The sequence below is a fragment of the Rhodanobacter sp. Soil772 genome, assembly GCF_001428385.1.
Classification (GTDB): Bacteria; Pseudomonadota; Gammaproteobacteria; order Xanthomonadales; family Rhodanobacteraceae; genus Rhodanobacter.
This window is the reverse complement of sequence record NZ_LMSK01000002.1, coordinates 395659-511001: the sequence shown is the minus strand read 5'-3', so window position 1 is coordinate 511001 and position 115343 is coordinate 395659. Positions and strand designations below refer to the sequence as shown.

Here is a 115343-nt window from a genome sequence, read left to right as displayed (position 1 = left end):
CGGCGAAGCGCTGCAGCAGTTCGGCTTCGCGCGGGGTATCGATGTCCAGCGCGTAGATCAGCACGATCGCGCCGCGCTTGCGTGCGTCGTAGCCGCGGCGGGCGATGGTGTAGCCGGTGAGCGCGGCGGCTTCGATATCCAGCCGCCTGATGATCGCGGTGGTGAGTGCGGCCTCGCCGTGATCGAGCGGCAGCTTGAGGTCGGTCAGTCGCAGCATGGGGGCCCGGAACGGTCGGTCGACTAAGGGCGGGCGTGGGCCCGGTCGGCCATTGTCGACGCGATGGTGCGTGTCCGACAAGCGCGCCAGGGCCTGCGACATCCTGTCCTGCCCCGATAGGGGCGATTGCTCGTGCGGTGAACCTTCAAAGTGACCCGAAAGGTCAGTTCAGGCCGCCAGCATGGTCAGAATCTGTTCGCCCGTGGCACGTGGATGCAGCAGCAGGTAGTGCGCGCGCATGCTTTGGTCATGCCGGCGGAGGGCGACAACGCACGACTCGCCATCGGCGGCGATCACGCGCAGCTGGGCCGGGCGGCGCTGGTCCCACAGGCGCCGGAGGACCAGTCCATGCTGCGGGCCGCCGACGATGATGCATTTGATCTGTTCCATGATGTTTGCTCGAGAGGCTGTGGAGGAATCACCTCCATGCAAGCAGGAGCCAGGCCACGGGCCAGTGGTGAAATGTGGTGCACATCACACTTCGGACATTTGGCGGGGCAGCCCTTCCCCGGGCCGCCCTGCCATGCCGGTTCAGGCGTTGCCGATGAAGTCGGTCTTGCCGATGTCGGTGCCGGCCTCGCGCAGGATGTCGTAGGCGGTGGTGCAGTGGAAGAACAGGTTCGGCAGGGTGAAGTGCAGCAGGTAGGCCTGGCCTTCGAAATTCATCTCGCCGTTGCGCATCTTCAGGTGGATCGCGCGGGTCTCGCTGCCGTCGATCTGTTCCGGCTTGAAGCTCTTGATGTACTCGATCGAGCGTTCGATGCGGCTGTAGGCCTGCTCCAGCGTGGTCTCGTTGTCCTCGAAGCTCCTGGGTTCCACGCCGGCAAGGCGGGCGGTGCCGCGGGTGGCCATGTCGCAGGCGATCTGGATCTGCTTGATCAGCGGCAGCATGTCGGGGATCAACCGGGTCTGCAGCAGCACTTCGTCGCTGACGCTCTTCGACTTTGCATGTTCCTCGCCCTTCTTCAGCACGTGGGCGAGGTTGCCCAGTGCGCGGACGAAAACGGGAACGGCGACCTGGTACATCGAAATGGTCATGGGTGATCTTCCTGTGGTGGGTGAGGGGGTTCGGATGGATGGGCGGTGGCGAGCGGGGGCAGGTCGCCGGGGAACACGGCGGGGACGGCCTCGACGGGCTGGCGCCCGGCGGTGGCCGGCAGGTCGCGGGTGACCCGGACGGCGATCAGCATGCCGACCAGCATCAAGGCAGCGGAAAGTACAAAGGCTACACCGGGCAGGTGGATGGGCGAAGACGGCGCAATCGACAGGGCGAAGACCTGGGCGAACAGGTACGGCCCGAAGATGCCGGCGAAACTGCCGAGGCTGCCGATCGCACCCTGCAGCCGGCCTTGCTCGGACGGATCGACCTGCTGCGTCATGATCGACTGGATCGGCGGCATCGCCAGCCCCCACAACGCCAGCAGCGGGATGCCGAACAGGAACGCCCAGCCGACGTCGGCCACGCCCATCACCATGAACGCACCGACGCCGAACAGCATGCCGGCCAGCAATACGCGGCGTTCGCCGAAACGCGGCGCCAGCTTGCCGGTGAGCACCGCCTGCACGAAACCGTCGCAGGCGCCGACCAGCATCAGCACGTAGCCGACCGCCTGCGGGCCCCATTGGTAGCGATAATCCGCGTACAGCACGAACACCGTCTGCAGCACGTAGTGCGCCAGGTAGACCAGGAACAGCACCACCGCCAGGCCGAGCACCTGCGGATAGCGGCGCAGCAGCTTCAGCGAGCCGAACGGGTGCGCGCTGTGCAGTTCGAGCCGGCTGGTGCGGCGTTCCTTCGGCAGCGACTCGGGCAGGATGAAACAGCCGTACAGGAAGTTGCACAGCGCCAGAGCGGCGGCCACCCAGAACGGCAGCCGCAGCGCGATGCCGCCGAGGAAGCCGCCCAGGCCGGGTCCGATGATGAAGCCCAGCCCGAACGCGCTGCCGAGGATGCCGAACGCGGCGGCGCGTTTTTCCTTCGGCGTGATGTCGGCAATATAGGCATTGGCGGTGCTGAAGCTGGCCGCGGTCATGCCGAGCAGGATGCGCGCCACGAACAGCAGCCACAGCGTGGGTGCCAGCGCCAGCACCACGAAATCCACCGCCAGGCCCAGGTTGGAGATCAGGATCACCGGGCGCCGGCCATAGCGGTCCGACAGCGCGCCCTGCACCGGCGAAAACACGAACTGCACGATCGCGAACACGGTGCTGAAGATGCCCACCCACCACGCCGCCTTCGCGATGCCGCCGCCGGCGAGTTGCTCGATCAGGTGCGGCAGCACCGGGATGATGATGCCGAACGCCAGCATGTCCAGCAGCACGGTGACGTAGATGAAGGCCAGCGCTGCACGCTGGCGTGGTGCGGCGGGAGTCGGCGACGAGTCCATGGGCATGGCGGGGCGATGGGAGAGGCACGATAGCCGAATGGCAACGGCGCGGCATGTGCATCCGGTCAGGTGTCGCACGGCTCGCCGGCCGGGGTGGCGCTATCGCGATGCAGTGCACACGTTTCGTCGCGCGGCACACCGGCATGGCGCGATACCATGGGCAATCCCCTCGTCAAGGCATTGCCATGGTCCGACGTCTGCTTCCCGTATGCCTGCTGCTGGCGCTGGCCGCCTGCTCCTCCAACCACGACGCTCCTGCCACGGCACCGGTATCGAAGGAGGAGCTTGCCCCGGCGCCGACCGGCAGCGCGGCCGTGGCGTCGGCGGCGTCGACCGACGCCAGCGCCAGCGCGACAGTGCAGAAACACCTGGCCGACTACGCCACGGTGAAGCTCAGCGCCGACCTGTCGAAGTTCGACGCGCGGCAGAAGAAGATGATCGCGCTGCTAGTCGAGGCGGCCGACAGCATGAACGCGCTGTACTGGCAACAGGCGTGGGGCGACCGGGATGCCCTGCTGCAGAAGATCGGCGACCCGGCTACGCGCGAATTCGCCGAGATCAACTACGGCCCGTGGAACCGGCTGGACAACGACCGCCCGTTCGTCGACGGCATCGGCGCGCGCCCGGCCGGTGCGCAGTTCTACCCGGCCGACATGGGCAAGGCCGAGTTCGAGAAATCCACGCTGAAGGACAAGACCTCGCTGTACACCTTGCTGCGCCGCGACGCGCAGGGCCAGTTGATCAGCGTGCCGTACCACCAGGCGTACAAGGCCGAGCTGGAGAAGGTCGCCGGCCTGCTGCGCCAGGCCGCGAAGCTGGCGCGCGATCCCGGTTTCAAGAAATACCTGACGCTGCGCGCCGACGCCTTGCTCAGCGACGACTACCAGGCCAGCGACTTCGCCTGGATGGACATGAAAAAGAATCCGGTCGACATCGTGATCGGCCCGATCGAGACCTACGAGGACCAGCTGTACGGCTACAAGGCCAGCTACGAATCGTACGTGCTGATCAAGGACCAGGCCTGGAGCAAGAAGCTGGCGCGCTTCGCCAAGTACCTGCCCGAGCTGCAGCGCGGTCTGCCGGTGGCCGACAAGTACAAGGCGGAAAAGCCCGGCTCCGACGCCGACCTCAACGCCTACTTCGCGATCTACTACGGCGGCGACGCCAACGTCGGTGCCAAGACCATCGCGATCAACCTGCCCAACGACGAGCAGGTGCAGCTGAAGAAGGGTACCCGCCGGCTGCAGCTGGAAAACGTGATGCAGGCGAAGTTCGACCAGATCATGCTGCCGATCGCGAAGGAGCTGATCGCCGACGACCAGCAGCGCAACCTCACCTTCGACGCGTTCTTCCAGAACACCATGTTCCACGAAGTGGCGCACGGCCTCGGCATCAAGAACACGCTGGACGGCAAGGGCACCGTGCGCAAGGCGCTGAAGGACCAGGCCTCCAGTTTCGAGGAAGGCAAGGCCGACATCCTCGGCCTGTACATGGTCAGCAAGCTGGCGGAGAAGGGCGAGCTGGACAAGTCGAAGCTGATGGACAACTACGTCACCTTCCTCGCCGGCATCCTGCGTTCGGTGCGTTTCGGCGCCAGCGACGCGCACGCCAAGGCGAACATGGTGCGCTTCAACTTCTTCAAGCAGCAGGGCGCGTTCAGCCGCGATGAAAACGCCGGCCGCTACCGCGTCGACTTCGACAAGATGACCGCGGCGATGAACGCGCTGTCGGCCAAGCTGCTGACTATCCAGGGCGACGGCGACTACGAGGCCGCGAAACAGCTCACCGACCAACTGGGCGCCGTCGATGCCGAACTGGCCGGCGACCTGAAGCGGCTCGACCAGGCGCACATCCCGGTCGACATCCGCTTCGAGCAGGGGCTGGACGTGCTGGGGTTGAAGAAGCCCTGAGGCGCATGCGTCACGTCGCCGCGTCGATCCACGCGGCGACGTCGGCCGGATGTTCCAGTTGCAGGTGGTGGCCGCCGTCGAGATGGCTGACGGCGATGTTCGCCACGCAAGCCGCGCGCGCCTGCATCATTGCGCCGGGCAGGTAGGCGGTGGCCGGTTGCGCCAGCAGCAGGGCGGTGGGCGACGTGATGCCATGCACTAAGGCATGCACTTGCGACTCGGCCAGGCGCACGGCGCTGGGGCGGGTCAGCCGCGGATCGCTGCGCCAGCGCCAGCCGCCCTCGGTTTCGACCAGGCCACGCTCGACGATCGGTCGCGCCAGTTCGGCGGGCAGGCCGCTGGCGATGCTGCGTGCGCTGACTGCCTGCGCGATGTCGCGGAATACTCGCAACGGTTTGCGGTTGGCGCGGTGTGGCGCCAGCGCGTCGCGGAAGCGCTGCAGCGTGTGCGAGCCGTCGTCGCCGAGCGGGCCGAGGCCCTCGATCAGCAGCAGCCGTTCGATCCGCTCGGGCGAGGCGGCGGCGACCAGCGCGGCGATGCCGGCGCCCAGCGAGTGGCCGAGCAGGCTGTAGCGATCCAGCCGCAGCGCGTCGGTGGCGGTCAGCACGGCCTGCACGTAGTCGACGTAGTGATAGCTGGCGCCGGCGGCGAGATGATCGGAGTGGCCGTGACCGGGCAGGTCCAGCGCGATCACCCGGTAGCGTGCGGCCAGCCGCGGCGCCAAACGGGCGAAGCTGCCGGCGTTGTCGAGCCAGCCGTGCAGGGCCACCAGCGGCGGCAGCGTCGCGTCGCCCCACACCTGCGCATGCAGCGTGAGGTGCGGCAGGGCGATGCGCTGCTCGACCGCTGCGCTCACCCGGCGGCTTCCGGCCAACCCCGCAGATGCCGGCGCACCAACGCGGCGAGGCTGTCCACCTGCTCGGCGCTGTCGTTCAGTGCGGGGATATAGCGCAGCGTTTCGCCGCCGGCGGCGGTGAAGAAGTCGCGGTTCTGCATGGCGATCTCCTCCAGCGTTTCCAGGCAGTCCACCGCGAAGCCGGGGCAGGCGACGTCGAGCTTGCGCACGCCATCGGCGGCGAGCTGGCGCACGGTGGCGTCGGTGTACGGCTGCAGCCAGCGCTCGCGGCCCACGCGCGACTGGAAGCTGACGATCAATGCGTCTTCGCTTAGCTGCAACCGCTCGCGCAGCAGTTGCGCGGTGCGGCGGGACTGGTCGAGATAGGGATCGCCGAGCCGCACGTAGCGTTCGGGAATGCCGTGGAACGACAGCAGCAGTTTTTCGCCGCGGCCGTTCGCCGCCCACCAGCGCTCGATGCCGGCGGCCAGCGCGTCGATGTGGCCGGGGTCGTCGTGGTAATCGTTGACGATGCGCAGCTCCGGCGGCCAGCGCAGCGCCTTGAAGGCGTCGGCGACCGTGTCGATCACCGAGCCGGTGGAGGTGGCCGAGTACTGCGGATACAGCGGCAGCACCAGCAGCCGGCGCACGCCTTCGCGTTGCAGCTGCCCGATCGTGTGCGCCACCGACGGTTCGCCGTAGCGCATCGCCAGCGCCACCCGCAGCGTGCCGGGCTGCTGCCGGTCCAGTTCGGCCTGCAGGCCGGCCGCCAGCGCCTCGCTGCCGTAGCGCAGCGGCGAGCCGCGTTCGTTCCAGATCCGCGTGTAGGCGTGCGCCGAGCGCCGCGGCCGCAGGCGCAGGATCACCCCGTGCAGGATCAGCCACCACAGCCAGCGCGGGTAGTCGATCACCCGTGGATCGCCCAGGAATTCAGCCAGATACGGCCGCACGGCGCCGGCGGTGGGGGCGGTCGGCGTACCCAGGTTGACCAGCAGCACGGCTGCCTGAACGGGCTGAACGGACCGCGCATCGGAATGGCCGGCAACGCCGGTATAGTTGCTGCTGCGTGGCATCGTGACAGTCGTGGCCATATCAGCCGTGGAGTCTGCCACAAGCCCGGTGCACTGCGGTGCGCCGCGCCCTTCCCCGAACCCGTGTGGAGCTGCCCATGTTGAAGACATCCCTGCAACGTCTGCTGCTGACCGGCCTGGCCCTGTTGTTGCCGGCGATGGCCGCGCACGCCGAGGATCCGCCGCTGGTACGTGCCACCAACGCCGTGCGCGTGATGAACGACATCATGCAGGCACCGGACAAGGCGATCCCGAAGGATTTGCTGCAGAACGCCCGGGCGATCGCGGTGATCCCGGACATGATCAAGGCCGGCTTCATCTTCGGTGGCCGCCGCGGCGAAGGCCTGATCTCGGTGAAGAGCGCCGACGGCACTTGGTCCAATCCCAGCTTCATCACCATGACTGGCGGCAGCGTGGGCTTCCAGGCCGGAGTGTCGTCGACCGACGTGATCCTGGTGTTCCGCACCCAGCGCGGCGTGGATTCGATCGTCAACGGCAAGTTCACCCTGGGCGCCGACGCGTCCGCCGCGGCCGGCCCGGTCGGACGTACCGCCACCGCCGCCACCGACGCGCAGTTGAAGGCCGAGATCTATTCCTACTCGCGCACCCGCGGCCTGTTCGCCGGCGTGGCGCTGGACGGTTCGGCGCTGCGTATCGACTATGATGCGAACGCGGCGGTGTACGGCGCGGGCATCACGCCGCGGCGCATCTTCGAGGGCGGCGTCAGCAACGTGCCGGCGCCCGTGGTCGACTTTCGCGACCGGCTCGAAGAGTACACTTCACGCTGATGCGGAAAGGCCGGCGCGCGCTGCGCGATGGGTTTCCGGTTCCATCCGTTTTCGAGGTAGCACATGAGCATCTGGCATCTGGTAATCCTGCTGGTCGTGGTGGTGGTGATCTTCGGCACCGGCAAGCTGCGCAACATCGGCTCCGACCTGGGCAATGCCATGCGCGATTTCAAGAAGGGCCTCAGCGGCGACGAAGACGAGGCCAAGCGCAAGGAAGAAGCCGAGCGCCTGCACGCCGATCCGCCGGCCAGCCCCGCTGACAAGGCGACGCAGAGTCAGCGCGACTCCAGCGACCCGAAGTAAGCCGCGGCGACGGGCGGGTTGCGGCGATGATCGAGATCAGCTTCGGCAAGCTGGTGCTGCTCGCGCTCATCGCGCTGATCGTGCTCGGCCCGGAGAAACTGCCGGGCGTGGCGCGTACCGCCGGCGCCCTGCTGCGGCGCATGCGCAGCGGCTGGGACGACGTGCGCGCCGAGGTGGAGCGCGAATTGCAGATCGAGGAAATCAAGCGCAACGCCCGTGAAGTCGCGGCGCGCGCGGAGGCGGCGCAGACCGAGCTGGACGCCACGCTGCAACAGGTGCGCGACGTGCAGAACGCCGCGCCTGCGCGCGTTGAAGCGGTGGCGGACGAGATGGCGGCAGTCACCGGTCCTGCCGCCGAAGCCGCGGCCGCGGACGAGCCGGACACCACCACCGGCGACCTGTTCGCCGGCATGAGCGGCCCGGCCTCGACGGCACCGAAGGAGTCGCCGCATGGCCACGCCTGAACCCGACGTCGACCTGCAGCAGGGGCTGTTCTCGCACCTGCTGGAACTGCGCACGCGCCTGCTCAAGGCCTGCGCCACCGTGCTGGTGGTGCTGCTGGCGCTGGTGCCGTTCGCCAACCGCCTGTACACGGAACTGGCCGCGCCGCTGGTGGCGCGGCTGCCTACAGGTGCGCACCTGATCGCCACCGAGGTCGCCAGCCCGTTCGTCACCCCGCTGAAGCTGGCGTTCTACGCGGCGCTGTTCATCAGCATGCCGATGATCCTGTACCAGCTGTGGGCCTTCGTCAGCCCCGGCCTGTACAAGCACGAGAAACGCCTCGCCCGGCCGCTGCTCGCCGCGGCGCTGGTGCTGTTCTACATCGGCTGCGCGTTCGCGTATTTCCTGGTGCTGCCGGCGGCGTTCCGCTTCCTCACCGCGATCACGCCGCAGGGGGTGGAGATGATGACCGACATCACCCACTACCTCGATTTCGTGATGCTGATGTTCTTCGCGTTCGGGCTGTGCTTCGAGGTGCCGGTGGCGGTGGTGGTGCTTGCCGCGATGGGCATCGTCGACGTGGAAAAGCTGCGCAGCAGCCGGCGTTACGCCATCGTCGGCGCGTTCGCGATCGCCGCCTTCATCACCCCGCCCGACATCACCTCGATGATCATGCTGGCGGTGCCGATGTGCCTGCTGTACGAGCTGGGCGTGCTGGCGGTGCGCTGGCTGGTGAAGCCGGGCGCGCTGAAACCGGACGCGAGCTGAGCGCGGTTCTGTCCAGCCGGTTCAGTACAGGTCGATCGGATCGACATCCAGCGACCAGCGTACCTTCCGCGCCGACGGCAGCGCGATCAGCGCCAGCTGCCATGAGCGCAGCATGCCGTGCAACGTGCGCCGGCTGGCCGCTTCCAGCAGCAGCTGACCGCGATGCCGGCCCGCGCGCAGCGGCATCGGCGCCGGCATCGGCCCGGCGATCTGAAGCTGGTCGTTGATCGGCAGCGCGGCGTGCGCCGCGGCGAGAAACGCATCGACCTGTTCGCGCTGCGGCGCCTCGGCACGCAGCAGCACCTGGTGACTGTACGGCGGCAGCTGGATCAGCCGGCGCTCGGCCAGCAGCTCGCGCGCCGCGGCGGCGTAGCCGTGCGCCAGCAGGCTGCGCAGCAGCGGATGTTCCGGCTGGTGCGTTTGCAGCACCACACGGCCGGGCTTGCGCGCGCGGCCGGCGCGGCCGGCCACCTGCACCACCAGCTGCGCCAGCCGCTCGCCGGCGCGAAAATCCACGCTGTGCAGGCCCTCGTCCACGCCCACGATCGCGACCAGGGTGAGGTTGGGCAGGTCGTGGCCCTTGGCCAGCATCTGGGTGCCGACCAGGATCGCCGGCTGGTCGTCCTTGAGCGTGGCCAACAGTTGCTCGAACGCGTCGCGGCGGCGGGTGGTTTCGCGATCCACGCGCAGCACCGGCACCTGCGGGAACTGCGCGACCAGCGCTTCCTCCAGCCGCTCGGTGCCCTGGCCCTGCGGCTTCAGCTCGCCGGCGCCGCAAGTCGGGCAGGCGGCGGGCAGGCGCTGGCGATAGTCGCAGTGATGGCAGATCAGCTGGCGCCGGCCCGCGTGCAGGGTCAGCGGCCGGTCGCAGCGCGGACAACCGGCGTGCCAGCCGCAGGCGTGGCACAGCAGCACCGGCGCGTAGCCGCGGCGGTTGCGGAATACCAGCGCCTGTTCGCCGCGCGCCACCGTATCCGCCACGGCGCCGAGCAGCGCCGGCGACATGCCGTGCTCCAGCCGCTGCGCGCGCATGTCGATGATCTGCACCTGCGGCGGTCGGACTGCGCCGGGACGGGCGCGCAGATGCAGGGTGCGGTAGCGACCGGCCTCGGCATTCGCCAGCGATTCCAGCGACGGCGTGCCCGAGCCCAGCAGCACCGGCACGCCGAGCGCGCGGGCGCGCACCAGGGCGAGGTCGCGGGCGTGGTAGCGGAAGCCTTCCTGCTGCTTGTAGGCGCTGTCGTGTTCCTCGTCGACGATGATCAGGCCGGCCTGCGGCAGCGGCGTGAACACCGCCGAGCGGGTGCCCAGGATCACCCGCGCGCTGCCGGCGCGTGCGCGCAGCCAGGCGCGCGCGCGATCGCCTTCGGACAGGTTCGAGTGCAGCACCTCGACGATCACCCCGAGCCGCTCGCGCAGGCGCCGCACGGTCTGCGGCGCCAGGCCGATTTCCGGTACCAGCAGCAAGGCCTGCTTGCCCTGCGCCAGCACTTGCTCGATCAGCGCCAGGTAGACCTCGGTCTTGCCGCTGCCGGTGACGCCATCGAGCAGGAACGGCTGGTATTGGCCGAGGCTGGCACCGACCGCGGCCACCGCCTGTTGCTGTTCGTCGCTGAGTTGCGGCGCCAGCGAGGGCGGCGGCGGGCGATCGAGCGGCGGCCGCTCGCTGCGTTCGAGCAGGCCGGCCGCGGCCAGCCGACGCGCCGCGTCGCGCCAGCCGGGCTGGCGTTCGCTCAGTTCCTGCGCGCTCAAGGCGCCGGCAGCCAGCAGGGCCAGCAAGGCCTTGCTGCCGCCGCGGCGGCTGCCGGCATCGTGCGCGCTGTGGCCGGCGCCGGTGAGCGACCAGTATTCGTCGCCGATCGGCGGCAGCGGCTTCGCTTCGCGCAGGGCCAGCGGCAAGGCGTTGGCGTAGGCTTCGCCCGGCGCGCCGAGCCAGTAGTCGGCGGCCCAGGCCAGGGTCTGCATCAGTTCGGGGTCGAGCAGCGCATCGTCGTCGAGCAAGCGCAGCACCTGCTTCAACCGGCTGTTGCCGACTGCCGTCTCGGCGTCGATCGCCACCACCACGCCGACCAGCCTGCCGCGGCCGAACGGCACCAGCACCCGGCTGCCCACGCAGGCCTGGCCCGCCGCGGGCGGCAGGTAGTCGAACAGGGTTGGCAGCGGTACCGGCAGGGCGACGCGAAGGACGGCGGGCATGGACTACCTCGTGGCGGCCCAGTGTAACTGCGGCGCTCGCCGGCCCTGCGTTTCGATAGCTGCGATGTCAGGTAAACCACGCCGATCGAGTTGCGCGAACTTGCTGCCCGGTTATCGAGGAGTCGCGGGTAAGTGGCTATCCCTGGGAGGTTTTTGCGCTTATCCACAATAGCTGTGGATAAGTCTGTGGATGCAGCGGGGAGGGGGGGCCTCAAAGCGCGTCGTGGCGCCTTTCACGACAGCCTGACGAGGTTTTGGTCACGCAAAAAAATCCTTTTTCTTCAATAACCTGCAAATGGCGGTGGGCAGCAGTTCACACAATTGACAAACCGCCCCCGGTTGCCTTGACAGGTTCATGACGCTGTGCAAAACCCGCCGCGCCACTGGCCGGAAAGCGGCCTCAGTGGGCCATGCCAAGCGCTGCGGCGACCATCAAGGCGAACAGCAGCAGCCAGAAGTAGCACCAGCCGACAAACCAGAATTTCAGCAGGGTCATCGGCCAGCCTTGGTGGTAAACCCGTTTCTGCATGATCAGCAGGTAGGTCGGCAGCCACAGGATCAGCGCAGCCTGCAGCCAGCCCAGCGCGTAACCGGCCCATGCGGCGTGCGGTCGCAGCCAGGTCGACAGCATGCCGACGAGGGTGATCAGCAGCAGGCTGAAGAACATGAACGCGTGACTGTGCAGGGCCACGATCAGGTGCTCCATGTACAGCCGCCGGCGGAATACGTAGAACAGTTTCAGCAAGATTGCGAAGGCCGGGATCATCACGAACATGGTCGGCGGCAATGCGCCGAAGACGCCGTTGATCATCCGCTGCTTCGCCTCGGCGCTGGCTGCGGGGTCGCCATGCTTGAAGGCTCGCCAGTTCTTTTGGAACTGGCGGCCCAGCGCGGTCAGGCGGGCATTCACCACATCCGGCAGCCAGGCGATCCGGACCGGTTCCGATTCATCCTCGAACGCTCTGCGTGTGGCGTCGCGCGGCTTGGTGTCGCTGCCGGCCTGCACCGTCGCGGCTGCCGGCGGCGCGGCGAGCGAGGCGGCCGACCTGGGTGCCGCGCCGAGTGCGGCAAGGCGCCGATTGGCTGCCTGACGCAGTTCCTGTTCGCCGACACGCGCCTGCTCCAGCACCTTCGGCGGCAGCACGCCGGTGTCCCTGGCGCGCTGCAGGCCATCCAGTTCGTGCTGCAGCGCCTTGCGCACTTCGGCCGGGCTGGCGGCGGCCTCGATCGCGCTGCTGTCCACGCTCACCAGGGGATGGCCATTCGCGGGGATCTTGTCGGCGACCTGGTCGATGGCCAGATGGAACACGAAGAACGACAGCAGGCACAGCACGAACATCAGCCGGAACGGCGCGATGTAGCGCACCCGCCGGCCAGCGAAGTACTCCAGGGTGAGGAAGCCGGGCTTGCGCAGCAGCGGCGGCAGCGTGTGCACGATGCGGCCGTCGATGTGCAGCACCGTCTCGACGGTCTCCTCGACCATGTGGTGCATCGGCTTCAGCACGCTGTGGATCGACTGCCCGCATTCGTGGCAGAACTCGCCCTGCATCGCGGCGCCGCAGTTGGCGCAGTGCAATCCTTCGTAGCTGGTCAGCTGCTTCATCGAGGTTCCCGTTCGCGGCAGCGGAGAATCTTCGCACAGGGCGGCAGCCGGACGGGCGTGACCTATGGCTCAGGTAGAATGACCGGCCCTGGAGTCTGCTTGACCGATGAAGTCCTTCCGTCCTGAACGCGCCCATCTGTTGCACGAGGTGCGCGCCACCGTGCGTCTCGCGCTGCCGCTGATCGCCGCCCAACTGGCGGCGGTCGGCAGCAACGTGATCGACGCGGTGCTGGCCGGGCACGTCAGCGCGCACGTGCTGGGTGCGGTGGCGGTGGGCGCCAGCATCTGGTCGCTGGCGATCGTCAGCGGCATCGGCATGATGATGGCGGTGCCGCCGTCGGTGGCACAGCTCGACGGTGCCGGCCGGCGCGGCGAGGTCGGTGCGGTGTTCCGCCAGGCGCTGTGGCTGGCGCTGGGCATGGGCGTGGTGCTGTGGTTCGCGGTGCGTCACGCGGAGCCGTTGATCGAGCTGATCGGCGTGACAGCGAGCCTGCGCCAGGACGTGCAGCGCTTCCTGCTGGCGATCAGCTGGGGCGCGCCCGCGCTGACCTGCTACTTCGCGCTGCGCGGCCTGTCCGAAGGCCTGTCGCTGACCCGACCGTCGATGTATTTCAGCCTTGGCGGGCTGGTGCTGCTGGTGCCGCTGGGTTACGTGCTGATGTTCGGCAAGCTGGGCATCCCGCCGCAAGGCGCGCACGGCTGCGGCGTCGCCACGGCGATCGTGCTGTGGCTGGAGATGCTGGCGTTCGGCGTCTATGTGATCTTTCGGCGCAATTACCACGGGCTGGGTCTGTTCGATCATTTCGAGTGGCCGAACCTGCGCCGGATCGGCACGCTGGTGCATATCGGCCTGCCGATGGCGGTGACCCTGCTGGCCGAGGCCGGGCTGTTCGTGGCCACCGCGCTGATCATCGCCACGCTGGGCGAGGACGTGATCGCCAGCCACCAGGTGGCGATCAACATTGCTTCGCTGTTCTTCATGATCCCGCTCGGCCTGGCGATGGCGATCACCGTGCGCGTGGGCAACGCGGTGGGCCGCGGCGACGAACGCGGCGTGCGCTACGCGGGCTTGTGCGGGATCGGCCTGACCCTGGTCACCCAACTGTTCTCGGCCGGCCTGATGCTGGGCCTGCCGTATTTCATCGCCTCGCTGTACACGCATGAGCCGAAGGTGATCGCGCTGGCCGCGCAGCTGATCATGCTGGCCGGGCTGTTCCAGTTCTCCGACGGCATCCAGGTGGCCGCCAACGGCGCGCTGCGCGGCCTCAAGGACACCCGCGTGCCGATGGCGATCACCTTGTTCGCGTACTGGATGATCGGCATGCCGGTAGGCTGGTGGCTGGCCTTCCATCACGGCATGGGCGCGCGCGGGATGTGGATCGGCCTGATCGCCGGCCTGTCCGTGGCCGCCGTGATGCTGTTCACCCGCTTCTGGCGCAGCGCGTGGAAACAGCGCTGGCGCCGCCACCTGCCGATGACCGCGCCGGCCTGACCGGCTACGCTTGCCCCGACGATTCCGGATACTTGCCTACATGACGCTGCCACCACCGCCACCGCCCCGCCGCAACGGTTTCTGGGCCTTCCTGCGCGCGCTCGGGCGCGGCATCAACATGCTGCGGCTGGTGATCATCAACCTGGTGTTCTTCAGCGTGCTGTTCGTGCTGCTGTTGCTGCTGACCGCTGGCGTCGCCGGCAGCCGGATGGAGCGCGCGGTGCAGGACGACAGCGTGCTGGTCATCAAGCCGCAGGGCCAACTGGTCGAGCAGTACAGCATCGAGCCGCTGCAGCGTGCGCTGGCCGGCCTGTCCGGCGAGCAGCCGAAGCAGGTGCAGGTGCGCGACCTGGTCGGCGCGATCGACGCGGCGGCGAAGGACAAGCGGATCAGCCGCATCCTGCTGCTGCCGGACGAACTGCATGGCGGCGGCTTTGCCGCGTTGCGCGAGGTCGGCGCGGCGCTGGACCGCTTCCGCGCGGCGGGCAAGCCGGTGGTCGCGTGGGCGGTGAACCTGGACCAGGGCCAGTACTACCTGGCCGCGCATGCCGATCGCCTGCTGGTGGACCCGCAGGGCGGCGTGCTGATCACCGGGCTGGCCAACTACCGCCTGTTCTACAAGGACCTGCTGGACAAGCTCGGCGTCGACGTGCACCTGTTCCGCGTCGGCGAGTTCAAGAGCGCGGCCGAGCCGTACATCCTCGATCACGCCTCGGCCGAGGCAAAACAGGCCGACAGCTACTGGATGGGCGGCCTGTGGGGCGGCTATCTCGCCGAAGTGGCGCAGCTGCGCAAGCTGGACCCGGCGGTACTGCGGGACGACGTCGACAACCTGCCGCAACACATCGCCAGCACCCAGGGCAACCTGGCCCAGCTGGCACTGAACCAGCATCTGGTCGACGGCCTGGCCACCCGCGCCGAGCTGATCGCGATGATGCGCAAGGAAGGCGTGCCGGCCGACCGGAAAGGCCACAGTTTCCGCCAGGTCGAACTGAGCCGTTACGCGGCCAGCGTGCCGCGCGACGGCGACCTGTTCGCGCCGGGCGTGGCGATCGTGGTGGCCGAGGGCGAGATCGCTGGCGGCAAGCGCGCGGCCGGGTCGATCGGCGGCGAATCCACCGCGGCGCTGATCCGCAGTGCGCGCGAGGACCGCAAGACCAAGGCATTGGTGCTGCGGGTCAACTCGCCCGGCGGTGAGGTGTATGCGGCCGAGCAGATCCGTCGCGAGGTCGAGCTGACCCGCAGCGCGGGCATCCCGGTAGTGGTGTCGATGGGCGACGTGGCGGCCAGCGGCGGCTACTGGATCGCGATGAACGCGAACCGCATCTTCGCCGAGCCGAACACCATCACCGGTTCGATCGGCATCTTCGGCATGTACTACACGGTGCCGAACACGCTGGCCAAGCTCGGCATCCAGAGCGACGGCGTCGGCACCGGGCCGATGGCTGGCGCGTTCGACATCAGCCGCCCGCTCGATCCGAAAGTCGGTACGGTGATCCAGGCGATCATCGACAAGGGTTATCGCGACTTCGTCGGCAACGTGGCGAAGGCGCGCGGCAAGAGCTACGACGCGGTCGATGCGATCGCGCAAGGCCGGGTGTGGACCGGCCAGCAGGCGCTCGAACGCGGCCTGGTCGACCAGCTCGGCGGGCTGCAGGCCGCCGTCGCCGACGCGGCCAGCCTGGCCAAGCTGGGCAAGGGTTATCCGGTGCGCTACGTGGAGGCGCCGCTGGGCGGCTTCGAGCGCTTCCTGATCGGCCTCAACCAGACCGCCAGCATGCACGTGCTGCGCTCGTGGGGCGTGCGCCTGCCGGACTGGTTCGCCCAGCTGCCCGCGCTGGCGCCGGAACTGCAGCTGCTGCGCAACGCGAAAGCCGGCACGCCGAACATCTACGCGGACTGCCTGTGCAGCCCGCGTTGAACCGGGTCCGCCACTGAGCGGAGGCGGGCCTTACTGCTCTTGCGCCTCGATCTGCTTGCGCTGCTCCTCGGCCTGCTTGTCGACGGTTTTCTGCACGTCCTTGGCGCGCTGCTCGTCCGCCTTCAGCGCGTCGAACGGCGTGGCGGTGTCGGCCGCCGCCGGTTTGGCCTGGGGCTCCGGCGGCTTGCTGGAACAGGCGCCGAGGGCAAGGGCGCAGAGCAGGAGCGGCAGCGGTTTCATGGCGGTTCTCGCGCGTGGTCGAAGTGCCGAGTGTCCCGCCATGCACGTTCGCAGGCAAGGATGCGCGGCGCGTCACTAGGCGCCGCCGGAACGACGTTTTAAGCTGCGCCCATGAACAGCCGTCCCGACGCCTGGCAACTGCAAGGCCACACCGCCCTGATCACCGGCGCCAGCAAGGGCATCGGCTACGCCACCGCGCGCGAGCTGGCCGGCCTCGGCGCCGACCTGCTGCTGGTGGCGCGCGACGAGGATTACCTCGAGCAGGTGCGGGTGGAACTGGCCGACGAATTCGCCGGTGTCGAAGTGCTGGCGTTCGGCGCGGACCTGGCCGAGGCGGAGGAGTGCCTGGCGGTGTTCGACTGGATCGCCGACCTGGCTGCGCCGGTGTCGTTGCTGGTCAACAACGCCGGCGGCAACCAGCCCATGGACACGCTGGACTATCGCGAAGAGGAATACCGCGCGATCTTCGAGCAGAACCTGTTCTCCGCGTTCGAGATGTGCCGGCTGGCGCACCCGCAACTCGTGCAGCACGCGAATGCGGCGATCGTCAACGTGGGTTCGGTCTCGGCGATGACGCACGTGCGCACCGGTTCGCCCTATGGCATGAGCAAGGCGGCGCTGCATCAGCTCACCCGCAACCTCGCCGCGGAGTGGGCGGTGGACGGCATCCGCGTCAACGCGGTGGCGCCGTGGTACATCCGCACCCAGCGCACCGATCCCGCGCTGGCCGACGCCGACTACCTGGACGAGGTGCTGGACCGCACGCCGCTGAAGCGGATCGGCGAGCCGGAGGAAGTGGCCGCCGCGATCGCGTTCCTGTGCCTGCCAGCGGCCAGCTACATCACCGGCCAGGTGCTGGCGGTGGACGGCGGGTTCATGAGCTACGGTTTCTGAGCGGCTTCGGCAGTTCGTCAACTGCGCACGCAGTTCGTCGTCGCGGCGTTGCAGCGGCGGCCGGTCGCCCGGGTGCGGCATGCGGCGGGCACCCTCAGAACTCGGCGACGTGCTCCTCGGCGGCGAAGCCGATCGTCACCGCGCCTTCGCCCACGTTGACCATGCCGGTGATGCTCATCGGCGCTTCCATCAGCTCGACGCCGCACTCCTCGCAGGCCTGGCGCAGTTCGGCATAGCCGGGCAGGTGCGACAGTACGGCGAGGTCGCCGCCGTAGCTGGCGCACACCAGCGGCACCAGCAGGCCGGCACGCACCCGTTGCGCGGCGTAGCCGAACAGCGCTTCCGCGCCCTGCTCGAAGCCGCGCACCTTGCCGACCGGGCCGGTTTCGCCGCGGAAGCAGCGCAGGATCGGCTTGATGTCCAGCGCCGAACCCAGCATCGCGCTGACCAGACTGACGCTGCGGTCGTTCTTCTTCTTGGCGCGGGCGCGCAGGTAGTACAGGTCGCGCGGCAGCATGTAGCCGTAGGTGTGGTTGGCGAGGTGGGTAAGCCGCTCGCGGATCGCCGGCGGCGGCTCGTCGGCGGCGATCAGCCGGGCCGCCTCGTAGACCAGCGGCGCGGCGCCGGCGAAGATGTTGCGGGTGTCGATCACGCGCATCATGAACGGGCCGGGCACGCCGGCCTGCTCGCGCACCTGGCGATAACTCTTCAGGATGCCGAAGCTGGCCTTGTTGACGTGTTCGTTGATCGGGCTGCGGGTGGCGGTGATGGTCAGGCAGAACACGCAGTCCTGTTCCAGCACCAGCTTCCCGAGGAACAGCTTCTGCACCTCTTCCACCGGACAGGGCTCGGTTTCCGCCGAATGGCTGCGGCTGCCCAGGCGACGATCGATGAAGCGCTGGATCTCGGCCGGCTTGCGGTCGTCCATGAAGACTTCGCCATCCACTCGCACGGTGATCGGCATCACCGCGATGTCGTGCTTCTGCAGGAACGCCTGCGACAGATCGCAGGCCGCATCGATTGCCAGGCCCATCCGCATCACGTGATCCCCCGATCATGAATGGCAGGGGAAACATAGCATGGCGGCCGTGGCTGCGGCATTTGCACGATGGCCGCACGACGACCGCCGGAAACTGGCGGGTGGAAGAGCGGCCACCTAAGATGGCGCGACCTATCTGGCATCTCGCCGGCGTGGCGTCGCCGGTAACGCAATTCGGGCAAGACATCTGATGAAAAGCAAACAGGAAATCGTCTCCAACTGGCTGCCGCGCTACACCGGCACGGCGCTGGAGCAGTTCGGCGAACACATTCTGCTGACCAACTTCGGTCATTACGTGGAGCTGTTCGCGCAGTGGCACGGGGTGGAAGTGCAGGGCCGCGACCGTCCGATGCCGAACGCCACCGCCGACGGCATCACCCTGATCAACTTCGGCATGGGCAGCCCCAACGCGGCCACGGTGATGGATCTGCTCGGCGCAATCGCGCCCAAGGCCGCGCTGTTCCTGGGCAAGTGCGGCGGCCTCAAGAAGAAGAACCAGCTCGGCGACCTGGTACTGCCGATCGCCGCGATCCGCGGCGAGGGCACCAGCAACGACTACCTGCTGCCGGAGGTGCCGGCGCTGCCGGCGTTCCAGTTGCAGCGCGCCGTTTCCACCATGATCCGCGACCTCGGCCACGACTACTGGACCGGCACCGTGTACACCACCAACCGCCGCGTGTGGGAGCACGACGACGCCTTCAAGGACTACCTGCGGCGCACCCGCTGCATGGCGGTGGACATGGAAACGGCGACCATCTTCGCCGCCGGCTTCGCCAACCGGATCCCTTGCGGCGCATTGCTGCTGGTGTCCGACCAGCCGATGATCCCGGAAGGGGTGAAGACCGAAGCCAGCGACCGCAACATCACCTCGCAGTTCGTCGAGGCGCATATCAAGATCGGCATCGAGGCCCTCAAATTGGTGCGCCGCAACGGACGCAGCGTGAAGCATCTGCGCTTCGAGGCGGACGGAGAGGCGGAATAGCCGCGATCCAGCGGCAAGATCGGCTGACAGAGGCCGGTTCGCGCTCCAGATAATCCAGACAATAGCCTGCCAAAACAGCCTGAATCGCCCCCAAGCGCAAGTTTTTGCAGTACAAAATTTGTTGACAATATGTAAATGAGGCGTAATAAGTACGCCGTCAGACCGGGCCGGCCGCACGAAGTTCAATGACAGGGTTGGCACTGCGTCGTGGTATCCGAGGCAGGGCAACGGCAGTCGTGGACAGGCAGGTTACTGCGTGTTGACGGGCGTTGTTGCGTGTCGCGGTATCAACCCGGGCGAAAGTTCCGTGGGTTTCGAAGTTCATTAGTCCGAGAGGCCGTATTGAGGTTTTGAGCAAGGGTTTTCCGGCTCAAGGCCGTAGCCGATCGGAGAGTGTTAATTAATCGGGAGGGTGTTTTCATGAAACAACTTGGGGTCAAGAAACTTTCTTCGGCAGTTCGCCTGGCGCTCTCGCTGGGTGCTGTCATCGCGGTAGGCGCTTCGAGCGTGGCTTTCGCCCAGGATACGGGCAGCCAGGACGCGGCCAATCAGTCCAGCCAGGAAAAGGCAAAAACGCTGCAGACCGTCGTGGTCACCGGCTCGCACATCCGCCGCGTGGACCTGGAAACGTCTAACCCGGTCGTCACGATCGATGCGGCCGCTATCAAGGCGACCGGCAAGCTGACCTTGGGTGACGTGCTGCAGTCGCTGCCGGCAGTGACGGGTGGCAACATCAATCCGCAGGTCAACAACAGTGGCGGCACCGGTGGTTCTTCGATTGGCCTGCGCGGCTTGGGCGCCCAGCGGACCCTGCTGCTGATCAACGGCAAGCGCATCATCAACCAAGATCCGAACTCGATCCCGGCCGACATGATCGAGCGTGTCGAGGTGCTGACCGATGGCGCGTCCTCGGTGTACGGCTCCGATGCGATCGGCGGTGTGGTCAACTTCGTTCTGAAGAAGGATTATCAGGGCGCCCAGGTTTCGGTGAACTACGGTCAGTCCGACCATAACGACGGTGCCTCGCGTGGCGCCACGTTCACGTTCGGCCAGACCTCGGACAAGGGCAGCATCGTTGCAGGTATCGACTACAACAAGTCCGACGCGATCCTGGCCAGTAACCGCAAATTCTCGCAGAACGCGGTGTCGCTCTACGGCACCAAGAGCACCCCGGTCTCCAGCTCCATCGGTGGCTCGACCTTCATCGCCCACGGTCGCGTCCAGCTGCCGGCCGCTCTGCAGGCAAGCCTGGGTTGCAAGTACGGTGTGGCGAACGCCGGCGCCAGCGGTCAGAACCCGGCAACCGATTACCACTGCTTCACCAATGCCGATAAGTACAACTACGCGACGGTGAACCTGATCCAGACCCCGCAGGAGCGTACCAGCCTGTTCGTCAACGGCACCTATGACCTGGGTGAGCACGTGACCGCGTACATGGATGCGTACCACAACAAGACCACGTCGGGCTTCCAGTTGGCGCCGGCACTCTATGGCACCGCGTATGGTGCAGTGATCTCGAAGGACAGCTATTACAACCCGTTTGGCCAGGATTTCGTTCCTGGTGGCAACGATTTCCGCGTGCGTCTAGTCTCGGCCGGCAACCGCAGTGCCAACTTCGGCACTGCGACCGATCAGGCCCATGCCGGACTGAAGGGCGACTTCACCATCCTCGACCAAGCCTGGAACTGGGATGCAGGAATGAGCTATGGCCATTTCACGCAGAACCTGATTACCCGCGGCCTGCCGAACACGGACAAGATCAATGCCGATCTAGGGCCGTCCCATCTCGATCCGGTCACTGGCAAGGTGGTCTGCGATTCGGGCGCTGCCGGCTGCACCCCGTTCAATCCGTTCAACATGTTTGACCCGCAGTCGGTCGCTGCCCTGCAGGCCGCTGCCGTTCCCGCGATCAGCAACGCTCACCGCATCGAGAAGGTCTACTCGGTTGATGTCAATGGTGGCCTGTTCGACCTGCCCGCCGGTACCGTGCAGCTGGCAGCCGGTGCCGACTACCGCAAGGAGTACACCAACAGCACGGTCGACCCGTTGCTGTTGATCGATCCGGTCAGTCTGAATTGCACGCTGGGCAGCCAGTGCGCTTCGCCGCTGCAGGGTGGCTACAACGCGAAGGAAGTCTACGCCGAGATGTTCGTGCCGATCCTGAAGGATCTGCCGGGCGTGCAGAGCCTGAATGTCACGATCGGCGACCGTTATTCCAGGTTCAACCTGTTTGGCAGCAACAACAGCAAGAAATTCGCGGTGGAATATCGCCCGATCAACGACCTGCTGTTGCGTGCCACCGTGTCGGACGTGTTCCGCGCTCCGACCGTCCTCGACAAGTTCGGTGCAGCGGCGAGCGACGCACCGAAGCTCAGCAACGACCCCTGCAACGGCACCACTACAGCCGGCAACCCGGCTTGCGTGGGCGTGCCCACCGACGGCAGCTTCACCAACTCCGATGTGGCGGCCGGTCAGCAGATCAAGGGTGTGGTGTCCGGTGCCCAGTACGCGGGCATTCCGATTGGACCGGAGAAGGGCAAATCCTTCGACTGGGGCTTCGTCTACTCGCCGAGCTACGTCCCCGGCCTGTCCGCCAGCGTGGATATTTGGAAAATCTACCTGAACGACACCATCACCACCATTGGTGCGCAGACGGTGCTCAACCTGTGCTACGCCGGTGAAACCACGTACTGCCCGTTGATCAAGCGTTTCCCGACCGGTAACGTCAATGCCGGTCAGATCGACAACATCATCGAGCCGACCGGCAACCTCGGTCGCACCGATGCGGGTGGCGTGGATCTGTCGCTGCGCTACAAGCTGCCGCAGCTCCCCTTCGGCAACTTCACGATCGGCGTGGACGGCACCTACCTGTCGCGTTGGGATCAGCAGACGGCGCCGGGCAGCGATGCCAACGCGGTCTATCATGACGCCGGCCACTTCATGCCGTTCGGCTCGGCGCAGGCTGCTGCCTGCCCCAGCGGCGGTGGCGTGTGCCTGTTCCCTCGCTGGCGTGCGCAGGGGTTCCTGAACTGGAACCTGGGCAACTGGGATGCCTCCTGGCGCATGCGCTACATCGGTCGTTTCCAGAACGGCTCGAAGAGCCCGAGCCAGGATACGTTCCCGGGTGGCGTGTGCTACTACGAGGGCAAGCCGCAGGGTAATCACTGCAACGCAACCGGCCTGGTGCTGAAGTACGGCGCCACGGTCTACAACGACGTTTCGCTGGGTTACAACATCGATCCGTACAACACCCGCGTCGATTTCGGCGTGAACAACCTGTTCGACAAGCAGCCGCCGTTCCTGTATGCGAACAACACGCTGAATGCGAACACCGATCCGAGTGACTTCGACCTCATCGGCCGTTACTTCTGGGCTCGCGTGACAGTCAAGTTCTGATCGAATAACTTTCTGCAATAGTTGTATGTTGACGAGCCGCGCGAATCACTTCGCGCGGCTCCTTTTTTTCAAGACGGCCATGACGACACAAGAGAAACAGAAAATCCTTGCCGCGCTCCAGATAGGCCAGCTGGCCGAGGCGGAGCAGCTCGCCCGGTTTCAGCTGAAACACCAGCAGGGAGATGAAGACGTACTGTTTCTGCTGGCGCTGAGCCTGCAACAGCAGCAGAAATTCCAGGAAGCCTTGCCGGTATACGCGGAACTGGCGCGACTGTTTCCGGGAAGCAGTTTGCATGTGGGCAACCATGCCACCGCCTTGCGTGATGCCGGCGCCCTGGAGGAGGCTGAGGAGACGTATCGTGTTTCGCTGCGGCTGGATCCGACAAATACCGAACAGATGCTCAATCTAGGCATGCTGCAGTTGCAGCAGCACCATTTCGTCGAAGCGCGCGAGACCTTGCTTGATGCCTTTGCGATCGAGCCACAGACTGCGTCGATCCGAATCCATGCCGCGCGTGCCTGCGCCGCATGCAGAGATGATCAACGGGTCGACGAATTGCTTAGGCCATGGCGTAGTTGGCTACCCCTGGAGCCGGAGGAGCAGTTCGAACTGGCTACGTTGCAACTGATGCTGGGCGATGCCAATTCGGTGCAGGCACTGCTTGAGGACCTGCTCATGCGGGCGCCCTCCCACCTGCAGGCACAACTGTTGCTGGCGAGTGTCTACGAGAGGATAAACAAGCTGGATCTGGCGGAAGCAAAGTTGAAGGAGATCGAAGTCGGGCAGCACGCTTCCGATGATACGGTGCGCATCGAAATCGCACATCAGCGCGCCTCACTCGCGGTGCGCAAGGGCGACATCGCTGCTGCACGAACCTGGCTCGAGCGTGCGGGACCGCGCAACCCGGACGACTACACCCATTATTTCATGCTGGCGGGTGCCTGCGACAAACTCGGCGATCTTCCCGGCGCGCTGCGGGCGCTGGAGTCGGCGCATGCGCTGCAGACAAAGGAAATGCGCGTGGTGGTGCCGGATCGTTTTACAGCGGATACCCCCGTCATTCCGACCGCGGTAGGCCGGGTGACTGCGCAGGATTACGGCGCATGGCCGACGCTCAGTGCTCCCGATGCGTCGCATTCTCCCGTCTTTATTGTCGGATTCCCCCGTTCCGGGACAACTTTGCTGGAACAGATGCTGGACGCCCATCCGAAGCTGCAGTCGATGGACGAACGGCCGTTCTTCAACGTCCTGGTCGATCGTCTGGACAACCACGAGTTTCAGTTTCCACGGGACATGCACAAGCTCGACCAGCGCGACTGTGACGAGCTGCGCAAGGCCTATGTGAGCATGGTGTGCACCAAGGTCCCGCGGCGATGGGACACGCAACTGGTGGACAAGAATCCGCTCAACATGCTGTGGCTGCCGATGATTCATCGACTCTTCCCGAAGGCGAAGATCATTCTTGCATTGCGCCACCCCTGTGACGTGTTGTTGAGCAATTACATGCAGAATTTTCGTTCAACCGTGCTGGCGATGGCCTGTGAATCGCTGCCGCAGCTGGCCAGAGCCTACGTCGCCGCGATGGAGTGTTGGCTGGATCACGTCGAAGTGTTCAAGCCCGACGTCTTTGTCTCGCGGTACGAGGAATTGGTCGCCGACACGGTAGGGCAGACCCGCAAGATCGCGGAGTTCCTCGGCCTCGAAGATGCCTCGGCGATGCTGAATTTCGATCAGCATGCGCGCGACAAGGGGTATATCGCCACACCGAGTTACACCCAGGTGATCGTGCCGGTGAACCGCAAGGGACTCGACCGATGGGTTCGCTATCGGGAAGCGCTGGCGCCGGCCTTGCCCATCCTGCAGCCCATGCTCGATCACTGGGGCTATTCGGTGGGTACACCTGCTTGATGTCTGGTCGGTCAGTTGTCCGGAAACTGCAACAACTCGGGCACGTGCGCGGCGTAATTTTCCCATCGTCGCAACGACCGCGTGTTGATTGGCTGCCGAGCCTGCCACAGGCTGGCGGTGCTGATGATGGCGCTGTTGTCGGCGTCACTGGAAAGCAGATCATGTGCTGGCAGTCCCAACCAGTCCATCAGGACGCTCAGGACGCTCGTCGGGTCCGATACCAGGTGTTCGTACCCGATCGTGCGGATGGCATCGGGATAGCGCGTCAGCCAATGTTTCATCAGTCGGCGTGAGCCCTGGATCGCGGCGCCGATGTCGGTGAAGTCATAGGCGAAATCCTGCGCTCCGGCCTGGAACGACTGCGTCCACAGTGAAAGCGCATTGTCACGCGCGTGACGTTTGCAATAGAGAAAGCGGGCATTCGGAAACAAGCTCAGGATCAGGTCGACGTGCATGAAGTTGTGCGGCTGCTTGTCCAGCATCCAGTGCGCGCTTGAATTATCTTGACGCAATTGAGCTGCATAGGTTGCGGCCGCCTGCTGGAGTCGATCGCGATATTCGCCGTTGCCGGTGACGACCTGTTCGGCGAGCACGGGGAGCCAGGGCAGCTCGCCACGCTGGCAGACGTCGGGATGTCGGGCCAGCCGATCGGCTAGCAGGGTAGTGCCTGAACGGGGCAAGCCGATAATGAACACAGGCGTCCAGTCCGTGGGCGCAGCGAGCTGTTCGGCCGGCAGGATGCGGCTGATTCTTGCCTCAATGCTTCGCCGCCATTGCTTGCGCGGCCAGCGTGTAGCGGCGTGGACGATAGTGTTTGCCTGGCGCAGATAGTCGGCGGCCTGGGCATAGTCACCGATGTCATCGTGCGCCTTGCCCAGTCCGAACAGCAGTGAGGCACGCGCCGATTCGCTGAGGTCGGTTAACGTAAGGTATTGGCGCAATCGGGCGAAGTCGGGGTGATTGCCGTCCGCGTAGCGCTGCAGGCCGGTCAAGCCCAGTGGCACTTGCCATTCCAGTCCGGCCAGGCCGTGATCGAGTACATATTCCTGCCTTGTGCGGGCGAGCTCGAACTGACCCAGCTGGGTCAGCAGCATGCCCGCATAGGCATGCAGGCGAGGATCGCCGGACCCGGCGGCGATTTCGTGTTCGCATAACGCTGCCGCTTCGCGTTTGCGACCGCAGTCATCGAGCAGTTCGACGCCACGGATCACCAACTCGGGATCATGCCGCTCGCGATGAAAGCCGGCCCTGACCACGGTCGCGACGGCATGCATGCGTCCCTGCCCTTTCAGCAGTCGCGCCAACTGGAAGGTTGCGGCAAGATGGTCCGGGTCGTCGTCAAGCACGCTGCGCAGCAGTGATTCTGCTCGTGCGTCGGCTCCTTGTTGAAACATGATGCCGGCCAGCGCCAGTCGCACTTCGGAGGATGCCGGGAAATGCTCCAATGCAGCCTCGAGTACGGCCGCCGTAGCCTCGGCATCATTGCGAAGAATCAGCGCCTGGGCGCATTCCAGCCAAGCCGCCTCTGGCGCATTGGCGAGAGCGTCGGCCAGCACGGTTTGCGCGCGGCTGCCGGCGAGGCGCTGGCGATCGTACGCAGCCAGGGCAAGATCGGTCTGATGGAGCTGGCCGGAAGTGTTTTCAGCGGAATGGTTCATTGTACGGCGACCTTACGATGCACGGACACCGGTGTCGAATCCGGCCAGGTGCATTCCGGCGCGGTCGCGTCTCGCACCGTCAGTCGCCCCATGCAGGCAAACCCAGCGCGGTACGCAGCGGATCAAGCAGGGCGCCGTAACGAGGCGCCCTGGCGGTGTTCGACATTAGCGGTTGGCGTACCTGGGTTGCACTGGGCGAACGCACCTCGCGGGCGTTCTCGTGGAACCGCAGGCAGGCTTCCTCGAACGGCAGGTCGCAGAACTCCAGCAACTGGCGAATGCGAGTGGCCGGGTCCGCCAGCATGGCCTCGTAATCGTGGACGAGCACGCGCGAGGGATGCAGATTCTGCCAGTGCCTCAAGCTGCGGTCGCAGTCTCGCCAGAAGCTCGCGAGATCGTCGAAGTTTCGCGTGTATTCATTGTTGTCGAGGCGCTGTCGGTAGCACGAGAAGCAGGTTTCCAACGGGTCGCGGCGACAGCCGATGATGCGTGCACCCGGCAGCATCGCCCGAATCGCTCCGAGATAGATCCAGTTGCCCGGCAGTTTGTCGGTGAAGCGCGGCTGCCCTTTCCGCCAGTAGGCAGTGCGTTCGAGGTAACGCTGGCCCAGCCGCTCCCAGTCAGTTGGCTGCATGGCGCTGACCCACTGCGGAAAGTGCTGGCCGCGACGCCGCGACTCTTCAGCCAATACCTGCGGCAGGTCGGGCAGCTCACCGGCGCCGTTCACCAACGAATGCGACGCCAGTATTTGCTCGACCAGAGTCGAGCCGGAGCGTGGCAGGCCGACGATGAAGATGACCTCCTCGCCCAAGCCTCCCGGCGCACTCACAGGCGGCGGCGTAAAAACCGCATTCAGCGAAGAAACCGCCATCGAGTAACCCTCGCGATTCCAAGTCTGGCGGCGTCGCGCAATCGTGTTGGCGGTGGCCAGTGCCGCGAGCGATTCGGCATATTGCCCGGTATCGTCATATGCCTTGGCTAGGGCGAAGCCGATCGCCATGAGATCGTCGTCGGTTGCCTGCGGTTCGCGCAGCGCCTGCTGCATTTGCTCGATATCCTGTTCGTCAAGGCGCAGCGTTCTGAGGTCGGCCAGCCCCCACCACGCCATACCGGCCCGGGGCTGCTCCGCGATTACCCGGCGATACTCCGTGGCGGCCCGTTCGGTTTCGCCGCGCATGCGCAGCATGTCGGCCAACAGGGCTCGTGCGGACATGTGATTGGGGGCGATCGCCACGGCCTGCTGCAGCGCATGCAGTGCCTCCTCATTGCGTACCGAACGCACGAGCATCACGCCCAGGTTGTACCAGGCCATGGCCATGTCCGGCTGCAGCTCGCAGGTGCGTCGCAGGGCGGTGATGGCGGCATCGTATTCGCCGGCCTGGCCGAGCAGCGTGCCCAGGGTGTTGTGATAAGCGGGATCGTCGGGTCGCTGTGCCAGCGCACGGCGCATCGTGCGGACCGACTCCTGGTGATGACCTTGCATGCCCTGGATGCCGGCCAGCATGCGTAGCACCTCCGGGTGGTCAGGATGCAGCGCCGTGACGTTGGCCAGATAGAGGCTGGCCTGGTCGACGCGGCCTGCATCCAATGCCTGCCCCGCCGCCGCCACCTGTTGCGCGGCAGCCAATGTCAATCCATCGAGGCGTGTAGTCATTCTTCACTCCGGGTTGCCGATGGTGGCACCATGGCAGCTGTTTCGATACGTCGCATTCCGACCGGGTGCAGTGTCGCTTGTGGCGTGGCACGTCGACGGCGGCATCGCGTGAACGCGTATTATGCCTTCGTGCCCGGCGGCAGACGCAGCAAGGTGCCGGTACCAGTCAACGAGAGGATGAAACGGGAAAGATGAACGACTTGCAGCAGACAACCTCCGAGACCTACCGGTCGACGGCACTGGAACATCTGCGTCGTGGCGAGCCCGATCCGGCCGAGCAGTGTTTTGCCCGTCTTCTCGCCATCGCGCCGGAAGACGTGCAGGCGCTGCAGTTTCTGGCCGATCGGCATTTTTCCCGTGGTGACCACACGCAAGCGATCAGACTTTTGTGCGATGCCGATCGGGTCAGACCGGACGATCCGGTCGTTCTGAGCCAGCTCGGTTCGGTCCAGCTGGCAGCGGGCGATTTCAACGCCGCGGCGGTCAGTCTCGAAAAGGCCCTTGCGCACACACCGCAAGCCTTCGTCACGCGCCTGCAGCTGGGCATCGCGCTGGAACAGCTGGGGCATGCGCATGAAGCGCTGCTGGCCTACTTCATCGCAGTACGAACGGCGCAACTGCACGGGCGCTGGCTCGACGATACCACCACCGCGCCGGCGCTTCGTGTCTTGGTCAAGCACGCCATGAACTACGCCAACGAGGGGCGCAAGCGGTTGTTCAACGAGGTGCTGGCTCCGCTGCGCCAACGCTACGGCCGGTCCGAGCTGGCACGGGTGGAGCACTGCCTGGCCATCTATCTGGGTGAACAACCGAAGAGCATTCCGGATCAGCGCCAGAAGCCGAAGTTCCTGTACTTTCCCGACATTCCCAGCCGGCCGTTCTATCCGCGCGATCGGTTTCCCTGGCTGGAGGCGCTGGAGGCTGCGACCGGCGCTGTGCGCGAGGAGCTGCGCGCGGTGCTGTCGAAGGATCGTCAACTGGAGCCATTCCTTGGCGTGCAGTCTCCCGCAGAAGCCAGGGAGATGCTGCGTTCCTCCAATGAGCGGGCCGCCGTCTGGGACGCGTATTTTTTCTACCGTCACGGCAAGCGTTACGACGCCCACTGCGCAGCCTGTCCGCAGACGACGAGCGTGCTCGATACCCTGCCACTGGTTCGTATCCGCGATCATGCACCGGAAACACTTTTCTCCGTATTGAGTCCAGGCGCCCATATCTTGCCGCACACCGGCGTCACCAATACGCGTCTGGTGACTCATCTTCCGCTGATCGTTCCGGCCGATTGCGCCATTCGCGTGGGTGGCGAGAACCACGTGTGGCAGGAAGGTCATTGCGTCACCTTCGACGACACCTTTGAACACGAGGCATGGAACCGCAGCGACGAAACCCGGGTTGTACTCATCCTGGATAGCTGGAACCCGGATCTCAGCGAGGCCGAACGCCTTGCGGTGACGGATCTGGTGGAGGCGATTGGCGATTTCAGCCAGTCGGCTGAGCCTGTCCCGAAATCCCGTGGAGCGGACTGAGCGATGTGGAACAGTTCGAATTATTCAGGGTTGGGATAGTCCAGGGGGTGAAATGGAGCCATGGTCGAACACGCCAAACTTCGATGTGGCCCCCTCGGTTTGTCCCGGCCGGTATTCGGGCGACGGGCTCGCCTCTGGCTGGAAGAGGCCCAGACTGGCGCGTCGAAGTTCAGCCGTGAGAGCATGATGATCCATCGATGACGAACGCATATGCACAGATGCGCTTCTTGCATTCCGTTCGGGTCATTGGCCAACTCAATGCTGCTTCGCCTTGATTCGTGACAGCAATCGCCGGCGCAATCCAAGATGTCTGATGCAACAACCAAGTACTGGGATCGAGCTCAACGCTATCTGCTCAGTGGCCAGAAAATGGCGGCGCGCATTGCTCTGGAGTCATTGCTCCAGCGTAATCAGGTACATGTCCCTTCGATGTTGGCTCTTCACGCCATTGCATTGGAAGATGGTCGCGTGCAAGCGGCGACCACGCTGGCACTGACCGCCGTGAATCATATGCAGGACGACCCCGTGATGATCGTGGATGTCGTGGATGCTCTGCTGCAGGTTGGTGAAACGGTGGTGGCGCGGGACGCCTTGGATCATGATGCCCTTGCGCGGGTCAATGATGTGGCCATGCTTGCCCGGCTGGCAAAGCTTCGCCGCATTCTTGGCGACCATGAAGGATCACTGGCGTTGCTGAATCGGGCTGACGCTGCGGGCATGAACAGCCCCGAGTTCAGATTCGATCGCGCACATGCGCTGATCTTCAATGGGCATCTGCAGGAGGGCGAGGCCGAACTGGAGGCGAGCCTTCGTCTGAGGCCGCTGGACGGCATGACGACACTCTCCCTAGCCAGAGTGCGCAAGCAGACCGCCGAGCGCAATCACCTGGATCGACTGAGGCTGCAATTGCAGCAGGTAGCCTCGGGGGGCGACGACGAGGCGATCCTGCTGTTTGCGCTCTACAAGGAGCTGGAAGATCTCGGTCGCCATGACGAGGCGTGGAATGCACTGGAACGCGCAAATGCAACCATGTATGCGCGCCAGGACCATGATCCCGATTATGCGTGGCACTTGTTCAATGGTCTGATCGAACGCTGCACCCCGGAATTCCTGCAGCCTGCGGAGGTGGTTCACGAGGGGCCGCAACCCATTTTCATCATCGGCATGCCCCGCTCCGGGACGACCCTGATGGAGCGCGTGATCAGCAACCACTCGCAGGTGACATCGGCAGGCGAGCTCTACGATTTCGGGATGCAGCTTCGTTGGGCGGCCGACAACCAAAGCATCCTGGACGAATGCGTCGTGGAGCGATTGCCCGGACTGGACTATGTGGACATCGGGCGACGTTACCTGAGCCGGACCCAATGGCGGGCCCGTGGCGCCCGCTTTTTCGTCGACAAGATGCCGCGTAACTGGATGCTTGCCGGGATGATCCATCGGGCATTGCCGCAGGCGCGGATACTCAGCATGGTTCGCGATCCCATGGATGTCTGCTTTTCCAATTTCCGTACCTGGGTCATGGGCGAATCGTTTCCGTGGAACTATGACTTGCAGGCTCTTGCAGCTCATTACCTGCAATACCGGAAGGTGCTGGCCCATTGGCATGCGACGATGCCAGGGGTCATCCATGACGTGTCGTACAGTGAACTCGTCAGGGACCCGGAAACAACCACTCGCAAGGCGCTTGCATTCTGTGGTCTGGAGTGGGAGCCGGGCTGTGTGGATATCACAAGCAACAAGGCGGTGGTCGCGACCCTCAGCGCCGCCCAGGTCCGCGAGCCGATCCACCAGCGATTTTTCCAGGAGTGGCGGCACTATGAGAAGCAACTGCAGTCACTTTACGAGGCGGTCGCCCTCTGACGAGGGAAGAGGTCCTCGTTCGATTGTCATGACCATACCGGGATTCGACAGGTCGACGCGCTTCGCAGGCTCCCTGCGTCGACCATCTCACCGGTCTATCGCTCAGTAGCGCGGCACGCCTGAATCCACTTCGCTGGCCCACGCGTCCATGCCGCCTTCCACGTTGTGGATGTTGCTGAAGCCGTGTGCGGCGAAGCGTTCGGCCATGGCGCGGCTGGACATGCCGTGGTGGCAGATGAAGGCCAGCGCGGTGTCTTTCGGCAGGTTGGCCAGGCTCTCGTAGCCTTCATCCTCCAGCACCCGCGCCGGCGCCAGCGGCGCAGCTTGGGCGCGGCCGGCGGCGGGGCGCACGTCGATCAGGGTGATGTCGTTGGCGGCCAGCCGCTGCTTCAGCTGCTGCACGCTGAGCGACCTGATCTCGGTGGCGCCGGGGAATTTCAGGCTCAGGCCCTCGCCCTGCACGGTGGACACCCAGTCGATCACGATGCCCTTCGCACGCTGTGCGCTGGCCGGGTCGAAGTGCACTTCGAGGCCGTTCGCGTGGGCCACGATGTCGTGCTCGCCAGCCGGCGCCAGCTGGAAGCCGGCGCTGTGGTCGGGGCCGATCTCCAGGTGCAGCGCCACGCCCTGCGCGTTCGCGGTGCCCTGGCGGATCGCCTCGGCGGCGGCGTCGGTGATGGTGATTTCCGGCGGGGTGCGGTCCGGCGCGGCAATCCCGAACAGCTGGTGCAGTTCGCCGCTGCCGTACATCTGGCGGATGATGTCGGCGCCGCCGACCAGTTCGCCTTCCACGTACAGCTGCGGGATCGTGGGCCATTCGCCGTAGGCCTTGATGCCTTCGCGGATTTCCGGATCGTCCAGCACGTTGACCGTGTGGTATTCGGGCAGCAATTCATTGAGCGTGTTGGTGGCCGCGGCGGAGAAGCCGCACATCGGCTGCTGGCGGTTGCCCTTCATGAACAGCACCACGCGGTGGTCCTTGAGCAGGGTTTTGATACGTTCGCGGGTGGGGGCGTCGAGAGACATGGGGAACTCCGGCAAAGAAGGCTTCAATGATACGCCGTCCGATATGCGGGGGACTTGCCGGCCTTCAAGGCTGCTCCCCGCTCAGGCGGCCCGGTGCAGCTCGCCCAGCTGGCGCCGGCGGGCGCCCAGCGGCGCCAGCGCCAGCACCGCGGCGGGCGAGGGCCAGACCAGCTCGCGGCTGGCGCGACCCAGCGCGGTGGACTGCTCGCTCCAGTGGATCAGTTCCATCGCGCCGGTGTGGTCTTCGACCAGCGCAGTGCAATGTTCGACCCAGTCGCCGTCGTTGAGATAGAGCACGCCGGCCAGCTCGCGCACGTGGCCGAAGTGGATGTGCCCACAGATGTGGCCGTCGAAGCCGCGTTCGCGCGCGTCCGCGGCGACGCGTTGCTCGTACGCGCGGATGTACGCCAGCGCCCTGCCGATGTGCGACTTGAGGATGATCGACAGCGGCAGGTACGGCAGCTGCAGCCGTCGCCGCATCGCATGCAGCCGGCGATTGCTCCAGCAGATGAGGCGATGCATCGCCTCGCCGAACTGCAGCATCCAGCGGCGGCCGATACGGCCTCGATCAAGCTCGCATGGATCGAACTCGTCGCCGTGGCTGACCCGGTAGCGGCGACCATCGGCGCCTACGTGCACGGCATCCAGCGCGATCCGCACGCCGCCGAAGTTCTGCCCGTGCAGGCCGCGCATGGGCGCGTCGTGGTTGCCGGGGATGTAGACGACGTCGACGCCGCGGCGCGCCAGTTGCAGTATCTCGGCGATCACTGCACTGTGTTCGGCATGCCACCAGTGGCGCCGGGACAGCGCCTCCAGGTCGACGATGTCGCCGACCAGATAGAGCTTCTCGCAGCGCAGCTGGCGCAGGAAGTCGAGCAGGTAGGCGGCCTTGCAGTCCGGCGTGCCCAGATGCACGTCGGAGATGAAGGCGCTGCGGCAGTGCAAGCTGGTCATGGCCGGTCCCCGGTGGTTGCCCGGGGCGCCAGTGTGCTGACGTCACGTCACCGTGCGATGGCGAACAGGTTGCAGCGCGATTGCGGTCAGCAGCGGAGTGCCGCGCGCACCGCCGGTTCGATCGCTTCCACCCACAAGGCGTGCTGCGCCGCGGAAGGATGCAGGCCGTCGTCGGCGAGCAGCTCGGGATGCCGGCGCGAGATGCCGGTGATGTCGACGAAGCCAGCGCCGGCGCGTTCGGTTTCCGCGCGGGCCAGCGCGTTGTAGGCGTCCAGCTCGGCGGCAATGCGCGCGCGGTCGCGCCCTTGTTCGCGGGCGAAGCGGGTGACGCCCCAGTCCGGGATCGACGCCACCACCACGCGGGCGGCACGGTCGCCGGCCAGCGCGATCGCGCGGTCCAGCAGGCCGACGAACTGTGCGCGGTAGTCGCTGGCCGGGCGGCCGCGGTACTGGTTGTTCACGCCGATCTGCAGCGTCACCAGATCGTAGGGCGGCAGCAGTGCCGCGGCATCCATGCCTTGCGCCAGTTCGTCGGTGGTCCAGCCGGTGACGGCGACGATCTGCGGCTCGTCGATCGGCATGCCGCCATGGTGCAGGCGCTGCGCCAGCACGGCCGGCCAGCGCTCGCGCGCCGCCACCGCCTCGCCGATGGTGTAGGAGTCGCCGAGGGCGAGCCAGGTCGACATGGCGAGGTCAGGCCACCGCGGAAGTAGCTGACGCCTGTTCCTGCGTCATGCGCGCCAGCACCCGCTCGATTCGCACGAACACCTCGCGCAACTGCGCGGGCGGCGGCAGCAGGGTCAGCCGGAAGTGGCGGCTGCGCGGCACGTTGAAGCTGCTGCCGGGCACCACGAGGACGGATTCCTCCTCCAGCAGGCGCAGCGCAAAGGCCTCGTCGTCGAAGCTGGCGAGACGGTCGGCACGCACCTGCGGGAACGCGTACAGCGCGCCCTCCGGGGCCACCAGTTCCAGGTAGTCGCTGGCGGCGACGCCTTCCAGCACGACCCGGCGCGCCTCGTGCAGGCGCCCGCCGGGCGCGGTCAGCGTGCCGATCGTCGGCGCGTCCTGCAGCGCCGGCAGCACCGCCCATTGCGCGGTGACGTTTGCGCACAGGCGCAGCGCGGCCAGCAACTGCAACGCATCGCGATAGGCCGCGCTGCGCGCGGGATCGCCGGACAGGCTCATCCAGCCGACCCGGTAGCCGCAGGCGCGGTGCACCTTGGACAAGCCGCCGAAGCTGAGGCAGGGCCACTCGCCGGCTACTTCGGCCAGCGGCTGGAAGGTGGCGCCGTCGTACAGGATCTCGTCGTAGATTTCGTCGGACAGCAGTAGCAGGCGGTGCCTTGCCGCGATCGTCACCAGCCGTTCCAGCAGCGCGCGCGGGTAGACCGCGCCGGTGGGGTTGTTCGGGTTGATCAGCACCACGGCGCGAGTGCGCGGCGTGATCAGCGCCTCGATTTCGTCCGGATCGGGCAGGTGGCCGTGGCGGGAGAGGCAGCGGTAGTAGCGCGGCTGGCCGCCGTTGAGGATGGTGGCGGCACTCCACAACGGGTAGTCCGGGCTCGGCAGCAGCACTTCGTCGCCGGCCTGCAGCAGGGCGCGCAGCGACAGGTCGATCAGCTCGCTGACGCCGTTGCCGATGAAGATGCGCTCGGGCTCGGCGCCCTGGGCGCCACGCGCGCGCTGCTGCGCGGCAATCGCCTCGCGGGCCAGTTCCAGGCCTTGTTCGTGGCCGTAGGCCTCGCTCTCGTGCAGGTGGCCGGCGATCGCCTCGCGCAGGTGTGCCGGCGCCGCGAAGCCGTAGCGACCGGGGTTGCCGATGTTGAGCTTGATGATGTCGAGGCCGGCAGCCTCCAGCTCGCGCGCGCGCCGGGTCAGCGCGCCGCGGATTTCGTAGCGCACGTCCGCCAGGTGCGCACTGGGTGTGATCGAGGCCAACGCCGGTGTCCTTGGGCAGGTTGAGGTCGACCGGCGACCATGCCGCCGGCGGCTTGATGCTAGCAGTGTGGTGCAGTGCAGCGCGAGCGCCATTTGGGCCGGATTCCGGTTCATCGTCGGGCAATCTTCAGGCAAGGCATAATCACCGAACCGAGCCGACCGAACTTCCCCATGAGCGATGCCGAAACGATCGAACGCCTGCGCAGCATCGGCTGGCGTGGTGATGCGCTGCCGGCCGCCGGTTTGCGCCTGGCGCGGGTGGTGGCCCAGCATCGCGCCGGCTATGAACTGCACGACGGCGGCACGCTGTTCGGCGCGCAGCCGGACGGGCGCTTCCTCAAGCGCGGCGTCGACGCGGCCGAGCGGCCGGTGGTCGGCGATTTCGTCGAGGTCGAGGCGGGCAAGCCGCCGCACATCGTCAACGTGCTGGCGCGGCGCACGGTGCTGTCGCGCGCGGCGGCCGGCGAGCGCTACGAGCGGCAGCTGATCGCCACCAACATCGACTACGTGCTGGTACTGACCGGACTGGATGGCGACTTCAACCCGGCGCGGATCGAGCGCTACCTGTCGCTGACCGAGGACTCCGGCGCGCAGCCGGTGGTGCTGCTGAGCAAGCTGGACACGCGCGAGGACGCCGCGGCACAGGTCGCGGCGCTGCGTGCGCGGCTGCCCGCCGCGACGCCGATCCATGCACTGAACGGCAAGGACCCGGCCAGCGTGGCGCAACTGGCGGCGTACCTGCAGCCGGGCGACAGCGCGGTGCTGGTCGGCTCCTCCGGCGCGGGCAAGTCGACCCTGACCAACACCCTGCTCGGCACGGCACGCATGGCCACCGCCGAAGTGCGCAGCCACGACAGCCGCGGTCGCCACACCACCACCCATCGCGCGTTGTTGCAGCTGCCCAGCGGCGGCTGCCTGATCGACACGCCGGGGATGCGCGAGCTGAAGCTCACCGGCGAGGAAAACCTCGACCTGTTCGCCGACATCGAGGTACTGGCCGAGCAGTGCCGTTTCGCCGATTGCGGCCACGGCAGCGAGCCGGGCTGCGCGGTGCAGGTGGCGCTCGACAGTGGCGAGCTGGCGCCCGGGCGCTGGCGCAATTTCCTCAAGCTGCACGACGAGCGCGAGGAGCAGGCGGCAACGCTGGAAGCGCGCCTGCGTCGCCAGCGCGGCGGCCGGCCGATCGAACGACCGCACGGGCATCGCGGGCAGCGCGAGCGGGACTGAACCGGCGCGCTCCGGCTTGCGCACGAGGCGCGTCAAAGCATCTAGTATCGCGGCATCGTCGTCGCGGAGCGCAGGCATGCGTCGGTTGTCGTCGTCATATTCCGAGCCGGGCGGTCGTACCGGCTCGTCGTGCGGGGCCGCGCAATGAACGCGTCGGACGGTACCGTCGCGCCCGCGCTGCGGCGTTATGCCGCGCTCGACCAGCGCCTGCTGGCGGCGGTGCGCGGCATCCACATCCTGCCCACGGTGGCGTGGCCGGCGTCGCTGGAAAGCCGCATGATCGAGGCCTACGGCAAGGGCCGCTTCGCTCTGCCGGACGTGAGCTACGTGCGGCCGGACCTGTCCGCGGCGCGCGCCGAGCTGGCGGCGATCGAGGCGGCCGCGGGCGAGGGGCCGGAGATCGACCCGCTGGACGACTACCTGCGCCGCACCGCCGAATCCTGGCGCATTGCCGCCGAGATGCTGGAATCGGTCGGCACGGCCGGCGTCACCGCGCCGTCGATCGCGCTGTATGGACGTCCGGACGACATGATCCCCGGCAGCCGGCGCAGCAACCTCGATGCGGCGCGCTACTTCGTCGAATTGTCCGACGAGCTGGGCGCCGACCTGCTGGCCGACGACAGCTGCGTGAACGTGCCGGCCGACGTGCTGCGCAGCGACCTGGCCACCACCCTGGACGCATTCTTCGGTGCCGGCACGATCAACGTCGAGGTCGATCCCGAGCTGACCGCCAAGGCGGCCGCCGGCGCCACCCGCATCCGCCTGCGCGGCGGTGCCAGCTTCAGCGAATACGATCGCCACCAGCTGCTGGCGCACGAGGCGTTCGTGCATTCGCTGACCGCGTTGAACGGCCGCCGGCAACCGCTGCTGGCCTCGCTGGCGCGCACCTCGCCGCGGGTCACCGCGACCCAGGAAGGGCTGGCGGTGTTCGCCGAACTGATGTCCGGTGCGATCGACATCACCCGGCTCAAGCGCATCAGCCTGCGCATCCTGGCGATCGACATGGCGCTCAACGGCGCCGATTTTGTCGAGGTCTACAAGTACTTCAGCGCCTGCGGGCAGAGCGCGGCGGACAGCTTCCATTCGGCCCAGCGCGTGTTTCGCGGCGTGCCGCTGGGCGGCGGCGCGGCGTTCGCCAAGGACAACGTCTACCTGTCCGGCCTGCTCACCGTGCACACGTTCTTCCGCCTGGCGTTGAAGCAGCGGCGGATGGATCTGCTGCGCCACCTGTTCGCCGGCAAGCTGACCCTGCACGACGTGGTCGCGTTGCAGCCGCACTTCGAATCCGGCGCGATCCTGCCGCCGCGCTGGCTGCCGCCGTGGATGCAGCACGTGCATGGGCTGGCCGGCAAGCTGGCGTTCTCGGTCTTCATCAACGGCATCCAGTTGAACCGGGTGCATGGCGACGACTTGCTGGCGAGTGTCTAGGGCCGCCGCCCCGGGCCGGTCGGGGCCGCCCCGGTGCTAACATCACGGGAAGCCATCCGCGCTGGCGGACGACTTCCCTTCACCGATAAAACGTATCCAATGAGCCTCCCCGAAGAACTGCGCCTTGCTGCCCTCGAATACCACCGCCTGCCGCGCCCCGGCAAGATCAAGGTCACCCCGACCACCTCGCTGCTGACCCAGCGCGACCTGTCGCTGGCGTATTCGCCCGGCGTGGCCGCGGCCTGCGATGCGATCGTCGAGGACCCGACCACGGCCGCCGAGTACACCGCGCGTTCCAACCTGGTCGCGGTGATCACCAACGGCACCGCGGTGCTCGGCCTGGGCAACATCGGGCCGCTGGCGGCCAAGCCGGTGATGGAAGGCAAGGGCGTGCTGTTCCAGAAGTTCGCCGGCATCGACGTGTTCGACATCGAGATCGACGAGAACGACCCGGACAAGCTGGTCGACATCATCGCCAGCCTGGAGCCCACCTTCGGCGGCATCAACCTGGAAGACATCAAGGCGCCGGAGTGCTTCATCGTCGAGCGCAAGCTGCGCGAGCGGATGAAGATCCCGGTATTCCACGACGACCAGCACGGCACCTCGATCATCGTCGGCGCGGCGCTGCTGAACGCGCTGGTGGTGGTCGGCAAGAAGATCGAGGACATTCGCGTGGCCACTACCGGCGCCGGCGCCGCGGGCATTTCCTGCCTCGACATGCTGGTGGCGCTGGGCGTGAAGCCCGAGCACATCCTGGCGTTCGACCGCCACGGCGTGCTGCACAACGAGCGCACCGACCTCGATCCGGACAAGCAGCGTTACGCGCGCGACACCAAGGCACGCACGTTGGCCGAGATCGTCGAGGGCGCGGACGTGTTCCTCGGCCTGTCCGCCGGCGGCATCCTGAAGCCGGAGATGGTTGCCACGATGGCCGCGCGGCCGGTCATCTTCGCGCTGGCCAACCCGAACCCGGAGATCACCCCGGAAGAGGCGAAGGCGGTGCGGCCGGACTGCATCATGGCCACCGGCCGTTCGGATTACCCGAACCAGGTCAACAACGCGCTGTGCTTCCCGTACCTGTTCCGCGGCGCGCTGGACGTGGGCGCCACGGTGATCAACGAGCCGATGAAGATCGCCTGCGTCAAGGCGATCGCAGCGCTGGCGCGGCGCGAGTCGTCCGACGTCAGCGCGCGCGCCTACGGCGGCAAGCCGCCCAGCTTCGGCCCGGACTACCTGATCCCGCAGCCGTTCGATCCGCGCCTGTTGCTGCAGCTGCCGCCGGCGGTGGCGCAGGCGGCGATGGACTCGGGCGTGGCGACGCGGCCGATGGCCGATTTCGCCGTCTACAACGACCAGCTGACCAGCTTCGTGTTCCGCACCGGCCTGCTGATGAAGCCGGTGTTCGAGCGGGCCAAGTCCGCGCCGTGCCGGCTGGTGTATGCCGAGGGCGAGGAAGAGACCGTGCTGCGCGCGGTGCAGGTGGTGGTCGACGAAGGCCTGGCCAAACCCATCCTGATCGGCCGTCCGGAAGTGATCGAGAAGCGCATCAAGCGCGCCGGCCTGCGCATCAGGCTGGGCGTGGACGTCGAGATCTGCAACATCAACTCCGACCCGCGCTTCGACGACTACTGGCAGCACTACCACCGCCTGATGCAGCGCCGCGGGGTGACTCCGTCGATGGCCAAGGCGGTGGTGCGCTCGCGGCCCACCGCGATCGCCGCGCTGATGGTCGAGCGCGGCGAAGCCGACGCGATGATCTGCGGCCTGGTCGGCCAGTACCAGGGCAAGCTGCGCTACATCCGCGACATCATCGGCCTGGACGCCGGCGTGGTCGAACCGTCGGCGATGGCCGCGGTGGCCACCGACAAGGGCACGTTCTTCTACCTCGATACGCATGTGCAGGACGATCCCTGCCCCGAGCAGATCGCCGAGGCGACCTTGCAGGCATCGATCCGGCTGAAGCTGTTCGGCATCACGCCGAAGATCGCGCTGCTGTCCGGCGGCAACTTCGGCAGCCGCGACACCTGCGGCGCGAAGAAGATGCGCAAGGCGCTGGAGCTGATCCGCGCCCGCGCGCCGCGGCTGGAAGTGGAGGGCGAGATGCAGGCCGACGTGGCGCTGACCCCGGCGCTGCGCGAGAAGCTGTTCCCGAACTCGCGACTGGAAGGCAAGGCGAACGTGTTCGTATTCCCCAACCTGGACGCGGCCAACATCGCCTACAACATGACCCGCATGCTCAGCGACGGCGTGGTGATCGGGCCGATCCTGATGGGCGTGGCCAAGCCGGCGCACATCCTGATGCCGCAGTCGACCGTGCGCCGGGTGGTGAACATGAGCGCGGTGGCCTGCGTCGAGGCGCAGATCCGCGCGACGAACCGCCCGCAAGGCTGATCGCCCGGCCGTCCCGAGCGGGGCGGCCGCCCCGGCGCTTTTGGCCCCGCTGCCGTGCGCCGCCGCATGGAATCTGCATTGGCGACCCCCGGGCCCAACGGCTAGACTTGGACGTTGATCCCGTCGCAATCCCCCGGCGGCGGGTACCCCCTCAAGCATGAGCGCTGCAACGGCGCTGCGGAGAATCTTCATGGATCAGCTCGACGACATCCTCAACCAGGACATCGACCCCACCGAAACCCGGGAGTGGATCGACTCGCTCGACGCGGTGATCCATCACGACGGCACCGAACGCGCGCATTTCCTGCTGGAGAAGATGGTCGACACCACCCGCCGTTCGGGTGGCTACCTGCCGTTCAACCCGACCACCGAATACGTCAACACGATTGCGCCGAGCCAGGAGGCGAAATGCCCCGGCGACGCGGCGATGGAATGGCGCATCCGCTCGCTGATCCGCTGGAACGCGATGGCGATGGTGGTGCGCGCGAACCGCAAGCCGGGTGAGCTGGGCGGGCACATCGCCAGCTTCGCCTCCAGCGCCACGCTGTACGACGTGGGCTTCAACCATTTCTGGCGCGCGCCGAGCGCCGATCACCCGGGCGACCTGATCCTGCACCAGGGCCACTCCAGCCCGGGCATCTACGCGCGCTCGTTCCTCGAAGGCCGCCTGGCCGAGGACCAGCTCGACCTATTCCGCACGGAAGTGGCCGGCCACGGTCGCGCGCTGTCGTCGTACCCGCACCCGTGGCTGATGCCGGACTACTGGCAGGTGCCGACGGTGTCGATGGGCCTGGGTCCGATCCAGGCGATCTACCAGGCGCAGTTCTTCAAGTACCTGGAGCACCGCGGGCTGGTGCCGAAGAGCGACCGCAAGGTCTGGTGCTTCATGGGCGACGGCGAGTGCGACGAGCCGGAGTCGCTCGGTGCGATCTCGCTGGCCGGCCGCGAGGGACTGGACAACCTGATCTTCGTGATCAACTGCAACCTGCAGCGCCTGGACGGTCCGGTGCGCGGCAACGGCAAGATCATCCAGGAACTGGAAGGCGTGTTCCGCGGCGCCGGCTGGAACGCGCTCAAAGTGGTCTGGGGCAGCTACTGGGATCCGCTCCTGGCGCGCGACAGCAAGGGCGTGCTGCGCAAGCTGATGATGGAAACCGTCGACGGCGAGTACCAGGCGTGCAAGGCGTTCGGCGGCGCGTATACGCGCGAGCACTTCTTCGGCAAATACCCGGAGACGCGCGAGATGGTCGCCAACTTGAGCGACGACGACATCTGGCGGTTGAACCGCGGCGGCCATGATCCGCACAAGGTCTACGCGGCCTACCACACGGCGGTGAACACCAAGGGCATGCCCACGGTGATCCTGGCCAAGACGGTCAAGGGCTACGGCATGGGCGCGGCCGGCGAGTCGCAGAACCCGACCCACCAGCAGAAGAAGCTGGACGACGAGTCGGTGCGGCATTTCCGCGACCGCTTCCAGATCCCGATTGCCGACGACAAGCTGCACGACGTGCCGTACTACCACCCGGGCAAGGACTCGCCGGAAGTGCGGTACATGCTGGAGCGCCGCCAGGCGCTCGGCGGCGCGTTGCCACAGCGCCGGCGCAAGGCCGAGGCGAAGCTGAAGGCGCCCGAGCTGGCCGCGTTCGAGCAGATCACCAAGGGCACCGGCGAGCGCGAGATCTCCACCACGATGGCGCTGGTGCGCGGCATCAACCTGCTGCTGCGCGACAAGCAGCTGGGCGAGCGGATCGTGCCGATCGTCGCCGACGAGGCGCGCACGTTCGGCATGGAGGGCATGTTCCGCCAGATCGGCATCTACGCGCCGTTCGGCCAGAAGTACAAGCCGCAGGATTCCGACCAGCTGCTGTACTACCGCGAGGACCAGAAGGGCCAGGTGCTGCAGCAGGGCATCAGCGAGGCCGGCGGCATGGCCTCGTGGATGGCCGCGGCGACCAGCTACTCGGTCAGCAACCAGGCGATGCTGCCGTTCTTCATCTACTACTCGATGTTCGGCTTCCAGCGCATCGGCGACCTGTGCTGGGCCGCCGGCGACATGCGCTCGCGCGGCTTCCTGGTCGGCGGCACCTCGGGTCGCACCACGCTGAACGGCGAGGGCCTGCAGCACGAGGACGGCCACTCGCACCTGATGGCCGGCGCGATCCCGAACGTGAAGTCGTACGACCCGACCTTCTCGTACGAAGTGGCGGTGATCCTGCAGGACGGCGTGCGCCGGATGATGCAGGAGCAGGAAGACATCTACTACTACGTCACCGTGATGAACGAGAACTACAGCCACCCCGACCTGCCCAAGTCTGATAAGAGCGGGGGCGTCGAGGAAGGCATCATCAAGGGCATGTACCTGTTCAAGGATGGCGGCAAGCCCAAGAAGGGCGAGCCGCGCGTGCAACTGCTGGGTTCCGGCACCATCCTGCGCGAGGTGATCGCGGCGGCCGAGTTGCTGGAGAAGGATTTCGGCGTGAAGTCCGACGTCTGGTCCTGCCCCAGCTTCATCGAACTGCGTCGCGACGGTTTCGACGCCGAACGCTGGAACCGCCTGCATCCGGAAGCGGAGCAGCGCGTGCCGTACGTCACCGGCCTGCTCGACGGTCGCTCCGGTCCGGCGATCGCCGCCACCGACTACGTGCGCGAATACGCCGACCAGATCCGCGCGTTCCTGCCCGACGGCATGCGTTACACCGTGCTCGGCACTGACGGCTTCGGCCGCTCGGACACGCGCGCGCATCTGCGCGACTTCTTCGAGGTGGACCGCTACTGGATTGCGCATGCGGCGCTGGCCGCCTTGGCGAAGGACGGCAAGATGAACGCGAAGGACGTCAGCCGCGCGATCAAGGAATACAAGCTCGATCCGGATCGGCCCAACCCGCTTGGCCAGTAGGCACCAGGTCACAACACGCAACGAGAACCCCGCTTCGGCGGGGTTTTTTATGCGCGCGAACGGTTTTTTTCACCTCCGCTGCACCCGGCGCAGCGTGCGGCCACTATATCCTGCAGGGCGTGGGGGGAGCCGGTGATGGGCGGCGACTGCTTCGACGATACCGCTCCGCGGGGCGATGTCCGGCAGTCACTCGACACATGAGGGATGGGCCATGCGAACCCTACGTCCGTACGTTTACCTCCTTGGCGGCGCCGTCGCGCTGACGCTGGGCGGTTGCCACAAGGCGGCCATCCAGCCGACTCCGCCGCCGGCAGCGGAGCCGCAGGCGGCACCCGCCGTTCCGGTGCAGCAGAGCCTGTCGGCCGATGCGCTGTTCGCGTTCGGCAAGGCGCAGCTGAAATCCGCCGACAATGCCGAGCTGGATGCGCTGGTCGACACGCTGAAGGCCGCATCGCAGATCGACTCGGTGCAGGTGCTGGGCTACACCGACCGGATCGGCAGCGAGCAGGCCAACCAGAAGCTTTCCGCGCAGCGCGCCGAGGCGGTACGCGACTACCTGGTGGCGCATGGCGTGCCGGCCGGAGTGATCCGGACCGAAGGCCGCGGGGCGGCCGATCCGGTGGCCGACTGCCCGGACCGGAAGGGCAAGCTGCTGATCGCCTGCCTGGCACCGAACCGCCGCGTCGTCATCAATACCACCATCAGCGATGCCGTCAGCGCAGCCCCCGTCGCCGTCGCGCCGGGCCAGCGCAGCGTGACCCGCACGGTGTGGATCGGCCCGCATACGGTGCCCTGCGACGCCGACAACTCGGGTCGCTGCTACCGCGTGCGCGAAAGCGAGAACGGCCCGTGGAGGAACTGGCATGGCCGCATCCAGGACTTCGATTATGTCGAGGGCTACGACTACGAACTGGTCGTCAATGCGTACCGTTCGGATGTGAAGCTGGAGGACGAGTCCAGGGATCCGGCTTCGCATTCCCGCTATGTGTTCTCCAACGCCAGCGGCCCGTTCGTGGTCTGGGTGCTCGACCACGTGGTGAGCCAGAAGCTGCATCTTGGTCGCTGAGCCCTCGCGCAGCCCGCAGCGAAAACCGGGATGCGGGCGGCCGGATCACAGGGTCCTGTCGTCCGCGCTTGCGGCAACCGTGTCATCGCCGAAGCGCCGAAAGGATGTCAGTCGCGCGATCAGGGAATACAAGCTCGACCGGGGCAAGCCGAACCTGCTGACGGTCAGTCGGACAGCGCGTCCTGGATCGCCTCCAGGCCGTGGCCGCGGGTCTCGATGCCGCGGCGCGCGAGCATCCAGCCGGCCACCGCCATCGGTAGCGCAATCAAGAGTGCCGACAGCATGAAGTGCCCGAACAGACCGGACACGCCCAGCACGGCGCCGAGGATGCCGCCGAATTTCGAACCGCCGGCGATCAGCCCTGCACCGGTGCTGCGCAGGTGCACGGGGTAGATTTCCGCCGCATACGGAATCAGCGTCGCGATCACTCCGCTGATGCTCAGCAGCAGGACCACCGTGCCGGCGGTGGTGAGCGCCGTCGAACGCAGGTCGGCCAGGTCGATCGCGAAGAAGAACAGCAGGTCGAGCGCGGTCAGTCCGATGAACAGCACCAGCGTGCGGATGCTGCTCCAGCGCTGGTAGAACCACACCACCACGCCGATCCCGGGCAGTGCCAGGATCGCCGAGCGCGCCAGCAGCGCGGCGCTGGCCTGCGCGTCGATGCCAAGCGTGACCAGGTTCGCCGGCAGCCACAGCAGGAAGCCGAAATTCGCCAGGCCCCAGGCGACCGCGCACATCATCAGGCCCCAGGTGATCGCCGCGTGCCGGCCGCGCAGCAGCTGGCGCATGCCGATGCGCGCGGACGCATCGCGCTGCGCGCGCAGCACATCGCTGGCGTGGTGGGCGTGCGCAATCATCGGCCCGGCGCTGCCCGAGAAACGCTGCAGCACCGCACGTGCCTGGTCCTCCAGTCCGGCCAGCGCGAGGAAGCGCGGCGACTCGGGAATGTAGCGGTTGAGGAACACGATCAGTGCGCCGGTGGGCAGGTTGAGCAGCCACAGCGCACGCCAGCTGTAAGTCGGCTCGAACAGCGTGGCCGCGCCCGAGGCGAGCAGGTAGCCGGCCGAGGTGCCGACGCCGCCCAGCGCCACCAGCAGCCAGCCGCGGTGCCGGGTCGGGATGGTCTCGGCCATCAGGGTGAAGGTGATCGGCAGCATGCCGCCGGCGGCGGCGCCCATCATGAAGCACATCACCAGGTTCCAGCCGAACGACGGCATCGCGCCGCAGATCGCGGTGCCCATGAACATCAGCGCCGACAGCAGGATGGTGGCGCGCCGGCCGAACAGGTCGCCAAGCCGACCCCACACGATCGAGCCGACCACGGTACCGGTCAGCGCCGACAGCGCCAGGAATCCGACCGTCGAGCCGCTGATTCCGTATTCGGTCGCCATCCCCGGCATCGCGAAGCCGATCGTGGCCGGTTTCATCACGTCCACCGCCAGCGCGACGGTCAGCACGGTCACCAGCTTCCAGTGTTCGCGATTGAGCGGCACATGGTCGGCGGCGTGGAACGGCAGCGGGCTGCGGTCGGGGTGCAGGGTGCGCCGCATCTGCTCCATCCGCGGCATCAGGCCATAGCCGGCGAGCAGCACGCCGAGCGGCACCAGCGCCATGCCGGCCAGCATCAGCGTGTCCATCGGCATGCCGACGAGGCGATAGTGCATCGGCGCGGCCATGGCCAGCATCGGCAGGTGCGCCAGCACGCCGGCGATCACCGCGGCACAGCCAAGCCAGAACGCCACCGGGTGGTGGAAGGTGAGGTCTTTCGAACGCATGGATCGGCCGGATTGACTGCAGGGAGCCAGCTTAGCAGCGGCGGCCGTCCCGGATGGAGTGCGCCGGTGGGGCGGCCGTCCCGCAGGCCGTTTGGACGGCCGAACAAAAACCCGCCGATGGCGGGTCTTGCTGGTGTGCCGGCGCCGCTTGTCGCCCGGACCCGGTCAGTCGTCGTCGCTGCGGAACGCGCGGCGCAGCAGCAGGAACGCACCGATCGTGCCGGCGACGATCGCCAGCGTGGCGGCCGGATGACGGTTCACCTGGCGGCGCAGCCGGCGGTAGTGGTAGTTCGCCTCGTCGGCAAAGTCCTCGGCGGCCCGGCTCAGCTGCTCGCCGTAGGCGGCACGCTTGCCGAAGCGCTCGTGGATGCGGCGGCGGCCGCGTTCGAGCAGGTCCCTGGCGCTGCTGCTGGCGCCGTCGGCGTAATGGCGTGCGCGTTCGCCGGCACGTTCGGCGGTGTCGTGGAGCTGGCGCTCGATATCGTGTTTGCGCATGGGGCTTCTCCTCTGCGTCTGGCCTTGCAGGCTGCCAGCCACGTCGTGAGTGAGGCGTAAACAGTGCCCGCCCGTGCGCGGTTTCGTTCAGCCAAGCCGGTACTCGCCGCCTCGCTCCAGCGCGCGCCGGTACGCCGGCCGGGCATGGATGCGCTGCAGGAACGCCGACAGGCGCGGGTAGCCCGCGTCCAGCCCGCCGCGGGCGGCGAACGCTTCCAGCGGAAAGCTCAGCTGGATGTCGGCAACGCTGAACGCAGTACCGGCAAACCATTCGCCGTCGCCCAGCTCGCTTTCCAGATAGTCCAGGTGCAGCTTCAGTTGTGGATCGACGAAGCCGTGTTGCACCTTGCGTGCGATGCCCTTCGCGACAGGTTTCGCGAAGAACGGCATCGGCGCCGCCGCGACCCGCCGGAACACCAGTTTCAGCAGCAGCGGCGGCATCGCCGAGCCTTCGGCGTAGTGCAGCCAGTAATTGCAGCGCAGCCGTACGGGCGTGCCGTGCGCGGGAATCAGTGTGCCGGCGGCGTAGCGGTCGGCCAGGTACTCGACGATCGCACCGGATTCGGCCAGCACGAGCCCGCCGTCGCTGATTACCGGCGACTTGCCCAGCGGATGCACCGCGCGCAGCTCCGGCGGCGCCAGCAGGGTTTTTGGATCGCGCTGGTAGCGCTTGATCTCGTACGGCACGCCGAGTTCTTCCAGCAACCACAGGATGCGCTGCGAGCGCGAGTTGTCGAGATGGTGGACGGTGATCATGCGCGCATCAGAACGTACGGCCGGCGCCCGCGCAAGCTCAGGGCTCCAGCGTGGCCATCTGCGACAGCGTCGACACGCCATGCTCGTCGAAGGCTTCCACCGCCACGACGTATTTCACGCCCTTGTTCAACGAGCGCAGGGTCAGTCGCGTCGGCCGGTCGGCGAAGCGCTGGTAGGTCTCGTGCAGGCGGTCGGCGGCCAGTCCCCAGCGCACGTTGTAGCCCACCGCGCCGGGCACCGGCTTCCACACGATCTCGGCATCGCGGGTATCGGCCAGTCGGCGCGCGGAGAGCAGCACCGGCGCGGGCGGTGGCGGGCCGTCGGCGTTGCCGAACACGCGCAGGTCGGAGATCGCCAGCGTGTGCGCGCCGACGTGACCGTGCACGTAGCGCACGTAGCGGATACGCGCTGGATGGTCGAGTTCGAGATAGGCGTTCGGCCGGTCGCGCGTTTCGTGCGAGAGGTCGGCCAGCGTGCTCCACTGCCGACCGTCGACCGAGCCCTCGAGGCGGAACCGGGTGACGATGTCGGGCGCGTCGCCGTAGCGGCCGGACTGGTAGTCGGCGTAGTTCACCTGCACCGCGCGCACCGTGCGCAGGCCGCCAAGGTCGAGCGTGAGCGTCTGTCCGGCGGTGTTGTTCGCGGCAACCCAAAACGTGCGCGGATTCTCGTCGGTCACCTCGGACGGCGGATGCTCCGGCCGTTGCGACGAGGCCTGCGCGGTCTTGCGATACGACAGCAGCATCCAGCCGGTGAATGTGCTCTCGCCTTCATGCAGCGGATGATCGGGCATGCGCTGCGGGAAGTCGCCGAAGCGGGTGTCGACCCACATCTGGCCGTCCGCGTGGAAGCCGGCGGGGAACAAGTCGATGCGCCGCTCGAATCTCCAGTTCAGGCCCACCCACATGGTGCCGCTGTTCCACCAGTTGCCATGCGCGTCCTGGAACGTGGAACCGTGGCCGGCGCCGACGGCGAAGCCGCCGGGCTTGTAGCCGACCGGGTTGTACGGCGCATAGGTGAATGGTCCGAGCGGCTTGCTGCCGACGTACACGCCGGTGGCATACACGTTGTATTCGGTGCCGGGCGCGCCGTACTGCAGGTAGTAGCGGTCGCCATGCCGGTTCATCCAGGCGCCCTCGACGTAGGGCGCGATACTGGTGTCGGTATGGTCCTGGCCGAAGCGCTCCCAGCCGTGTGCGGCCGGATCGGCCTTGAGCAGGGCGACCGGCTTCGTGACGAAGCGCATGCGCTTGCCTTCGCCTTCGTCGGCGTGGTCCAGCGCCAGGTCGATCTGCGCGCCGTGCAGCGGGAAGACGTTGGAGGAATCCCAGTACAGATAGGTCTTGCCGTCTTCGTCGCGGAACAGGCCCGGATCCCACGGCCCCGGCGGCAGGTCGCCCGGTTTCATCGCGCTCTCGTGGCCGGACCACACCGCGCCCGGCACCGCCGGCAGCAGGCGCGTCCAGAACTGCCAGTGGCCGTGCGCGGGGTTGGTCGAATACAACAGCGGCTTCGGCTCCATCGCCGCCTGCATCAGGAACAGCTTGCCGTCGGCGACCAGGGTGGCCGGCGCCACAGGGCCGTCGAACGGCCAGCGATCCGGTTGCACGAACTGCCAGTGCACCAGGTCGGTCGAATGCCAGTAGCCGTCAGCCAGCGTAAGGAACAGGTAATAGCCATCGCCGTAGCGCACGATCGCGGGATCCGCGCCGGTGCGGTACGAGACGCCCTCGTCCATCTGCTCGTAGTTGTAGCGATAGTCGAGGTCGACCGGGTTGGCCCAGGTGCGCCCGCCCGCCGGCGTGGCGGCCGTCGCGCCCGGGCCGAACAGGCTGGCTGCAAGTGCGACCAGGCAGAGCGTCCGCGAGCGTCGCCGGCGTGATGTCGATGGCTGGAAAGTCGACGGCATCCACGGAGGATGCACTCCGGTTGCCGTCGGTGCAACGCATGGCGGCGGTTTCAGTAAATCTCGCCCACGCAGCAACGCAGGCTGCCGCCGGCCTTCTCGATTTCGCCCAGCTCCACGGCGCCGACCGCGAAGCCGTAGCCGGCCAGGGCCTGGCGCTGGCCGTCGGTCAGCGTGGCGGCGGCGCGGGCGCTCATCCACACGCGGTCGTCGGACAAGGTGATCGCGTTGCCGGCAAACGCCTGCTTCTGCGCCGGAGTCAGCCAGATCGCACGGTCGCCGTAAGCGTGGGCGATCGCCTGCGCCGCGGCCGCATCGCGGAAACCGTCGACGGCGATGATCGCGGCGCGGCTGGCCAGCAGGGTCAGCACCACGTTGGAGTGGTATTCGGTTACGGCCAGCTCGAAGCAGTACGTCAGGCGCAGGTCGAACGCCTTGTGCATCGCCTGCGCGCCGGCCATGTCGCAGCGCTCGCTGAGGCCGCAGTAGCCGACGCCGCGGGCACGGTCGATGATCAGCGAACCAGTCAGCTCGGCGACCAGATCGTGGCAGCCGGACAGGTCGATCTCGTCGTAGCCCAGCAGATCGCCGAAGAACGCACGGATGTCGCTGCGCTCGGCCTCGCGCTGGCGCACGGGGTGGCGCATGCGGCCGACGATCAAGCGGCCCGGCGCGGTGGCGAACACGTTGTTCGGAAACACCGCATCGGGCGTCGCCGGGTTGCCGGGGAAGGTGATCACCGGCACGTCCGCGCGCAACGCCTGCGCCAGCGCGCTGTGCTGGGCCAGCGCCTTGAGCGGGTCGACCGTGAGGTTCATGTCCATGTAGCGGTTGTCGCGCGCCGATTCCTCCGCCAGGGCGAATTCGGCGGGCGCGACCAGGAACGCCGCCCGTGCGGTCGCCGCGGCTTCCGGCAGCGGCGCCAGCGCGGCGTAGGCTTCGAGGAAGTCGGTGGGTGAAGTGGTGAGCATGGGACGGTTCCGTGTGCCGGCTGACCTTCAGAGGATATCCGCTGCCGGTTCGCCGCGCGCAGCCTCTTCGGCATGCAGCCGCCGGCGCCAGGTCGGGAACAGCGCCATCCACAGCGCCACCACGACCAGCGTGCCGACGCCGTCGCACGCGGCAAGAGCGCCGGTGGCACCGGCCGTAAAATGCCGGCAGGTACGTCGACTGTTCAGCTGCCAGACGGGTGAATTGACATGCTCTTACGGTTTTGCCGGCTAGCGTGACGACACGCTGGTCATTCGAGGCGAATCCCATGAACAGGCAGGCGAAACGCGTCTATACCGATCAGGCCAGCATCCGAAAGCTTGAGTCGCTGGTCGATCAACTGCCGGCCAACGGCCATGTGGTGCTGTTGCTGAAGGACGGCAGCAGTTGCGATGGCGTGATCATCACGCGGCCGAACGTGCAGGTGTTCAGCGATGGCGACGAGCGCGAAGGCATCAACGCCACCGTGCAGTTGGAACGGCCCGACGTGCCAGAGTGGAGCCGGCAGGTCCGGCTCGATCAGATCGTGCGTGTCGAACACCTGGATTCGTGCATGGCCAGCGAAAGCTGAGCTCAGGCCAGATCGTCGGCCAGCTGCCGCGTCGTGGCAGCGGTCGGCGGGGTGCGCGAAGGCGCCGCGTCGAGCCCGAACAGCGGCCGCAGCCAGTGCACGCGACGGATCACGCACTCGTGCAGCAGCGCGCAGCCGCCCACCGTGGCCAGCACGATCAGCGCCGGCTCGGCGACCGGCCCCAGCCCCAGCGGCATCAGCCGCCAGGCGAACAGCAACAGCAGGCTCTGGTGCAGCACGTACCACGGATACACCGCCTCGCGCGCATATGGCAGCCAGCGGAACGGGCGGTTGAGGCAGGCGTGGCCCCAGCCCAGCACGGCGACGATCGCGATCCACAGGTAGGCGTAATGCAACGCGCGCACCATCAGCCACAGCGATGCCGGTGCGGAATCGGGCAGTGCCTTGATGCCAAGCAGGTACAGGGCGAAGCAGCCCACCGCCAGCGGCAATGACAGCCGGCGCAAGCGGGCCAGTTCCGCCCAGATGCCTTCGTCGGTACCGAGCAGGTAGCCGTAGAGAAACACCGTGGCGTAGATCGCATGCGCATACCAGTCGCCCCACAGCGCGCCGGTCACGGGGTAGCGGTCCGCCAGCAGCACGTTCCATAGCAGCAGCGGCAGCGCCGGCAACAGCAGCAGGGATGTGCCGCGCAGCTTCAGGCAGGCCGCGCGCACACGTTGACCGCGGCGTGATTCCAGTAGCGGCAGCAGTGCCAGCAGAAGCATCGTGTAGACCCACAGATACGGCAGGTACCACAGGTGATTCCAGGTGAAGCCGTACTGCCAGCCGGTGAACGCGCCGGCCGGCCACGGCCCGCCGGTCCAGTAGCGCAGCAGGAAGTGGCTGAAGCCCGGCTCGACCAGCTGGTTCGACAGACCCTGCACGTAGGGCTGGATCGGAATCACCACCAGCATGCCGAAGACCAGCGGCAGCAGCAGGCGCAGGCTGCGCTTGCCGGCCAGCCGGCCGAGGCTGCCGCGTCGGCGCATGAAGTTCACCGCCAGCCCGGAAACCAGGAACAGCAGCTCCATCCGCCAGCGGTTGAGGAACAGCATCGGGTACTGCAGCCATTCGGCGGTGTGACTGCTCTTCAGATGGAAGTCCCAGCCGGCCACGTACAACATGGCGGCGTGATAGAGCATCAGCAGGCTGAAGGCGAGGACGCGCAGCGCGTCGATATCGTGGCGGCGGTTCATGGCGGCATTCCCGTGCGTGAAAGTGGCTCCAGCCTGGGTTGCCGTGCATGGCCTGTCCTGCCCGAAGTGATCGTCCGCCAGGCCGTGGTGACGAATCGCGGTCGGCAGGGACGAATGGCGGGACGAGTTGGGTAAACTCCGGTGGATGGGCACGACTCCCGGTTTCGACATCTACCAGCGCTGGCGGCGGCCGTTAGAGATTGGTGCCTGGCTGCTGCTTTTTGCGCTGAATGCGATCTTCAACAGCGTTGTCTCGCGGATCGACCATGCCGGCCGGGTCGCTGCGTGGGAGCCGTGGGTGTGGGAGTGGAGCAGCACGCTGATATTGCTGGCTCTGCTGCCGGCGGTGATCGCCGTCGAGCGGCGCTGGCCGATCCGCCTCGACAGCTGGCGGCGCAACCTGCCGCTGCACGTGCTGGCCAGCCTGCCGTTCAGCCTGCTCCACGTCGGCGGCATGGTCGCGTTGCGCAAGCTGGTCTACGCCGTCAGCGGCGGACACTACCGGTTTGGGCCGTGGTGGCCCAATTTCGGCTACGAGTACCTCAAGGACATCCGCGCCTATTTCGTGATCGTCGGCACGCTGGTGCTGTATCGGCTGTGGTTGCTGCGCCAGCAGGGCGAGGCACGGCTGCTGGCCGAGCCGGACGAAGGCGCGCCGGTGGAACCGGTGGAGCGGCCGGAACGCTTCCTGGTGCGCAAGCTGGGCAAGGAGTTCCTGCTCAACGCCAGCGAGATCGAATGGCTGCAGGCGTCGGGCAACTACGTGAACCTGCACGTGCGCGGGCGCGACTACCCGCTGCGCGCCACCATGGCCGGGATCGAGGAGCGGCTGGACCCGGCGCGCTTCGTGCGGGTGCACCGCAGCCATTTCGTCAACCTCGATTACCTCGCCGAGATCGAGCCGCTGGAAAGCGGCGACGCGCGATTGCAGATGCGCGACGGCGCGAAGATCCCCTGCAGCCGACGCTACCGCGCCGCGCTGCGCGAGCGCTTCGGCCAGGCGGATTGAGAGCCGGTGCGGTTGCGCGGCGACCGCGGATCGTTCCAAGCTAGCGGCTTGTTCCCGCCAGGTATGCCGCCGATGAATCGCGCTTTTCCCCGTTGTGCCGTGATGGTTTTCTGCGCCGCCTGGATGCTTGCCGGCTGTTCGCAACAGGGCAGCGCGCCGACGGCCGGGCAGCAGCAGGCTCAGGCGCAGGCGGCCGATGCGGCGCGCAACCTCGATACGTATCGGCAACTGCTGCGCATCGGCAACGACGAGATGGCGGTGTCGATGGGCAAGGACATCGTCAAGCGGTTTCCCGACAGCGACGCCGCGAAGGAAGTGCAGAAGACCTTGCCGGCGATCGAGAAGCGCTACACCGAAGCCAGCGAAAAGAACCGCCTGGCCGGGCTGTGGCTGTACCAGGTGGCGCCGATGGCCGGCGGCACGCAGTCCACCGCCACCATCGAGAACAGCCAGCCGGCCGGCGGCGAGCGCGTGCGGCTGGTGCTGCGCCGGCATACCAGCTGGGGTCAGAGCGTGTTCCTGTACGGCAGCAAGCCCGGCTTCGTCTGCCGCGGCAATTGCACCATCGCCACCACGGTCGACGGCAAACCGGTGCGGATCAAGGCGTTCGCGCCGTCCACCGGCGAGCCGGCGCTGATGATCCGCGACGACCAGGCTTTCATCGGCATGCTGCGCAAGGCGAAGAAGATCGACATGGACGTCACCCTGGTCGACGGCGAGAAGAAGCAGACCCTGGTCTACGAGGTGGGCGGCTTCGACCCGGCGAAGTGGGTCGCCGTAGGCAAGGGCGGCAAGAAATAGCTTGTTCGCGCCGGGCGGCGTCAACCGAAACGGCGCCCATGCGTCTGGACAGAAGAGTCTCCATCGAGGACCGCATCATGTCCAAGTCACCCCTGATCCCTGCCGGCGCGTTGATGCTTGGCCTGCTGTGCGCGGGCTGTTCCAGCGTGCCTTATGCACAGCGCGCGAGCGAGCGCCAGGCCGCCTATGCGGCGGCGGCCGGCGCGCCGGTGCGCAGCTTCAACTTCTTCAACCTGTACTCGTGGGAGCCGCTGAGCGATACCGAACTGGCCGTCTACACGCAGCCGAACAAGGCGTGGCTGCTGGATCTCGGCGGCTGCCAGGAGCTGCTCTTCGTCAACAGCATCGGACTCACCTCCAACATCAACCAGGTGATGGTGGGCTTCGACAAGGTGCTCACCGGACGTCACAACTTCCCCTGCACGGTCACCCGGATCCGCCCGATCGACGTGAAAAGCCTGAAGCTCGCGCAGCAGAAGCAGCGGCAGATCGAGCGCGCGGCGCGCAACGCGGACAAGCCGGCAGCCGCACAGTGAGCGTCAGTGCAGGAACAGCTTCTCGGTGATCTTCGCCAGCGGCTTTTCCAGTGCACTTTGCAGCCGGGCCGGCAGGTCCAGCGGCTTGAGCAGCATCTTCACCGTCATGCCGGCCGGGATGTGCCGGCGCAGCAGTCCCTGCGCGCGGTCGCTGATGCGGCGGAACTCCGTTTCGTTGCCCAGGTGTTGCGGGTAGCACTGGTTGAACACGTGGCGCAGCGCGATGTCGCTGTCCTCGCTCTTGATCTCGTTGACCCGGCGCAGGATCGCGCGGAACACCTTGTAGCGGCCGAAACCCTCGCGCTCGCGATACAGTTGGTAGTGCTGGTAGAAGTGCTTGTAGTGGCGCACCTCGTCGCTCTTGATGTGGTTGGTCAGCTGCTTCAGCACCGGCTCGCCGGTGATCTCGTTGAGCGCGCGGTACAGGCTGGCGGTGCCGGTCTCCACCACACAGCGCGCGGCCAGCTCCAGCCCGCGGCAGGGTTCCAGTTGCTCGGCCGTGCACACCGCGCCGTACTCGTTCCAGAACGCCTGGAAACCCTTGTCCCAGTCGAACTCCGGCCAGACCTTGCGCACGTAAGCAGCCAGCGCGCGGCCGTGCTGCAGTTCCTCGTGTTGCCAGTGCTGGCTGAGCCAGCCCTGCAAATCCTCATCGTCGGCGAAATGGTCGATCAGGTTCTGCGTGTACAGGTCCGAGCCGCTCTCGACGAACGACGAACTGCACAGCAGGAAGAACAGATCCTCATCGTGGCGCACGCGAGCGACCTCGATGCGGTCGAGGTCGATGCTTTCCAGGGTCCAGGGCAGGGCGGTGGAATAATTCAAGCGGATTTCCTGTACGGCAACGGAAGCCAGGTGGCCTGTTTCCACGTGACAAGCTGATGACACAGGATACGGCCTGATCGCCGCAGCGGATTAACGCGGGCCGACTTGCCGTTCGACGAAGCCGCTTCTCAGCGCACCACCGTCACCGGCACGTGCGCACGCGCCAGCACGTTACCGGACACCGAGCCGAGCAGCCAGCGGGCGAGCGCGCCGCGTTCGGTATGGCCGATCACGATGTGGTCGACGCCGTGCTGCTCGATCTGGCTGAGCAGCACGTCGCCGGGGCTGCCCAGGGTCAGTTCGACGTCGATCAGGTCGGCCGCATCCGGCACGATCGCGGTCAGTTCCTGCAGCAACTCCTGCACGCGCTCGGTGCCGGTGTCGGCGATCATCAGGGCGCACGCGTCGGCGCCGCCCTCGGTGACCTGCAGCACCGACACCACGCGCACGCGGCCGTGGCTGCAGCGGGCCAGTTCGACCGCGAACTGGAATGCGCGGCGGGAGGCGTCCGAGCCGTCGTAACCAACCAGTGAATACTTGACCATGGTGCTCCTTCACGTTGCCGGCATCGCCGCCACGCCGAGTCTATGCAGGATGCTCGTCGCGCCACAACCTCCGGGCCGCCGGCTGTGCGTCGGTTGCAGTCTGCACGGCGCTTCGTTATTGCGGCATCAAGGGCGGAAACCTGAACGGCGGTCACGCTCCTGCACGCGACTGTCACGCTGCCCTGCACAACCTGCCGTCACCACGCCACGGATGCCGATGCTTGCGGTGCATCCGCGGCGGCGTGACGAATCCCATCCGCAGAGCTTTGAGGAGACGACGATGATCAAGCGTACTTTTGGAATAGCTGCTCTGGTATTGGCCTGCGCGGGTGCCATGACCGTGCTGCCGGCCAGCAACGCACAGGCCGCCGGAGCTTCGGTGAAATGCGATCTCGTATACAACCTGTCCGGTTGGTCGCTGATCTACAAGCATGCCGAAGGCAGCGGCACGATCACCTGTGACAACGGCCAGCGTGCGAACGTGAAGATCAGCGTGGTCGGCGGCGGCCTCACCGCCGGCAAGTACCACATCGACAACGGCAAGGGCGAGATCAGCAAGGTGCACGACATCGCCGACGTGTACGGCGATTACGCGCAGGCCGGCGCCGAGGCCGGCGTGGTGAAGAGCGGCAGCGCGCAGGTGCTGACCAAGGGCACCACCTCGCTGGCGCTGTCCGGCACCGGCGAAGGCGTCAACCTGGGCGTCTCGGTGGGCAAGTTCACCATCAGCAAGCGTTGATGCCGTTGCAGGCGTGACGAAGAGGGGCGCCGGGTGGCGCCCCTCTTCGTGGGTACGCGTAAACTGTGGCGGTTGCTCCCAGGTTTTCCCCTTCCCCGAACCGGAGATCCGTCATGCGCCGCCTTTCCCGTCTGCTCGTGCTGACCCTGCTGTGTGCCCTGGTCGCGCCGGCGTTTGCCGCCACCCCGCAGGTCGGCGAGACCGCCCCGAGCTTCCGCCTGCAGGACCAGAACGGCCACTGGCGCACGCCGGCCGATTTCCACGACCATTGGCTGGTGATGTATTTCTACCCGAAGGATTTCACCCCCGGCTGCACCACCGAGGTCTGCACGTTCCGCGACGACATCGCGAAGCTGCGCAAGGCCGGCGCCGAGGTGGTCGGGGTGAGCCTGGACGACGTCAAGTCGCATGCCGCATTCGCCGAAAAATACCGCGTGCCGTTCCCGCTGCTGGCCGACTCGGAGCGCAGCGTCGCCACCAGCTATGGCGTGCTGACCTCGCGCATGGGCATGCACTACGCCAAGCGCACCACCTTCCTGATCGACCCGCAGGGCAAGATCGCAAAGGTCTACGTGGACGTCGATCCGGAAAAGAACTCGGCCCAGGTGCTGAGCGACCTGGCCACGTTGAAGGCGGCGCCCTGATGCCGCTGGCGGTGCGCGCCGACCCCGCGCCGGCGCGGCGCTTCTCGGCGTGGGCGGTCGGCCCGTGGGTGCTGCTGCTGTTCGCCGCGCTGGGCTTCGTGCAGTACCTGCGGCATGCTGAGTACATCTACCTGGCTGCCACCTTGCTGGTCATCGTGGCATGCGCCGGTTGCATCCTGCGCCAGGCGTGGGCGCGGCCGGCGCTGCAGGTGTTGGCCGTGCTGCTGGCTGTGTGGGCGCTGGCCAGCGGCGTGCTGATGCTGCAGCAATGGGGCGATTTCGACACCGCCAGGCAGCATGCGCTGGCGCAGCCGCAACTGGGCGAGGTGGCGCTGTGGATGATCGCGCGGGCAGAACGCACCTGGCAGGTCGGCCTGGCGCTCAAGGCCGCGGCGATCCCGCTGCTGCTGTGGCTGGCCTGGCAATTGGGTCGTCCGACGGTGCGCGTGCAGTTCCGTTCGCGGCCACGTTGAGTGAGCAGTTCAGCGACGGTTGCGGCAACGTCGGCTATCGCTGGGCGAGTCCATCTTCCGGGAATCTCCATGCGCCTGCCGCGATTGCTGCTCCTGTTCGTCCTGCCACTCCCCGCGCCGTGGCTGCACGCGCAAGACCTGGCGACGACCTGCCACGCCAGCAGCAGCTATGACGTCACCTTGAAACCCGGCAGCCTGTTGTTCGATCGGCCGGCGCCGGCGCCGTTCCACGTCGAGCTGCAGCAGGGCACGCTGCGCACCGATGGCGCCGTCGTGAAGTTGAATGCGGAAAGCGAGGACCGGCTGGTGCTGTTCGAGCGCGACCTGCGCGCGCTGGCGCCGCGGGTGCGCACGGTCGTACGCAACGGCGTGGACATGGCGACGCAGGCGCTGCGCGCGGAAGCGGACGGCATGGGCCTGGGCGCCGATACCCGTGCCGAATTCAACCGTCGGCTGGATGCGCATGCGACCGAGCTGAAGCGGCGTATCTCGGTCAGCCAGAGCACGCACGACTGGCAGGGCGACGCCGCCAATCAGGCGATGAACCAGATCGCCGGCGACCTGCTGCCGCTGCTGGCGGCCGACCTCGGCCAGCAGGCGATCAACGCGGCGCTGGGTGGCGACCTGCAGGCCGCCGCCAGCCTGCGCGATCGCGCCGCCGACATCGCTACCGAGTTGCGGCCGCGCGTGCAGTCGCGCCTGCAGGCGTTGCGTCCGCAGATCGAGGCGCTGTGCCCGTCGATCCAGCAACTCGCGGCATTGCAGCAGGGCGTGCGCGGCGGCAACGGGCAGCCGCTGAACCTGCTGCAGGTCCAGCAGTGAGCGAGGCTGGCCGCCAGCTGACTGGCGGACGGTCCGTCGCATGGGGTTAATCTCCCGCTAAGTGGGCCGGGGCGAGGATGGCGCACTTCTCGCCGACCACCGATCCACCATGCCGCGGCACCTGCCAGCACTCACCTGCGATGCCCTGATCCGGCGCAGCATCGACCTGCGCCAGCTCTATCGCCATGCCGCGACGGCGTGCGAACCGGGCTTGCGCATGGTGCTGAACGACAACGTGCACACGCTGGACCTGCTGATCGCCGACCTGCAGGCGCAGCTGCACGCCAGCGGCGGCGGGGCGTGCGTGCACGGCAGCTGGCGCGGCACCGTCCACCGGCATCTCGCCGGCTGGTTGATGCGTGCCGCCGCGCGCCGCGACCACGCATGGATCCGCGCGCTGGCGCATGGCGAGAGCGCGTTGCTGCAGCGCTTCGAGCAGGCCATCGCCGCCGCGCCAGCCGAGTCGGCGCTGGTGCTGCGCCGGCAATTGCCGCGTTTGCACGGCATCCACCTGGACATGCATAGTCTGGCCGGTACCGCACGCTATTGAACGGGGTGGTGATGCCCGTGACCGCACAGGACGTCCTCGATTTCTGGTTCGCCGAAGCAGGCACCGCCCATTGGTTTGCCGCCGACGCCGCGTTCGATGCGCAGATCCGCGCGCGCTTCGGCGAAGCCGTCGAGGCTGCCGCGAATGGCCGGCTGGACGACTGGATGGCCACCCCTGCGGGCTGGCTCGCCTTGTTGATCGTGCTCGACCAGTTTCCGCGCAACCTGTACCGCAACGATCCGCGCGCCTGGGCAGCGGACGCCCGCGCGCAACGCGTAGCCTTGTCAGGCATGGCCCGTGGTGATGACCGGCAGCTTCCCGCCGTGCAGCGCGTGTTCGCCTACCTGCCGCTGGAACACGCCGAGGACAGCGCGCTGCAGCGGCGTTCGGTGGAATTATTCGAGGCGTTGCTGGTGGAAGCAGCGCCGGAACGGCGGCAACAATTCGAGGACTACCTGGACTATGCTCGCCGCCACCGTGAGGTGATCGCGCGCTTCGGCCGCTTCCCTCATCGCAATGCCACGCTCGGTCGTGCCAGCACGCCGGAAGAGATGCTTTACCTGGCCCAGCCGGGTGCCGGTTTCTGAAGCACGGGGTGACCGGCGGGGCTCGGGATTTCAACCAGGCCATTCCGACCAGACCATTCCAATCAGACCATTCCAATCAGACCAGGGAGCAGGTCATGCGCATTCGTCTCGTCATCGCGTTGTTCGCGTTCAGTGCCGCCGTGCAGGCGTCCAGCACCTTGCGCGTGGGCAGCCAGGTACTCACCGCCGGCGACAGCCGCGAACGCGTCGTCGAGCTGCTGGGCAAGCCCACCTCGAAATCGCACGCGCGCAAGCCGCGCAGTCACGGCGGTCGCCGCGGCGGCGTTCGCGTGGTGGACAACCACCAGGGTGGCGAGCAGTGGCGCTACCGCCGCGGCGACCACGTCACCGTGGTGACGATCGTCGACGGCCGGGTCAGCGAGATCGAAGATAACCGGCTCTGAGGCGGCCCGCACGCTGAGCTGTGCGCCGCGCAGGCCGGTGTGGGGCGCATGCCCGCCGACCTCGCAGCCCCGGGTTACTGCACCGTCACCGTGCGGCGGTTGTCGCTGGAGACCTTGTCGATCAGTTCGTTGTACGGATCGACGCCGGCCAATGCAGGCTTGCCGTCGACAGTCACGGTGAGCGTGCTGTCGCCGTCGGGCAGCAGGCGCTTTTCCAGGTACAGCGGCTTGCCGTCCCTGCCGTCGCCGGGCGAGGCGGCGAACACGCCGATCTCGATCGGGATGTCCGGCTTCGCCACGGTTTCCTTGCCGGTGCCGTCGACGTGGACCTTGCCGGCGTGCACCTGCAGGGTCACTTCGTACTTGCCGTTCGGCAGCTTCTTCGCGGTGGCGTCGGTGAGGCGGTTGTCGAACAGGGTGATCTTCCAGAAGAAATCATTCAGCAGCGGCTGCAACTTCGGGTCGAGCGCCTTGCCCAGCGCGTCCATGAATTCCTGCGAAGTGGTGTACGGCGGCGGCTGGAAACCCTTGTCGAGCAGGAACTGCTTCAGCACCGCGTTCAGCACGCCTTCGCCGACGTAGTCCTGCAGCGCGTAGAACACCAGCGAGCCTTTCTTGTAGTGGATGTACTGCTGGTTCTCGACCTTCGCCAGCGGTTCCTCGGCCAACTTCTCGGTGGCGCGTCCCGCCAGATAGCCGTCCAGTTCGTACTTCAGAAACTTGTGCATCTGGTCGGCGCCATACTTCTGCTTCATCACCATCAACGCCGAGTACTGCGCCAGCGATTCGCTGAGCATGGTCGAGCCCTGCATGTTCGCGCCGATCACCCGGTGCGCCCACCACTGGTGCGCCACTTCGTGCGCGGTGACGTAGTAGGGGTAGTCGATCTTCGTCTTGTCGCGCAGGTCGGCGATGAAGCCCAGCGCCTCGGAAAACGCGATGGTGTTGGGAAAGGACTGCGCGAAGCCGTAGTAGTTGGGCACTTCGGCGATGCGCAGCTGGCGGAACTGGTAGGGCGTGTAATGCGTGTCGTAGTACGCCAGCGCGTCCCGCGCGCCCTCGATCATGCGGTCCACGTTCCAGGCGTGGGCGGGGTTGTAGTACACGGCGATGGTGGTGCCGTGGTCGTCCACGCGCTTCACCGCCCAGCGCGCCGACATCCATGCGGCGAAGTTCAGCATAGGGTGCTGCCCGCCGTCATGAGGCGTGGTGTAGTGGAAATAATGCCGGCCGCCGGCGATCCATTCCTTCTGCAGCACGCCGGGCGCCAGCGCGATCTGGTCGGTGGCGGTGGAGACCGTGGTATCGAAGTCGATCCAGTCGGCGTCGTTGCTGATGTAGGTGTTGGCGCGCGCCTTCTGGTCGCCCAGCGGAGGCATGCGCGGAACGTTGAGTGGCAGGCCGTACTTGCGGCGGTCGTTGCGGTCGACGAGCTGGTTCTGCGGCTGGTAGCCGAACTGCGGCAGCACGCCGCTGTTGAAGAACGTGCCGTTGTGGGCGAGGAACTTGCCGTCGGGTTCGTTGGTGAAACCCTTCGGCGCATAGGCGATGTCGAAGTCGAACGGCATCGACGCGCCCGGCGCCAGCGGCGTCTTCAATTTGTAGATGGCGAAGCCGAGGCGCTTGTCGTCGCTCACCGTGTCGCGCGGCGCGAAGTCCAACGAGTTCACCGTGAAGTCGGTGTCGAAGTTCACGTACAGTGTGTCGATCGGCGCCGTGGTCCTGTTGACCAGCGTGTAGTGGCCGTGGATCTCCAGCCGCCGCCGGTAGGGGTGGATGTCCACCTCGGTGCGTACCGAGGCGATGCGCGGCTGCGGTGCGTCGAGGTATTTCGCGTACCGCTTCTCGTAGTCGACGCGCTCCCGTTTTTCCGCGGTGCCGCTGCGATAGTGATTGAGCACGTTGGTGTTGTAGTAGATCCAGAGGCCGCTGCCCGCGAAGGCCAGCAGCGCCAGCCCCAGCGCGATACGCGACGGTCTGCGGAACCGCGCGCATGCCTCGCGCCACCGCTCGCGCCACGACTGCCCGGTGCCGCGCACCCAGAACAGCGCCGCCAGCACCAGCAGGGCGACGGCGCAGCTCGCCCAGTAGAAGTCGAACCACAGCGCGGCCTTGAGGAAATGGCCGAAGCCGTTGAGGTCCGAATACGGCGTGGAGGGCGCGGCGGCGTAGTTGTAGAGGTTGTGGTCCCAGTGCAGCAGCGGAAAGGCGATCTGGCAGACGAACCACAGCACGGTCAGCAGATAGCCGAGGAAGCGGTTGTTGGACATCACCTGCAGGAACAGCGCCAGCACCGCCAGCAGCGCGAACGGAATCGCCTGCAACGCCAGGGTGCCCAGGTACAGGCCCGGCTCGATGTGCGTGTAGCCGTGGGCCAGCTGCCAGCCGATGCCGAACACCGCGCTGCAGGCGAGGAATGTCACGATCACCGCCAGCAAGGCGCCCAGCTTCGCCGCCAGCGGCACCCAGTCCCGCAGCGGGAACGCGTCGCTGACTTCGGCGCTGCGCTGCATGCGTTCGCGCCAGACCAGCTCGCCGGCGTAGAACATCACGATGATGTACAGCAGCCACTGCAGGGCGCCCTGCGACATCTGCAGCACGCTGTGCGTCACCGGCCAGGTGGCGGTGCCGTAGATGCGCCCGGACAGCGCCAGGCTGAAGGCGAGGTTGACCAGGCCGAACACCAGCATCACCAGGAACGGCACGCCGCGCAGCACGCTCCAGGTGTCGAACGCCAGCAGGTGGTGCAGCTGAACCCATTGCGCGCGCCCACCGACCGCCAGCCGCGCCACCGGCAGCGCCGGCGCGGCGACGCCGGTGGGACGCAGGATCGGCGGCTCCGCGCGCCGCGTGCGCCGGCGCCACTGCAGGCCTTCGCGGTCGCTGCGGAACAGCGCGAACGCGGCGCCGGCGAGCGCCACCGCGATGCCGGTCCACAGCAGCCGGTTGAACAGCAGCAGGCCCTCCAGCGCCGGCAACTGCCGGTTGAGCTGGTCCGCCGACCAGTAGCGCGTGACGATCTGCAGGGTGCGGTTGCCGAACGGGTCGAGGATCGCGGCCAGTGCGTGGTGGTTGACGTCCTGGGTCAGCAGCTTGGCCACCGAGAGCAATACGATGAAGGCGATCACGCCGATCAGCGTGGCCAGCAGCGAGCGGGTGGCGGTGGCCAGCAGGAACAGCAATGCCGCGATGAACAGCAGGTTCGGCAGCAGCATCACGCCGAACGCCCAGGCGTAGCCGCGCCAATCCGGCGGCCCCAGCCGCGCCGCCTCGATCCACGGCATGCTGCCGCCCGCCGCCAGCCCCAGCGCGCACAGCAGCATGATCGCCACCATCACCAGGTAACCCGCCGCGAAGCGCCCGCCGAGATAGGCGTGCTTGCGCACCGGCGTGGCGAACATCAGCTCGGCGGTGCCATGGTCGAAGTCGCGCAGGGCCGCGCCGGCCACGAAGGCGGCTGCCAGCAGCAGGCACAGTGGCGCGAGGTTGTCGAGCAGCCGCACGATCACCAGCGGCGCGTTGCGCAGCACGTTGCCGCTGGCGCCGCCGACGACCACCGCGTCGGTGCTGGCGAACGCGAAGGCCAGCGCAGCGAACACCGCGGCGATGATCCAGAACAGCGGCGCCTTCAGTTGCTGGCGCAGTTCGAAGTGGAGGATTTCGGAGAACATCGTCGTCCTTGCCGGCCGCGGTCAGGCGGCTTGCACCGTCGCCTGCGCACGCAGGCGGCCGAAGTAGACGTCTTCCAGGTCGGGCGCGACGGGTTCGAAACCTTCTCCCGGCAGCGCGTCGGCCAGCACGTGCAGCAAGGTGCGGCCGCCGGCGAGGCGGGTGGACAGGATGTTCATGCGGGCGCGGTAGCCGTCCAGTTCGGCCTTGTCGATCGTGCGCCGCCACACGCGGCCTTCCAGCGAGCGGATCGCCTCGACCGGCTCGCCGCTGAGCAGCACCTGGCCCTGGCCGATGATCGCCATGCGCGAGCACAGGTCGGTGACGTCTTCCACGATATGCGTGGACAGGATCACCACCACGCGCTCGCCGATCTCGGCCAGGAGGTTGAGGAAGCGGTTGCGCTCTTCCGGGTCGAGCCCGGCGGTGGGTTCATCGACGATCACCAGGCGCGGGTCGCCGATCAGCGCCTGCGCGATGCCGAAGCGCTGGCGCATGCCGCCGGAATAGGTGCCCAGCTTGCGCTTGCGCACGTCCCACAGGTTCACCTGGCGCAGCAGCGACTCGACCAGTTCGCGCCGCTCGCCCTTGACGATGACGCCCTTGAGCACGGCGAAGTGCTCCAGCATCGCCTCGGCCGAGACCTTCGGATACACGCCGAATTCCTGCGGCAGGTAACCGAGCAGGCGGCGGGTGGCCTGCTTGTCGGCGAGCAGGTCCATCTCGTCCAGCTTGATCGTGCCTGCGTCCGGATCCTGCAGCGTGGCGATGGTGCGCATCAGCGACGACTTGCCCGCACCGTTCGGGCCGAGCAGGCCGAACATGCCGTTGGGAATGTCCAGCGACACGCCACGCAGCGCCTTCACGCCGTTGGCGTAGGTTTTCGACAGGTCGCGTATCGTCAGCATGGGTGTCTTCCGGCGCCGCCGTGCGGCCTGAGCATGCGGATCAGCCTAAGGCATGGATCGGGGCTGCGCGTGCGCTCAAGGTCATGCATACGCATGCGCATGGTGGCCTGAAAATCGGCGAAATCCCTCGATCCGGGCATACGGAATGGGCGTGCCTTCGCTATGATTGAGGTCTTGTATGCGACCGCCATCCCCGAGCGGCACGCCATCGCCAGCAGGAGTCACTATGGCCGACCTCAAAGAAGCCCGCGTTCCCGATATCGGCCACGCAGACGTCCCCGTCATCGAAGTGCTGGTCAAGGTCGGCGACCGGGTGGAAAAGGAACAGAGCCTGATCACGCTGGAGTCGGACAAGGCGACCATGGAAGTCCCCGCGCCGTTCGCCGGCACGGTGAAGGAAGTGAAGCTGAAGGTCGGCGACGAGGTTTCCGAGGGCGCGGTGATCGCCGTTATAGAAACCGACGGCGCAGCCGTCTCCACGTCCCCCTCTCCCGCTGCGGGAGAGGGCAGGGGTGAGGGTGCGTCCGAAGCGGTGAAGCCACCAGTTTCCGCCCCTGCACCTGCCGAACCGAAGCCCTCGCCGATCGCCGGCCAGGGCGTGCAGCCGGGCAACGTGCCCGAGGGCGACGTGCCGCCGCAGGTACGCCCGCCGATGGATGCCCGCATCGTGATGCCCGGCGACGCGCCGTACGCGAGCCCGGCGGTGCGTGCCTTCGCGCGCGAGTTGGGCGTGGACATCCAGCAGGTGAAGGGCAGCGGCCGCGGCGGCCGCATCCAGCGCGACGACGTCAGCGCCTACGTCAAGCACGCGCTTGCTTCCGGCGCGCGCCCGGTGGCCGGCGCCACCGCCTCGGTGGGCGGCCTGAACCTGCTGCCGTGGCCGAAGGTCGACTTCGCCAAGTTCGGCGCGATCGAAGAGAAGCCGCTGTCGCGCATCCAGAAGATCTCCGGCGCGAACCTGGCGCGCAACTGGGCGATGATCCCGCACGTCACCCAGCACGAGGACGCCGACATCACCGAGATGGAGGCGTTCCGCAAGCAGCTCGGCGCCGAGAACAAGGATCTGAAAATCAGCCCGCTGGTGTTCCAGATCAAGGCGGTGGTGGCGGCGCTGAAGGCGTTCCCGCAGTTCAACGCCTCGCTCGACGAGTCGGGCGAGAAGCTGATCCTGAAGAAATATTTCCACATCGGCATCGCGGTGGACACGCCCGACGGCCTGGTGGTGCCGGTGATCCGCGATTGCGACAAGAAAGGCCTGCTCGACCTGGCGCGCGACCTGGGCGCGATCTCGAAGAAGGCGCGCGACAAGAAACTCGGCCCGGCCGAGATGTCTGGCGGCTGCTTCTCGATCAGCTCGCTCGGCGGCATCGGCGGCACCTACTTCACGCCGATCGTCAACGCGCCGGAAGTGGCCATCCTCGGCGTCTCCAAGTCGGTGACGAAGCCGGTGTGGAACGGCAAGGAATTCGCGCCGCGGCTGGTGCTTCCCTTGTCGCTCAGCTATGACCATCGGGTGATCGACGGCGCGCTCGCCGCGCGCTTCGCCGCCTTTCTCGCCAACCAGCTCGGCGACATCCGCCGGCTGCTGCTCTGACGGAGGCGATGACGATGGCGAACACGATCGAGATCAAGGTTCCCGACATCGGCGGCCACGGCGGCGTGCCGGTGATCGAAGTGCTGGTGCAAGTCGGCGACACGGTGGCGAAGGAACAGAGCCTGATCACGCTGGAGTCGGACAAGGCGACCATGGAGATTCCCTCCAGCGCCGCCGGCGTGATCAAGGAACTGAAACTCAAGGTGGGCGACGAGGTGTCCGAGGGCGCGGTGATCGCCATATTGGAAACCGTCAGCGCAGCCGACACCGCGCTCCCCTCTCCCCCGCGGGGAGAGGGCAGGGGAGAGGGGACGGGGTCGCCGGGTAGCTCCAACGAAGCGAACAAGAGCGGTGAGTCTCCCGCAAGCCCCAGCCCCTCTCCTCAATCCTCTCCCCGCAGGGGAGAGGAGGCGAAGGTGCCGCAAGCGGCAGCATCGTCTGGAAAGAAGCCGGACCTTGAATGCAAGCTGGTCGTGCTCGGCTCCGGCCCCGGCGGCTACAGTGCCGCGTTCCGCGCCGCCGACCTCGGCGTCGATACCGTGCTGGTGGAACGCTATGCCAGTCTCGGCGGCGTCTGCCTCAATGTGGGCTGCATCCCGTCCAAGGCGTTGCTGCACGCGGCGGCGGTGATCGACGAGGCCGAGGCGATGGCCGCGCATGGCGTCAGCTTCGGCGCGCCGAAGATCGACATCGACAAGCTGCGCGGCTTCAAGACCAAGGTGGTCGGCCAGCTCACCGGCGGCCTCGCCGGCATGGCGAAGCAGCGCAAGGTGCGCACCATGATCGGCACCGGCATGTTCGTTTCGCCGAACGAAATGGAAGTCCAGACGGCCGACGGCGTGAAACTGCTGCGCTTTGAACACGCGATCATCGCGGCCGGATCGCAGTCGGTGAAGCTGCCGGCGTTCCCGTGGGACGACGAGCGCATCATGGACTCCACCGGCGCGCTGGAAATGAAGGACGTGCCGAAGAAGCTGCTGGTCGTCGGCGGCGGCATCATCGGCCTGGAAATGGCCACCGTGTACGCCGCGCTGGGCAGCGAAGTGACCGTGGTCGAGTTCATGGACCAGCTCATTCCCGGTGCCGATGCGGACCTCATCAAGCCGCTGGCCAAACGCATGGACAGCCGGCTCAAGGGCGTGCATCTGAAGACCAAGGTGGTCACCGCCAAGGCCACCAAGAAGGGTATCGAGGTCGGTTACGAAGGCGACAGCATTCCCGCGACCACGCTGTTCGACCGCGTGCTGGTGTCGGTGGGCCGCTCGCCGAACGGCGGCAAGATCGGCGCGGACAAGGCCGGCGTCGCCGTCACCGAGCGCGGCTTCATCAGTGTCGACTCGCAGATGCGCACCAACGTGCCGCACATCTTTGCCATCGGCGACCTGGTCGGTCAGCCGATGCTGGCGCACAAGGCCACCCACGAGGCGCATGTGGCAGCCGAAGCGGTGGCCGGCCTGAAGAGCCACTTCGACGCGCGGGTGATTCCGTCGGTGGCGTTCACCAACCCGGAAGTGGCATGGGTCGGCGTGAGCGAACGCGAGGCGAAGGAGAAAGGCCTGAAGGTCGGCGTCGGCAAGTTCCCTTGGGCGGCCTCGGGTCGCGCCATCGGCATCGACCGCACCGAAGGTTTCACCAAGCTGATCTTCGACGAGGAAACCCACCGCATCGTCGGCGGCGGCATCGTCGGCGTGAATGCCGGCGACCTGATTTCCGAGCTGGCGCTGGCGATCGAGATGGGCAGCGAAGCGGCCGACATCGCGCTCACCATCCACCCGCACCCCACCCTGGGCGAATCGGTCGGCATGGCGGCGGAAGTGTACGAGGGCACCATCACCGATCTGTACGTGCCAAAGAAAAAATAAGCCATCACGCCACGGACGGCGCGGCACGGTGCGATATCCCCGCTCCCCGTCAGAGGACGCCTGATGAAACTTGCGCAACTCCGCATCGTTGCCGCCATCGCCCTGCTGGTGGCGGCCAATGCCAACGCCGATGTCGGCCGCGGCGATCGCTACTCCGGCCACACCTGGGCCTCGCGCTCGCCGGTACTGGCGCAGCACGGCATGGCGGCGACCGAGCAGCCGCTGGCCTCGCAGATCGCCGTCGACATCCTGAAGAAGGGCGGCAGCGCAGTGGACGCGGCGATCGCGGCGAACGCCGCGCTCGGCCTGATGGAGCCGGTGCTGAACGGCATCGGCGGCGACTGCTTCGTGATCGTGTGGGATCCGAAGACGCACAAGCTCTATGGCTACAATGGTTCCGGCCCGTCGGCGAAGGGTCGCGACTTGGCGAAGATGCAGGCCGAGGTGAAGGCCGCCTATGCGAAGGCCGGGATGCCGGCGAAGGCGCACATCCCGCCGGTCGGCTCGCTGCCGGTCACCGTGCCCGGCACCGTCGATGCGTGGGGTGCGCTGCACGACAAATTCGGCAAGCTGTCGCTGGCCGATGACCTGGCGCCGGCGATCGCGTATGCGAAGAACGGTTTCCCGGTCACCCAACTGGTCGCCCAGTACTGGAAAGGCGGCATGGCCAGGTTCGAGCGCGAGCACGGCCTGATCGAGGAAAGCGCGAACGCGCGGCGTACCTACCTGATCGACGGACACACGCCGGCCGAGGGCGAAATGTTCCGCAATCCCGACCTCGCGCGCACGCTCACGCTGATCGCCGAGGGCGGCCGCGACGCGTTCTACAAGGGCGCGATCGCGCACACCATCGACAGCTACTTCAAGCGCATCGGCGGCGACCTGCGCTACGCGGATTTCGCCGACTATCACGGCGAGTGGGTCACGCCGCAGTCGGTCGACTACCACGGCTACAACGTCTACGAACTGCCGCCGAACGGGCAGGGTTTCGCCGCGCTGGAGATGCTGCAGATCCTCAAGGGTTTCGACCTGAAGAAGATGGGCGTGGGCAGCGCCGATGCGGTCACCGCGATGCTGGAGGCCAAGCGCCTGGCCTATGAAGACCTGGCGAAGTTCTACGCCGACCCGCGCTTCGCCGACGTGCCAATGAAGGGCCTGCTGTCCGAGGCGTATGCGGACCAGCGGCGCAAGCTGATCCATCTCGATCACGCCAACCCGAACCTCGGCCCCGGTCATCCAAAACTGTTCAACGGCGACACCACCTACTTCGCCACCGCCGACAAGGACGGCATGATGGTGTCGATCATCCAGTCCAACTATCGCGGCATGGGTTCGGGTCTGGTCGCCGACGGCCTCGGCTTCATGTTCCAGGATCGCGGCGAGCTGTACTCGCTCGATCCGAAGGCCGCCAACGTCTACGCCGCCGGCAAGCGGCCGTTCCACACCATCATTCCCGGCTTCGTGATGAAGGACGGCGAGCCGTACATGGCGTTCGGCCTGATGGGCGGCGACATGCAGCCGCAGGGCCACGTGCAGGTGCTGACCAACATGATCGACTACGGCATGAACGTGCAGGACGCCGGCGACGCCGCGCGCTGGCGTCACTACGGCAATGCCGAACCCACCGGCGAGCCGTCGCAGGGCATCGGCACGGTCGAGATGGAATCCGGTTTCGATCCCGCGGTGAAGGCCGAGCTGGCGAAGCGCGGCTACAAGGTCGTGCCCGGCACCGGCAATTTCGGCGGCTACGAGGCGATCATGTATGACGCCAAGCAACACGTGTACTGGGGCGCCACGGAGATGCGCAAGGACGGCGAGGTGATCGGCTATTGAACGCGATGCCGTTGAAGGTATGTCTTGCCGGCGCCACCGGCTGGGCCGGCTCCGAGCTGGCGCGCGGCATCGCCGCGGCCGATGACCTGGCGCTGGTTGCCGCGGTGGCGCGCCGACACGCCGGGCAAGCGCTTGGCGATGTGCTGGGCGAACCGCGGCTGGCCGCGCCGATTTTCGCCAGCGCCGCCGAAGCATTGGCGCAGCCCTGCGATGTGTTCGTCGAGTACACCCATCCCGACAGCGCCAAGGCGAACGTCCTCGCCGCGCTGGAACATGGTGCGCACGTGGTGGTGGGCACCTCGGGCCTCACCGACGAGGATTACGCGCAGATCGACGCGGTCGCCCGCGAACGCCGGCGCGGCGTGCTGGCTTGCGGCAATTTCGCGTTGACCGCGGTGCTGTTGATCAAGTTCGCCGAGATGGCGGCGAAGCTCATCCCGCAGTGGGAGCTCATCGACTACGCCAGCGCGGGCAAGCCGGATGCGCCCAGCGGCACCGTACGCGAGCTGGCCACGCGGCTGGGCCGGGTGCGCCAGCCGCAACTGGAAGTGCCGCTGGAGCGGACCGTCGGCATGCGCGAGACGCGCGGCGGCACGTTGGCCGGCAGCCAGGTGCATGCAGTGCGCCTGCCGGGTTTCGTGATCGGCGTCGAGGCGATCTTCGGCATGCCGGAGCAGACCCTGAGCCTGCGTCACAACGCGGGCAGTGGTGCGCAGCCTTATGTGGGTGGCGCGCTGCTGGCGATCCGCAAGGTGCCCGGCCTGGTCGGCCTGCATCGCGGGCTGGATGCGGTGCTGGAGTTGTAGCGCGCCCCGCTCTTGCGGATGGTTCTGTACGGGCCGCTGCCTGCCGCTCTTGCCCACCCTCTCGAAAAGCCGGCGGACGGTGTCCGTCCTACGCGGCCGAGCCTGCATGCCGTGCGCAGGAGGCAGGTGGCTCAGTCCGTCTTCCCCGGCGCGTGCCGTTGCCATAGCCCGAGCAGCCAGGATGCGCCGAGGCAGCCGGCCAGTGCCAGCAACCAGCGGGTGGCCGGTGCGTGCGGGGTCGGCAGGAGCGAGAGGAACGATGGCAGCCACGCGCCGCCGTAGATCGCCACCACTACACCCGCGGCCACGGCAAGGACAGCTGCCAGCGCCAGCGTCAACGTGGATTCGAACGAGCGGCCGGGGGCGGCCCGTCGAGTCGGGGCTGCCGCGACCCGCGCGGCCAGCCGCTGCGCGAAATCCGCCGGAAGCGCCGTCGGCAACGGTTCGCGCAAGGCGCGTGCGAGCAGGCGGTAGCGCCGGCTGCGCGCATCGTCGCCGGCGGGATCGAGCTGCAGGCGTTCGCGCCGCATCGCGCATTCCTGCGCCAGCCATTCGCGTTCGTGCGCCGCGTCGTCGAAGGGAGGGATGTGATCGTCGATGTGCTGAATCATGCTGCAACTCCAGTCCGCGTTTCGAGCGCGCCGCGCAAGCGCAGGCGTGAGCGGAACAAGTGGCTCTTGATGGTGCCGCTGGCCAGTCCGGTGATCCGGGCGATGTCCGGAATGGACGTCTCTTCGAGGTAATACAGGGTCAGCAGCGTGCGTTGCAAGGGCGGCAGCCGCTCGATCGCGGCGTGCAGGTGGCGCGCCGTTTCCTCATTCGCGCAGGCCGCTTCGAGGTCGAAGCCGTCGCCGATGTTTTCCACCAACGCGTAGTCGTCGCCGCCGCCGTTGTCGACCAGCGGGATGCGCTTGTGCTGCAGATGGCGCAAGGCGATGGTGTACGCCACGCGGCCGATCCATGATTTCAGCGCGCTCTCGTAACGGTATTGGTGCAGGCACTGGTGCACGCGCAGGAAGGTGTCCTGGCACAGCTCGCGCGCGTCCTCCGGGTTGCGCACCATGCGCTGGATGATGTGCCAGCACAGCCCCTGGTGTTCGCGCACGAGGCGTTCGAACGCGCCCGGCCGGTTGGCCAGCACGGCGTCGACCAGGTCGCGGTCGGGGCTGCTGCGGGTGTCATCCATGGGACAAGGGATACGCGCAGGCGGGAAACGGTTGCAAGCACTTTGTTGCAACCGTTCGCGGGCTGCCCGTATCCAAGGTCTCGAAGGTCCACCCTCCCGTACCCGCCACAAGGAAAGCCGCCATGAATTTCGAAATCCTGATCCCGATCAGCCTGTTCGTCTGCATCGCCTACGCCATCAAGGTTGTGGTGGACGCGAGGGTGCGCCGGCAAATGGTCAACGCCGGCGGCTCGGGGGAACTGGTCAACTCGCTGCTGCGCGACGAGGAGCTGCGCCGGCGCCATTCCTCGCTGCGCTGGGGCATCGTGCTGGTCGCGCTGGCGCTCGGCTTCGGCCTGATCCAGTGGTTCGGCTGGCAGGACGTCACGCCCGGCCTGGTCGCCGTGCTGGCCGGCGCCACCGGCCTGGGCAACCTGGCGTTTTTCGCGATCTCGCGCAGGCTCGGCTGAAGCTGGTTCAATAGCGGGCATCGCCGCACTGCCGGCATGCCCGCGAACGAACCGGCCGCATGAATGAGCAACTGCTGTTCAACCTGGTGGACCTGGCCGGTACGTTCGCGTTCGCGATCAGCGGCGCGACGGCGGCCAGGCGCTGCAACCTCGACCTGTTCGGCATTCTGGCGATCGCCTTCATCACCGCCTGCGGCGGCGGCATCGCACGCGACCTGTGCATCGGCGCGATTCCGCCGGCGGGGCTGTCCGACTGGCGCTACCTGTTCACCGCGATCGTCGCCGCACTGCTCACCATCGTGGCCTATCCGTGGGTGGAACGGCTGACTTATCCGGTGCGCCTGTTCGACGCGATGGGGCTGGGCTTGTTCGCGGTGTACGGCGCGCACAAGGCGCTGGCGTTCGGCCACAACGCGGAGGTGGCGATCCTGCTGGGCATGGTCACCGCGATCGGCGGCGGCATGGCGCGCGACGTGCTGCTGGCGCGCGTGTCGGTGGTATTGCAGAAGGAAATCTATGCGCTGGCCGCGTTCGCCGGCGCCGCGCTGACGGTGATCGGCGAGCATTACCACTGGCCCGCCGCATGGGCGACCTGGCTGCCGATCCTGGCCTGCTTCGGGCTGCGCTTCCTGTCGCTGCGCTATCACTGGAACCTGCCGCGCTTCGGCCGCGACCGCCAGGCGTGACGCGCCGCGGTCAGTCGAACAGATCCGTTTGCGCCTGGTAGCTGTCCCTGTCGACGAAGCCGGCCAGGCCCACGCCGACCAGGCGGTAGCGGCTGTCGACGGGGCGCTCGACCCGCTCGCGCAACGCGCAGGCGATGTCGGCCAGTTCGTTCGCCGACAGCGGCCGCTGTGGCGGGGTGAGGCTGCGCGTCAGCGTGTGGAAGTCCGCGGTCTTCAGTTTCAGCACCACGGTGCGCGCGACCCGGCCACGCTCGCGCTGGTGGCCGGCCCAAGCCTTTTCGGCGAGCTGGCGGATGTGCGGTTCGAGTTCGTCGAGCAGCAGGTCGTGTTCGAACGTGTCCTCGGCCGAGACCTGCAGGGTGGGGCGCTCCGGCTGCACCGGATGCTCGTCGATGCCGTGCGCCAGTTCGTGCAGGCGCCGGCCCCAGCGGCCGAAGCGCTGCTCCAGCTCCGCCTGCGCGAATGCGCGCAGTTCGCCCACGGTGGCGATGCCGAGCACGGCCAGCTTCGCTTCCATCACCTTGCCCACGCCGGGCAGACGGCCGACCGGCAACGGGGTGAGGAACGCCTCGACCTGGTGCGGGCGCACCACGAACAGGCCGTCGGGCTTGCGGAAATCCGAGGCGATCTTCGCCAGGAACTTGTTCGGCGCCACGCCGGCCGACGCGGTGAGCTGTGTTTCCTCGCGGATCGCCGCACGGATCGCCTCGGCGGTGGCGGTGGCCGAGGGCAGGCCGCTCAGCGTGCTGGTGACGTCGAGGTAGGCCTCGTCCAGCGACAGCGGCTCGATCAGCTCGGTGTGCCGCGCGAAAATTTCGCGCACCTGCCGCGACACCGCCTTGTAGCGCACGAAATCCGGCGGCACGAAAATCAGCTGCGGACACAGCCGCTCGGCGCGGATCGCCGGCATCGCCGAGCGCACGCCGAACACGCGCGCCTCGTAGCTGGCCGCGCACACCACCGAACGCGCGCCGCGCCAGGCCACCGCCACCGGCTTGCCGCGCAGCGACGGGTCGTCGCGCTGCTCCACCGACGCGTAGAACGCATCCATGTCGACGTGGAGAATTTTGCGCGGGGCGGAGGACAAGCGCGTGGCCGGCCAGTGGGGATCGGGTCATTCTAGCGAGCGCCACGCGCCGCGCCGAACCGGGTTCAGCGACGGTGGCGCAGGCGCCACTCGAACACGGCCAGTGCGGCGCTGGCCAGCACGAAGGGCAGTGCGGTGTAGGTCAGTCGGTAGCACAGGATCGCGGCGAGCAGGTCGGCGCGCGCCTGCGGCGGAAACGACGCCAGCATGATCGTCTCGAACACGCCCAGCCCACCGGGCGAATGGCTGACGATGCCCGCCAGCACGGCGGCCACGTAGATCGGCAGGAAATCCACGAACGGCGGCGCGGATGCCGCCGGCAGCAGCACGTACAGCGCGCCGAGCGCGGCCAGCATCTCCACCCCGCCGACCAGCATCTGCGTGGCAGCGATGCGCGCGCTCGGCAGCGTCAAAGTCCAGCGGCCCAGCGCGAGCGTGCGTGGACGGGTGAGCCAGACGACCAGGGCGATCAGCAACAGCAACAGCGCCAGGCCAGGCCAGCGTCCCCAGCCCAGCGTGATCGCCGGCTGCCAGCACAGTGCGCCGGTGATCACCACGGTGAAACCCAGCCCCACGCCGAACCCGGCCAGCGCCACGATGCGTGCGATGTCGCTGGCACCGAGTCCGGCCGTGACGTAGATGCGGTAGCGCAGCGCGGTGCCGGTGATCGCATGGAAGCCCAGCGTGTTCGAGATGCCCTGGGTGACCGCGCCGGCGAACGCGGCCAGCTTCGCCGGGATGCGATCGCGCACCACGGTGCGTGCCGCCAGCACGTCGAACATCGCCAGCATCGTCAGGCTGAGCAGCGCCGCGCCGGCCGAACCCGCGATGCGCCAACCCGGCAACCGCGACCAGGCCGTCGCCACGTCGCGCCAGGCCAGGTGGGTGACGTAGCGATGCAGCAGCCACAGCGCCAGCCCGAACGCCGCCAGCGAGCCCAGCCACGACAGCAGGTGCAGCCAGCGCACGGACGACCCGGGCGGAGCGTGCGGGTTCGACATGCTCAGCGGGCGTCCGCCAGCGCGGCCGGCGACAATCGGGCGACCACGTCGCGCGCCAGCCGTTCGGCGGCGGCCGGATGTGCGGCCAGGTGCAGGAACGGCTCGATCAGCTCCAGTTCCATCACCAGGAAACGCCCGCCGCTGACCACGCCGTCGACGCGCACGTAGGCGTGCTCGGCATGGCCGAGCGCGGCCACTGCCGCCAGCGCACGGTCGGCCGCGGCCAGGGTGGCGGCGTCGGGTTGCGCCGGCTCGGCGCTGCCGCCGTGCTCGCCCTGCACGCGATAGTCGCCGGCGGCCGGGTGCTTGATCACCGCATGGCTGAATTCGCCGGAAAAATACAGCAGCGACCATTCGCCGTCGCTGACCACTTCCGGCACGAACGGCTGCACCAGGTAGTCGCAGTCGCGCGGCAGCTGTTCCACCGCACCGGCGAACGCCGCGTCGCCGACCGTGCCGCGCAGCGTGTGCCAGGCGCCGCCGCTGATGCTGGGCTTGATCACCACCTGTTGCCCCGCCATCGCCGCCAGCACGTCGGGCAGCGCGGCCGTACTGGCCAATTGGGTGGGAATGATCGCCACGCCATGTTGCGCGAGTTCGAGCAGGTAGCGCTTGTCGCTGTTCCAGCGCAGCAGCGCGCTGTCGTTGATGGTGGGGATGCCCAGCGCATCGAGCCGGTCCAGCCAGTCGAGGAACGCCGCGTGGTGCTTGAAATAATCCCAGATGGTGCGGATCAGCACCGCGTCGAACGCCGACCAGTCCACCGCCGGGTCGTTCCACACGCAGACCACCGGCGGCAGGCCAAGGCGCTCCAGCGAAGCCGCCAGATGCGCGTCGTCCGGCTGGATCGACGGATGGTCGGCGGACGTGGCGAGGGCGAGCCGGCGGGTGGCAGGATGAATGGACATGGCGACACCTCCAATAGCGGAAAGGGCGCCCTTGAACGGATTCGCGTACCGAGCGTGGCGGACGGCGTCCGCTGCAGCACCCCTCGGCAGCGATGGCGCCGCGCAATCGTCGTGGCGTCACAAACCGGCAGCGCAGGTCGCGCCGCCGGCGACAGTCTTCCGGTGCGGCCGCGGCTTGTCAATTTGCCGGATGGCATGTTGCCGGGCACGACCCCATGCCACGCGGGACTGGTAGAAACGGCATCGACAATGGCAAGGTAGCCGGCATGCTGACCGAACCCGCCAATGCCTATGCCCGTCGCCTGAATACCTGGGACGCCGCGATGATCGTCATCGGCGGCGTGATCGGGGCAGGTATCTTCCTCACCCCGGCCACGGTGGCGCGCAACACGTCGTCGGGTACGGAGGTGCTGATCCTGTGGGCGATCGGTGGCCTGCTGACCCTGGCCGGCGTGCTGTGCTACGCCGAACTGGGCGCGCGGCGGCCGCAGGCGGGCGGCATCTACGTCTACCTGCGCGAGGCGTTCGGGCTGCTGCCGGCGTTCCTGTTCGGCTGGACCATGGCGCTGATCAACTACCCCGGCAGCGTGGCCGCGGTGGCGACGATGTTCGCCGAGTACCTGTGCGCCGCGATCGGGCTGCCGCCGCTGCTGTACGTGAAGCCGGTGGCGGTGGGCGCGATCGTGTTCATCGTGGGCGTGAACCTGTTCGGCATCCGCGCCGGCGCGTGGATGCAGAACGTGTTCACCGTGCTGAAGCTGGCCGCGATCGCCTTGCTGGTGGTCGCCGGGCTGGTACTGGCGCACGGCCAGCTGGGGCCGGTGCTGGTGGTGGACGCGGCACCGCCCGTGTCGCCGTGGTCGTTCGTCGGCGCGCTGCTGCCGGTGCTGTTCACCTACGGCGGCTTCCACTACCTCAACGACCTCGCCGGCGAAGTGCGCAACCCGCAGCGCACGCTGCCGCGCGCGCTGGGCATGGGCATGGCCGGCGTGCTGATCTGCTACCTGCTGGCCAATTTCGCCTACCTGGCCGGGCTGGGCCACGCCGGCCTCGCCGTTAGCCAGGCACCGGCGGCGGACCTGATGCGCCGGCTGTTCGGCGAGCACGGCGCCACCGTGATCGCGGTGGGCATCGCCTGCTCCACCTTCGGCTACTGCAGCATCGCGATCGCCGGCGGCGCGCGGGTGCTGCAGACGATGGGCGCGGACGGCGTGTTCTTCCGCGCCGCGGGTCGCGTCGACCTGCGCACGCGCGCGCCGCAGATCGCGCTGGCCTTGCTCGGCGCCTGGGCGGTGGTGCTGACCCTGTCCGGCAGCTTCAACCAGCTGCTCAACTACACCACGGTGGGCGAGTGGCTGGGCCACGTGTTCGGCATCGGCACGCTGTTCTGGTACCGCAAGCATTTCATCGACCAGCCGGCGCCGTACCGGGTGCCGTTCTACCCGCTGCTGCCGCTGGTCTTCGTGATCACCGTGTTCGGCGTGATCGTGGCCAGCGCGATCCACGCGCCGGGCGACGCCGGCATGAGCCTGCTGATCATCGCGCTCGGCGTGCCGGTGTATTACGGCTGGCGCTGGCTGGAAGGCCGCAGGGCGGTCTGAACGGCGTCGCCGGGACATGTGCCGCCGCACATAGCCTGCGGTTGTGGAACCTGCATCCATTGGCAGTGGCGTGTCGCCGGGGCAACCGATACGGTTGGGTTGCGTTTTCTGCTTTTCATCCATGCACTACCGCATGCCTTGCCGCGGCACGCGGAATCACGACAGCCGGGGGACACACCATGCCCACCATGACTGCCTACCGATGGCGACCCGCGATCGATCCGGTGCCGGGCACCCGGGGTGATACCGACCCGTTGCCGGTCGATGCCCGCCAGGTGATGGCCGATGATCGGCGTCGCCGATGCTGCATGGGGTGGCATGTGACGGCACGAACCCGGCATTGGCATCTGTCCGTGAAACCGCCACGGCCGCACCGGGGCAATCACCCGCTGAAGGAAATCGCTACATGATCCAACTGGATGCCGTGGAAACCCTGGCCTTCGGCGGCGTGGTGCTGTTCGCCGGTTACGCCTTGTGCCGGTTGATCCCCGTGCTGGGCCGCTACAACATTCCCGAGCCGGTGGTCGGTGGCTTGGTGATGGCCTTGATCGCGCTGGTGGCGTATCGCTTCGATACCACCCTGGTCGCGTTCGACACCAGTTTGCAGCAACCGCTGATGGTGGCGTTCTTCACCACGGTGGGCGTGAATGCCAGCCTGGCGCTGTTGCGCGTCAGCGGTCGTCAGGTGATGGTGTTTCTGGCGCTGGCCAGCGTGTTTGCGGTACTGCAGAACCTGCTGGGCATCAGCGTGGCGACCGCGTTCGGCCTGCATCCGCTGTTCGGCGTGCTGGCCGGTTCCACCACGCTGACCGGCGGTCCGGCGACCGGGCTGGCGTTTGCGCCGCTGTTCGAGCAGGCCGGCGTGGCGGGCGCCGAGTCGATCGCGATCAGTTCGGCGATGGCCGGCATCATCTGCGGCGGCGTGATCGGCGGCCCGGTGATCACCCTGCTGATCCGGCGCTTCAAGCTGCGCCCCGAAAGCGGCGTTGCGGGCGTGTCCGGCGCCGATGCCACCATGCTGCCGATCGAGGAACCGCTGGACGACGCCGGGCGCGAGTTCGCCGCGCTCAAGAGCATCGTGATCATCCTGATCGCGATGTGGGCGGGCTCCTGGGTCGGGCAGGGGTTCGCCGCGCTGGGGCTGACCCTGCCGGCGTACATCGGCGCGATGCTGGTGGGCGCGCTGATCCGCAATATCGACGACTACACCGGCTGGATCGGTTTGTCCGTGCGCAGCACCGACGTGATCGGCAACGTCGCCCTGGCGATGTTCCTTGCGGTGGCGCTGATGAACCTGCGCCTGTGGGAACTCGCGGGGCTGGCGCTACCGCTGATGGTCAACCTCGCACTGCAGATCGTGCTGGTGGTGCTGTTCTGCATCCCGGTGTTTCGCCTGATGGGCCGCGATTACGACGCGGCGGTGATGGGCGGCGGTTTCATCGGCTTCATGCTGGGCACCACCGCCAATGCGATGGCGGTGATGCGCACGCTGGTGGAGCGCTACGGCGTGGCGCCGCGGGCGTTCCTGGTGGCACCGCTGGTCGGCGCGTTCTTCATCGATTTCACCAATGCGCTGATCATCACCGGGTTCCTGAATTTCTGGGAATGAACGGCCGGGCCATAACTGCAGGTTAATCCATGCCGACATAAAGCGATGTGGCAACGGAGGGCTTGCCCGTTAGGCTAGGCGCATGTCCGACAACGCCCGCATTCGCTCTTCACGCCGTGCATTTTTCCGGTCGGCGCCGATGCCGTTCGTGACGACCGTGGTGCCGATGGTCGCTGCGTACGGTATGCACGCGTGGTGCGCCGCCCCGGGGCGCGAAGACCACGTGCGTTCGCCACAACGATGACCGTGCAGACGCCACCCGAATCCGCGGGGCCTTCCGTGACAACGACCGACCCGGAGCCGGCGACGTTCGTGCCCGACGAGCGCACGGTGGACATCACCGTGCTGGGTGCGGGCGTGGTCGGCGTGGCCACCGCCTACGCGGTGGCGCGCCGCGGCCTGTCGGTGCGTCTGGTCGATCGTGCGAGCGGTCCCGCGTTGGGCACCTCGTTCGCCAACGGCGCCCAGCTGAGCTATGTCTATACCGACGCGCTGGGCAGCCCGGCGCTGTGGAAACACTTGCCGCAACTTTTGCTGGGCCTCGACCCGGTGTTCCGCATGCACTGGCTGTTCGATCCGGATTCGCTGAAGTGGGGCCTGGCGTTTCTGCGCAACACGACGGCGACGCGCTTTCGTGAGAACACCCTGGCCGTGCTCGAGCTGGCGATGGAATCGAAGTCGGCGATGGATGCGCTGCTGCAGCGGCATCGGATCGAGTTCAGCCACTCGGCGCCCGGCAAGATGCACCTGTACCACGACGCCGGCGCGCTGCGCCGGGCGGAGGCGATCGCCAAGATCAAGCAGCGGCAAGGCGTAGTGCAGCAAGTGCTGTCGCCGCGCGAGGCGGCGGCGATCGAGCCGGCGCTGGAAGGTGTCGCGGGCCTGGTCGGGGTGATGCATTCGCCACAGGAGGAAGTGGGCGACCCGCACCGCTTCTGCGTCGAGCTGCTGCACGTGCTGCGCGAGCACTACGGCGTGCAGGCGTGCTTCGGAACCGATGTCGATGATCTGGTGCGCGAGCCGGATGCGATCACGCTCACCACTCGCGACGGCCGCCGCTTGCGTTCGCGGCAGCTGGTGGTGTGCGCGGGGGTGGAATCGACGTGGCTGGCGCACAAGCTGGGTACCCGCATGCCGCTGATGCCGATGAAAGGGTATTCCTTCACCACCCGCTGCGGTCCGCGCACGCCGGTCGCCAGCATCACCGACACCACGCGCAAGCTGGTGTTCTGCCGCCTCGGCGATCACCTGAGGGTCGCTGGCCTGGCCGAACTGGGCGTGCGCGATACCGCGGTGGAGCCCGAGCGCAGCGATCTGCTGGTGGCCCTGGCGCGCGATTCGCTGCCCGCCGCCGCGGACTATGACGCCATCGAAAGCCGCTGGGCCGGCTTGCGCCCGATGACGCCGTCGTCGATGCCGATCATGCGCCGGGTGCAGGACGGCATCGTGTTCAACGTCGGCCACGGCATGCTGGGCTGGACGCTCGCCATGGGCGCGGGCGAACGGGCCGCCGCGTTGCTGGTGCAGCGGTAAATCGCGCGACACCTTGCGGCGGCGAGTTGTAGCCAAGAACAACCGTCGTCATTCCGGCGCAAGCAGGAATCCAGTGACCCACCCACGGTTCTGCACAAAATCCGCGGATGCTCGCGCGCATGCGTCGCGATGGCTGCGCTTCACCTTCGCGCGCCATACTCGGCCTTTCAACCAAGGCCGCGGATCATGAAACGGATCGTCTTCGCCGGTTGCCTGAGCCTGCTGGTGCTGGATGGCTGCCACGCGGATACGCCGGCGGCGTCGATCGACCTGGCTGCGGCGACGGCGCCTGTCACGCTGGATCACGTGCGCCGTGATGGCGCGCCCCAGGCGGTCGCCGGTTTTACCTTGCAGCGCTACACCTTCGAGGTGGCCGCCGCGCCGACGCTGACGGTGACACCGGCGCACGCCTGGTCTGCTGGCGACGAGCTGCACGTGCAGGTGCAGAACGCGATGCCGTGGGCAGTCACGTTGACCGTCGACATCGACGGTGCAAGTCCGGGCCAGCACTTGCACGCGCAGATCGGCCTCCCGGCCGGGCCGGCGCAGACGCTGGTGATTCCCCTGCACGCAGCGAGCCCGCGCGCCATGGGCATGCAGGCCGCGCCGCCGATGCCGTTCGACGACGACGGCCGGGCCATCCTGCTCGCCACCACGGTGGAAGGCACGCTCGATCCGCGTGCAGTGCGCGCGCTGCGGTTCGGCATCCCGGCGCCGCAGGCCGCGCAAACCCTGCTGCTGGGACGCGTCGAGGCGGTATCCGGCCAGGACCTGCAGCAAGCTGCCTACAGCGGCATCGTTGATCGTTACGGCCAGGCGAGTCGTGCCCGCTGGCCGGAGAAAATCGATTCCGATGCCACCTTGCACGCCGCGCATGCACACGAACGATCCACGCTCGAGCAGGCGAAGGCGGAATGGGTTCGGCAGGATAAATGCGGCGGACGTCTGGACGTCCAAAACCTCGCCAGGACTGGCTGGTTCCACACGCAGAAGCAGGGTGGCCGCTGGCGGCTGGTGACACCCGAAGGCCACGCGTTCTTCTCGCTCGGCGTCAACGCCGTGACGGCCGACGGCGGGCGCAGCTATGTCGAGGGTCGCGAGTTCATGTTCACCGATCTGCCGCCGAATAATGGCGAGTGGGCGGCGTTCTACGGCAGCGGCGACAACCGCAACGGGGACCAGGGCGCCAGCCATGGCATCGGCTACAACCACGGCCGCTGGTTCGACTTCTACGCGGCAAACCTGTATCGCGTCGATGGCCAGGGCTGGCTGGACGCGTGGCGCACGCGCACGCTGCAGCGGTTGCAGGCGTGGGGCTTCAACACCATCGGCAATTGGAGCGACGACGCGCTGGGCCAGGCACACCGACTGCCGTACACGCGCTCGATCAACATCGCCGGCGACTACGCCAACGTCGCCAGCGGTTATGACTACTGGGGCCGCATGCCCGATCCGTTCGACCCGCGCTTCGTGCAGGCCACGGAAGCGGCCGTGACCAAGGCGAGCGCCGGCGTGCGCGACGATCCCTGGCTGCTCGGCTACTTCGCCGACAACGAGTTGGCCTGGGCCGGCAGCGGCCCGCAAGGTCGCTGGGGTCTGGCACTCGGCACGCTGGCTGGCGACGCGAAGAGTCCGGCCAAGCAGGCCTTCATCGTGATGCTGCGCAAGAAGTACGTGGCGCCGGAAACGCTGTCCGCGGCATGGGGCATCGCGCTGGGTTCATGGGATGCGTTGAACGTCACCGGCTTCGTCGCGCCCGCGCCGAACGAGGCGCACCCGGCGATCGCCGCCGATTACAGCGCGTGGCTGCGACGCTACGCCGACACCTATTTCCGCACCGTGGCCGAAGCCATCCGCCGCCACGATCCGCACCATCTGTTCCTCGGCGGCCGCTTCGCGGTGAACACGCCCGAAGCCGTTGCCGCCTGCGCGCAGTACTGCGACGTGGTCAGCTTCAACGTCTACGCCGACCTGCCGCAGCATGGTTTCGACGCTGCCGCGCTGCGCCAGCTGGACAAACCGGTGCTGATCAGCGAATTCCACTTCGGCTCCGACGACCGCGGCCCGTTCGGCAAAGGCGTGGTGTCGGTGTGGAACGAGCAGCAGCGCGGCGAGGCCTACGCGAAATTCGTCGCCGCGGCGGCAGCCGATCCGTCCATCGTCGGCGCGCACTGGTTCCAGTACACCGACCAGCCGGTAACGGGGCGCCTGCTCGATGGCGAGAACAGTCATATCGGGCTGGTGGGGATCACCGATATTCCGTTTGGCGGGTTTGTGGAGGGGGTGCATGTAGCGAACCGGAATGCCGTACATCCGCATGAGTGAGGCAGTACGATTTGGTTCGACCTTACCCCAGCGGATGATTTGACATGAAGTCAACTATTCGTTGCCCCTATGAACTGGGCCCAACATTGCATCAGCGAACTGGTACCTTTCACGTAGTTTACCGCGTGGATAGTTCGATTGATTATGGAATGTCTGTTGCCACCTTGGCGTACATAGAGCGTTACGGTGTGTGCGTAGCTTGCGGTCAAATAATAATTTCTATTGATGCGCACGAGACGTGTTTTGGTCCTTCACCATCGTGGACTGAGAGCTTGATGCCAGCTCTTTTTGTTCAGATGGATAGACAGAATTCTTGGAACCTTAGGCGGTTGTGCTCAGAGGATGGGCTAGAAGCCACAGTGATGCGTCGTCGTCGCAACATTAAGGCTGCTGGCGGTTCACTCCGTAACGAAGATGTCCAGGCGCTCTGCGTGGTTCAGGGCTCGCGGTGCTACTACTGCTTCGATCCATTTCCAAATATTGGCCCACGTCGCTTTCAGCGTGATCACTTGGTGCCGGTAGCTCATGGCGGATCATGGGATATTCAGAATATTGTTCTCGCGTGTGCTCGTTGTAACGGACTGAAGAGCGATCAGGGTGCTGAGCGATTTGTCAGGGGTCGGATTAGGTCTCTTGATCCGGAAACGCGACGGGATTTGCGACGGATGCATGCCGATGTACGAAAATGGAAGCATATACGCGGTGCATAGGTAACAACAGAAAGCAGGTGTGAGTTTCTGTGAATGGATCAGGTGATCACTAGCGTAAGGCGCTCTTAGTGAGTAACCCTATATTATTTAATGATGGGGAGGGTGTTCGTACGTTAATTTCCCTTTCCACCGCGCTCCCGCCGCCGATGCTCCCCCTCGGCTATCGCCTTGAACCGGTTCAGCGATTGCAGCCAGAGCGGGTCGTGGCCGGCTTCGTTTTCGCTGTCGGTGTCGGGCACCCGATTGAACGGGATGCGCATCGGCGCGGCGTCGTGTTCCAGCGCCAGCTGCATGCTGCCGAAGTAGAGTTTGTTGTAGCCGAATTTGTTGTTGATGCGGTCGACGAGCGCGTCGACGCGGCGGGTGTCTTGCGTCGGTGCGAACAGCGAGCCGCTGCTTTGCGTGCGCGGCACCAGGCGCATCAGGGTCACGCTGACGGACAGCGGGGTGGCGTTGGCGGGGCCGGGCAGTGGGTGGCGGCGATTGCCGCTGTCGAGTACGCCGTTGAGCAGGCGCAGCAGTTCGCGGCTGTCGTCGGTGGGGTCGAAGGCGAGGTCGCGTTCCCAGCGCTGGTCGTGGCCGATGAAGCGGATGCGCACGGCCATGGCGCCGCTGAGCATTTCCTCGCGGCGCATGCGCATGGCGGCTTTTACCAGCAGCTTTTTCAGCACCGCGCGGGCGCCGACGGGCGTGCGCAGTTCCGGACCGAGTACATGCGAGTGGCCGATCGAGCCGCGTTCGGTGGGCGCGGTCGGCAGCCAGGCGCCGCGCAGCAGGCCCCACATGCGTTCGCCCTCGATGCCGCCCCAGGCGTGCCGCAGGCGGTGCTTGTCGGCGGCGGTGAGCTGAGCCACGGTGGTGATGCCGGCTTCGTGCAGGCGCGCTTCCATCGACGGACCGATGCCGCACAGGTCGCGCAGCTCCAACCCGTGCAGTGCGTGTGGCAGGTCGGCCAGTTCGATCACGGTGAGGCCGTCGGGCTTCTTCATGTCCGAGGCGGTCTTGGCCAGGAAATCGTTTGGCGCGATGCCGATCGAGCAGCGGATCGCGCCGCCGGGTGCGGCCAGCGCCACTTCATTCTTCACCTGTTGCGCGATTTCCTCGGCGACCTCGCGTCGGCGCTGGCGGCCGACCAGCTCGCAGGCCACCTCGTCGATCGAGCCGACCCGGCCCACCGGAATCGCGTGGTCGATCGCTTCCATCAACCGGTGATGCCAGACCACGTAGCGTTCCGGCCGCGCCACGCGGATCTGGATGCCGGGGCAGCGCCGTCGCGCCTCGCGCACCATCGTGCCGGTGCCGACGCCGAACGCCTTGGCCTCGTAACTGGCGGCGATCAGGCTGGTGGTTTCGGCCGCCACCGGCGCCACGCCCACCGGGCGTCCACGCAGGCTCGGGTCCTCGTGCTGTTCGACCGAGGCGAAGTAACTGTTGAAGTCGACAAACAGGCTGCGCAGGCTCATCACGTGTCTCGCATGGCGGCCCGATGATATAGCGCGGCTGAATCTCGCCGCGGGAGACGCCGGCGCGGCCATCGGCTAGGCTGGCGCCACCGCCGGGGAGAGCGGACGGCATGGGGATGTCGCCGGGCGGTTTTCCTTCCACTGACTAGGGGGTTGTATGGGTACTTCGACGTTGGCCGCGCTGGCCGGCATGGGGCTGTTCGCGATTCTGATGATGATCGTCGTAGGCGTACTGCTTGCGGCGCTGGTGCTGAGCGTGGCGTTCCGGCTGGTGGTCGGCTACATGCCGTCCTACCTGCGCGCGCTGGGCGCGGTGGTGCTGACCTGGATCGCAGCGGCTGTGGCGATGGTGGTCGTGGGCATGGTCTCGCACGGCGGCGCCGGCGGGTTGCTGTCGCTGGCGGTGCAGTTCCTGGTGGGTGCCGCGGTGGTGAACTACCTGCTGCTGGCGCAGAACGGCAGCCAGATCGGCTACGGCAAGGCGTGTGTGGTGCAATTGGTGTATCTGGTGATCGGCATCGTGCTGGGCGTGATCATCGGCGGCATCATGATGGTGTTCTTCGGCAGCATGCTGGCGCACATGTGACCGCGGTGGAGGGGCGGGGCGGCCCGCTCCTCCGCAGAGCGCTCAGGCCAGGCTGGTGGCGACGCCGAAGCTGATCGCCATGATCACCGCCACCGCCATGCAGGCGCTGCCGGGGCGGATACGGCGGGCGTCGATGCGCGGCACCAGCCGCCACAGCAGGGCGCTGCCGATCAGCATGTCCAGCACCAATATCCAGCGCAGCAGGCCGGAGCTCAGCAGCGCGCCGTAGGGCGGATGCAGGTGGCCTTCGTAGGCGGCCACGCCGACCACCAGCAGCAGGCCGAGCATGGTCCACAGCAGGCAGGCGAGATAGATGCGGTTGAACACCACTGCGCAGCGTTCGGTCCAGCGCAATACGGACCAGCCGATCAGGGCGAACACCAGCGCGGCCATGCTGCTGTACAGCACCCACCAGAGCAGGCTGCTGATCACGGTAAGCAGGGTGGTCATGTGACTTGCTTGAATCCCAGTTTGCGCAGCAGCTTGGCCATCAGCCAGGCCGGGCCGATCAGCAGGTAGGAAAGATCGGTGAGAAAGCTGGGTTTGCGCCCCTCGAACTTGTGCCCGATGAACTGGCCGATCCAGGCGGCCACGAACACGCCGATCGCCAGATAACACAGCTGCGCGGCGCCGAGCTGCGCGTACAGGAAGTTGGTGAGCAGGCCGAGCAGGCCGAACACGATCAGCAGGCCGACCGCCAGCCGGTGCGAGCGCTTCCAGTACCAGTAGAACGCCAGCACCATCACCAGCACCGCCCACGCGCCGGGGCGGGCGAATGCGGCCGGCACCGGAATCGCCCACAGCAGCGCGATCACCGACCACACGATCGGCGGCACGCAGAACCAGTGGAAGATCTGGTTGGTCGGGTTCTGATGGTCGCCGCTGTAGCTGTCGAGCCAGTCCTGCATGGTGCGCATGGCATGTCCCCCCGTTGGAAGTTCAGTCGAGCCGGATGCCGGCCAACCGTTGCAAAGCCTCGGTGTATTTGGCGGCGGTGCGGGCGATCACCTCGTCCGGAATCACCGGGCCGGGCGCGGTCTTGTTCCAATCCTGCGTCTCCAGCCAGTCGCGCACGAACTGCTTGTCGTAGCTGGGCGGGCTGATCCCGACGCGGTATTCGTCGGCCGGCCAGAAGCGCGAGGAATCCGGCGTCAGCATCTCGTCCATCACGTACAGCTTGCCGCTGGCGTCGGTGCCGAACTCGAACTTGGTGTCGGCGATGATGATGCCGCGTTCGGCCGCATAGGCGGCTGCCCACTGGTAGATCGCCAGCGTGGCGTCGCGCACCTGGTTGGCCAGGTCGGCGCCGACCGCGTCCACCACCGCGTCGAAGCTGACGTTCTGGTCGTGATCGCCCACGGCGGCCTTGGTCGACGGCGTGAAGATCGGCGCGGGCAGTTGCTGCGCCTGCTTGAGGCCGGCGGGCAGCGCGATGCCGCACAGCGAACCGGTCGCTTGGTAATCCTTCCAGCCGGAACCGATCAGGTAGCCGCGCGCGATCGCCTCCACCGGCACCGGCTTCAGCCGCCGCGTCACCACCGCGCGTTTCTCGTACAGCTTGAGGTCGGTACCGGGCGGCAGCACCTCGGCCAGCGGCACGTCGAGCAGGTGGTTCGGTACCAGGTGCGCGGTCTTGCCGAACCAGAAATTGGAGATCTGGGTGAGCATCTCGCCCTTGCCCGGGATCGGATTCGGCATCACCACATCGAACGCCGACAGCCGGTCGGTGGCGACCATCAGCAATCGATCGTCGGACAACGCGTACACATCGCGCACCTTGCCGCGGTGGATCAGTTCAAGACCGGGCAGGTTCGATTGCGGCAGGGTGGTGGGCACGGCAGCGGGTTCCACGTGGCGGGGAGGCGCCCATTCTAGCTGCTGCGGCCGGGGCGCCGGAAACGCGGCCCCGGAGCGCTGCTAGAATTGGCGATCCTTGGCCCCATGTGTTGCCGATGCGAATCTCAGAGCCTGCTCATGATCTGCCAATGGCCCGCGCCGCGGCCCGGAGGGTTGAGCCGCTGCGGCCGTCAGGCGGCAGCGCGCGACTTGACCTGACGGCCAGTCAGGCGCTGCGTCACGCGCCACCACCCGGCAGCCACAGCAACTCAACGCGAACCATTGGCAGATCATGAGTAGGCTCTTGATCGCGGCGCTCTGCCTGCTCGCCGCCCTCCCCATCCGCGCGCAGACGCCGACGCCGCCCGCGCGGCTGGGCCTGTGCGCGGCCTGCCACGGCGCCAATGGCCATGCCGGCATGCCCGGCGTGCCGCACCTGGCCGGGCAGCGGCTGGGCTACCTGCGCGACGCGCTGAAGCAGTACCGCGACGGCCGCCGCAACGTGCCGGTGATGCGCGCTGCGATCGGCCCGGTCAGCGACGCCGAACTCGACGCGCTGGCGCGCTGGTACAGCGCACAGCCGCCGCAGCCGCAAGGGCAGCCATGAGTTACACCTATACGTTGTGGTTCGCGTTCTTCGGCCTGCTCATCGGCCACTTGCCCGGTGCCGTCACCGGCGCGGTGATCGGTTTCATCTTCGACAACCTGCGCTACAGCCGGCGCAAGAACGCCACGCCGGAAGCCGGCGGCTTCGTCGGCCCGCTGTTCACCCTGCTCGGCGCGGTGTCGAAGTCCGACGGCCGCGTGTCGGAACAGGAGATCGCGGTCGCCGAGCGCCTGATGACCCGGATGAATCTGGACGCGGAGCTGCGCAAGCAGGCGGTGGTCAGCTTCAACGTCGGCAAGCAGCCGGAGTTCGACGTCAGCCAGACCATCAACGCGCTGCGCAACTGGGTCGGCCTGCGCCGCGACCACGCGTTTCCGGTGCTCGACGTGGTGATCGAGACCGTGCTGGCCGAGGGCAACCCGCCGCCGGAGAAGATGGCGATCCTGCACCAGCTGGCGTTCGCGCTGCGGGTCAGCGAGATGGAGCTGATGGCGCTGATGGCGATGAAGGGCTACGCGTGGAACGCCGGTGCCGGCGGATCGCGCGGTTACAGTCAGGGCCGGGCCTACGGCACCGGCGGCGGCTATGCGCCGCCGCAGCGCGCGCCGCAGGGGCCGGACCCGTACGCGGTGCTCGGCATCGAGCGCAATGCCGACGACCGCGCGGTGAAGCGTGCCTACCGCAAGCTGATCTCCGAACACCACCCCGACCGCCTCGGCGACCTGCCCGAAGACATGCGCAAGCGCGCCGAGTCGCGCGCCAGCGAGATCAACGCCGCGTACGACCGGATCAAGGAAATGCGCGGGTTCAAGTAGGCAAGATATTCTCCCTCCCCTGCAAAGCAGGGGAGGGTCGGGGAGGGGTTGCTCTTGATCTTCAAGTCAAAAAGCGCACCCCCTCCCAACCTCCCCCTGCTGCGCAGGGGGAGGAGCCCGGCAGCGACGTCGTGGCAGACTTGGCACTCGTCCTCAATCTCGGCCTCACCATGACCAAGCAAGCTCCCGTCATCGCCCCATCCATCCTCGCCGCCGATTTCGCGCGGCTCGGCGAAGACACCGCCGCGGCGCTGGCCGCCGGTGCCGACTGGGTGCACTTCGACGTGATGGACAACCATTACGTGCCGAACCTCACGATCGGGCCGATGGTGCTGCAGTCGCTTCGCAAATACGGCATCACCGCGCCGGTCGACGTGCACCTGATGGTCAAGCCGGTCGACCGCATCGTGCCGGACTTCGCCAAGGCCGGCGCCAGCCTGATCAGCTTCCATCCGGAAGCGAGCGAGCACATCGACCGCACGCTGGGCCTGATCAAGGAGTCGGGCTGCCAGGCCGGGCTGGTGTTCAACCCGGCCACGCCGCTGGACTACCTGGACTACGTGATGGACAAGCTCGACCTGATCCTGATCATGTCGGTGAACCCGGGCTTCGGCGGGCAGAAGTTCATCCCCGGCGCGCTGGAAAAACTGCGCCAAGCGCGCGCGCGCATCGACGCCAGCGGCCGTGCGATCCGGCTGGAGATCGACGGCGGCGTCACCGCGCAGAACATCGGCGCGATCGCCGCGGCCGGCGCCGACACCTTCGTGGCCGGCTCGGCGATCTTCCACGCGGCGGATTACCGCGCCGAAATCGCCGCCATGCGCAAGGCGATTGGATAGGCGAGTCCGCCGCCATGCGCAAGGCGATCGGCTGAGCGTCAGCCATCGGCGGCGTTCGCCACAAAACACTCGCGCATAAAAATCCCGACGCAGTGAACGGCTGCGTCGGGACAAGCGTCATCGTAGACGTGAGAGGAAACACCATTGATTGGTGTGCCGGCACGGCCGTTTCACAGGGAGATCGGCTGCCGTGCCGGCACGTTCCACGGCAAGAGGAACGGTACCAATCACTAATACTGACCGGGGTGATCCGGTTTGGTTCCCCGCAGAATTATGAACGGGCGCAGGCCGCAACCCTGTCCGGTTCATGGTCGAAAAAATCCCCTCGCAACGAGGGGAAAGCAACCACCATGCGGGACGGAATGCGGATGGTGGGGCGGCTACACGGGTTGCCAGTCGGGATCGGTCTGTTCTGGCCCCGCGCCCGGCACGATTCCTTTCGTGCCGGGCGCACCGATGCCTTCCACGGCGAATGGGTCGATGAAACTGGGTTTGCGCATGGCGTTCGCCTCAAAGGCCGAGCAGCAGGCCGAGCAGCAGGGCGCCCAGCGCCAGCGTCACGCGCAACGGTTCGAAGCCATGCAGTTCGGCATTGGGATCGCGCTCGGTGGATTCGGTTCTCGACATCGTTCAGCTCCATGCGGAATGCATGGGTGCATCAAACCGCCGCCACGGGCGCTGGCACCGGCGGAATCGGGCCGGCCGGCTGCCGGCATGTGGCGAAACGCGGGCAAGCGCGCCGCATGGCTTGCGTACGCGCGGCCCGCATAGCACGCTGCGCGCACCACTACAGGGAGCGCGCCATGGGCCGCAGCATTGCCATCGTCGAAGACGAACCGTTGATCCGTGCCAATTACGTGGAGGCGCTGAACCGCTTCGGCTACGACGCGCGCGGCTACGGCTCGCGCCGGGAAGCGTCCAGCGCGTTCGCGATGCGCCTGCCCGAACTGGTGATCATCGACATCGGCCTGGGCGATGAGCCGGAAGGCGGCTTCGACCTGTGCCGCGAGCTGCGCGCGAAGTCGGCCACGTTGCCGCTGATCTTCCTCACCGCGCGCGATTCGGATTTCGACGTGATCTCCGGCCTGCGCCTGGGCGCCGACGATTACCTCAGCAAGGACACCAGCCTGCACCAGCTGGCCGCGCGCATCGCTGCGCTGTTCCGTCGCATCGAATCGCTGAAGGTGCCGGCGTCCAGCGAGACGGTGATCGAGCACGGGCCGTTGAAGCTGGAGTCCGAGCGCATGCGCATCACCTGGAACGGCGAGGAAGTTCCGCTCACCGTCACCGAGTTCTGGATGGTGCACACGCTGATCCGCTTCCCCGGCCACGTGAAGAACCGCGACCAGCTGATGCGCGAGGCCGAGCTGGTCGTCGACGACGCCACCATCACTTCGCACATCAAGCGCATCCGCAAGAAGTTCATCGCGGTGGCGCCGGAGTTCGACGCGATCGAGACCGTGCACGGCGTCGGCTACCGGTGGAAGCCGTGAGCCGGCGCATCGGGCTGGCGTTGATGCTGTGCGCGTTCGCGACGCTGGCGCAGGCGGCGGGCAAGGGCGACGACGTGCTGGCGCGCGGCGCCCGCGACGGCAATACGCCGGCCTGGGCGATCGCCGTCGCCACGCCGGCCGGCTGGACGCGCGACTGCTGCACCTATGCGCGCGCGATCGGCGTCAACGCCGTGCTGTACCAGGGCGAATGGAGCGGCAAGCCGCAGCGGGTGATGGTGCTCAACGTGTGGCCGCGCCAATTGCCCGCGTTGGCCGACGAGGTGCAGGCCGACCGCAAGCGCTACCTGCAGCACGACCCGGCCGGCAAGGTATCCGGCTTCACCGTGCGGCACCCGACCATGCCGTGCGAAGCCTCGGTCTACCAGGGCAGCGACCGCATCGACGACGTGCTGGTGTTCTGCGATCCGGGCGCAGCCAGCGGCGTGCGGCTGAGCTGGTCAATGGCGTTCGACAACGCCGACCCGTCGCGCCGCGCGCTGCTCGACGACTTCATGCGCGTGGTGGTGGCCTCGCGCTATCTGCGTAATGAGATGTCATCGACAGCGACACCTCGGGCTCATGGCATCTAGGTGGCGTAAGCATGATTCTGTATTGCAAGCCGCGGCGTGAAGAAAAATAGGTATTCATGCCGATGCGATGACCTGGGTGTGTACAAGGAGACATTGTCGTGAGTGTGCAAGCATGGAAGATGCCGACACGAACGCAAGCAGCTGGGTTCTGGCTGCGAACACGGCTGCTGGCGATCCTGAGGAGCGCGCATAACTGGCGCAGTCCGCGTGCGCGGCGTTGGGTGGCTGACGAGGCGTTGGCGACGGCACCCATTCGCGCGCAACTGTGTACGTCGCTCTGGGCGGATAGCAGTCCTGAGGAGTTCATGCTGACGGCCGGCAAGGTACATAACCTGAGGATCGCGGCCAAGGCGTTTGATGGTCTGGTCGTACCCGCCGGTGAGCGGCTTAGCTTCTGGCGCCAACTCGGTCGCCCCACTGCGGCCCGTGGCTATGTGCGTGGTCGCGAGGTTCGCGCCGGCTGCGTGGTGCCGACCTTGGCTGGTGGGATCTGCCAGATTTCCAACGCGCTGGCGACCTGTGCCGTCCGCGCCGGGTTCGAGCTGGTGGAACGGCATGCGCATAGCGCACGCATCGAATCCACGGCGGAGGAGGGCGACAGGGTCGATGCCACGGTGTTCTGGAACTATGTGGACCTGCAGATTCGTGCACCTGTCGCTTGGCGGCTGGAATTGAAGTTGACGTCTGACGAACTGGTGTTGACCATCCGCGCACAGGATGTGGCGCGACGACATCCGGGCACGGATTCCGGCCTGTTGCCGCGGATACCAAGGCAGGCGACCGAGAGTGTTCAGGTGATGCGCAGCTGTATGAGCTGTGAGGAAGTGCGGTGTTTTCGGCATCAGCCGTTGTCGCGTGGAAGCCAGGCGCGTAGTGCCTGGCTGCTGGACGGTTGGACGCAGGAATTTCATGACTGGCTGAACACCCAGGATGGCGTGGCCGATTGCTTGTTGCCGGTAACGACGCAGCAGTTGCCGGGTTGGTTCCTGCGTCGGGGGTTGATTGACGACGGCAAGGGATGGGGCTCGCTAGCTTCGGTTGTGAACGCACACGTCATCCAGTTTGGCTGGGCAAGCTTGCGTCGGGCGTGGTGGCTGCGGCGTCATGCGCGTGATTCCGGTCGACGCCAGGCCAGCGTGCTCGACGGCCAGCGCTGGCTGGCCGAGGTCTGTGCGCGCCGGCTGCGCCCGGAGCATACGCATCTGGTTATCGACCAAGGGCTGTTGCCCTACTTGCAGCAGCTCGGAGTGCTGGGTGGTCGGACCTACGATGTACTGGCGCATGCCCTTCCGATGGATGAGATCCAGCGCCGCCTCGATCAGGCCGCTGGCTCCAGGGTGATGGGCAAACATGGGGATGCCACACTGAAGGACTTCCGGGCTGCAACAGACCTGATGCGGGCCGAGATCGAGGCCATGCAGGGCGCGCGCAAGGTGGTGACTGCGCATGTGGAAGTGGCGGGATACTGGCGCCAACGTAGCGGCCTTGATGTGCGGCAGCTGCCCTGGGCCATGCCCGCGGCGACTATTCCACGCGTACCGCGCGCGATGGACGCCATGCCGTTGGTGGTATTTCCCGCCAGTGCGTTGGCGCGGAAAGGTGCCTACGAACTGGCCGAGGCGCTGCGTGGCCTGCCTTGTCGCCTGCGCGTGCTCGGATCCGTCTCCGCTGATACCGCGCTATGGCAGGGAGTGGCTGTGGAGTACGGAAACTATGCGGATGACTGGTTGGCCAGGGCCGATGCGGTGGTACTGCCTGCACATGTGGAACATTCGCCACGCGCACTTTTGGCGGCGTTGGCCGCTGGCATTCCGGTCATCGCGACTCCTGCCTGCGGCATGCAGGACATGGCTGGCGTGCGACTTGTGCCTGCGGGCGAAGTTGGCGCGTTGCGTGCGGCGTTGCAAACTTTGCTGGACAGGGCGCGCTAAGAACAATGATGAATATGCAGAGGGGCGACATCTCGCGTGAATTGACTGGCCTCCAGTCACGGCTCAACACCATTCCGGCCTGCCGATGACCCTGCGCCGCAAGCTGCTGCTGGTCGCGTTGTGCACGCTGGCGCTGCCGATCGCCGGCTGGCTGTACGTGCGGCAGATGGAAACGCTGCTGCGCGAAGGCCAGGCGCAGGCGCTGCTGGCGTCGGCGAATGCGGTGGCGCGCAGCCTGGTGGTGACCGGCGCGGTGGCGCCGGCGTCGGGCCGGGGCTGGTACGTGCAGCCGGCGCCCAATCCGATCACCGTCGATGGTTACGGCGACGACTGGGCGCCGCTGACGCCGTGGAGCCAGTCGCTGGGTACGCGCGGCAAGCTGCTGCTGGCTGCGGACGACAGTGGGCTGTACCTGTACGCCGACGTGCGCGCCACCCGGCGCACGCGCGCCGACGCCGACGACGCGAATGCGCTGGCCGCCGATCACCTGATCCTCGCGCTGGGCAACGCGAACGGCCAGCGCCGCTACCTGCTGGCCAGCGCGGCGCCGGGGCCGCTCACGGCGCGGCCGCTGGATCCCGCGGTGGACGGCCTGCCCGAGCTGATCGCCGCGCAATGGCAGGAGGACGGCAGCGGCTATCGGGTCGAGCTGCGCCTGCCGCGCGGTCTGCAGTTGCGCATGCTCGGCGTCGGCGTGTACGACGCGGCGGCCGGCGGCGACCGGCTGGCCGCGGACACGCGGCCCCTGCTCAGCTACTCGGACCAGCTTTCCGGCGAACTGGCGCAGTTGGTGCCCGATCGCGTGCAGGCGCGCGTGCTGGCGCCGCAGGGCTGGCTGCTGGCACGCAGCGGCCGTCTGAATACGATGCCCGGCAGCGATGGCCAGCCGGGCTGGTTCGCCGCGCTGGTCTACCGCTCGCTGCTGGCGACCCGGCTGGAGGATGCGAACCTGTGGGCGCAGGACGTGCCGCGGCTGGATACCCGCGAAGTTGCCGCGGCGGGCATCGGCAAACCGGTGTCGGTCTGGCGCAGCGGCGAGGAGCGCGGCAGCGTGGTGCTGGCCGCCGCGGTACCGATCGAACATGCCGGCCAGGTCGATGGCGTGCTGCTGCTGGAGCAGGCCAGCCGCACGGTGCCGCTGCTGGCCAACCGCGCGCTGTTCGGCCTGCTGCTGACCAGCTTCGGCGTGCTGCTGGTGGCCGGCGGCATCCTGCTGCTGTTTGCCACCCGGCTCAGCCTGCGGCTGGGCCGCCTGCGCAACGCGGCCGAGCGCGCGCAGCTCAACGATGGACGTCTGGACGGCTTGTTCGAGCAGGGGAAATTCCCGATGACCGACGCGCCGGACGAGATCGGCGACCTGGCACGCAGCTTCGAGCGGCTGTTCGAGGTGGTCGGCAGCTACACCGACTACCTGCGCACGCTGGCCTCGAAACTCTCGCACGAACTCAACACGCCGCTGGCGATCGTGAAGTCGTCGCTGGACAACCTGGAGCATGCCGCGCTGCCGGCCGAAGCGCAGCCGTACCTGGCCCGCGCCCGCGACGGCGTGGCCCGGCTCGGTGCGCTGGTGCGCGCGATGAGCGAGTCGAGCCGGATGGAGCGCGCGATCGCCGCGGCCGAACCCGAGGACGTCGACCTGCGCGAGGTGGTGCGCGGCTGCGCCGACGCCTACCGTCCGCTGATCGGCGCGCGCCGGCTCGACAGTGTGCTGCCCGACGCGCCGCTGCACCTGCATTGCGCGCCCGAGCTGGTCGCGCAGGCGCTGGACAAGTTGCTCGACAACGCGCTGTCGTTCACCCCGCCCGACGGCTGGCTGCGGCTCGCGCTGCGCGTCACACCGGACGGCGCCGAGATCGAGCTGGCCAACCAGGGCCCGCCACTGCCCGCGGCGATGCAAGGCCGGCTGTTCGATTCGCTGGTCAGCCTGCGCGACAAGGCCACCCCCGGCGACGCTCCGCACCTGGGCCTGGGTCTGTACGTGGTGCGGCTGGTGGCCGAGCGCCACGGCGGCGTGGCCAGTGCGCGCAGCCTGGACGACGGCAGCGGCGTGGCGTTCTCGCTGCGCCTGCATGGCATGCCGCGCCAGCGACTGAGTGGCTGAGGCCCTACAATGGCCGCTTCCTCGTTTGGCCATCCGGATCTTCCCACGTGATCTCCCGAGACGAATTCGACGCGCTGGTTGCCCAGGGGCATACGCGCATTCCGCTGGTGCGCGAGGTGTTTTCCGACCTCGACACGCCGCTGTCGGTGTACCTGAAACTGGCCGACGGCCCGTACACCTTCTTGTTCGAATCGGTCGAGGGCGGCGCCACCTGGGGACGCTATTCGATCATCGGCCTGCCGGCCAAACGGGTGTATCGCCTGCGCGGGCATGAACTGGAGGTGGAGGATTCCGGCGAGGTGACCGAGCGTCGCCATCTCGACGACCCGCTCGCGGAAATCGAAAAACTGCGCGCGCAGTACGACGTGCCGCGGCTGCCGCAACTGCCCGCGTTCTCGGGAGGCCTGGTCGGCTACTTCGGTTTCGAGACGATCGGCTACATCGAGCCGCGGCTGGCGCAGTGGGATCGCGTCGACGAGCTGGGCACGCCCGACGTGTTGCTGATGCTGGCCGAGGAAGTGGCGGTATTCGACAACCTCAAAGGGCGCCTTTATCTGATCGTGCACGCCGACCCGGCGCAACCGCAGGCTTACGCCGAGGCGCAGCGCCGGCTCGATGCGCTGGTCTATCGGCTGCGCCAGGGTGGTGCGTCGTATCCGCAGCTCACGCAGTCGATCGCGCTGGACGAGGGCGATTTCAAGTCCTCGTTCACCAAGCCCGAGTTCGAGGCGATGGTCGAGCGGGCGAAGGAATACATCCGCGCCGGCGACATCTTCCAGGTGGTGCCGTCGCAGCGCTTGAGCGTGGGCTTCAACGCGCGACCGGTGGACGTGTATCGCGCGCTGCGTGCGCTGAACCCGTCGCCGTACATGTACTTCGTCGACCTCGGCGAAACCCAGATCGTCGGCTCCTCGCCGGAGATTCTCGCGCGGCTGAAGGACGGCAAGGTGGTGGTGCGCCCGCTTGCCGGCACGCGCAAGCGCGGCGCCACGGAAGAAGAAGACCGGGCGCTGGAGGCCGAGCTGCTGGCCGATCCGAAGGAGCGCGCCGAGCACGTGATGCTGATCGACCTGGGCCGCAACGACCTCGGTCGGATCAGCGAGACCGGCAGCGTGGAAGTGAGCGACTCGTTCGCGATCGAACGCTACTCGCACGTGATGCACATCGTCTCGCAGGTGCAGGGCAGCGTGCGCGACGGGCTCAGCTACATGGACGTGCTGAAGGCCACGTTTCCGGCCGGTACGCTCAGCGGCGCGCCGAAGGTGCGCGCGCTGGAGATCATCCAGGAACTGGAGCCGTACAAGCGCAACATCTACGGCGGCGCGATCGGCTGGATCGGCTGGTGGGGCGACGCCGACACCGCCATCGCGATCCGCACCGCGGTGATCCACGGTGGCCGCCTGCACGTGCAGGCCGGCGCCGGTATCGTGTTCGACTCCGACCCCGCCGCCGAGTGGGAGGAGACGATGAACAAGGGCCGCGCACTGTTCCGCGCGGTGGCGCAGGCGGCGAAGGGGCTGTAGATATCCCGACCGGGCCTGGTTGTCGTGCCACTCGGACCGGAGTTCCGCCGTGAACGGGGCGGTCTTGATCAGGGGCCGGTTGGAACCCCATGCGCTCCGTGCACCGGATCGTGCGCCAGCCTGATGGCGTACAGCGCGGCACCATAATGAGGCATGTGCAACGGGAGCCGCATGTCGAAATGCGGGCTTGCGGCGAGCAGCGCATCGCGCAGCGGTGCCAGCAGCAGTTCGCCGGCATTGAAAGCGCCGCCGGAGTAAGAAATCGGCACGGGTTCGTCCGCTTCGAAGCGCAGCGCCAGGCGTAGCGTGGCGCAGATGCGGGCCAGCTCCTGACCGGCGTCGCGGAAAATGTTCGCGGCGACGGTGTCGCCGGCACGCGCGGCCTCGGCCACCTGGCACGACAGTTGGGCCAGTTCGCCACGGGCGTAGGTCTTGCCGCCGTAAACGTGGGCGCAGATGTCCAGGTCGTTGTCGAGCTGGAAGTGCGCGTTGAGGATGGCGTGCAGCGGGCCCTTGGGCAGGCGTCCGTCGCTCATGCGCGAGTAGGCGTTGAGTCCGCGCATGGCGATCCAGTAGGCCGAGCCTTCGTCGGAAAACGCTTCGCCCCAGCCGCCGGCGCGCGCCGCGATGCCGCGGCGCTGGCCGTAGCCGATCGAGCCGGTGCCGGCCACGATGTTGATGCCGTCGCTACAGGCCAGCGAGCCGGCCCAGCCGCAGACCATGTCGTTGTCGCAGACGTAGCGGTGGTGGCCCAGGATCGCCGCAGGGCAAGCTTGCAGCAGTGCCGTGGCACGGCTGTCCTCGCCGTAGGCGGGCAGTCCGAAGAAGGCATAACCGATGTCGGCCAGCGTCAGGTTGGCTGCGTCGAGTACCTTGGCCACGCCTTCAGTCAGGACGGCATGCACGCCGTCCAGGCCGACATGGGGATGGTAAGTGGTGCCGAGCTCCGCCTCGCCAAGCAGGCGGCCGTCGCTGTCGATCAGGGCGAAGCGCGTTTTCGTTCCGCCGCCGTCCACGCCAAGGTAAGCCACCGGATTCATGCGTTCGACACGTACAGGCGTACGCCCTGGACGACGCGGTTCACCAGGCCCGCGGGGTTGGGATTGTCGGGGGCCACGCCCGTGGCGCGCGCGCGGAGGAAGGCGTAGATCTGCGCGGTGGCAACGTAAGGCCACAGCAGGTCCAGGTCGGCGGCGGCGCCCATCGCAGGCACGGTGAGGCCGTCGGGTCCCGACGCCGCGCGCGGCTGTGCGCTGACCTCGACGATGCGCGCTGCGCGCCCGTCGCGCCGCAGTTCGTCCACCAGGTCCAGATCGTAGCGGCGGGTAAGTTCGTCGTTGGACACGAAAACCATCACCAGGGTGCGCCCGGTGATGAAGGTCTTGGGGCCGTGGCGGAAGCCCAGCGGCGAGTCGAAGCAGGTCGCCACCGCGCCGTTGGTCAATTCGCCCAGTTTCAGCGACGCCTCGCGCGCCAGGCCCTGCAGTACGCCGCTGCCCAGGTAGACGACGCGGTCGTGGCGGCCGAGCGCCAGTTCGCGCAGCAGCGGCAGCGATTCCCCGATGACCCGTTCGGTGGCGCCGGCGAGGGCTTCGATGCGGCCGTCCATCGTGCCGGCCGGCAGCAGCGCGGCCACGACGGCGTACATCATGCAGCTGAAGCTGGAGGTCATGGCGAAACCGGTGTCGTGGGTTTCGGCCGGCAGCAGCAGGGTCATCGAGTGGGCGACCGGCGCCTTGCCCAGCGCGCCATCGGCATTGCAGACGATCGCCAGATGGCGCACGTCGCGCACCAGCGATTCGGCGAGTTCCACCGCCGCCAGGCTTTCGGGGCTGTTGCCGGAACGGCCGAAGGAAACCAGCAGCAGCGGCTGCTCCGGGTCCAGATACAAGTGCGGGGCGCACACGATGTCGGTGGTCGGTACCGCGTCCACGCGGGCAGCCAGATGCCGGTCCAGCAGCGGCGCCACGCATTGGCCGATATAGGAGGAGCTGCCGGCGCCGGTCAGGATCACCCGTGCGGCAGGGTTGTCGATCAGGGGAGCGGCAAACGCCCGGATCTTCGCATGCAGCCCGGCCACCAGGGCGTGGGTCTGCTGCAGCATCTGCGGTTGCTGCTCGATTTCGCGCGCGGTCCAGATTGCGCCGGTGGCAATCAGGTCGGGCTCGGTCAGGCCCAGATGATCAATCGGTGTCGTGGTCATGGCATGCATGGTGGTAGTCGTCGAGTGCGGCACGGATGTGTGCCATGGTCAGGGATAGTGGGTCGCGCGTGGCGATGCCGGTGCGCAGGGCGTGCAGCGCATGCGGCAGGAACTGGCTGATCAGCGGGATCGGCGGCGGGTTCGTGCGCAGGTTGTCGAACAGGCGTTGGCGGGCCTGCTCGATCGCCGGGTCGGGCCAGTAGTAGCGAATGCGGTCGCTTAGGCTGTACTGCAGGTCCACGGTCAGCGCATGGCCTTGGCTGTGGTAGTAGCGCTGCCAGTAACCGGGCTGCTCGCGCATGCGCGCCAGCACCACCTCGCGCAGGCGTGCGCGGTGCGCATCCTCGATCCACTCCTGCTCGATCGCGTCCAGCGCCCACAGCGCTTCGCGCAGGGCGAAGGTCAGGCCGGGGCCGACCTTGAGGATGGCGAAATGATCGCGCACCAGCGCGCCCAGCGCGTCGCGGGTCTGGTAGTCGGTCGAGTGCGCCTCGAACACCATGCCCGGTACGCCGGTAATGGCTTCGCTCAGCGCACGCGCTTTCTGCGGCTGGTAGTCCACCACGTTGTGGTGATCGAACTCCACGCCGGGTTGCACCACCGAGGCGATCACCCGCTGCCAGGCCGGCTCCAGTCCCGCGGCGATGAATGCCTGGCGATGCGCCTCGATCGTGGCCAGCGCGGCCTGCGGCGTGGTCACCGCCAGGCCGTCGATGGATTCGGTGGCGCCGCCCGGCACCGGCACTTCGGTGCCGATCACGTACACCGGTGGCTCGTCGCCGCACTGCGCATGGGCGGCTTCGGCGGCTCGGCACAGACGCACCGCGCGGCGCACGATCTCGGCTTCCGGCAGCGGCTCGGGGTCGCCGCTGCAGACCATCGAGCAATCCAGGTGGATCTTGCGGAAACCGGCGGCCACATAGGCGGCCACCATCACCTCGGCCTTGTCCATCGCCGCGTCCGCGTCCAGCGCGGTCCACGGGTTGGGGCCGAGATGATCGCCGCCCAGCGCGATGCGCGCGTGGTCGAAGCCGACGCGGTCGGCGATGGCGTGGACGAAGGCGACGAAGTCGGCCGGGGTCATGCCGGTGTAGCCGCCATCCTGGTTGACCTGGTTGCAGGTCGCCTCGAACAGCACGAACGCCTGCCCGCTGCGTTGCGCGTGGCGCAGGCTCGCTTCGATGACGATGGGGTGCGCCGAGCAGATCGAGGTCACGCCATTGGCGTGTCCCTCTTTGTGTCGCGCGATGAGGTCCAGCAGAACATGCATGGAAACAGGTCCGGTCAGGAAAGGGGAGTGGTTGGGTCATGCTGAGGTTGAGCCTCGGGCTCGGGCTCGGGTTCGAGCACCAGCAGCAGCGAGGCAATCAGGGCCAGCACCAGGCCGATCATTTTCAGCGGGCCCGGCACGACGCTGGCGAATATCAAGGCCAGCGCGGCGGTCACCAGCGGTGCGCCGGCGTTGGTCAGTGGCGCGACCACGATCGCCTTGCCGTGGCGGAAGGCGTAAACCAGGGTCAGTGCGCCGACGGCGTTGAGCAACTGGATCGCCGCGGTCATCCACGGTCCGTCCAGCCCCGTGTTGACCGGCTGCGTCCAGTCGGTCATGGCCAGCGCCACCGGCGCCAGCAACAGTGCGCCCAGGGTCATGTAGAAGAAGATGCTCTCGGCGCGCACGCTGTTGTTGGCCAGGCGCATGAAGTAGGCCTGCAGGCCCCAGGCCAGCATGATCAGCAGCGATTGCAGGAACCAGCCCAGTCCTCCGCTCGTGCCGCCGCCGAACGACAGATCCATCATCGGCAGCGCCAGCAGTGCCAGCGCGATGCCCAGCGTGCCCGTCCAGCCGGTGCGCTCGCGCAGCAGGAGGAATGACAAGGCAATCGTGACCACCGGCGACAACGCGATGATCGGGAACACGAAGTAGGCCGGCCCGATGGTCAGGGTGTGGAACAGCAGCATCTGCCCGCCGGCACCAAGCAGGCCGATGATCAGCCCGTAGATCACCGCGCGCGGCGAACGCTCCAGCGCCCAGCCGTTGCGCCAGAGGATGTACAGCGCCGGCGGAATCATGGTCAGCGCCCACACGCAGTACACCAGCGTGTCGGGGAAGCCGTGTTGCGACGACAGCGGCGACAACGCGCCCCACACGCCCCACAGTGCGACGGTCGCCAGGGCAAAAGCCAGCCACGGACGGCGGCTTGGCGCGGTGACGGCATCGATCACCGAAATGCTCATGCGTGAGCCGCCAGTGGCGTGGCCTGCAGCAGCACGAAGCGCTTGAACGCTACCTGCAGCGTCGCGTCGCTGGCACCCACTTCGCCCAGGTCGACCTCGTTGAACAGATCGCGCACGCGGTAGCGGCCGGCATCCAGGCCGCGCAGTTGCACCGATCCATTGAAGCTCTTGGCGTAGAAGGCGTAGTACATCGCCCCGTCCTTGGCGATGGCGTGCGCCTCGGGCTTGTCGAAGCCGATGTCGTACAGCGTGCCCAGGTATTCGCCCTTGGGCAGCATGTGCTGTTTGTACAGGCCGACCCACTTGCGCCAGAGCGCTTCCTTCTTTGCGGTGAGCACCAGGCCACCCGGTGGCAGCGGTTCGGAAGGATGGTCGGTGTCCTTTGGCCAGGTGAACTTGGTGGAGACCACCGCGCCGATACCGACGCTGGAAGCGAAGTCGTCGCCACCGTCGGACAGTTCCACGTGGTCGCCGGCAAAGCTGCTGCGCGATCCCATCAGCGCCTTCATGGTCTTGCCCTTGCTGCGCACCTGCCACGAGGACAGCGGATCGGATGCCGGATACTGATCGGTGGCCGGCAGGTTGTGGAAATCGAAGGCGGTGCCGCAGGGACACAGCTCGACCACCGCCTGCGGATTGGCCTCGTGCACCGCCTTGTGGATGGCGCTCCAGAATGCCGCCAGGCCCTCGACCGAATCGCTCGGATGCGCATGCTTGTGTGCGGGGTTGTAGCAGGGCGCCACCGCGTTGAGGTGCTGGCCATCGAACTTGATGCCCTCGAAGCCCCAGTCGCCGATCACCTTCTTCACCAGGTTCACGTAGAAATCGATGGTGGGTTGATACGCCGGGCACTGGGTCAGCGCGTTCCACCAGGTCACGGTCTGGAAGGCGCCACCCTTGTCGAGCAGCAGCATGTCCACGTGGTCGTGCAGCACATCGCTGCCCGGGTCGGCGGCCAATGGCGCTATCCACAGGCGTGGATGCATGCCCTGGCTGCGTACCTTCGCGGTGAAGTCGCGCATGTCGGCATCGCCGCGCGGGAATTTGCGCGTGTCGATCCGCCAGTCGCCCTCGTTGGTCTGCCAGCCATCGTCCAGCACGACCCAGCCGAAGCCCAGTTCCCGGGCCTTGGGCACGGTGTCCAGGATCTGCTTGACGTTGAAGTCGCGCCCGTAGCCCCAGGTGCACCAGACCGGTGCGAAGGCCGATTCCGGCGCTTGCGGCGCAACGAGGCCTTCGGCCTGCATGTACTGCTGATACTGCCGCACCGGCGCGAAATAGTCGCCGGTATGCACGGCCAGAAAAGTGCGCTCGGTGATCAGGGTCTGGCCCGGTGCCAGGGTGGATGCCTGCGGCGACTCGACCGCGATATGCGCGCCGCCGGCGGTCTTGCGCACCGGCATATCCAGCGGACGCACCACCGGTTCCACATGGCCGACGGCCAAGCCGACATCGCGGCGCCAGATGTTGGCCACCGGCGTGCCGCCGCCGTAGTCGGACGAATCCATCGACAGCGAGTTGCGCTGGTCGAAATCGGCGGCAAGCGGCTGCGCCCAGTCGCGACGATCGGTATGGGTTGCGCCGGAGAAGCTCCAGAACCCGCCGGGCGCGTCGGCCAGTTCATGGGCGGCGTTGCGCCAGCCGGCAAGCTGCAAGGCGGTGGCGCCTTGGTTGCGATAGCGGGTTTGCAACACGGCCATGCCGGGCAGGTTGTCGAAGAACGTCACCGACACCTCCTTCTCGAGGTTGCCGCTGGAGCGTCCGGTAACGACCAACTGATGGCCGCTGCCGTGGCGCGCGTCCGTGATCGGCTGCTCCTGCTGACCGGCGATGACGAAGTCCTCGACCGCGCCATCGGCCAGCAGCAGGCTTTCGCTGGGCTGGTAGGGAGTCAGCGGCTTGCCGCGGGCCACCAGGCGGGTGTGCAGCCTGCGGTCGAAGGCAATCGCCAGCACCGCGTCCCGGGCCACGACGCCGCCACCCTCATCGCCGCCGTCGCGCTTGCTGCCGCCGAGCGGAGCTGCCAGTGCCATCGGCAGGGCGGCCCAGGTCACGCCACCCACCACGCTGCCGGCAAAGAGCTTCAATACGGTGCGTCGTCCAATCGGGGGCATGATGGGCTCCAGTCAGAGGTGTTGTTCCGATTCTGCGTCAGTTTCAGGTATTGCTGCAAGCGTTTCGTTTCGCTATGGTACGAAATAGTTTCGTTATATTACTTGGTGATACGATGAGCATGATCCTTCGCCGCCTGATGACGGGCCTGGTCGCGGTAGCGGTCTCACTTTCCGTTGCCGCCACCTCGCCTCCGTCGAAAACGGACACCGTCGTAGCGGACAGCTACTCCATGGCGGACTTCGCCCACGTGCGCAAGTACGACGCCCACGTCCACGCCAACAACGCGGACATGGCGTTCCTCGAGCAGGCCCGCGCGGACGGCTTCGAATTGCTGTCGATCAACGTCGACTATCCCGACTTTCCCAGCCTGGAACGGCAGCACGCCATCGCCCTGACCCTCGCAGCGAAGGATCCGCGGCATTTCCACTGGGCCACCACGTTTTCCATGAAGGGCTTCGGCACGCCGGGCTGGACCGAACGGGTCGACGCGAGCCTGGCCCGGGATGTGGCCAAGGGCGCGCTCGCGGTGAAGATCTGGAAGAACGTGGGACTGGTGGAGAAGAACGCCGACGGCAAGCTGATCATGCTCGACGATCCAGGCCTGGCGCCCGTGGCCGAGCAGGTCCGCGCGCTCGGCGTGGCCCTGATCGACCACCAGGGGGAACCGCGCAACTGCTGGCTGCCGCTCGACCAGATGACCACCGACAACGACCGCGAGTACTTCAGCAAACATCCGGAGTACTACATGTACCTGCACCCGGAGCAGCCGGGCTACGAGGAACTGATGCGCGAGCGCGACCGCTTCGTCGCCGCGCATCCGAAGTTGCGCTTCGTCGGCGCGCACCTGGCCAGCCTGGAGTACGACGTCGACCGGATCGCCGCGTTTCTCGACCGCTTCCCCAACGCCACCGTCGACATGGCCGCACGCATGAGCCAGGTGCAGTACCAGTCGGTGCGCGACCGCGAGAAGGTGCGGAACTTCTTCATCCGCTATCAGGACCGGGTGCTGTATGGCACCGACCTGACCTTCGCTGCGGACGCCAAACCGGCGGAATTCAGGCGCGAAGCGCACGCGGTATGGAGCTCCGACTGGCGCTACCTGGCCACCGGCGAATCCCAGCGGGTGGACATGATCCACGCCGACGTGCCGGGCCTCGCGCTGCCGCGCGCGGTGGTGGACAAGATCTACTACGCCAACGCCGTGCGCGTCTTCGCTGCGCCCAGGCCGGTCGACTGAAGGGCTTACGCCAGTTGCAGCTCGAAACCGAGTTGCTGGCTGGCCTGGATGATTTCCTCCGGCGCGCCGGTGTCCGTGATCAGCATGTTCAACGCGGTAACGGGGATGATGCGATGCAGGCAGATCTTGCCGAACTTCGAGCTGTCCGTGATGGCGATGACCAGGCGGGCGGTCTCCACCATCTTGCGGTTGAGCAGCGCCTCGGGCTCGTAATGAGTGGTGATGCCGCGTTCCAGGTCGAACCCATCCACGCCGAGGAACAGCTTGTCCACGTGCAGCGCGTCCAGCGCTTCGACAGTCAGCCCCCCGTAGAACGCCATGTTGCGGCGTCGCAACTCACCGCCGAGCATGACGATGGTGATGTTGTTCTTGGGGGCAAGCGCAGTCAGCACGCCGTAATCGTTGGTGACCACGGTGATATCGATGTCCTGAACCGCCTCGGCCAACTGGATGGCCGTGGTACCCGAGTCGATGACGACCGTGTCCCCGGGCTTGATCAGTGCTGCGGCGCATGCGCCGATGCGACGTTTCTCGTCCAGGTGGGTGGTGCATTTCGCTTCGTAGTTGGGCTCGACCGCGGCACCGTTCATCACGCCACTGTCGATCGCCCCGCCATAGGCCCGCGCCATGACTCCGCGTTCGGCCAGATAACGCAGATCTTTGCGCACGGTCTGCGCGCTCACGCCGAAGCGGTGCGCAAGGCTGGTGACCTGGACGCTGCCATGCTGGCGGACGAGTTCGCTGATCTGGAGGCGTCGCTGACTGGTGTCGCGGGTGGCGGCCATGGGGACTCCTGTCGGGTGCGTGGAATTATGTCGCATTTCGTTGTATTTCGCTATTGATGTGAAACGAAACATGATATAGGCTCGATTTCGTTGTTTAGACAGCAGGTCAGTCATCTAGCCCTGAGGAGAGAGCCAGTGAATACCGCGCCCCTACACCGAAACACACTGTTTTATGGAGTTGCGTTTGCCCTGCTGATGCCTGCGACAGCCCTGTCCCAGGCCACGTCAGGCAGCGCGCCCGCAACGCAAGAGTCGCAGACGACGCAAGAGTCGCAGACGTCACCGCCGGATAAAACGGCGCAGACACGCGACAACGTGACTGACCTGGCAACAGTGGCTGTCACCGGCGTGCGCGCCAGCCTGGCGCGCTCGACCGAACTCAAGCGCGACGCCAGCACCGTGCAGGATTCGATCAGCGCGCTCGAGCTGGGCAAGTTCCCCGACGACAACGTGGCCGACTCGCTCAGCCACATCACCGGCGTGTCCATTTCGCGTACCGCCGGTGGCGAAGGGCAGCGAGTCAGCGTACGCGGCCTGGGTCCGGAGTTCACGCTGACCACCTTCAACGGACGCATCCTGGCCACCGACGGCGCCGGCCGCGACTTTGCCTTCGACGTATTGCCGGCCGACGTGATCAGTGGCGCCGACGTGATCAAAGGCGCCCAGGCCTCGCTGACCGAAGGGGCCATCGGCGGCCTGGTCAATCTGCGCTCGGCCAGTCCGTTCGACCAGAAGGGCCAGCACGGCATCGTGCGCCTGGAAGGCGATCGCAACCTGATGTCCGAACTCAACGGAAGCAAGCTCTCTGCCACCTACAGCAACACCTTCGCCAACGACACCATGGGCGTGTTGCTGGGCGTGGTCTACGCCAACCGCAAGGATCGCACCGACGTCGCCGGCAACGATGGCGGCTGGACCCGCAACCCGGATCCCAACGACCCCAACTGGTGGGGCAACGCCTGGGGCGGCAACATCGACCCCAACGGCAACGGCGTGCTGGATCCGGACGAATACGGCCTGATCGCCCCGGGCCAGTTCCGGGTCGGCTCGATCATGGAGGACAAGAAGCGCAGCGCCTTCTCCGGCAAGTTCGAATGGCATCCGAGCGACAAGGTGCGCATCGTGGTGGACGGTCTGAAAACCCGCCTCGACTCGCCGCATGTGGGCTATCAGCAATCCTACTATCCGCTGTTCTCGCCGGGCCGCTGGTCCGACATCACCGTGCAGAACGGCATCGTCACCGGCTTCACCATGAACAACCCGGATCCGGAATTGCGGCTCAATCCGGAGCTGCTGAACCAGACTGAATACCGCGTGGTCGACACCGACCTCTACGGCCTCAACGGCGAGTGGGAGGTCACCCCCGACCTGACCCTGACCGGTGACCTGTACCGTTCCACCTCGAAGCGCCACTCCGGCGGCCAGGACACCTACGCCGTCCTGCGCATGAACCAGCCCAACACCGCCCGCATCACCCTGGGCCCGAACGCGGTGCCCAATGTCGACGTGCAGTTCGACGACGGCCGCGACCTTGCCAACGGCCTCGCCAACGGCCAGTTCACCGAGTCGGACTTCAACACGCATTACATGGAGCTGCGCGGCGACAACATCGAGGACAAGATCACCGGTGGCACCGTAGCCGGCAACCTGTTCGTCGGCAGTTGGGGCGTGGACCGCCTGCGCTTCGGCGTGACCCGCACCGACCGCAGGAAGTCGCGCGACCTGATCAACAACACGCTCAACGGTGGCGCCGACTACTACTCCGGGGACAACGCCATCAACGTCAGCGACCTCGGCGACGGGGTGATCTCGCACAGCTTCCACCTGCCGCACTTCATGGACGACGTGAACAGCAGCTTCCCGCGCAGCTTCGTCGCCTTCGACGTGCCCAACTACCTGGCCCGGCTGCAGGCCTACAACGGCCACCTGCGTCCGGATGGCTCGGCGTACGACTATGCCCTGGCCGGCCCGCAGTGGAACCCGCTGCAAAGCTATCGGGTCCGCGAGAAGACCAACGCCTTCTACGTGCAGGCGGACCTGTCGGGCGACCACTGGGACGGCGACGTCGGCGTGCGGCTGGTGAAGACGAGTACCAGCGCCCAGGCCTGGGACGCCAAGATCCTGAACATCACCAAGAACGGCGCGTTCAACTACACGGCGACCTACGCTGCCCCGACTCCGGTCGTCCAGGATGCCGACTACACCTTCCTGCTGCCTTCGGGGAATTTCACCTGGCACTTCACCGACCAGTTGCAATTGCGCCTGGGTGCGGCCAAGACCATGGCCCGCCCGCCGGTCGACCAACTGGCGCCGACCAACACCACCGCGAGCGTGTCGTGGGGCGAGTTCACCCAGGTCTACGGCGGCAACGCGAACCTGAAGCCGTACAGCGCGGCGCAGGGAGACATGTCGCTGGAGTGGTACTTCGCCGACCATTCCATCGCCAACGTGGCCGTGTTCTACAAGCGCATCAAGAACCAGATCACCACCAGCTGGGAGCCGGGCCAGGACATCGGCGTGCCGGGCTACCTGTTCAACGTCACGCGTCCGATCAACGGCGACTATGCCAAGGTCAAAGGCCTCGAAGCCGGCCTGCAGCACTTCTGGGAAAGCGGTTTCGGCGTGAATGCCCAGTACACCCGCAACTGGTCGCGCAGCTGGGTGAATGGCGAAGAGCGCCCGCTCGAAGGCATCGCCCCGGCGACCTATTCGCTGGGCGTGATGTACGAGAAGGGCAAATGGTCGCTGGGCGCCAACGCGGTCCGCACCGATGGCTTCGTCACGGCGGTCAACGTGATCGGTACCGGCTACAACACCCAGGCCGACGCGATCACCTGGTTGACCGCGCACGTGACTTACAAAATCAACGACATGTTCAGCGTCAGCCTCCAGGGACAGAACCTGCTGGATGATGCGGAGACCTACAGCATCAACGGCAACCCGCTGCTGTCGCAGGGCTATTCCCGATACGGCCGGTCTTTCAATCTGGGAGCAAGCCTGCGGTTCTAGACCAGCATGGGAGTCCCCCGGCTCTGGTCCATCGGGAAAACTCCGGCTCGTGAGCCGCCAGGCACACGAGGGGAGAATCCGCCGATGGGCGAGTACGAGAGCTTGAATCGCTCTCCGTGGGAGCGCCTGTACCACGTGGTGTTTATCCCGGGCAGGATGCGCCATTCCCGTTTTCGCGGGGATGGCGCCCGGGACGCCCTGATCGATTCGGCACCGGCGGTCTGCCCGCTACAAACGTGATTTCTTGCAGGGTTTCGCTGCTGCTTGTTACGTTATATCGTTGCGGCCCGAGCCTTTCCACAAAGACATGTCCGCATGAACAACACAGGGTTCGAGTGCTTGCAGAGACCGTCGAACCGATGGTTGTGATGACCCGGCGAGCGCCGTCGGTGTCGTGCGCGACGGGGTCATCAATGCGGCATCTGCTTGCAGCCGTCGCCGCGTTGTCGATCGCCGGTTGCGCGGTGGGCCCGGATTTTCACCAGCCGGCCGCACCGGACGTCGGCAGCCTGACCGCCGGTTCGCTGCCGACCACGACCGGCAGCGCGAACATCGCGGGTGGACAGGCCCAGCACTTCGTCTCCGGCGGCGATATTCCGGCCGACTGGTGGACGCTGTTTCATTCGCCGGCGCTGAATGCGCTGATCGAACAGTCGCTGGCCCACAACCCCGACCTCAAGGCAGCGCAGGCTGCGCTGGCAGTGGCCAGGGAAAGTACGAAGGCCGGGCGCGGCGCGTATTACCCCAGCGTCACGGCCGGCCTGTCGGCCAGCCGCGAGCAGGATCCGCCCGGTGCGCTCGCCCCGGTGCCCAGCAACAACGCCTTTTTGTACAACCTGTTCACGCCGCAGGTCAGCGTCTCGTATGTGCCCGATGTGTTCGGCCTGAACCGGCGCACGGTGGAGTCGCTCCAGGCGCAGCAGCAGGCAGTGCGCTTCCAGATGATCGCCACCCGCATCACGTTGAGCAGCAACGTGGTGGCCGCGGCGGTGCAGCAGGCTTCGTTGCGCGCGCAGGTCGCGGCGACCCGCGAGCTGGTCGGGATCAACAGCCACATGGTGGATATCCTCAAGTACCAGTTGCACAAGGGCTATGCCGGCCGGCTCGATCTGGCGGCGCAGGAAGCGCAGCTGGCCCAGGTCAAGGCCGCGCTGCCGCCGCTGCTGACCCAGCTCGCGCAGCAGGACCATCTGCTGGCGGTGCTGGCCGGCCGCTTTCCCGGCGAGGCGCCGGCGCAGGAGTTCGACCTTGCCAGCCTGCATTTGCCGCAGCAGCTTCCGCTGAGCCTGCCGTCCGCGCTGGTGGCGCAGCGCCCCGACGTGCACCAGGCCGAGGCGAACATGCATGCGGCCAGTGCGCAGGTCGGCGTGGCCATCGCCAATCGGCTGCCGAATATTTCATTGACCGCGAACGCGGGCAGCACCGCGCTGGCGATCAATCAGCTGTTCAAATCCGGTACGGGTTTCTGGAGCCTGGGCGCGGATCTGGCCACGCCGATCTTCCAGGGCGGCAGCCTGCGGCATCAGGAGCGCGCCGCCAGGGCAGCCTATGTCGAGGCAAGCGAGCAATATCGCAGCACGGTGCTGACCGCGTTCCAGAACGTGGCCGACACCCTGGCCGCGCTGCAGCACGATGCGGAGGGACTGCAGGCCGCTGCCACCGCCGCGGATGCGGCGAAGGTCACCCTGGATCTGTCGCAGCGTCAGTACAAGGACGGCTATGCCGGCTACCTGTCGCTGCTCAGCGCAGAGCAGGGCTATCAGCAGGCGCGCATCGCCCTGGTGCAGGCGCAAGCGAGCCGCTACGCCGACACCGCAGCGCTGTTCCAGGCGCTGGGTGGCGGCTGGTGGCATGACGCGGACGGCACGCAAGCCGATGCCGCACCGATGCCGCCGCACCGCTCCGATTCGGATCACGCCAAGGCAAACCGGGACAGCGATGAAAAGTAGACCATCTTCGGCAACGCGCTTTGTGCCGCGACGTCGTGCGGCGTTCGTGCTCGCATTGAGCGCGCTGCTTGGCGTGGCCGGCTGTTCCTCGAAAGCGGAGCCGCAGCAAGCGGCTGCCGACACGCCGCAGAACGTGACGTTGACCCCGGCGCAGCGCCAGCACATCCAGCTGCTCACGCTGACACCGGCCAGTTTTCATCGTGCGATCGAAACCACCGGCGTGGTGGATTTCGACAACGACCAGGCGACCAGCGTGCTGGCGCCGTTCTCCGGGCCGGTGGCGCGGTTGCTGGTGGCGCCGGGCGACAAGGTGCATCAGGGGCAGCCGCTGGCGCTGGTGGATTCGCCGGATTTCTCCGCCGCGATCAGCGCGTATCGCAAGGCTTTGATCGGCGCGCAGAACGCACGCCGGCTGGCCGACGCGGACAAGGACCTGGTGCAGCACGAGGGTGTGTCGCGGCGCGAGGCCGAGCAGGCGCAGACCGACGCCGCCGGCGCCGAGGCCGATCGGGATGCCGCGCTGCAGGCGCTGGTGGCGCTGGATGTCGACGCCGGCACGATCAAGGCGATCCAGGCGGGCCGCACGGTGGCGCGCGCGCAGGGCATCATTCGTGCGCCGATCGCCGGCACCGTGGTGGAAAAGCTGATCACGCCGGGGCAACTGCTGCAGGCGGGCACCACGCCGTGTTTCACCGTGGCGGATCTGTCGAAAGTGTGGGTGATGGCGCAGGTGTCGGCCGCCGAGCTGGCGACGATTCGCGTGGGTGACCCGGCGCAGGTCGACAGCGGCATGCCGGGCGTCGAGTTGCCGGGTATGGTGGACAATATCGCCGCGGTGGTGAACCCGGATACCCGCGCGGTTGCCGCGCGCATCGTGGTGCCGAACCCCGGCGACGTGCTGCGCAAGCAGATGTACGTGCGCGTGCGGATCCAGTCGCGCCAGGCCGGCCAGGGTCTGCTGATGCCGGTGTCGGCGATGCTGCGCGACGACGAGAACCTGCCGTTCGCGTATGTCGTCCAGCACGACGGCAGCTTCGCGCGGCGACACGTGACGCTGGGTCCGCGCAACGGCGATCGGTACGAAGTCAGTGACGGACTCAAGCCCGGCGACCGGATCGTGGTCGACGGCGGCATCTTCGTGCAGTTCATGCAGAACCAATGAGCGACCATCTGCCGCCCATGCCGCCGCGCGCGGCGTCGCTGATGAACCGGATCGTCGGTGCCTCGTTGGCGCAGCGCTTTCTGGTTGCGCTGCTGGCGCTGGTGCTGGTCGGCGCCGGCGTGCATGCGCTGCACCGCCTGCCGGTGGACGCCTACCCGGACTTGTCGCCGCCCAGCGTCGAGATCGTTACGCAGTGGCCCGGACACACCGCCGAGGAAGTGGAACGGCTGATCACGGTGCCGGCCGAGCAGGGCATGACCGGCATTCCGAAAACCGACAACACGCGTTCGATTTCGTTGTACGGCCTGTCGGTGGTGACGCTCACGTTCGACAACGGCACCGACAACTATTTCGCGCGCCAGCAGGTGTTCAACCGGCTCGGCGATCTCGATCTTCCCGACGGCGTGAAGCCGTCGGTATCGCCGCTGTCGTCGCCGTCGGGGCTGATCTATCGCTACGTGCTGCAAAGCTCCGATCGCTCGCCGATGGAGCTGAAGACGTTCGAGGACTGGGTGGTCGAGCCGCAGTACCGTACCGTGGCTGGCGTGGCCGACGACTCCGGTTTTGGTGGCGGCAGCATGCAGTACCAGGTGCTGCTCGATCCGGCGAAGATCGCCGGGGTCGGGCTCACCGCGCAGCAGGTGCAGGCCGCGCTGGCCGCCAACAACGGCAACGCCGGCGGCGGCTTCTACTCGCAGGGCGGGCAGTTCTATTACGTGCGCGGCGTCGGCCGGCTGAAGACGCTGCAGGACATCGGCGACGTGGTGCTGGCGGTGCACGACGGCAGCCCGGTGCTGGTCAAGGACGTGGGCCGCGTGGTGATCGGCATCGCGCCGCGGCTGGGCCAGTTTGGCTACGAGAAACAGAACGACGCGGTCGAGGGCGTGATCTCGCTGCGTACCGGCGAGAAGACCCAGGACGTGCTGCAGCGGGTCGAGGCGAAGACCAAGGAACTCAACGAGCAGATCCTGCCGAAGGACATCAAGGTCCACCCGTTCTACGACCGCAGCGATCTGGTCGCGGTGACCACCCAGGTGGTCAAGGACAACCTGCTGCGCGGCATGTTGCTGGTCGTGGTGGTGCTGATCTTCTTCCTGTATGACGTGCGTGCCGGGCTGATCGTCGCGGTCACCATTCCGCTGTCGCTGCTGGTCGCCTTCATCGGCCTGGATCTGCAGGGCGCGTCGGCCAACCTGTTGTCGATCGGCGCGGTGGATTTCGGCATCCTGGTCGATGCGGCGGTGGTGATGGTGGAGAACATCTACCGCCAGCTCGCCGATCGCACCGGCACCGAATTCAGCGTGCGGGAAATCATTCGCGATGCGGCGGCCGAGGTGGATCGTCCGTTGTTCTACGCCGTCGCGGTGATCGTGGTCAGCTTCCTGCCGATCTATGTGCTGTCCGGCCCGTCCGGCGCGCTGTTCAAGCCGATGGCGGACACCATGGTGTTCGCGCTGATCGGCTCGCTGGTAATCACCCTGACCCTGTTGCCGGTGCTGTGTTCGTGGTTCATGCGCAAGGGCGTGCGCGAGCGCCGCAACCGCGCGTTCGAGGCGATCAAGTCGGTCTACATCAAGGGCCTGGATTTCTGCCTGGCCCGCGTGTGGGCGACCACGATCGCGTCGGCGCTGCTGCTGGGCCTTTCGCTGCTGCTGATTCCGCGCATCGGCGCGGAGTTCATGCCGCACCTGGACGAAGGCGCGCTGTGGGTGCGCGCGACCATGCCGTACACCATCTCGTTCGACGAATCGGCGAAGATCACCCCGCAGATCCGCGACATCCTGCGCACGTTCCCCGAGGTCACCACGGTCGCTTCGGAGCTGGGCCGGCCCGACGACGGCACCGACTCGACCGGCTTCTTCAATGTCGAGTTCTATGTCGGTCTGAAACCGTATTCGCAATGGACCGGCGCGTACCGCAGCAAGGCCGAGTTGACCGCTGCGATCAACAAGAAGCTGCAGGTCTTTCCCGGCATCACCTTCAACTACACCCAGCCGGCCGAGGACGCGGTGGACGAGGCCGAGACCGGGCTGAAGAGCGCGCTGGCGGTGAAGGTGTTCGGTGCGGATCTGAACACGCTGCAGCAGAAGGGCAAGGCGATCAAGCATGTGCTGGAACAGGTGCGCGGCATCCATGACGTGACCCTGGTGCAGGAGCTCGGCCAGCCCAGCCTCAGCATCACGATCAATCGTGCCGCGATCGCCCGCTACGGCCTGAACGTGGACGACATCAACGGCCTGATCCAGACCGCGATTGGCGGCGACGTGGCGACCGAAGTGATCCAGGGCGAAAAGCAGTTCGACCTGGTCGTGCGGCTGGATCACCAGTACCGCGACAACCCGCAGGAAATCGGCAACATCCTGGTGGCCACGCCGGGCGGCCAGCAACTGCCGCTGAAGGAGTTCGCCGATATCCGGGTGACCAACGGCGCCTCCTTCATCTACCGGCAGGACAACTCGCGCTATATCGGCGTGCAGTTCTCGGTGGAAGGGCGCGACCTGGCCGGCGCGGTGGAAGATGCGATCGGGCAGGTCGATGCGAAGGTGAAGCTGGCGCAAGGCTACCGGCTGGACTGGGGCGGCGAATACAAGGAATACACCGCTTCGCGTGCGCAGTTGAACCTGATCGTGCCGCTGACGGTGGGGCTGATCTTCCTGCTGCTGTTCACCCTGTACAGCAACTTCAAGTTTCCCTTCATCACCGTGCTCGGCGTGGTGCTGTCGGCGCCGGCCGGCGGCATCATCGCGCTGTGGCTGACCGGCACGCCGTTCTCGGTGTCGTCGGGGATCGGTTTCCTGGCGCTGTTCGGCGTTTCGGTGCAGACCGCCGTGGTGTACATCTCCTACGTCAACGAACTGCGCCGCAACGGCGTCGACGTGGCCGAGGCGATCCGCGAAGGCGCGATCCTGCGCTTGCGCCCGATCATGATGACCGCACTGGTGGCGGCGCTCGGCCTGCTGCCGGCCGCATTGGCCACCGGCGTGGGCACCGACACCCAGCGTCCGTTCGCGCTGGTCATCGTCAGCGGCCTGTTCACCCGCCTGCTGATCAGCATCTTCCTGATGCCGGCGCTGTACGCGATCGTGGCGCGGCCGGACGACCGGCTGGAAGTGTAGCGGGGGCGGTTCAGTCCCCGCCGCTGCCGGATTCGATCCGTTGCGCAAGGTTGTACAGGATGCGCAGGTCCTCATCGTCCAGCGCATCGCCCTCGATGCCGCGGAAGTGGTGGTGGAACGCGCGCACGGCGGCGGCGCGGTCTTCCAGCGGGTAGCCGACCACGGCCAGCGCCATCCACGGATCGAAGCCGGCGGGTGGATCGATCAGCGCGCCTTGTGGCCACAGCCCGAAGCCGGCTGCAGCCAGTTGCGGCCACGGGAACAGCGGGCCGGGGTCGTCCTTGCGCGTGGGCGCGAAATCCTCGTGGCCGACGATCTGCGTGCGCGGGATGTGCAGGC

At 67.0% G+C, this 115343-nt stretch carries 95 protein-coding genes and 1 riboswitch (2 of these 96 only partly in view); of the genes, 53 read left to right on the top strand and 42 right to left on the bottom strand.

All coding sequences use genetic code 11. The features are described from left to right. The 4 genes from ASG75_RS08990 to ASG75_RS08975 all read right to left on the bottom strand — a co-directional run. Positions 1–217: the beginning of an NAD(P)/FAD-dependent oxidoreductase gene (locus tag ASG75_RS08990; RefSeq protein WP_056388092.1), read on the bottom strand. Its footprint begins 1445 nt before the window's first position; 217 of the gene's 1662 nt are visible here — the first part of the coding sequence; the start codon lies at positions 215–217; its stop codon lies off the left edge, out of view. A gap of 168 nt (positions 218–385) precedes the next feature. Further along, positions 386–607 carry a hypothetical protein gene (locus ASG75_RS08985; RefSeq protein WP_056388090.1) on the bottom strand — a complete coding sequence of 74 codons (222 nt, stop codon included), beginning with the start codon at positions 605–607 and terminating at the stop codon, positions 386–388. 141 nt (positions 608–748) lie between these two features. Then, positions 749–1255, bottom strand: coding sequence for a DUF1993 domain-containing protein (locus ASG75_RS08980; protein WP_056388088.1), 507 nt, complete (start codon positions 1253–1255; stop codon positions 749–751). Continuing rightward, positions 1252–2604 carry a TCR/Tet family MFS transporter gene (locus ASG75_RS08975; RefSeq protein ID WP_056388087.1) on the bottom strand — a complete coding sequence of 451 codons (1353 nt, stop codon included), beginning with the start codon at positions 2602–2604 and terminating at the stop codon, positions 1252–1254. The genes ASG75_RS08980 and ASG75_RS08975 overlap by 4 nt, the downstream gene beginning before the upstream one ends. A gap of 185 nt (positions 2605–2789) precedes the next feature. Here ASG75_RS08975 and ASG75_RS08970 point away from each other — a divergent pair, with 185 nt between their 5' ends. Further along, positions 2790–4514, top strand: coding sequence for a Zn-dependent hydrolase (locus ASG75_RS08970; protein ID WP_056388085.1), 1725 nt, complete (start codon positions 2790–2792; stop codon positions 4512–4514). Positions 4515–4524: 10 nt separating this feature from the next. On the opposite strand, the gene ASG75_RS08965 is transcribed toward ASG75_RS08970, so the two are convergent. Then, complete coding sequence (locus ASG75_RS08965) at positions 4525–5370, bottom strand: alpha/beta hydrolase (RefSeq protein WP_056388083.1); 846 nt, start codon at positions 5368–5370, stop codon at positions 4525–4527. Beyond that, a complete protein-coding gene (hemH, locus tag ASG75_RS08960) occupies positions 5367–6422 on the bottom strand; it encodes a ferrochelatase (RefSeq protein WP_056389221.1) in 1056 nt (351 codons plus the stop codon). Before hemH ends, ASG75_RS08965 begins: the two co-directional genes overlap by 4 nt. A 95-nt stretch (positions 6423–6517) precedes the next feature. Here hemH and ASG75_RS08955 point away from each other — a divergent pair, with 95 nt between their 5' ends. The 4 genes from ASG75_RS08955 (at position 6518) to tatC (ending at position 8719) form a co-directional block, all read left to right on the top strand. Then, entirely contained in the window at positions 6518–7207 is a 690-nt protein-coding gene (locus ASG75_RS08955) for a lipid-binding SYLF domain-containing protein (RefSeq protein ID WP_056388081.1), read from the top strand. 63 nt (positions 7208–7270) lie between these two features. After that, positions 7271–7510 carry a twin-arginine translocase TatA/TatE family subunit gene (tatA, locus tag ASG75_RS08950; protein ID WP_056388079.1) on the top strand — a complete coding sequence of 80 codons (240 nt, stop codon included), beginning with the start codon at positions 7271–7273 and terminating at the stop codon, positions 7508–7510. Positions 7511–7536: 26 nt separating this feature from the next. Next, complete coding sequence (tatB, locus tag ASG75_RS08945; RefSeq protein ID WP_056388077.1) at positions 7537–7974, top strand: Sec-independent protein translocase protein TatB; 438 nt, start codon at positions 7537–7539, stop codon at positions 7972–7974. After that, the gene (gene tatC / locus ASG75_RS08940; protein WP_056388076.1) at positions 7961–8719 is read left to right on the top strand and encodes a twin-arginine translocase subunit TatC; all 759 of its coding nucleotides are present in this window, start codon (positions 7961–7963) and stop codon (positions 8717–8719) included. The genes tatB and tatC overlap by 14 nt, the downstream gene beginning before the upstream one ends. Positions 8720–8740: 21 nt before the next feature. Here the strand turns inward: tatC and ASG75_RS08935 are convergent, their stop codons facing one another. Both ASG75_RS08935 and ASG75_RS08930 read right to left on the bottom strand, forming a co-directional pair. Continuing rightward, positions 8741–10915 (bottom strand): primosomal protein N', encoded by a 2175-nt coding sequence (locus ASG75_RS08935; RefSeq protein ID WP_056388074.1) that lies wholly within the window; start codon positions 10913–10915, stop codon positions 8741–8743. Positions 10916–11315: 400 nt separating this feature from the next. Beyond that, complete coding sequence (locus tag ASG75_RS08930; protein WP_056388072.1) at positions 11316–12518, bottom strand: DUF3667 domain-containing protein; 1203 nt, start codon at positions 12516–12518, stop codon at positions 11316–11318. A gap of 106 nt (positions 12519–12624) precedes the next feature. Here ASG75_RS08930 and ASG75_RS08925 point away from each other — a divergent pair, with 106 nt between their 5' ends. Together ASG75_RS08925 and sppA are read left to right on the top strand one after the other, a co-directional pair. Beyond that, positions 12625–14010 (top strand): MATE family efflux transporter, encoded by a 1386-nt coding sequence (locus tag ASG75_RS08925; protein WP_056388070.1) that lies wholly within the window; start codon positions 12625–12627, stop codon positions 14008–14010. 40 nt (positions 14011–14050) lie between these two features. Next, positions 14051–15931, top strand: a complete 1881-nt coding sequence (sppA, locus tag ASG75_RS08920) for a signal peptide peptidase SppA (RefSeq protein WP_056388068.1) — start codon at positions 14051–14053, stop codon at positions 15929–15931. Positions 15932–15961: 30 nt separating this feature from the next. Here the strand turns inward: sppA and ASG75_RS08915 are convergent, their stop codons facing one another. Beyond that, on the bottom strand, positions 15962–16171 hold the full coding sequence (locus tag ASG75_RS08915) for a hypothetical protein (protein WP_056388065.1): 210 nt from the start codon (positions 16169–16171) through the stop codon (positions 15962–15964). A gap of 111 nt (positions 16172–16282) precedes the next feature. Here ASG75_RS08915 and ASG75_RS08910 point away from each other — a divergent pair, with 111 nt between their 5' ends. Next, on the top strand, positions 16283–17065 hold the full coding sequence (locus ASG75_RS08910) for an SDR family oxidoreductase (RefSeq protein ID WP_056388063.1): 783 nt from the start codon (positions 16283–16285) through the stop codon (positions 17063–17065). A 94-nt stretch (positions 17066–17159) separates the two neighbouring features. Here ASG75_RS08910 and ASG75_RS08905 read toward each other — a convergent pair whose 3' ends face one another. Further along, complete coding sequence (locus ASG75_RS08905; protein ID WP_056388061.1) at positions 17160–18098, bottom strand: DegV family protein; 939 nt, start codon at positions 18096–18098, stop codon at positions 17160–17162. Positions 18099–18294: 196 nt separating this feature from the next. Here ASG75_RS08905 and ASG75_RS08900 point away from each other — a divergent pair, with 196 nt between their 5' ends. The 3 genes from ASG75_RS08900 to ASG75_RS08890 all read left to right on the top strand — a co-directional run bounded on the left by ASG75_RS08900 (position 18295) and on the right by ASG75_RS08890 (position 24391). Then, on the top strand, positions 18295–19086 hold the full coding sequence (locus tag ASG75_RS08900) for an AMP nucleosidase (RefSeq protein ID WP_056388060.1): 792 nt from the start codon (positions 18295–18297) through the stop codon (positions 19084–19086). A gap of 420 nt (positions 19087–19506) precedes the next feature. Then, the gene (locus ASG75_RS08895) at positions 19507–22482 is read left to right on the top strand and encodes a TonB-dependent receptor (protein ID WP_056388058.1); all 2976 of its coding nucleotides are present in this window, start codon (positions 19507–19509) and stop codon (positions 22480–22482) included. A 25-nt stretch (positions 22483–22507) separates the two neighbouring features. Beyond that, positions 22508–24391: a tetratricopeptide repeat-containing sulfotransferase family protein gene (locus tag ASG75_RS08890; RefSeq protein WP_235580178.1), complete on the top strand. Its 1884-nt coding sequence runs from the start codon at positions 22508–22510 to the stop codon at positions 24389–24391. Between the two features lie 11 nt (positions 24392–24402). On the opposite strand, the gene ASG75_RS08885 is transcribed toward ASG75_RS08890, so the two are convergent. Together ASG75_RS08885 and ASG75_RS08880 are read right to left on the bottom strand one after the other, a co-directional pair. Continuing rightward, positions 24403–26049 carry a sulfotransferase gene (locus ASG75_RS08885; RefSeq protein WP_082547543.1) on the bottom strand — a complete coding sequence of 549 codons (1647 nt, stop codon included), beginning with the start codon at positions 26047–26049 and terminating at the stop codon, positions 24403–24405. A 79-nt stretch (positions 26050–26128) separates the two neighbouring features. Further along, complete coding sequence (locus ASG75_RS08880; RefSeq protein ID WP_056388056.1) at positions 26129–27703, bottom strand: sulfotransferase; 1575 nt, start codon at positions 27701–27703, stop codon at positions 26129–26131. A 191-nt stretch (positions 27704–27894) separates the two neighbouring features. Between ASG75_RS08880 and ASG75_RS08875 the strand changes: the two genes are divergently transcribed. Both ASG75_RS08875 and ASG75_RS08870 read left to right on the top strand, forming a co-directional pair. Continuing rightward, the gene (locus tag ASG75_RS08875) at positions 27895–29226 is read left to right on the top strand and encodes an aspartyl/asparaginyl beta-hydroxylase domain-containing protein (RefSeq protein ID WP_056388054.1); all 1332 of its coding nucleotides are present in this window, start codon (positions 27895–27897) and stop codon (positions 29224–29226) included. 306 nt (positions 29227–29532) lie between these two features. Beyond that, positions 29533–31086 (top strand): sulfotransferase, encoded by a 1554-nt coding sequence (locus ASG75_RS08870; RefSeq protein WP_082547542.1) that lies wholly within the window; start codon positions 29533–29535, stop codon positions 31084–31086. 102 nt (positions 31087–31188) lie between these two features. On the opposite strand, the gene grxD is transcribed toward ASG75_RS08870, so the two are convergent. From grxD to ASG75_RS08850, 4 genes are all read right to left on the bottom strand, one after another. Then, positions 31189–32112 carry a Grx4 family monothiol glutaredoxin gene (gene grxD / locus ASG75_RS08865; protein ID WP_056388050.1) on the bottom strand — a complete coding sequence of 308 codons (924 nt, stop codon included), beginning with the start codon at positions 32110–32112 and terminating at the stop codon, positions 31189–31191. An 81-nt stretch (positions 32113–32193) separates the two neighbouring features. Then, the gene (locus ASG75_RS08860; RefSeq protein WP_056388048.1) at positions 32194–33066 is read right to left on the bottom strand and encodes a UDP-2,3-diacylglucosamine diphosphatase; all 873 of its coding nucleotides are present in this window, start codon (positions 33064–33066) and stop codon (positions 32194–32196) included. An 86-nt stretch (positions 33067–33152) separates the two neighbouring features. After that, complete coding sequence (locus tag ASG75_RS08855) at positions 33153–33752, bottom strand: SGNH/GDSL hydrolase family protein (protein ID WP_056388042.1); 600 nt, start codon at positions 33750–33752, stop codon at positions 33153–33155. A 7-nt stretch (positions 33753–33759) separates the two neighbouring features. After that, positions 33760–35004 carry an aminotransferase class I/II-fold pyridoxal phosphate-dependent enzyme gene (locus tag ASG75_RS08850; protein WP_056388040.1) on the bottom strand — a complete coding sequence of 415 codons (1245 nt, stop codon included), beginning with the start codon at positions 35002–35004 and terminating at the stop codon, positions 33760–33762. A 171-nt stretch (positions 35005–35175) separates the two neighbouring features. Here ASG75_RS08850 and rsgA point away from each other — a divergent pair, with 171 nt between their 5' ends. The 5 genes from rsgA to ASG75_RS08825 all read left to right on the top strand — a co-directional run bounded on the left by rsgA (position 35176) and on the right by ASG75_RS08825 (position 44015). Then, positions 35176–36231 (top strand): ribosome small subunit-dependent GTPase A, encoded by a 1056-nt coding sequence (rsgA, locus tag ASG75_RS08845; RefSeq protein ID WP_056388037.1) that lies wholly within the window; start codon positions 35176–35178, stop codon positions 36229–36231. Positions 36232–36375: 144 nt separating this feature from the next. Next, the gene (locus tag ASG75_RS08840) at positions 36376–37659 is read left to right on the top strand and encodes a flavohemoglobin expression-modulating QEGLA motif protein (RefSeq protein WP_056388035.1); all 1284 of its coding nucleotides are present in this window, start codon (positions 36376–36378) and stop codon (positions 37657–37659) included. A gap of 99 nt (positions 37660–37758) precedes the next feature. Further along, positions 37759–40050: an NADP-dependent malic enzyme gene (locus ASG75_RS08835; RefSeq protein WP_056388030.1), complete on the top strand. Its 2292-nt coding sequence runs from the start codon at positions 37759–37761 to the stop codon at positions 40048–40050. Between the two features lie 190 nt (positions 40051–40240). Next, positions 40241–42949: a pyruvate dehydrogenase (acetyl-transferring), homodimeric type gene (aceE, locus tag ASG75_RS08830; RefSeq protein ID WP_056388028.1), complete on the top strand. Its 2709-nt coding sequence runs from the start codon at positions 40241–40243 to the stop codon at positions 42947–42949. A gap of 211 nt (positions 42950–43160) precedes the next feature. After that, positions 43161–44015 (top strand): OmpA family protein, encoded by an 855-nt coding sequence (locus ASG75_RS08825; RefSeq protein ID WP_056388026.1) that lies wholly within the window; start codon positions 43161–43163, stop codon positions 44013–44015. Positions 44016–44179: 164 nt separating this feature from the next. Here ASG75_RS08825 and ASG75_RS08820 read toward each other — a convergent pair whose 3' ends face one another. The 5 genes from ASG75_RS08820 to ASG75_RS08800 all read right to left on the bottom strand — a co-directional run bounded on the left by ASG75_RS08820 (position 44180) and on the right by ASG75_RS08800 (position 49918). Beyond that, complete coding sequence (locus tag ASG75_RS08820) at positions 44180–45790, bottom strand: MFS transporter (RefSeq protein ID WP_056388025.1); 1611 nt, start codon at positions 45788–45790, stop codon at positions 44180–44182. A 165-nt stretch (positions 45791–45955) separates the two neighbouring features. Further along, positions 45956–46285, bottom strand: a complete 330-nt coding sequence (locus ASG75_RS08815; protein ID WP_056388022.1) for a hypothetical protein — start codon at positions 46283–46285, stop codon at positions 45956–45958. Between the two features lie 87 nt (positions 46286–46372). Next, a complete protein-coding gene (locus ASG75_RS08810) occupies positions 46373–47041 on the bottom strand; it encodes a glutathione S-transferase (protein ID WP_056388020.1) in 669 nt (222 codons plus the stop codon). 37 nt (positions 47042–47078) lie between these two features. Next, entirely contained in the window at positions 47079–48950 is a 1872-nt protein-coding gene (locus ASG75_RS08805; protein WP_082547540.1) for a family 43 glycosylhydrolase, read from the bottom strand. 50 nt (positions 48951–49000) lie between these two features. Then, positions 49001–49918 (bottom strand): arginine deiminase-related protein, encoded by a 918-nt coding sequence (locus tag ASG75_RS08800; RefSeq protein ID WP_056388015.1) that lies wholly within the window; start codon positions 49916–49918, stop codon positions 49001–49003. A gap of 287 nt (positions 49919–50205) precedes the next feature. Here ASG75_RS08800 and ASG75_RS08795 point away from each other — a divergent pair, with 287 nt between their 5' ends. Continuing rightward, entirely contained in the window at positions 50206–50508 is a 303-nt protein-coding gene (locus tag ASG75_RS08795; protein WP_056388013.1) for a DUF3247 family protein, read from the top strand. Between the two features lie 2 nt (positions 50509–50510). Here the strand turns inward: ASG75_RS08795 and ASG75_RS08790 are convergent, their stop codons facing one another. Next, positions 50511–51707 carry an acyltransferase gene (locus ASG75_RS08790; RefSeq protein ID WP_056388011.1) on the bottom strand — a complete coding sequence of 399 codons (1197 nt, stop codon included), beginning with the start codon at positions 51705–51707 and terminating at the stop codon, positions 50511–50513. A gap of 145 nt (positions 51708–51852) precedes the next feature. Between ASG75_RS08790 and ASG75_RS08785 the strand changes: the two genes are divergently transcribed. The 3 genes from ASG75_RS08785 (at position 51853) to ASG75_RS08775 (ending at position 54053) form a co-directional block, all read left to right on the top strand. Beyond that, positions 51853–52716: a LytTR family DNA-binding domain-containing protein gene (locus ASG75_RS08785; RefSeq protein WP_056388009.1), complete on the top strand. Its 864-nt coding sequence runs from the start codon at positions 51853–51855 to the stop codon at positions 52714–52716. Between the two features lie 72 nt (positions 52717–52788). Continuing rightward, the gene (locus ASG75_RS08780; RefSeq protein WP_056389208.1) at positions 52789–53517 is read left to right on the top strand and encodes a hypothetical protein; all 729 of its coding nucleotides are present in this window, start codon (positions 52789–52791) and stop codon (positions 53515–53517) included. Between the two features lie 77 nt (positions 53518–53594). Further along, positions 53595–54053: a DUF6491 family protein gene (locus ASG75_RS08775; RefSeq protein ID WP_056388007.1), complete on the top strand. Its 459-nt coding sequence runs from the start codon at positions 53595–53597 to the stop codon at positions 54051–54053. A gap of 3 nt (positions 54054–54056) precedes the next feature. On the opposite strand, the gene ASG75_RS08770 is transcribed toward ASG75_RS08775, so the two are convergent. Further along, the gene (locus tag ASG75_RS08770) at positions 54057–54878 is read right to left on the bottom strand and encodes a ferritin-like domain-containing protein (RefSeq protein WP_056388005.1); all 822 of its coding nucleotides are present in this window, start codon (positions 54876–54878) and stop codon (positions 54057–54059) included. 128 nt (positions 54879–55006) lie between these two features. Continuing rightward, positions 55007–55423 (bottom strand): universal stress protein, encoded by a 417-nt coding sequence (locus ASG75_RS08765; protein WP_056388004.1) that lies wholly within the window; start codon positions 55421–55423, stop codon positions 55007–55009. A gap of 280 nt (positions 55424–55703) precedes the next feature. Between ASG75_RS08765 and ASG75_RS08760 the strand changes: the two genes are divergently transcribed. The 7 genes from ASG75_RS08760 to ASG75_RS08730 all read left to right on the top strand — a co-directional run bounded on the left by ASG75_RS08760 (position 55704) and on the right by ASG75_RS08730 (position 59642). Then, the gene (locus ASG75_RS08760; protein WP_056389205.1) at positions 55704–56162 is read left to right on the top strand and encodes a hypothetical protein; all 459 of its coding nucleotides are present in this window, start codon (positions 55704–55706) and stop codon (positions 56160–56162) included. Between the two features lie 113 nt (positions 56163–56275). Then, positions 56276–56806 carry a peroxiredoxin gene (locus ASG75_RS08755; protein WP_056388002.1) on the top strand — a complete coding sequence of 177 codons (531 nt, stop codon included), beginning with the start codon at positions 56276–56278 and terminating at the stop codon, positions 56804–56806. Continuing rightward, on the top strand, positions 56806–57279 hold the full coding sequence (locus ASG75_RS08750) for a hypothetical protein (RefSeq protein ID WP_056388000.1): 474 nt from the start codon (positions 56806–56808) through the stop codon (positions 57277–57279). The genes ASG75_RS08755 and ASG75_RS08750 overlap by 1 nt, the downstream gene beginning before the upstream one ends. A gap of 69 nt (positions 57280–57348) precedes the next feature. Continuing rightward, complete coding sequence (locus ASG75_RS08745; RefSeq protein ID WP_056387998.1) at positions 57349–58101, top strand: DUF2884 family protein; 753 nt, start codon at positions 57349–57351, stop codon at positions 58099–58101. A 109-nt stretch (positions 58102–58210) separates the two neighbouring features. Continuing rightward, positions 58211–58651 (top strand): DUF2383 domain-containing protein, encoded by a 441-nt coding sequence (locus ASG75_RS08740; protein WP_056387996.1) that lies wholly within the window; start codon positions 58211–58213, stop codon positions 58649–58651. Positions 58652–58662: 11 nt separating this feature from the next. Further along, positions 58663–59238: a DUF924 family protein gene (locus ASG75_RS08735; RefSeq protein WP_056389202.1), complete on the top strand. Its 576-nt coding sequence runs from the start codon at positions 58663–58665 to the stop codon at positions 59236–59238. A gap of 95 nt (positions 59239–59333) precedes the next feature. After that, positions 59334–59642 carry a DUF2845 domain-containing protein gene (locus ASG75_RS08730; RefSeq protein WP_056387993.1) on the top strand — a complete coding sequence of 103 codons (309 nt, stop codon included), beginning with the start codon at positions 59334–59336 and terminating at the stop codon, positions 59640–59642. Between the two features lie 74 nt (positions 59643–59716). On the opposite strand, the gene ASG75_RS08725 is transcribed toward ASG75_RS08730, so the two are convergent. After that, positions 59717–63313, bottom strand: coding sequence for a M1 family aminopeptidase (locus tag ASG75_RS08725; RefSeq protein ID WP_056387989.1), 3597 nt, complete (start codon positions 63311–63313; stop codon positions 59717–59719). Positions 63314–63334: 21 nt separating this feature from the next. After that, positions 63335–64219 carry an ABC transporter ATP-binding protein gene (locus tag ASG75_RS08720; RefSeq protein ID WP_056387987.1) on the bottom strand — a complete coding sequence of 295 codons (885 nt, stop codon included), beginning with the start codon at positions 64217–64219 and terminating at the stop codon, positions 63335–63337. A gap of 178 nt (positions 64220–64397) precedes the next feature. On the opposite strand from ASG75_RS08720, the gene aceF reads away from it, so the two are divergent. The 4 genes from aceF (at position 64398) to dapB (ending at position 70314) form a co-directional block, all read left to right on the top strand. Then, positions 64398–65813, top strand: a complete 1416-nt coding sequence (gene aceF / locus ASG75_RS08715) for a dihydrolipoyllysine-residue acetyltransferase (RefSeq protein ID WP_082547539.1) — start codon at positions 64398–64400, stop codon at positions 65811–65813. 14 nt (positions 65814–65827) lie between these two features. Continuing rightward, positions 65828–67675 carry a dihydrolipoyl dehydrogenase gene (gene lpdA / locus ASG75_RS08710; protein WP_056389199.1) on the top strand — a complete coding sequence of 616 codons (1848 nt, stop codon included), beginning with the start codon at positions 65828–65830 and terminating at the stop codon, positions 67673–67675. Positions 67676–67738: 63 nt separating this feature from the next. Continuing rightward, positions 67739–69508: a gamma-glutamyltransferase gene (gene ggt, locus ASG75_RS08705; protein ID WP_056387983.1), complete on the top strand. Its 1770-nt coding sequence runs from the start codon at positions 67739–67741 to the stop codon at positions 69506–69508. Between the two features lie 5 nt (positions 69509–69513). After that, entirely contained in the window at positions 69514–70314 is an 801-nt protein-coding gene (gene dapB / locus ASG75_RS08700; RefSeq protein ID WP_056389196.1) for a 4-hydroxy-tetrahydrodipicolinate reductase, read from the top strand. Between the two features lie 131 nt (positions 70315–70445). Here the strand turns inward: dapB and ASG75_RS08695 are convergent, their stop codons facing one another. After that, positions 70446–70925, bottom strand: coding sequence for a hypothetical protein (locus ASG75_RS08695; RefSeq protein ID WP_056387981.1), 480 nt, complete (start codon positions 70923–70925; stop codon positions 70446–70448). Beyond that, a complete protein-coding gene (locus tag ASG75_RS08690; protein ID WP_056387980.1) occupies positions 70922–71500 on the bottom strand; it encodes a sigma-70 family RNA polymerase sigma factor in 579 nt (192 codons plus the stop codon). The genes ASG75_RS08695 and ASG75_RS08690 overlap by 4 nt, the downstream gene beginning before the upstream one ends. A 122-nt stretch (positions 71501–71622) precedes the next feature. Here ASG75_RS08690 and ASG75_RS08685 point away from each other — a divergent pair, with 122 nt between their 5' ends. Both ASG75_RS08685 and ASG75_RS08680 read left to right on the top strand, forming a co-directional pair. Continuing rightward, positions 71623–71949 carry a DUF6249 domain-containing protein gene (locus ASG75_RS08685; protein WP_056387978.1) on the top strand — a complete coding sequence of 109 codons (327 nt, stop codon included), beginning with the start codon at positions 71623–71625 and terminating at the stop codon, positions 71947–71949. 59 nt (positions 71950–72008) lie between these two features. Further along, positions 72009–72635, top strand: a complete 627-nt coding sequence (locus ASG75_RS08680; RefSeq protein ID WP_056387976.1) for a trimeric intracellular cation channel family protein — start codon at positions 72009–72011, stop codon at positions 72633–72635. A 10-nt stretch (positions 72636–72645) separates the two neighbouring features. On the opposite strand, the gene dinB is transcribed toward ASG75_RS08680, so the two are convergent. The 3 genes from dinB to ASG75_RS08665 all read right to left on the bottom strand — a co-directional run bounded on the left by dinB (position 72646) and on the right by ASG75_RS08665 (position 75631). Beyond that, positions 72646–73722 (bottom strand): DNA polymerase IV, encoded by a 1077-nt coding sequence (gene dinB, locus ASG75_RS08675; RefSeq protein WP_082547538.1) that lies wholly within the window; start codon positions 73720–73722, stop codon positions 72646–72648. A gap of 65 nt (positions 73723–73787) precedes the next feature. Continuing rightward, the gene (locus ASG75_RS08670) at positions 73788–74723 is read right to left on the bottom strand and encodes a UPF0104 family protein (RefSeq protein ID WP_056387971.1); all 936 of its coding nucleotides are present in this window, start codon (positions 74721–74723) and stop codon (positions 73788–73790) included. A 2-nt stretch (positions 74724–74725) separates the two neighbouring features. Then, the gene (locus ASG75_RS08665; RefSeq protein ID WP_056387969.1) at positions 74726–75631 is read right to left on the bottom strand and encodes a hypothetical protein; all 906 of its coding nucleotides are present in this window, start codon (positions 75629–75631) and stop codon (positions 74726–74728) included. Between the two features lie 16 nt (positions 75632–75647). Further along, positions 75648–75722: riboswitch (S-adenosyl-L-homocysteine riboswitch) on the bottom strand. 175 nt (positions 75723–75897) lie between these two features. Between ASG75_RS08665 and ASG75_RS08660 the strand changes: the two genes are divergently transcribed. The 4 genes from ASG75_RS08660 to ASG75_RS08645 all read left to right on the top strand — a co-directional run bounded on the left by ASG75_RS08660 (position 75898) and on the right by ASG75_RS08645 (position 82699). After that, positions 75898–77232, top strand: a complete 1335-nt coding sequence (locus ASG75_RS08660; protein WP_056387967.1) for an amino acid permease — start codon at positions 75898–75900, stop codon at positions 77230–77232. Positions 77233–77638: 406 nt separating this feature from the next. Further along, the gene (gltS, locus tag ASG75_RS08655; protein ID WP_056387965.1) at positions 77639–78841 is read left to right on the top strand and encodes a sodium/glutamate symporter; all 1203 of its coding nucleotides are present in this window, start codon (positions 77639–77641) and stop codon (positions 78839–78841) included. A gap of 279 nt (positions 78842–79120) precedes the next feature. Then, entirely contained in the window at positions 79121–80374 is a 1254-nt protein-coding gene (locus ASG75_RS08650; RefSeq protein ID WP_056387962.1) for an FAD-dependent oxidoreductase, read from the top strand. A 186-nt stretch (positions 80375–80560) separates the two neighbouring features. Beyond that, positions 80561–82699, top strand: a complete 2139-nt coding sequence (locus ASG75_RS08645; RefSeq protein WP_056387960.1) for a hypothetical protein — start codon at positions 80561–80563, stop codon at positions 82697–82699. Positions 82700–83522: 823 nt separating this feature from the next. Here the strand turns inward: ASG75_RS08645 and ASG75_RS08640 are convergent. Beyond that, entirely contained in the window at positions 83523–84872 is a 1350-nt protein-coding gene (locus ASG75_RS08640; RefSeq protein ID WP_056387958.1) for a hypothetical protein, read from the bottom strand. 157 nt (positions 84873–85029) lie between these two features. Here ASG75_RS08640 and ASG75_RS08635 point away from each other — a divergent pair, with 157 nt between their 5' ends. After that, positions 85030–85458, top strand: a complete 429-nt coding sequence (locus ASG75_RS08635; RefSeq protein ID WP_056387956.1) for a hypothetical protein — start codon at positions 85030–85032, stop codon at positions 85456–85458. A gap of 42 nt (positions 85459–85500) precedes the next feature. On the opposite strand, the gene ASG75_RS08630 is transcribed toward ASG75_RS08635, so the two are convergent. From ASG75_RS08630 to ASG75_RS08620, 3 genes are read right to left on the bottom strand one after another with little or no spacing between them, the layout of a single operon-like run. Then, positions 85501–85908, bottom strand: coding sequence for a hypothetical protein (locus ASG75_RS08630; RefSeq protein ID WP_056387954.1), 408 nt, complete (start codon positions 85906–85908; stop codon positions 85501–85503). Beyond that, a complete protein-coding gene (locus ASG75_RS08625) occupies positions 85905–86375 on the bottom strand; it encodes an Mpo1-like protein (RefSeq protein ID WP_056387953.1) in 471 nt (156 codons plus the stop codon). Before ASG75_RS08625 ends, ASG75_RS08630 begins: the two co-directional genes overlap by 4 nt. A 22-nt stretch (positions 86376–86397) precedes the next feature. After that, positions 86398–87294, bottom strand: coding sequence for a phosphoribosylaminoimidazolesuccinocarboxamide synthase (locus tag ASG75_RS08620; protein ID WP_056389193.1), 897 nt, complete (start codon positions 87292–87294; stop codon positions 86398–86400). 292 nt (positions 87295–87586) lie between these two features. Between ASG75_RS08620 and ASG75_RS08615 the strand changes: the two genes are divergently transcribed. The 8 genes from ASG75_RS08615 to trpE all read left to right on the top strand — a co-directional run bounded on the left by ASG75_RS08615 (position 87587) and on the right by trpE (position 97193). Beyond that, a complete protein-coding gene (locus ASG75_RS08615; protein ID WP_056387951.1) occupies positions 87587–87901 on the top strand; it encodes a c-type cytochrome in 315 nt (104 codons plus the stop codon). Next, entirely contained in the window at positions 87898–88716 is an 819-nt protein-coding gene (gene djlA / locus ASG75_RS08610) for a co-chaperone DjlA (protein WP_056387949.1), read from the top strand. The genes ASG75_RS08615 and djlA overlap by 4 nt, the downstream gene beginning before the upstream one ends. A 170-nt stretch (positions 88717–88886) precedes the next feature. Further along, the gene (rpe, locus tag ASG75_RS08605; protein WP_056387947.1) at positions 88887–89555 is read left to right on the top strand and encodes a ribulose-phosphate 3-epimerase; all 669 of its coding nucleotides are present in this window, start codon (positions 88887–88889) and stop codon (positions 89553–89555) included. Between the two features lie 803 nt (positions 89556–90358). After that, the gene (pdsR, locus tag ASG75_RS08600; RefSeq protein WP_056387945.1) at positions 90359–91048 is read left to right on the top strand and encodes a proteobacterial dedicated sortase system response regulator; all 690 of its coding nucleotides are present in this window, start codon (positions 90359–90361) and stop codon (positions 91046–91048) included. Further along, positions 91045–91638, top strand: coding sequence for a hypothetical protein (locus ASG75_RS08595; protein WP_056389191.1), 594 nt, complete (start codon positions 91045–91047; stop codon positions 91636–91638). The genes pdsR and ASG75_RS08595 overlap by 4 nt, the downstream gene beginning before the upstream one ends. 98 nt (positions 91639–91736) lie before the next feature. Next, entirely contained in the window at positions 91737–93569 is a 1833-nt protein-coding gene (locus tag ASG75_RS08590) for a VanW family protein (protein WP_200935649.1), read from the top strand. Positions 93570–93654: 85 nt separating this feature from the next. After that, a complete protein-coding gene (locus ASG75_RS08585; protein WP_056387940.1) occupies positions 93655–95670 on the top strand; it encodes an ATP-binding protein in 2016 nt (671 codons plus the stop codon). A gap of 47 nt (positions 95671–95717) precedes the next feature. Beyond that, positions 95718–97193 carry an anthranilate synthase component I gene (trpE, locus tag ASG75_RS08580; RefSeq protein WP_056387938.1) on the top strand — a complete coding sequence of 492 codons (1476 nt, stop codon included), beginning with the start codon at positions 95718–95720 and terminating at the stop codon, positions 97191–97193. A gap of 68 nt (positions 97194–97261) precedes the next feature. Here the strand turns inward: trpE and ASG75_RS08575 are convergent, their stop codons facing one another. Genes ASG75_RS08575 through ASG75_RS08555 form a run of 5 tightly spaced genes read right to left on the bottom strand, consistent with a single transcriptional unit; the run spans position 97262 to position 103745 of the window. After that, positions 97262–98233 carry a BadF/BadG/BcrA/BcrD ATPase family protein gene (locus tag ASG75_RS08575; protein ID WP_056387937.1) on the bottom strand — a complete coding sequence of 324 codons (972 nt, stop codon included), beginning with the start codon at positions 98231–98233 and terminating at the stop codon, positions 97262–97264. Then, positions 98230–99396, bottom strand: a complete 1167-nt coding sequence (locus ASG75_RS08570; protein WP_235580177.1) for an SIS domain-containing protein — start codon at positions 99394–99396, stop codon at positions 98230–98232. The genes ASG75_RS08575 and ASG75_RS08570 overlap by 4 nt, the downstream gene beginning before the upstream one ends. Then, positions 99377–100666 carry a D-tagatose-bisphosphate aldolase, class II, non-catalytic subunit gene (locus ASG75_RS08565; protein WP_056387935.1) on the bottom strand — a complete coding sequence of 430 codons (1290 nt, stop codon included), beginning with the start codon at positions 100664–100666 and terminating at the stop codon, positions 99377–99379. The genes ASG75_RS08570 and ASG75_RS08565 overlap by 20 nt, the downstream gene beginning before the upstream one ends. 14 nt (positions 100667–100680) lie before the next feature. Then, complete coding sequence (locus ASG75_RS08560) at positions 100681–101631, bottom strand: DMT family transporter (RefSeq protein WP_056387932.1); 951 nt, start codon at positions 101629–101631, stop codon at positions 100681–100683. Then, positions 101628–103745, bottom strand: a complete 2118-nt coding sequence (locus tag ASG75_RS08555) for a glycoside hydrolase family 36 protein (protein WP_056387930.1) — start codon at positions 103743–103745, stop codon at positions 101628–101630. Before ASG75_RS08555 ends, ASG75_RS08560 begins: the two co-directional genes overlap by 4 nt. 113 nt (positions 103746–103858) lie before the next feature. On the opposite strand from ASG75_RS08555, the gene ASG75_RS08550 reads away from it, so the two are divergent. After that, positions 103859–104983 carry an amidohydrolase family protein gene (locus ASG75_RS08550; protein ID WP_056387925.1) on the top strand — a complete coding sequence of 375 codons (1125 nt, stop codon included), beginning with the start codon at positions 103859–103861 and terminating at the stop codon, positions 104981–104983. Between the two features lie 5 nt (positions 104984–104988). Here ASG75_RS08550 and agaR read toward each other — a convergent pair whose 3' ends face one another. Then, a complete protein-coding gene (gene agaR, locus ASG75_RS08545) occupies positions 104989–105768 on the bottom strand; it encodes a transcriptional repressor AgaR (protein WP_056387923.1) in 780 nt (259 codons plus the stop codon). Positions 105769–106083: 315 nt separating this feature from the next. Here agaR and ASG75_RS08540 point away from each other — a divergent pair, with 315 nt between their 5' ends. From ASG75_RS08540 to ASG75_RS08525, 4 genes are all read left to right on the top strand, one after another. Beyond that, a complete protein-coding gene (locus tag ASG75_RS08540; protein ID WP_235580176.1) occupies positions 106084–108777 on the top strand; it encodes a TonB-dependent receptor in 2694 nt (897 codons plus the stop codon). 413 nt (positions 108778–109190) lie between these two features. Then, positions 109191–110726, top strand: a complete 1536-nt coding sequence (locus ASG75_RS08535) for an efflux transporter outer membrane subunit (RefSeq protein ID WP_235580175.1) — start codon at positions 109191–109193, stop codon at positions 110724–110726. A 22-nt stretch (positions 110727–110748) separates the two neighbouring features. Continuing rightward, positions 110749–111888: an efflux RND transporter periplasmic adaptor subunit gene (locus tag ASG75_RS08530; RefSeq protein ID WP_235580174.1), complete on the top strand. Its 1140-nt coding sequence runs from the start codon at positions 110749–110751 to the stop codon at positions 111886–111888. After that, complete coding sequence (locus ASG75_RS08525) at positions 111885–115004, top strand: CusA/CzcA family heavy metal efflux RND transporter (RefSeq protein WP_056387916.1); 3120 nt, start codon at positions 111885–111887, stop codon at positions 115002–115004. The genes ASG75_RS08530 and ASG75_RS08525 overlap by 4 nt, the downstream gene beginning before the upstream one ends. A 10-nt stretch (positions 115005–115014) precedes the next feature. Here the strand turns inward: ASG75_RS08525 and ASG75_RS08520 are convergent, their stop codons facing one another. Next, positions 115015–115343, bottom strand: the final stretch of a protein-coding gene (locus ASG75_RS08520; protein WP_056387914.1) for an N-acetylmuramoyl-L-alanine amidase. Its footprint extends 445 nt past the window's final position; only the last 329 of its 774 coding nucleotides appear in the window; its start codon lies beyond the right edge, outside the window; the stop codon is at positions 115015–115017.

Bases quoted from the DNA above. Each gene is read 5' to 3' on its own strand.
- ASG75_RS08985 (WP_056388090.1), bottom strand. From the start codon at position 607: ATGGAACAGATCAAATGCATCATCGTCGGCGGCCCGCAGCATGGACTG.
- ASG75_RS08910 (WP_056388063.1), top strand. From the start codon at position 16,283: ATGAACAGCCGTCCCGACGCCTGGCAACTGCAAGGCCACACCGCCCTG.
- grxD (WP_056388050.1), bottom strand. From the start codon at position 32,112: ATGTCTCTCGACGCCCCCACCCGCGAACGTATCAAAACCCTGCTCAAG.
- ASG75_RS08750 (WP_056388000.1), top strand. From the start codon at position 56,806: ATGCCGCTGGCGGTGCGCGCCGACCCCGCGCCGGCGCGGCGCTTCTCG.
- dapB (WP_056389196.1), top strand. From the start codon at position 69,514: ATGCCGTTGAAGGTATGTCTTGCCGGCGCCACCGGCTGGGCCGGCTCC.
- ASG75_RS08535 (WP_235580175.1), top strand. From the start codon at position 109,191: ATGCGGCATCTGCTTGCAGCCGTCGCCGCGTTGTCGATCGCCGGTTGC.
- ASG75_RS08890 (WP_235580178.1), top strand. From the start codon at position 22,508: ATGTTGACGAGCCGCGCGAATCACTTCGCGCGGCTCCTTTTTTTCAAG.
- ASG75_RS08570 (WP_235580177.1), bottom strand. From the start codon at position 99,396: ATGACCACGACACCGATTGATCATCTGGGCCTGACCGAGCCCGACCTG.
- ASG75_RS08660 (WP_056387967.1), top strand. From the start codon at position 75,898: ATGCTGACCGAACCCGCCAATGCCTATGCCCGTCGCCTGAATACCTGG.
- agaR (WP_056387923.1), bottom strand. From the start codon at position 105,768: ATGGCCGCCACCCGCGACACCAGTCAGCGACGCCTCCAGATCAGCGAA.
- ASG75_RS08925 (WP_056388070.1), top strand. From the start codon at position 12,625: ATGAAGTCCTTCCGTCCTGAACGCGCCCATCTGTTGCACGAGGTGCGC.
- lpdA (WP_056389199.1), top strand. From the start codon at position 65,828: ATGGCGAACACGATCGAGATCAAGGTTCCCGACATCGGCGGCCACGGC.
- ASG75_RS08755 (WP_056388002.1), top strand. From the start codon at position 56,276: ATGCGCCGCCTTTCCCGTCTGCTCGTGCTGACCCTGCTGTGTGCCCTG.
- ASG75_RS08550 (WP_056387925.1), top strand. From the start codon at position 103,859: ATGAGCATGATCCTTCGCCGCCTGATGACGGGCCTGGTCGCGGTAGCG.
- ASG75_RS08685 (WP_056387978.1), top strand. From the start codon at position 71,623: ATGAATTTCGAAATCCTGATCCCGATCAGCCTGTTCGTCTGCATCGCC.
- ASG75_RS08915 (WP_056388065.1), bottom strand. From the start codon at position 16,171: ATGAAACCGCTGCCGCTCCTGCTCTGCGCCCTTGCCCTCGGCGCCTGT.
- ASG75_RS08800 (WP_056388015.1), bottom strand. From the start codon at position 49,918: ATGCTCACCACTTCACCCACCGACTTCCTCGAAGCCTACGCCGCGCTG.
- ASG75_RS08785 (WP_056388009.1), top strand. From the start codon at position 51,853: ATGGGCACGACTCCCGGTTTCGACATCTACCAGCGCTGGCGGCGGCCG.
- ASG75_RS08575 (WP_056387937.1), bottom strand. From the start codon at position 98,233: ATGAATCCGGTGGCTTACCTTGGCGTGGACGGCGGCGGAACGAAAACG.
- ASG75_RS08875 (WP_056388054.1), top strand. From the start codon at position 27,895: ATGAACGACTTGCAGCAGACAACCTCCGAGACCTACCGGTCGACGGCA.
- tatA (WP_056388079.1), top strand. From the start codon at position 7,271: ATGAGCATCTGGCATCTGGTAATCCTGCTGGTCGTGGTGGTGGTGATC.
- gltS (WP_056387965.1), top strand. From the start codon at position 77,639: ATGATCCAACTGGATGCCGTGGAAACCCTGGCCTTCGGCGGCGTGGTG.
- pdsR (WP_056387945.1), top strand. From the start codon at position 90,359: ATGGGCCGCAGCATTGCCATCGTCGAAGACGAACCGTTGATCCGTGCC.
- ASG75_RS08615 (WP_056387951.1), top strand. From the start codon at position 87,587: ATGAGTAGGCTCTTGATCGCGGCGCTCTGCCTGCTCGCCGCCCTCCCC.
- ASG75_RS08895 (WP_056388058.1), top strand. From the start codon at position 19,507: ATGAAACAACTTGGGGTCAAGAAACTTTCTTCGGCAGTTCGCCTGGCG.
- ASG75_RS08905 (WP_056388061.1), bottom strand. From the start codon at position 18,098: ATGGGCCTGGCAATCGATGCGGCCTGCGATCTGTCGCAGGCGTTCCTG.
- ASG75_RS08815 (WP_056388022.1), bottom strand. From the start codon at position 46,285: ATGCGCAAACACGATATCGAGCGCCAGCTCCACGACACCGCCGAACGT.
- ASG75_RS08835 (WP_056388030.1), top strand. From the start codon at position 37,759: ATGAGCCTCCCCGAAGAACTGCGCCTTGCTGCCCTCGAATACCACCGC.
- ASG75_RS08720 (WP_056387987.1), bottom strand. From the start codon at position 64,219: ATGCTGACGATACGCGACCTGTCGAAAACCTACGCCAACGGCGTGAAG.
- ASG75_RS08885 (WP_082547543.1), bottom strand. From the start codon at position 26,049: ATGAACCATTCCGCTGAAAACACTTCCGGCCAGCTCCATCAGACCGAT.
- ASG75_RS08635 (WP_056387956.1), top strand. From the start codon at position 85,030: ATGGGTACTTCGACGTTGGCCGCGCTGGCCGGCATGGGGCTGTTCGCG.
- ASG75_RS08790 (WP_056388011.1), bottom strand. From the start codon at position 51,707: ATGAACCGCCGCCACGATATCGACGCGCTGCGCGTCCTCGCCTTCAGC.
- ASG75_RS08870 (WP_082547542.1), top strand. From the start codon at position 29,533: ATGTCTGATGCAACAACCAAGTACTGGGATCGAGCTCAACGCTATCTG.
- ASG75_RS08555 (WP_056387930.1), bottom strand. From the start codon at position 103,745: ATGCCCCCGATTGGACGACGCACCGTATTGAAGCTCTTTGCCGGCAGC.
- ASG75_RS08900 (WP_056388060.1), top strand. From the start codon at position 18,295: ATGAAAAGCAAACAGGAAATCGTCTCCAACTGGCTGCCGCGCTACACC.
- ASG75_RS08765 (WP_056388004.1), bottom strand. From the start codon at position 55,423: ATGGTCAAGTATTCACTGGTTGGTTACGACGGCTCGGACGCCTCCCGC.
- djlA (WP_056387949.1), top strand. From the start codon at position 87,898: ATGAGTTACACCTATACGTTGTGGTTCGCGTTCTTCGGCCTGCTCATC.
- ASG75_RS08525 (WP_056387916.1), top strand. From the start codon at position 111,885: ATGAGCGACCATCTGCCGCCCATGCCGCCGCGCGCGGCGTCGCTGATG.
- ASG75_RS08955 (WP_056388081.1), top strand. From the start codon at position 6,518: ATGTTGAAGACATCCCTGCAACGTCTGCTGCTGACCGGCCTGGCCCTG.
- ASG75_RS08680 (WP_056387976.1), top strand. From the start codon at position 72,009: ATGAATGAGCAACTGCTGTTCAACCTGGTGGACCTGGCCGGTACGTTC.
- ASG75_RS08860 (WP_056388048.1), bottom strand. From the start codon at position 33,066: ATGACCAGCTTGCACTGCCGCAGCGCCTTCATCTCCGACGTGCATCTG.
- ASG75_RS08630 (WP_056387954.1), bottom strand. From the start codon at position 85,908: ATGACCACCCTGCTTACCGTGATCAGCAGCCTGCTCTGGTGGGTGCTG.
- ASG75_RS08970 (WP_056388085.1), top strand. From the start codon at position 2,790: ATGGTCCGACGTCTGCTTCCCGTATGCCTGCTGCTGGCGCTGGCCGCC.
- ASG75_RS08560 (WP_056387932.1), bottom strand. From the start codon at position 101,631: ATGAGCATTTCGGTGATCGATGCCGTCACCGCGCCAAGCCGCCGTCCG.
- ASG75_RS08725 (WP_056387989.1), bottom strand. From the start codon at position 63,313: ATGTTCTCCGAAATCCTCCACTTCGAACTGCGCCAGCAACTGAAGGCG.
- ASG75_RS08775 (WP_056388007.1), top strand. From the start codon at position 53,595: ATGTCCAAGTCACCCCTGATCCCTGCCGGCGCGTTGATGCTTGGCCTG.
- ASG75_RS08840 (WP_056388035.1), top strand. From the start codon at position 36,376: ATGAACGCGTCGGACGGTACCGTCGCGCCCGCGCTGCGGCGTTATGCC.
- tatC (WP_056388076.1), top strand. From the start codon at position 7,961: ATGGCCACGCCTGAACCCGACGTCGACCTGCAGCAGGGGCTGTTCTCG.
- ASG75_RS08695 (WP_056387981.1), bottom strand. From the start codon at position 70,925: ATGATTCAGCACATCGACGATCACATCCCTCCCTTCGACGACGCGGCG.
- ASG75_RS08585 (WP_056387940.1), top strand. From the start codon at position 93,655: ATGACCCTGCGCCGCAAGCTGCTGCTGGTCGCGTTGTGCACGCTGGCG.
- ASG75_RS08780 (WP_056389208.1), top strand. From the start codon at position 52,789: ATGAATCGCGCTTTTCCCCGTTGTGCCGTGATGGTTTTCTGCGCCGCC.
- sppA (WP_056388068.1), top strand. From the start codon at position 14,051: ATGACGCTGCCACCACCGCCACCGCCCCGCCGCAACGGTTTCTGGGCC.
- ASG75_RS08640 (WP_056387958.1), bottom strand. From the start codon at position 84,872: ATGAGCCTGCGCAGCCTGTTTGTCGACTTCAACAGTTACTTCGCCTCG.
- ASG75_RS08855 (WP_056388042.1), bottom strand. From the start codon at position 33,752: ATGTCGACCTGGCTCGCCCTCGGCGACTCCTACACCATCGGCGAGGCG.
- ASG75_RS08820 (WP_056388025.1), bottom strand. From the start codon at position 45,790: ATGCGTTCGAAAGACCTCACCTTCCACCACCCGGTGGCGTTCTGGCTT.
- ASG75_RS08880 (WP_056388056.1), bottom strand. From the start codon at position 27,703: ATGACTACACGCCTCGATGGATTGACATTGGCTGCCGCGCAACAGGTG.
- ASG75_RS08565 (WP_056387935.1), bottom strand. From the start codon at position 100,666: ATGCATGTTCTGCTGGACCTCATCGCGCGACACAAAGAGGGACACGCC.
- ASG75_RS08645 (WP_056387960.1), top strand. From the start codon at position 80,561: ATGAAACGGATCGTCTTCGCCGGTTGCCTGAGCCTGCTGGTGCTGGAT.
- ASG75_RS08810 (WP_056388020.1), bottom strand. From the start codon at position 47,041: ATGATCACCGTCCACCATCTCGACAACTCGCGCTCGCAGCGCATCCTG.
- tatB (WP_056388077.1), top strand. From the start codon at position 7,537: ATGATCGAGATCAGCTTCGGCAAGCTGGTGCTGCTCGCGCTCATCGCG.
- ASG75_RS08735 (WP_056389202.1), top strand. From the start codon at position 58,663: ATGCCCGTGACCGCACAGGACGTCCTCGATTTCTGGTTCGCCGAAGCA.
- ASG75_RS08730 (WP_056387993.1), top strand. From the start codon at position 59,334: ATGCGCATTCGTCTCGTCATCGCGTTGTTCGCGTTCAGTGCCGCCGTG.
- ASG75_RS08805 (WP_082547540.1), bottom strand. From the start codon at position 48,950: ATGCCGTCGACTTTCCAGCCATCGACATCACGCCGGCGACGCTCGCGG.
- ggt (WP_056387983.1), top strand. From the start codon at position 67,739: ATGAAACTTGCGCAACTCCGCATCGTTGCCGCCATCGCCCTGCTGGTG.
- ASG75_RS08740 (WP_056387996.1), top strand. From the start codon at position 58,211: ATGCCGCGGCACCTGCCAGCACTCACCTGCGATGCCCTGATCCGGCGC.
- ASG75_RS08690 (WP_056387980.1), bottom strand. From the start codon at position 71,500: ATGGATGACACCCGCAGCAGCCCCGACCGCGACCTGGTCGACGCCGTG.
- ASG75_RS08980 (WP_056388088.1), bottom strand. From the start codon at position 1,255: ATGACCATTTCGATGTACCAGGTCGCCGTTCCCGTTTTCGTCCGCGCA.
- ASG75_RS08975 (WP_056388087.1), bottom strand. From the start codon at position 2,604: ATGGACTCGTCGCCGACTCCCGCCGCACCACGCCAGCGTGCAGCGCTG.
- ASG75_RS08795 (WP_056388013.1), top strand. From the start codon at position 50,206: ATGAACAGGCAGGCGAAACGCGTCTATACCGATCAGGCCAGCATCCGA.
- ASG75_RS08625 (WP_056387953.1), bottom strand. From the start codon at position 86,375: ATGCGCACCATGCAGGACTGGCTCGACAGCTACAGCGGCGACCATCAG.
- ASG75_RS08760 (WP_056389205.1), top strand. From the start codon at position 55,704: ATGATCAAGCGTACTTTTGGAATAGCTGCTCTGGTATTGGCCTGCGCG.
- aceE (WP_056388028.1), top strand. From the start codon at position 40,241: ATGGATCAGCTCGACGACATCCTCAACCAGGACATCGACCCCACCGAA.
- rsgA (WP_056388037.1), top strand. From the start codon at position 35,176: ATGAGCGATGCCGAAACGATCGAACGCCTGCGCAGCATCGGCTGGCGT.
- ASG75_RS08665 (WP_056387969.1), bottom strand. From the start codon at position 75,631: ATGTCCATTCATCCTGCCACCCGCCGGCTCGCCCTCGCCACGTCCGCC.
- ASG75_RS08745 (WP_056387998.1), top strand. From the start codon at position 57,349: ATGCGCCTGCCGCGATTGCTGCTCCTGTTCGTCCTGCCACTCCCCGCG.
- aceF (WP_082547539.1), top strand. From the start codon at position 64,398: ATGCGACCGCCATCCCCGAGCGGCACGCCATCGCCAGCAGGAGTCACT.
- ASG75_RS08670 (WP_056387971.1), bottom strand. From the start codon at position 74,723: ATGTCGAACCCGCACGCTCCGCCCGGGTCGTCCGTGCGCTGGCTGCAC.
- hemH (WP_056389221.1), bottom strand. From the start codon at position 6,422: ATGCCACGCAGCAGCAACTATACCGGCGTTGCCGGCCATTCCGATGCG.
- ASG75_RS08825 (WP_056388026.1), top strand. From the start codon at position 43,161: ATGCGAACCCTACGTCCGTACGTTTACCTCCTTGGCGGCGCCGTCGCG.
- ASG75_RS08930 (WP_056388072.1), bottom strand. From the start codon at position 12,518: ATGAAGCAGCTGACCAGCTACGAAGGATTGCACTGCGCCAACTGCGGC.
- ASG75_RS08935 (WP_056388074.1), bottom strand. From the start codon at position 10,915: ATGCCCGCCGTCCTTCGCGTCGCCCTGCCGGTACCGCTGCCAACCCTG.
- rpe (WP_056387947.1), top strand. From the start codon at position 88,887: ATGACCAAGCAAGCTCCCGTCATCGCCCCATCCATCCTCGCCGCCGAT.